The organism is Streptomyces sp. NPDC005202 (genome assembly GCF_040608235.1).
GTDB lineage: Bacteria > Actinomycetota > Actinomycetes > Streptomycetales > Streptomycetaceae > Streptomyces.
The window spans coordinates 450,393-565,063 of the sequence record NZ_JBEXHW010000002.1 but is presented as its reverse complement, the minus strand read 5'-3'; the positions used below and the strand labels follow the sequence as shown (position 1 = coordinate 565,063).

At 71.3% G+C, this 114,671-nt stretch carries 94 protein-coding genes and 11 pseudogenes (1 of these 105 only partly in view); 60 read left to right on the top strand and 45 right to left on the bottom strand.

What is annotated here, in order from left to right:
* Nucleotides 1-45 precede the first annotated feature (45 nt).
* Nucleotides 46-2,844: an aconitate hydratase gene (locus tag ABZV31_RS06380; protein ID WP_355888870.1), complete on the top strand. Its 2,799-nt coding sequence runs from the start codon at nt 46-48 to the stop codon at nt 2,842-2,844.
* Nucleotides 2,845-2,887: 43 nt separating this feature from the next.
* On the opposite strand, the gene ABZV31_RS06375 is transcribed toward ABZV31_RS06380, so the two are convergent.
* A complete protein-coding gene (locus ABZV31_RS06375; protein WP_355888867.1) occupies nt 2,888-3,703 on the bottom strand; it encodes a transposase in 816 nt (271 codons plus the stop codon).
* Between the two features lie 1,066 nt (nt 3,704-4,769).
* Between ABZV31_RS06375 and ABZV31_RS06370 the strand changes: the two are divergent.
* A pseudogene (locus ABZV31_RS06370) lies at nt 4,770-8,045 on the top strand (GH92 family glycosyl hydrolase).
* A 110-nt stretch (nt 8,046-8,155) separates the two neighbouring features.
* Here the strand turns inward: ABZV31_RS06370 and ABZV31_RS06365 are convergent.
* Complete coding sequence (locus ABZV31_RS06365; RefSeq protein ID WP_355888864.1) at nt 8,156-11,956, bottom strand: GH92 family glycosyl hydrolase; 3,801 nt, start codon at nt 11,954-11,956, stop codon at nt 8,156-8,158.
* Between the two features lie 457 nt (nt 11,957-12,413).
* Between ABZV31_RS06365 and ngcE the strand changes: the two genes are divergently transcribed.
* The 9 genes from ngcE to ABZV31_RS06320 all read left to right on the top strand — a co-directional run bounded on the left by ngcE (nt 12,414) and on the right by ABZV31_RS06320 (nt 24,459).
* Complete coding sequence (gene ngcE / locus ABZV31_RS06360) at nt 12,414-13,859, top strand: N-acetylglucosamine/diacetylchitobiose ABC transporter substrate-binding protein (RefSeq protein ID WP_355888861.1); 1,446 nt, start codon at nt 12,414-12,416, stop codon at nt 13,857-13,859.
* A 50-nt stretch (nt 13,860-13,909) separates the two neighbouring features.
* Complete coding sequence (locus tag ABZV31_RS06355) at nt 13,910-14,836, top strand: sugar ABC transporter permease (RefSeq protein WP_355888858.1); 927 nt, start codon at nt 13,910-13,912, stop codon at nt 14,834-14,836.
* A gap of 4 nt (nt 14,837-14,840) precedes the next feature.
* Nucleotides 14,841-15,764 (top strand): carbohydrate ABC transporter permease, encoded by a 924-nt coding sequence (locus tag ABZV31_RS06350; RefSeq protein ID WP_355888855.1) that lies wholly within the window; start codon nt 14,841-14,843, stop codon nt 15,762-15,764.
* Between the two features lie 205 nt (nt 15,765-15,969).
* Nucleotides 15,970-17,169 (top strand): ROK family transcriptional regulator, encoded by a 1,200-nt coding sequence (locus tag ABZV31_RS06345; protein WP_355888852.1) that lies wholly within the window; start codon nt 15,970-15,972, stop codon nt 17,167-17,169.
* Nucleotides 17,170-17,302: 133 nt separating this feature from the next.
* Nucleotides 17,303-18,406, top strand: coding sequence for a sugar ABC transporter substrate-binding protein (locus tag ABZV31_RS06340; protein ID WP_355889033.1), 1,104 nt, complete (start codon nt 17,303-17,305; stop codon nt 18,404-18,406).
* A 187-nt stretch (nt 18,407-18,593) separates the two neighbouring features.
* Nucleotides 18,594-19,385 carry an ATP-binding cassette domain-containing protein gene (locus tag ABZV31_RS06335; protein WP_355888849.1) on the top strand — a complete coding sequence of 264 codons (792 nt, stop codon included), beginning with the start codon at nt 18,594-18,596 and terminating at the stop codon, nt 19,383-19,385.
* Complete coding sequence (locus ABZV31_RS06330) at nt 19,382-20,671, top strand: sugar ABC transporter permease (protein WP_355888846.1); 1,290 nt, start codon at nt 19,382-19,384, stop codon at nt 20,669-20,671. The genes ABZV31_RS06335 and ABZV31_RS06330 overlap by 4 nt, the downstream gene beginning before the upstream one ends.
* A gap of 197 nt (nt 20,672-20,868) precedes the next feature.
* Nucleotides 20,869-22,797: a 1-deoxy-D-xylulose-5-phosphate synthase gene (gene dxs, locus ABZV31_RS06325; protein WP_355888843.1), complete on the top strand. Its 1,929-nt coding sequence runs from the start codon at nt 20,869-20,871 to the stop codon at nt 22,795-22,797.
* A gap of 138 nt (nt 22,798-22,935) precedes the next feature.
* Nucleotides 22,936-24,459, top strand: a complete 1,524-nt coding sequence (locus ABZV31_RS06320; protein ID WP_355888840.1) for an amino acid permease — start codon at nt 22,936-22,938, stop codon at nt 24,457-24,459.
* A 97-nt stretch (nt 24,460-24,556) separates the two neighbouring features.
* Here ABZV31_RS06320 and ABZV31_RS06315 read toward each other — a convergent pair whose 3' ends face one another.
* Together ABZV31_RS06315 and ABZV31_RS06310 are read right to left on the bottom strand one after the other, a co-directional pair.
* Nucleotides 24,557-24,928 (bottom strand): NTP pyrophosphohydrolase, encoded by a 372-nt coding sequence (locus tag ABZV31_RS06315; RefSeq protein WP_355888837.1) that lies wholly within the window; start codon nt 24,926-24,928, stop codon nt 24,557-24,559.
* Nucleotides 24,929-25,090: 162 nt separating this feature from the next.
* Nucleotides 25,091-26,062, bottom strand: coding sequence for a hypothetical protein (locus ABZV31_RS06310; protein ID WP_355888835.1), 972 nt, complete (start codon nt 26,060-26,062; stop codon nt 25,091-25,093).
* 366 nt (nt 26,063-26,428) lie between these two features.
* On the opposite strand from ABZV31_RS06310, the gene ABZV31_RS06305 reads away from it, so the two are divergent.
* From ABZV31_RS06305 to ABZV31_RS06280, 6 genes and pseudogenes are all read left to right on the top strand, one after another.
* The gene (locus ABZV31_RS06305) at nt 26,429-26,917 is read left to right on the top strand and encodes a hypothetical protein (protein ID WP_355888832.1); all 489 of its coding nucleotides are present in this window, start codon (nt 26,429-26,431) and stop codon (nt 26,915-26,917) included.
* Nucleotides 26,836-27,912 (top strand): annotated as a pseudogene (locus ABZV31_RS06300) (poly-gamma-glutamate synthase PgsB); the annotation flags it as partial. The gene ABZV31_RS06305 and the pseudogene ABZV31_RS06300, both read left to right, overlap by 82 nt.
* Nucleotides 27,909-28,391, top strand: coding sequence for a poly-gamma-glutamate biosynthesis protein PgsC/CapC (locus ABZV31_RS06295; protein WP_355888829.1), 483 nt, complete (start codon nt 27,909-27,911; stop codon nt 28,389-28,391). The pseudogene ABZV31_RS06300 and the gene ABZV31_RS06295, both read left to right, overlap by 4 nt.
* 17 nt (nt 28,392-28,408) lie before the next feature.
* Nucleotides 28,409-29,470, top strand: a complete 1,062-nt coding sequence (locus tag ABZV31_RS06290; RefSeq protein WP_355888827.1) for an NlpC/P60 family protein — start codon at nt 28,409-28,411, stop codon at nt 29,468-29,470.
* 52 nt (nt 29,471-29,522) lie between these two features.
* Complete coding sequence (locus ABZV31_RS06285) at nt 29,523-30,539, top strand: hypothetical protein (RefSeq protein ID WP_355888825.1); 1,017 nt, start codon at nt 29,523-29,525, stop codon at nt 30,537-30,539.
* 74 nt (nt 30,540-30,613) lie between these two features.
* Entirely contained in the window at nt 30,614-30,817 is a 204-nt protein-coding gene (locus ABZV31_RS06280; RefSeq protein WP_355888822.1) for a hypothetical protein, read from the top strand.
* A 70-nt stretch (nt 30,818-30,887) separates the two neighbouring features.
* Here the strand turns inward: ABZV31_RS06280 and ABZV31_RS06275 are convergent, their stop codons facing one another.
* Together ABZV31_RS06275 and ABZV31_RS06270 are read right to left on the bottom strand one after the other, a co-directional pair.
* On the bottom strand, nt 30,888-33,017 hold the full coding sequence (locus tag ABZV31_RS06275; protein WP_355888819.1) for a 3-hydroxyacyl-CoA dehydrogenase NAD-binding domain-containing protein: 2,130 nt from the start codon (nt 33,015-33,017) through the stop codon (nt 30,888-30,890).
* The gene (locus ABZV31_RS06270; RefSeq protein ID WP_355888816.1) at nt 33,014-34,234 is read right to left on the bottom strand and encodes an acetyl-CoA C-acyltransferase; all 1,221 of its coding nucleotides are present in this window, start codon (nt 34,232-34,234) and stop codon (nt 33,014-33,016) included. The genes ABZV31_RS06275 and ABZV31_RS06270 overlap by 4 nt, the downstream gene beginning before the upstream one ends.
* Before the next feature lie 211 nt (nt 34,235-34,445).
* Between ABZV31_RS06270 and ABZV31_RS06265 the strand changes: the two are divergent.
* A pseudogene (locus ABZV31_RS06265) lies at nt 34,446-34,643 on the top strand (carbohydrate ABC transporter permease); the annotation flags it as partial.
* 133 nt (nt 34,644-34,776) lie between these two features.
* Here ABZV31_RS06265 and ABZV31_RS06260 read toward each other — a convergent pair.
* The 3 genes from ABZV31_RS06260 to ABZV31_RS06250 all read right to left on the bottom strand — a co-directional run bounded on the left by ABZV31_RS06260 (nt 34,777) and on the right by ABZV31_RS06250 (nt 37,959).
* Nucleotides 34,777-36,075, bottom strand: coding sequence for a ribonuclease D (locus tag ABZV31_RS06260; protein WP_355888813.1), 1,299 nt, complete (start codon nt 36,073-36,075; stop codon nt 34,777-34,779).
* A 288-nt stretch (nt 36,076-36,363) separates the two neighbouring features.
* A complete protein-coding gene (locus ABZV31_RS06255; protein ID WP_355888810.1) occupies nt 36,364-37,026 on the bottom strand; it encodes a response regulator transcription factor in 663 nt (220 codons plus the stop codon).
* 264 nt (nt 37,027-37,290) lie between these two features.
* Complete coding sequence (locus ABZV31_RS06250; protein ID WP_355888808.1) at nt 37,291-37,959, bottom strand: DUF3000 domain-containing protein; 669 nt, start codon at nt 37,957-37,959, stop codon at nt 37,291-37,293.
* 132 nt (nt 37,960-38,091) lie between these two features.
* Between ABZV31_RS06250 and hemE the strand changes: the two genes are divergently transcribed.
* A complete protein-coding gene (gene hemE, locus ABZV31_RS06245) occupies nt 38,092-39,165 on the top strand; it encodes a uroporphyrinogen decarboxylase (protein WP_355888805.1) in 1,074 nt (357 codons plus the stop codon).
* A 1-nt stretch (nt 39,166) separates the two neighbouring features.
* Here the strand turns inward: hemE and ABZV31_RS06240 are convergent, their stop codons facing one another.
* Nucleotides 39,167-39,991 carry a rhomboid family intramembrane serine protease gene (locus tag ABZV31_RS06240; RefSeq protein WP_355888802.1) on the bottom strand — a complete coding sequence of 275 codons (825 nt, stop codon included), beginning with the start codon at nt 39,989-39,991 and terminating at the stop codon, nt 39,167-39,169.
* Between the two features lie 126 nt (nt 39,992-40,117).
* Here ABZV31_RS06240 and ABZV31_RS06235 point away from each other — a divergent pair, with 126 nt between their 5' ends.
* Complete coding sequence (locus ABZV31_RS06235; RefSeq protein WP_355888799.1) at nt 40,118-40,435, top strand: hypothetical protein; 318 nt, start codon at nt 40,118-40,120, stop codon at nt 40,433-40,435.
* A 116-nt stretch (nt 40,436-40,551) separates the two neighbouring features.
* On the opposite strand, the gene ABZV31_RS06230 is transcribed toward ABZV31_RS06235, so the two are convergent.
* Both ABZV31_RS06230 and ABZV31_RS06225 read right to left on the bottom strand, forming a co-directional pair.
* Complete coding sequence (locus tag ABZV31_RS06230) at nt 40,552-41,952, bottom strand: FAD-dependent oxidoreductase (protein WP_355888796.1); 1,401 nt, start codon at nt 41,950-41,952, stop codon at nt 40,552-40,554.
* 27 nt (nt 41,953-41,979) lie between these two features.
* Nucleotides 41,980-42,942 carry a DUF4349 domain-containing protein gene (locus ABZV31_RS06225; protein WP_355888794.1) on the bottom strand — a complete coding sequence of 321 codons (963 nt, stop codon included), beginning with the start codon at nt 42,940-42,942 and terminating at the stop codon, nt 41,980-41,982.
* A gap of 162 nt (nt 42,943-43,104) precedes the next feature.
* On the opposite strand from ABZV31_RS06225, the gene hemG reads away from it, so the two are divergent.
* Both hemG and hemQ read left to right on the top strand, forming a co-directional pair.
* The gene (gene hemG, locus ABZV31_RS06220; protein WP_355888791.1) at nt 43,105-44,616 is read left to right on the top strand and encodes a protoporphyrinogen oxidase; all 1,512 of its coding nucleotides are present in this window, start codon (nt 43,105-43,107) and stop codon (nt 44,614-44,616) included.
* Between the two features lie 4 nt (nt 44,617-44,620).
* Nucleotides 44,621-45,352 (top strand): hydrogen peroxide-dependent heme synthase, encoded by a 732-nt coding sequence (gene hemQ / locus ABZV31_RS06215; RefSeq protein WP_355888788.1) that lies wholly within the window; start codon nt 44,621-44,623, stop codon nt 45,350-45,352.
* A gap of 323 nt (nt 45,353-45,675) precedes the next feature.
* On the opposite strand, the gene ABZV31_RS06210 is transcribed toward hemQ, so the two are convergent.
* The 5 genes from ABZV31_RS06210 to ABZV31_RS06190 form a co-directional block, all read right to left on the bottom strand.
* Nucleotides 45,676-47,346: an alpha/beta hydrolase gene (locus tag ABZV31_RS06210; protein WP_355888785.1), complete on the bottom strand. Its 1,671-nt coding sequence runs from the start codon at nt 47,344-47,346 to the stop codon at nt 45,676-45,678.
* Nucleotides 47,347-47,497: 151 nt separating this feature from the next.
* Nucleotides 47,498-48,274 carry a TIGR04222 domain-containing membrane protein gene (locus ABZV31_RS06205; protein WP_355888782.1) on the bottom strand — a complete coding sequence of 259 codons (777 nt, stop codon included), beginning with the start codon at nt 48,272-48,274 and terminating at the stop codon, nt 47,498-47,500.
* A 97-nt stretch (nt 48,275-48,371) separates the two neighbouring features.
* A complete protein-coding gene (locus ABZV31_RS06200) occupies nt 48,372-49,151 on the bottom strand; it encodes a DUF4142 domain-containing protein (RefSeq protein ID WP_355888779.1) in 780 nt (259 codons plus the stop codon).
* 385 nt (nt 49,152-49,536) lie between these two features.
* Nucleotides 49,537-50,880 (bottom strand): DUF692 domain-containing protein, encoded by a 1,344-nt coding sequence (locus ABZV31_RS06195; RefSeq protein ID WP_355888776.1) that lies wholly within the window; start codon nt 50,878-50,880, stop codon nt 49,537-49,539.
* Nucleotides 50,881-51,276: 396 nt separating this feature from the next.
* Nucleotides 51,277-51,408, bottom strand: a complete 132-nt coding sequence (locus ABZV31_RS06190; RefSeq protein ID WP_355888773.1) for a hypothetical protein — start codon at nt 51,406-51,408, stop codon at nt 51,277-51,279.
* 190 nt (nt 51,409-51,598) lie between these two features.
* Between ABZV31_RS06190 and ABZV31_RS06185 the strand changes: the two genes are divergently transcribed.
* On the top strand, nt 51,599-52,030 hold the full coding sequence (locus ABZV31_RS06185) for a group 1 truncated hemoglobin (protein ID WP_355888771.1): 432 nt from the start codon (nt 51,599-51,601) through the stop codon (nt 52,028-52,030).
* A gap of 167 nt (nt 52,031-52,197) precedes the next feature.
* On the opposite strand, the gene ABZV31_RS06180 is transcribed toward ABZV31_RS06185, so the two are convergent.
* Nucleotides 52,198-52,641, bottom strand: coding sequence for a hypothetical protein (locus ABZV31_RS06180; RefSeq protein WP_355888768.1), 444 nt, complete (start codon nt 52,639-52,641; stop codon nt 52,198-52,200).
* Between the two features lie 19 nt (nt 52,642-52,660).
* Here ABZV31_RS06180 and ABZV31_RS06175 point away from each other — a divergent pair, with 19 nt between their 5' ends.
* The 3 genes from ABZV31_RS06175 (at nt 52,661) to ABZV31_RS06165 (ending at nt 53,863) form a co-directional block, all read left to right on the top strand.
* On the top strand, nt 52,661-52,903 hold the full coding sequence (locus ABZV31_RS06175; protein WP_355888765.1) for a nuclear transport factor 2 family protein: 243 nt from the start codon (nt 52,661-52,663) through the stop codon (nt 52,901-52,903).
* A gap of 71 nt (nt 52,904-52,974) precedes the next feature.
* The gene (locus tag ABZV31_RS06170) at nt 52,975-53,454 is read left to right on the top strand and encodes a hypothetical protein (protein WP_355888762.1); all 480 of its coding nucleotides are present in this window, start codon (nt 52,975-52,977) and stop codon (nt 53,452-53,454) included.
* Nucleotides 53,455-53,659: 205 nt separating this feature from the next.
* A complete protein-coding gene (locus tag ABZV31_RS06165; protein WP_355888759.1) occupies nt 53,660-53,863 on the top strand; it encodes a hypothetical protein in 204 nt (67 codons plus the stop codon).
* 740 nt (nt 53,864-54,603) lie between these two features.
* Here the strand turns inward: ABZV31_RS06165 and ABZV31_RS06160 are convergent.
* Entirely contained in the window at nt 54,604-55,323 is a 720-nt protein-coding gene (locus ABZV31_RS06160; protein ID WP_355888756.1) for an aminoacyl-tRNA hydrolase, read from the bottom strand.
* 117 nt (nt 55,324-55,440) lie between these two features.
* On the opposite strand from ABZV31_RS06160, the gene ABZV31_RS06155 reads away from it, so the two are divergent.
* Both ABZV31_RS06155 and ABZV31_RS06150 read left to right on the top strand, forming a co-directional pair.
* Nucleotides 55,441-56,307, top strand: a complete 867-nt coding sequence (locus ABZV31_RS06155) for an ATP-binding cassette domain-containing protein (protein WP_355888753.1) — start codon at nt 55,441-55,443, stop codon at nt 56,305-56,307.
* Nucleotides 56,304-56,945, top strand: a pseudogene (locus tag ABZV31_RS06150) (ABC transporter); the annotation flags it as partial. The gene ABZV31_RS06155 and the pseudogene ABZV31_RS06150, both read left to right, overlap by 4 nt.
* Before the next feature lie 294 nt (nt 56,946-57,239).
* Here ABZV31_RS06150 and ABZV31_RS06145 read toward each other — a convergent pair.
* Both ABZV31_RS06145 and ABZV31_RS06140 read right to left on the bottom strand, forming a co-directional pair.
* Complete coding sequence (locus tag ABZV31_RS06145; protein WP_355888751.1) at nt 57,240-58,082, bottom strand: polysaccharide deacetylase family protein; 843 nt, start codon at nt 58,080-58,082, stop codon at nt 57,240-57,242.
* An 84-nt stretch (nt 58,083-58,166) separates the two neighbouring features.
* Nucleotides 58,167-58,340: pseudogene (locus ABZV31_RS06140) on the bottom strand (Rieske 2Fe-2S domain-containing protein); the annotation flags it as partial.
* A gap of 430 nt (nt 58,341-58,770) precedes the next feature.
* Between ABZV31_RS06140 and ABZV31_RS06135 the strand changes: the two are divergent.
* The gene (locus tag ABZV31_RS06135; protein WP_355888748.1) at nt 58,771-59,157 is read left to right on the top strand and encodes a hypothetical protein; all 387 of its coding nucleotides are present in this window, start codon (nt 58,771-58,773) and stop codon (nt 59,155-59,157) included.
* Nucleotides 59,158-59,159: 2 nt separating this feature from the next.
* Complete coding sequence (locus tag ABZV31_RS06130) at nt 59,160-60,998, top strand: caspase family protein (protein WP_355888745.1); 1,839 nt, start codon at nt 59,160-59,162, stop codon at nt 60,996-60,998.
* A gap of 8 nt (nt 60,999-61,006) precedes the next feature.
* On the opposite strand, the gene ABZV31_RS06125 is transcribed toward ABZV31_RS06130, so the two are convergent.
* The 5 genes from ABZV31_RS06125 to zapE all read right to left on the bottom strand — a co-directional run bounded on the left by ABZV31_RS06125 (nt 61,007) and on the right by zapE (nt 67,125).
* Nucleotides 61,007-61,933, bottom strand: a complete 927-nt coding sequence (locus ABZV31_RS06125; RefSeq protein WP_355888742.1) for a PPK2 family polyphosphate kinase — start codon at nt 61,931-61,933, stop codon at nt 61,007-61,009.
* A gap of 197 nt (nt 61,934-62,130) precedes the next feature.
* The gene (locus tag ABZV31_RS06120) at nt 62,131-63,159 is read right to left on the bottom strand and encodes a slipin family protein (RefSeq protein ID WP_355888739.1); all 1,029 of its coding nucleotides are present in this window, start codon (nt 63,157-63,159) and stop codon (nt 62,131-62,133) included.
* 106 nt (nt 63,160-63,265) lie between these two features.
* Nucleotides 63,266-64,723, bottom strand: coding sequence for a SulP family inorganic anion transporter (locus tag ABZV31_RS06115; protein ID WP_355888736.1), 1,458 nt, complete (start codon nt 64,721-64,723; stop codon nt 63,266-63,268).
* Between the two features lie 8 nt (nt 64,724-64,731).
* Nucleotides 64,732-65,310 (bottom strand): carbonic anhydrase, encoded by a 579-nt coding sequence (locus tag ABZV31_RS06110; protein ID WP_355888733.1) that lies wholly within the window; start codon nt 65,308-65,310, stop codon nt 64,732-64,734.
* 702 nt (nt 65,311-66,012) lie between these two features.
* Complete coding sequence (zapE, locus tag ABZV31_RS06105) at nt 66,013-67,125, bottom strand: cell division protein ZapE (protein WP_355888730.1); 1,113 nt, start codon at nt 67,123-67,125, stop codon at nt 66,013-66,015.
* Between the two features lie 490 nt (nt 67,126-67,615).
* On the opposite strand from zapE, the gene ABZV31_RS06100 reads away from it, so the two are divergent.
* The 6 genes from ABZV31_RS06100 to ABZV31_RS06075 all read left to right on the top strand — a co-directional run bounded on the left by ABZV31_RS06100 (nt 67,616) and on the right by ABZV31_RS06075 (nt 72,603).
* A complete protein-coding gene (locus ABZV31_RS06100) occupies nt 67,616-68,446 on the top strand; it encodes a pyrimidine reductase family protein (RefSeq protein ID WP_355888727.1) in 831 nt (276 codons plus the stop codon).
* Between the two features lie 606 nt (nt 68,447-69,052).
* Entirely contained in the window at nt 69,053-69,508 is a 456-nt protein-coding gene (locus ABZV31_RS06095; protein WP_355888724.1) for an indole-3-glycerol phosphate synthase, read from the top strand.
* Nucleotides 69,509-69,582: 74 nt separating this feature from the next.
* Complete coding sequence (gene murC, locus ABZV31_RS06090) at nt 69,583-70,971, top strand: UDP-N-acetylmuramate--L-alanine ligase (protein WP_355888721.1); 1,389 nt, start codon at nt 69,583-69,585, stop codon at nt 70,969-70,971.
* A gap of 14 nt (nt 70,972-70,985) precedes the next feature.
* Complete coding sequence (msrB, locus tag ABZV31_RS06085; protein ID WP_355888718.1) at nt 70,986-71,393, top strand: peptide-methionine (R)-S-oxide reductase MsrB; 408 nt, start codon at nt 70,986-70,988, stop codon at nt 71,391-71,393.
* A gap of 247 nt (nt 71,394-71,640) precedes the next feature.
* Entirely contained in the window at nt 71,641-72,171 is a 531-nt protein-coding gene (locus tag ABZV31_RS06080) for a hypothetical protein (RefSeq protein ID WP_355888715.1), read from the top strand.
* A 66-nt stretch (nt 72,172-72,237) separates the two neighbouring features.
* The gene (locus tag ABZV31_RS06075; RefSeq protein ID WP_355888712.1) at nt 72,238-72,603 is read left to right on the top strand and encodes a DUF6479 family protein; all 366 of its coding nucleotides are present in this window, start codon (nt 72,238-72,240) and stop codon (nt 72,601-72,603) included.
* A 60-nt stretch (nt 72,604-72,663) separates the two neighbouring features.
* Here the strand turns inward: ABZV31_RS06075 and ABZV31_RS06070 are convergent, their stop codons facing one another.
* Nucleotides 72,664-72,837 (bottom strand): hypothetical protein, encoded by a 174-nt coding sequence (locus tag ABZV31_RS06070; RefSeq protein WP_355888709.1) that lies wholly within the window; start codon nt 72,835-72,837, stop codon nt 72,664-72,666.
* A 128-nt stretch (nt 72,838-72,965) separates the two neighbouring features.
* Between ABZV31_RS06070 and ABZV31_RS06065 the strand changes: the two genes are divergently transcribed.
* Genes ABZV31_RS06065 through ABZV31_RS06055 form a run of 3 tightly spaced genes read left to right on the top strand, consistent with a single transcriptional unit; the run spans nt 72,966 to nt 75,474 of the window.
* Complete coding sequence (locus ABZV31_RS06065; RefSeq protein ID WP_355888707.1) at nt 72,966-74,096, top strand: ABC transporter ATP-binding protein; 1,131 nt, start codon at nt 72,966-72,968, stop codon at nt 74,094-74,096.
* On the top strand, nt 74,093-74,809 hold the full coding sequence (locus ABZV31_RS06060) for an ABC transporter permease subunit (protein ID WP_355888705.1): 717 nt from the start codon (nt 74,093-74,095) through the stop codon (nt 74,807-74,809). The genes ABZV31_RS06065 and ABZV31_RS06060 overlap by 4 nt, the downstream gene beginning before the upstream one ends.
* Nucleotides 74,806-75,474 carry an ABC transporter permease gene (locus tag ABZV31_RS06055; protein ID WP_355888702.1) on the top strand — a complete coding sequence of 223 codons (669 nt, stop codon included), beginning with the start codon at nt 74,806-74,808 and terminating at the stop codon, nt 75,472-75,474. Before ABZV31_RS06060 ends, ABZV31_RS06055 begins: the two co-directional genes overlap by 4 nt.
* A gap of 71 nt (nt 75,475-75,545) precedes the next feature.
* Here ABZV31_RS06055 and ABZV31_RS06050 read toward each other — a convergent pair.
* Both ABZV31_RS06050 and ABZV31_RS06045 read right to left on the bottom strand, forming a co-directional pair.
* Nucleotides 75,546-75,644 (bottom strand): annotated as a pseudogene (locus tag ABZV31_RS06050) (ATP-binding protein); the annotation flags it as partial.
* A pseudogene (locus ABZV31_RS06045) lies at nt 75,641-76,144 on the bottom strand (ATP-binding protein); the annotation flags it as partial. The pseudogenes ABZV31_RS06045 and ABZV31_RS06050, both read right to left, overlap by 4 nt.
* Before the next feature lie 316 nt (nt 76,145-76,460).
* Here ABZV31_RS06045 and ABZV31_RS06040 point away from each other — a divergent pair.
* Nucleotides 76,461-77,423, top strand: coding sequence for an ABC transporter substrate-binding protein (locus tag ABZV31_RS06040; RefSeq protein WP_355888701.1), 963 nt, complete (start codon nt 76,461-76,463; stop codon nt 77,421-77,423).
* A 70-nt stretch (nt 77,424-77,493) separates the two neighbouring features.
* A pseudogene (locus ABZV31_RS06035) lies at nt 77,494-77,691 on the top strand (hypothetical protein); the annotation flags it as partial.
* Between the two features lie 97 nt (nt 77,692-77,788).
* On the opposite strand, the gene ABZV31_RS06030 reads toward ABZV31_RS06035, so the two are convergent.
* The gene (locus ABZV31_RS06030) at nt 77,789-78,292 is read right to left on the bottom strand and encodes a DUF6114 domain-containing protein (protein WP_355888698.1); all 504 of its coding nucleotides are present in this window, start codon (nt 78,290-78,292) and stop codon (nt 77,789-77,791) included.
* Nucleotides 78,293-78,296: 4 nt separating this feature from the next.
* Nucleotides 78,297-79,007, bottom strand: a complete 711-nt coding sequence (locus tag ABZV31_RS06025) for a DUF6230 family protein (RefSeq protein ID WP_355889030.1) — start codon at nt 79,005-79,007, stop codon at nt 78,297-78,299.
* 684 nt (nt 79,008-79,691) lie between these two features.
* Here ABZV31_RS06025 and ABZV31_RS06020 point away from each other — a divergent pair.
* Nucleotides 79,692-80,345, top strand: a complete 654-nt coding sequence (locus tag ABZV31_RS06020) for a Tat pathway signal sequence domain protein (RefSeq protein WP_355888695.1) — start codon at nt 79,692-79,694, stop codon at nt 80,343-80,345.
* Nucleotides 80,346-80,363: 18 nt separating this feature from the next.
* Here ABZV31_RS06020 and ABZV31_RS06015 read toward each other — a convergent pair whose 3' ends face one another.
* The 3 genes from ABZV31_RS06015 to ABZV31_RS06005 all read right to left on the bottom strand — a co-directional run bounded on the left by ABZV31_RS06015 (nt 80,364) and on the right by ABZV31_RS06005 (nt 83,065).
* Nucleotides 80,364-81,293: a lytic polysaccharide monooxygenase gene (locus tag ABZV31_RS06015; RefSeq protein WP_355888692.1), complete on the bottom strand. Its 930-nt coding sequence runs from the start codon at nt 81,291-81,293 to the stop codon at nt 80,364-80,366.
* A gap of 272 nt (nt 81,294-81,565) precedes the next feature.
* A complete protein-coding gene (locus ABZV31_RS06010; RefSeq protein WP_355888690.1) occupies nt 81,566-82,414 on the bottom strand; it encodes an NAD(P)H-binding protein in 849 nt (282 codons plus the stop codon).
* A gap of 3 nt (nt 82,415-82,417) precedes the next feature.
* Nucleotides 82,418-83,065 (bottom strand): ScbR family autoregulator-binding transcription factor, encoded by a 648-nt coding sequence (locus tag ABZV31_RS06005; protein ID WP_355888687.1) that lies wholly within the window; start codon nt 83,063-83,065, stop codon nt 82,418-82,420.
* A 174-nt stretch (nt 83,066-83,239) separates the two neighbouring features.
* Here ABZV31_RS06005 and ABZV31_RS06000 point away from each other — a divergent pair, with 174 nt between their 5' ends.
* The 3 genes from ABZV31_RS06000 (at nt 83,240) to ABZV31_RS05990 (ending at nt 86,157) form a co-directional block, all read left to right on the top strand.
* Nucleotides 83,240-84,178, top strand: a complete 939-nt coding sequence (locus ABZV31_RS06000; protein ID WP_355888684.1) for a ScbA/BarX family gamma-butyrolactone biosynthesis protein — start codon at nt 83,240-83,242, stop codon at nt 84,176-84,178.
* A gap of 71 nt (nt 84,179-84,249) precedes the next feature.
* Nucleotides 84,250-84,897, top strand: a complete 648-nt coding sequence (locus tag ABZV31_RS05995) for a ScbR family autoregulator-binding transcription factor (protein ID WP_355888681.1) — start codon at nt 84,250-84,252, stop codon at nt 84,895-84,897.
* Between the two features lie 87 nt (nt 84,898-84,984).
* Nucleotides 84,985-86,157, top strand: a complete 1,173-nt coding sequence (locus tag ABZV31_RS05990) for a damage-control phosphatase ARMT1 family protein (protein ID WP_355888678.1) — start codon at nt 84,985-84,987, stop codon at nt 86,155-86,157.
* 30 nt (nt 86,158-86,187) lie between these two features.
* Here ABZV31_RS05990 and ABZV31_RS05985 read toward each other — a convergent pair.
* A pseudogene (locus ABZV31_RS05985) lies at nt 86,188-87,104 on the bottom strand (cytochrome P450); the annotation flags it as partial.
* Nucleotides 87,105-87,251: 147 nt separating this feature from the next.
* Here ABZV31_RS05985 and ABZV31_RS05980 point away from each other — a divergent pair.
* Both ABZV31_RS05980 and ABZV31_RS05975 read left to right on the top strand, forming a co-directional pair.
* Entirely contained in the window at nt 87,252-88,121 is an 870-nt protein-coding gene (locus ABZV31_RS05980; protein ID WP_355888676.1) for a thiamine pyrophosphate-dependent enzyme, read from the top strand.
* A gap of 9 nt (nt 88,122-88,130) precedes the next feature.
* On the top strand, nt 88,131-88,889 hold the full coding sequence (locus ABZV31_RS05975) for an ABC transporter ATP-binding protein (protein WP_355888673.1): 759 nt from the start codon (nt 88,131-88,133) through the stop codon (nt 88,887-88,889).
* A gap of 201 nt (nt 88,890-89,090) precedes the next feature.
* On the opposite strand, the gene ABZV31_RS05970 is transcribed toward ABZV31_RS05975, so the two are convergent.
* Nucleotides 89,091-89,297, bottom strand: a complete 207-nt coding sequence (locus ABZV31_RS05970; RefSeq protein WP_355888670.1) for a hypothetical protein — start codon at nt 89,295-89,297, stop codon at nt 89,091-89,093.
* Nucleotides 89,298-89,394: 97 nt separating this feature from the next.
* On the opposite strand from ABZV31_RS05970, the gene cyc2 reads away from it, so the two are divergent.
* A complete protein-coding gene (cyc2, locus tag ABZV31_RS05965; RefSeq protein WP_355888667.1) occupies nt 89,395-91,584 on the top strand; it encodes a germacradienol/geosmin synthase Cyc2 in 2,190 nt (729 codons plus the stop codon).
* On the opposite strand, the gene ABZV31_RS05960 is transcribed toward cyc2, so the two are convergent.
* Nucleotides 91,509-91,913 (bottom strand): hypothetical protein, encoded by a 405-nt coding sequence (locus tag ABZV31_RS05960; RefSeq protein WP_355889058.1) that lies wholly within the window; start codon nt 91,911-91,913, stop codon nt 91,509-91,511. The genes cyc2 and ABZV31_RS05960 overlap by 76 nt on opposite strands.
* Before the next feature lie 174 nt (nt 91,914-92,087).
* On the opposite strand from ABZV31_RS05960, the pseudogene ABZV31_RS05955 reads away from it, so the two are divergent.
* Nucleotides 92,088-92,414 (top strand): annotated as a pseudogene (locus tag ABZV31_RS05955) (LysR substrate-binding domain-containing protein); the annotation flags it as partial.
* Nucleotides 92,415-92,679: 265 nt separating this feature from the next.
* Complete coding sequence (locus tag ABZV31_RS05950; RefSeq protein WP_355888664.1) at nt 92,680-93,261, top strand: PDZ domain-containing protein; 582 nt, start codon at nt 92,680-92,682, stop codon at nt 93,259-93,261.
* Here ABZV31_RS05950 and ABZV31_RS05945 read toward each other — a convergent pair.
* A complete protein-coding gene (locus ABZV31_RS05945) occupies nt 93,254-94,009 on the bottom strand; it encodes a phosphodiesterase (protein WP_355888661.1) in 756 nt (251 codons plus the stop codon). The genes ABZV31_RS05950 and ABZV31_RS05945 overlap by 8 nt on opposite strands.
* 395 nt (nt 94,010-94,404) lie before the next feature.
* On the opposite strand from ABZV31_RS05945, the gene ABZV31_RS05940 reads away from it, so the two are divergent.
* Both ABZV31_RS05940 and ABZV31_RS05935 read left to right on the top strand, forming a co-directional pair.
* Nucleotides 94,405-95,520, top strand: coding sequence for an aminopeptidase P family protein (locus ABZV31_RS05940; protein ID WP_355888658.1), 1,116 nt, complete (start codon nt 94,405-94,407; stop codon nt 95,518-95,520).
* A 49-nt stretch (nt 95,521-95,569) separates the two neighbouring features.
* Entirely contained in the window at nt 95,570-96,514 is a 945-nt protein-coding gene (locus ABZV31_RS05935) for an aminoglycoside phosphotransferase family protein (protein WP_355888655.1), read from the top strand.
* A gap of 7 nt (nt 96,515-96,521) precedes the next feature.
* On the opposite strand, the gene treZ is transcribed toward ABZV31_RS05935, so the two are convergent.
* Nucleotides 96,522-98,276 carry a malto-oligosyltrehalose trehalohydrolase gene (gene treZ / locus ABZV31_RS05930; RefSeq protein WP_355888652.1) on the bottom strand — a complete coding sequence of 585 codons (1,755 nt, stop codon included), beginning with the start codon at nt 98,274-98,276 and terminating at the stop codon, nt 96,522-96,524.
* Between the two features lie 173 nt (nt 98,277-98,449).
* Here treZ and ABZV31_RS05925 point away from each other — a divergent pair, with 173 nt between their 5' ends.
* From ABZV31_RS05925 to ABZV31_RS05915, 3 genes are all read left to right on the top strand, one after another.
* On the top strand, nt 98,450-99,001 hold the full coding sequence (locus ABZV31_RS05925; protein ID WP_355888649.1) for a DUF1707 and FHA domain-containing protein: 552 nt from the start codon (nt 98,450-98,452) through the stop codon (nt 98,999-99,001).
* 180 nt (nt 99,002-99,181) lie between these two features.
* Nucleotides 99,182-100,507: a M14 family zinc carboxypeptidase gene (locus tag ABZV31_RS05920; protein ID WP_355888646.1), complete on the top strand. Its 1,326-nt coding sequence runs from the start codon at nt 99,182-99,184 to the stop codon at nt 100,505-100,507.
* Entirely contained in the window at nt 100,504-100,929 is a 426-nt protein-coding gene (locus ABZV31_RS05915) for an SSI family serine proteinase inhibitor (RefSeq protein WP_355888643.1), read from the top strand. The genes ABZV31_RS05920 and ABZV31_RS05915 overlap by 4 nt, the downstream gene beginning before the upstream one ends.
* Before the next feature lie 476 nt (nt 100,930-101,405).
* On the opposite strand, the gene ABZV31_RS05910 is transcribed toward ABZV31_RS05915, so the two are convergent.
* From ABZV31_RS05910 to treY, 3 genes and pseudogenes are all read right to left on the bottom strand, one after another.
* On the bottom strand, nt 101,406-102,656 hold the full coding sequence (locus ABZV31_RS05910) for a M14 family zinc carboxypeptidase (RefSeq protein WP_355888640.1): 1,251 nt from the start codon (nt 102,654-102,656) through the stop codon (nt 101,406-101,408).
* Nucleotides 102,657-102,839: 183 nt separating this feature from the next.
* Nucleotides 102,840-103,619: pseudogene (locus tag ABZV31_RS05905) on the bottom strand (FAD-dependent oxidoreductase); the annotation flags it as partial.
* Nucleotides 103,620-103,964: 345 nt separating this feature from the next.
* A complete protein-coding gene (gene treY, locus ABZV31_RS05900) occupies nt 103,965-106,346 on the bottom strand; it encodes a malto-oligosyltrehalose synthase (RefSeq protein ID WP_355888637.1) in 2,382 nt (793 codons plus the stop codon).
* 79 nt (nt 106,347-106,425) lie between these two features.
* Here treY and ABZV31_RS05895 point away from each other — a divergent pair, with 79 nt between their 5' ends.
* A complete protein-coding gene (locus tag ABZV31_RS05895) occupies nt 106,426-106,623 on the top strand; it encodes a hypothetical protein (RefSeq protein WP_355888634.1) in 198 nt (65 codons plus the stop codon).
* A 44-nt stretch (nt 106,624-106,667) separates the two neighbouring features.
* Here the strand turns inward: ABZV31_RS05895 and glgX are convergent, their stop codons facing one another.
* On the bottom strand, nt 106,668-108,776 hold the full coding sequence (gene glgX / locus ABZV31_RS05890; protein WP_355888631.1) for a glycogen debranching protein GlgX: 2,109 nt from the start codon (nt 108,774-108,776) through the stop codon (nt 106,668-106,670).
* A 180-nt stretch (nt 108,777-108,956) separates the two neighbouring features.
* Between glgX and ABZV31_RS05885 the strand changes: the two genes are divergently transcribed.
* The 4 genes from ABZV31_RS05885 (at nt 108,957) to ABZV31_RS05870 (ending at nt 113,375) form a co-directional block, all read left to right on the top strand.
* Entirely contained in the window at nt 108,957-109,763 is an 807-nt protein-coding gene (locus tag ABZV31_RS05885; RefSeq protein ID WP_355888628.1) for a Tat pathway signal sequence domain protein, read from the top strand.
* Between the two features lie 66 nt (nt 109,764-109,829).
* Nucleotides 109,830-111,161: a copper amine oxidase gene (locus ABZV31_RS05880; RefSeq protein ID WP_355888626.1), complete on the top strand. Its 1,332-nt coding sequence runs from the start codon at nt 109,830-109,832 to the stop codon at nt 111,159-111,161.
* A 102-nt stretch (nt 111,162-111,263) separates the two neighbouring features.
* Nucleotides 111,264-112,502, top strand: coding sequence for an SAV2148 family HEPN domain-containing protein (locus ABZV31_RS05875; RefSeq protein WP_355888623.1), 1,239 nt, complete (start codon nt 111,264-111,266; stop codon nt 112,500-112,502).
* Between the two features lie 150 nt (nt 112,503-112,652).
* Nucleotides 112,653-113,375: a 3'-5' exonuclease gene (locus ABZV31_RS05870; protein WP_355888620.1), complete on the top strand. Its 723-nt coding sequence runs from the start codon at nt 112,653-112,655 to the stop codon at nt 113,373-113,375.
* A gap of 25 nt (nt 113,376-113,400) precedes the next feature.
* Here the strand turns inward: ABZV31_RS05870 and ABZV31_RS05865 are convergent, their stop codons facing one another.
* Both ABZV31_RS05865 and ABZV31_RS05860 read right to left on the bottom strand, forming a co-directional pair.
* Nucleotides 113,401-113,526, bottom strand: coding sequence for a hypothetical protein (locus ABZV31_RS05865; protein ID WP_355888617.1), 126 nt, complete (start codon nt 113,524-113,526; stop codon nt 113,401-113,403).
* Nucleotides 113,527-113,891: 365 nt separating this feature from the next.
* Nucleotides 113,892-114,671 carry the 3' portion of an aminoglycoside phosphotransferase family protein gene (locus tag ABZV31_RS05860; protein ID WP_355888614.1) on the bottom strand. The gene runs 84 nt beyond the window's last position, so the window shows 780 of its 864 coding nt (coding positions 85-864); its start codon lies beyond the right edge, outside the window; it ends in the stop codon at nt 113,892-113,894.

Below are 114,671 nucleotides of genomic sequence, written 5' to 3'. Positions count from 1 at the left end.
CGGCAGGATTGCGGTGGTACGCGTACATAAATGAAGGAGACTGCCGTGTCGGCGAACAGCTTCGACGCCCGCAGCACGCTGCAGGTGGGCGACGAGTCGTACGAGATCTTCCGGCTTGACAAGGTCGAGGGCTCGGCCCGACTGCCTTACAGCCTGAAGGTCCTGCTGGAGAATCTGCTCCGCACCGAGGACGGCGCGAACATCACCGCCGACCACATCCGCGCCCTCGGCACCTGGGACTCCCAGGCCCAGCCGTCGCAGGAGATCCAGTTCACGCCGGCCCGCGTGATCATGCAGGACTTCACCGGCGTGCCCTGTGTCGTCGACCTCGCCACCATGCGCGAGGCCGTCAAGGAGCTCGGCGGCGACCCGGCGAAGATCAACCCGCTCGCTCCGGCCGAGCTGGTCATCGACCACTCCGTCATCGCCGACAAGTTCGGCACGAACGACGCCTTCAAGGTCAACGTCGAGCTGGAGTACGGCCGCAACAAGGAGCGCTACCAGTTCCTGCGCTGGGGCCAGACCGCCTTCGACGAGTTCAAGGTCGTCCCGCCGGGCACCGGCATCGTCCACCAGGTCAACATCGAGCACCTGGCCCGCGTCGTCATGGTCCGCGACGGCAAGGCGTACCCCGACACCCTGGTCGGCACCGACTCCCACACCACGATGGTCAACGGCCTCGGCGTCCTCGGCTGGGGCGTCGGCGGCATCGAGGCCGAGGCCGCCATGCTCGGCCAGCCGGTCTCCATGCTCATCCCGCGTGTCGTCGGCTTCAAGCTCACCGGCGAGCTGCCCACCGGCACCACCGCAACCGACCTGGTGCTGACCATCACCGAGATGCTGCGCAAGCACGGCGTGGTCGGCAAGTTCGTCGAGTTCTACGGCGAGGGCGTCTCCGCCACCTCGCTGGCCAACCGCGCCACCATCGGCAACATGTCGCCGGAGTTCGGCTCCACCGCCGCGATCTTCCCGATCGACGACGAGACCCTCAACTACCTGCGCCTGACCGGCCGCAGCGAGCAGCAGGTCGCGCTCGTCGAGGCCTACGCCAAGGAGCAGGGCCTCTGGCTGGACCCGAAGGCCGAGCCGGACTTCTCCGAGAAGCTCGAGCTGGACCTGTCCACGGTCGTCCCGTCCATCGCCGGCCCGAAGCGTCCGCAGGACCGCATCGTCCTGGCCAACGCCGCCGAGCAGTTCAGGAGCGACGTCCTCAACTACGTCCAGGCCGAGCCCTCCGGCGACAACGGCTTGGCCGCCTCCCCGGTGGACGAGGCGAGCGACGAGTCCTTCCCGGCCAGCGACGCCCCGGCCTACGGCCACGAGGAGAACGGCGCGGGCGCCCCGCAGCACTCGGCCGTCGTCCCCGGCGCCGGCCCGTCCAACCCGGTCACCGTCACCGGCGCCGACGGCTCGACCTTCGAGATCGACCACGGTGCCGTGGCCATCGCGGCCATCACCTCCTGCACCAACACCTCCAATCCGTCCGTGATGGTCGGCGCCGCGCTGGTGGCCAAGAAGGCGGTCGAGAAGGGCCTGACCCGCAAGCCGTGGGTCAAGACCACCCTCGCGCCGGGCTCCAAGGTCGTCATGGACTACTACGACAAGGCCGGCCTGACTCCGTACCTGGAGAAGATGGGCTTCAACCTCGTCGGCTACGGCTGCACCACCTGCATCGGCAACTCCGGCCCGCTGCCGGAGGAGATCTCCCGGGCGGTCAACGACAACGACCTCGCCGTCGTGTCGGTCCTCTCCGGCAACCGCAACTTCGAGGGCCGCATCAACCCGGACGTCAAGATGAACTACCTGGCGTCCCCGCCGCTGGTCGTGGCCTACGCGATCGCCGGTTCCATGAAGGTGGACATCACCCGCGAGCCGCTGGGCACCGACAAGGACGGCAACCCGGTCTACCTGAAGGACATCTGGCCCTCCGAGGCCGAGGTCAACGAGGTCATCGCGGGCGCCATCGGCGGCGACATGTTCAACAAGTCGTACCAGGACGTCTTCGCGGGCGACGCCCAGTGGCAGGCGCTGCCGATCCCGACCGGCGACACCTTCGAGTGGGACCCGGAGTCCACCTACGTCCGCAAGCCCCCGTACTTCGACGGCATGCAGATGGAGCCGGCCCCGGTCGAGGACATCGCCGGCGCCCGGGTGCTCGCCAAGCTGGGCGACTCGGTCACCACCGACCACATCTCCCCGGCCGGCGCCATCAAGGCCGACACCCCGGCGGGCAAGTACCTCACCGAGCACGGCGTCGACCGCCGCGACTTCAACTCGTACGGCTCCCGCCGCGGCAACCACGAGGTGATGATCCGCGGTACGTTCGCCAACATCCGCCTGCGCAACCAGATCGCGCCGGGCACCGAGGGCGGCTACACGCGTGACTTCACGCAGGAGGGCGGCCCGGTCACCTTCATCTACGACGCCTCGCGCAACTACATCGAGCAGGGCATCCCGCTGGTCGTCCTGGCCGGCAAGGAGTACGGCTCCGGCTCGTCCCGCGACTGGGCCGCGAAGGGCACCGCGCTGCTCGGCGTCAAGGCCGTCATCGCCGAGTCCTACGAGCGCATCCACCGCTCGAACCTCATCGGCATGGGTGTCCTGCCGCTGCAGTTCCCGGAGGGCCAGAACGCCGAGTCCCTCGGCCTGACCGGCGAGGAGACCTTCTCCATCTCCGGCGTCACCGAGCTCAACGAGGGCCGCACGCCGCGCACGGTTAAGGTCACCACCGACACCGGTGTCGAGTTCGACGCGGTGGTCCGCATCGACACCCCCGGTGAGGCCGACTACTACCGCAACGGCGGCATCATGCAGTACGTGCTGCGCAGCCTGATCCGCAAGTGATGTGCCCCTTGGCATGAATGCCAAGGGTTCCGGCCGCCGCCCGTCATCGGGCGGCGGCCGGCGCTGCACGCATCCGAGTGCCCCGTGCAGGGCCTCTTGCCTCCGTGCGGAGACTGCGCGTGCCTTTGATAACCGTGTCGCCCATCCGGCGTGCACGGGCCTCGATCTCTATCGAGGCGACGCGATCCGCGTGGTCAATGTGTCCGCAGTGAACGCAAGCGAATTCTCGCCCGCGATGGAGACGGTTCTTGGGGTCGCGTTTCCCGCAAGACGGACATGTTTGGGACGTTCCTCGGGCCGAGACGGGACGTAGTTCGCTTCGGTAGAGCGGGCATTTGTATGCCAGTTGACGGCGTCGTTCGTCAGGGGCATTGTCCAGGATCGCTCGGGTGAGTCCCGCTTTCTGCTTTCCCTTCTTTCCTCTCGCCGCGGCCTGAGAGTGACTGGCTGACGCGGTCATATTCTTCACGCGCAGGTCTTCGATTCCGACGAAGCCGTGGTTCTTGGCCAAATCAGTGGTCAACTTGTGGGTGAAGTCGAGTCTTCTTCTGGCTTGCCGAGCCCGAAGGGCTGCGATGGCGGCGATGGTGCGGTTGAGTCGATTTGAGCGCCTGCCGTGGTTGTACTTCTTGGCATACGCGATTTGTCGAGCCTTTCGCTGTTCCAGAGCCGTGAGGCGTCGTTCCTCTCCCGCTGTCAGTGTGGGCCGCATGGACCACCCCTCAGGTTCCGTGGATACCCAGGCTGAGATGGACACTCCGAAGTCGACGCCGCAGCCGGGCCGACCGTTGGGGGCAGTCGGCTTGATTCCGGAGTGCACTCCGAGAGACCGGAGTGCACTCCGAGAGAAACGTGCCATCCGAGTCCGTTACGGGCGATCGTCGCGTTGCGAATGCTCCCACCCAGGGCGCGCGAAAGGCGGATCCTCAGCCAACCAAGAAGCGGGAAGCGGACTTCCGCCCAGTGCCGGTTGAGCTTGCGGAACTGAACGGCCTCGCCCGTGAAGGGGATGCCCATCCGATCACTGCGGCGCTTGAAGACGGGTGGTCCCGCCGGATGCTCCGGATTGGCCATGTTGACGAAAGCGCGATCAGGGCGACGCAGAATCTGCTGCCCGGACTGCGCGGGGAGGTCACGAATCCAGTTGATGGAGCGGTCGGGGTCATTTGGATCTCGGTCAACAGGGTGCACTGCTCCGCTGACCATACCCAACTTCCATCATGTTTACGGCCTGCCATCAGACGGTGCTCCACGGCGAGGTTCCAGAAGGCCCGCGCATCGTGCACCCAATCGCTCAGGATTCTCTCCCGGTCTGCGCGCGGGTAGGCGCGATATTTCCGCCCGGAATCTGCCCTCATGGGCCACCCCCTCTACAAACTGACTAACGCCGCGGAGGCGAATGGGTTACGGGCACGTGTGCGAGAGTCGGTTGACTGTCCGGGTGAGCCCAGCTGACTGCTTTGCCTCCGGGGTCGACATCGACGGCGGCCATGCCGAGGTCAGGGCATCCATGTCCCGGCCAACCCGGCCAACCCGGCCGAGCCCCCGCCCGGCGCCCTGCCAGGTCGGCTGGACGGCCGCTGAGCGCAGGGCGGTTGGTGGCCGCTCGGGCGGACCCGGTGGTCGAGCCGTGGACCACCGGGTCCGCGAGCCGGGCGGGCGAAGGGGGGAAGGCGCCTGCCCGGGTGTGCGTGGCTTGTGCTGACGCTGGGGTGCGACAACGTTGTCGTGATGGTCTGTACATGACTGTATCGCCTCAACCGACAACGATGTCAACCCAGTTGAGGGAGCGCCACCCGTGTGGGTGCGAGCGCGGGCCTGTGCACCGGTACGCGGTCTTCCGTGGTACCGCCCGCGCAGGTTACTGTCCCTGCGGCTTGTGCGACCTGTGGTGCGCGACCCGTCCGAAGGAGGAGGGCCGCGTCATGCGTTTCCGTCCCACGTCCCTGCTGCTGGCCGCGGTGCTCGCGGTCGGCGGCGCCACCCCCGCCCTCGCGGCGACCGCCGCACCACCTCCCGATCTGGTCAAGGACCCCACCGCGTACGTCGATCCGCTGATCGGTACCAGGAACGGCGGCAACGTCTTCCCGGGCGCCGTCGTCCCGTTCGGCATGCTCTCCTTCAGCCCGGAGAACACCCGTGGCGACGCCACGAGAACGGCCGCGCCCGGCGGCTACCAGTACGACGCCACCCGCATCCGCGGCTTCAGCCTGACCCACATGTCCGGCACGGGGTGTGCGGGAGGCAGCGGCGACATCCCGTTCTTCCCGTACGCCGGAGAGGTCACCTCCTCGCCGGCCAGTGACACCAAGGACGCCGTCTACGCCTCCGACTTCCGCCACGCCGACGAGACCGCCGAGCCCGGCCGGTACACGGTGGGCCTGGCCTCCGGCGTCATGGCCGACCTCACGGCAACGGCGCGCACGGGCTCGGCCCGCTTCACCTACCCGGCCGACAAGCCCGCCTCCCTCCTGATCCGTACCGCCAACTCCGAGGTGGGCTCCACCGCTTCGTCGGTCACCATCGACCCGGCGAAGCGCACGGTCTCCGGCTCCGTCACCTCCGGAAACTTCTGCGGCTACCTCGACCCCGAGGGGCGGCGCGCCTACTACACCCTGTACTTCACCGCCCGCTTCGACCGCCCCTTCAAGGCGACGGGCACCTGGCAGGACGACAAGCTGAGCCCGGGTTCGACGTCGGCGTCCGGCGGCACGGGCGGCTTCTCGGCCGGCGGGCGTCCTGTGGCGGGCAAGGGCGCGGGCGGCTAGGTCGAGTTCGCGCCCGGCACCGGCCCGGTCGGCGTGAAGGTCGGCATCTCGTACGTCAGCCAGGCGGGCGCGGAGGCGAACCTGGCGGCGGAGAACCCGCCGCGGCGCTCCTTCGACTCGGTGAAGGACGCGGCCCGCCGCGCCTGGCGCGACCGGCTGGCCGCGATCAGGGTGGGCGGCGGCACGGACGACGAGCGCACCACCTTCTACACCGCGCTCTACCACGCCCTGCTGCACCCGAACGTGATCAGCGACGCGGACCGCAGATACCGGGGCAGTGACGGCGAGGTGCACACCGTGGGCCGCAGTCACCAGGCGCAGTACGGCACCTTCTCGGGCTGGGACGTCTACCGCGACCAGGTGCAGCTGCTGACCCTGCTGAGCCCGCGCACCGGCTCGGACGTCGCGCAGTCCCTGTACGAGCTCGCCCGGCAGAACGAGGGCATCTGGGACCGCTGGCTGCACGGCGCGAGCGGCACGCACGTCATGAACGGCGACCCCTCACCCACCGTCCTCGCCGGCATCCGCGCGTTCGGGGGCACCGACTTCGACCTGCGCGGTGCGCTGGCGTCGCTGGTGAAGGCGGCGACGGTGCCAACGCAGCAGGACCTGTCGGCGGCGGGCAAGCCGGTGCTGTCGGTCGGCCAACGTCCCTCGCTGGACAAGTACCTGGCCCACCACTACATGCCCTCCGTCTCCAACGCCTGGGGCGGCGCCGCGGAGACGCTGGAAATGTCCACCGCGGACTTCTCCCTCTCCCAGCTCGCCACGGCGGCAGGGGAGAAGGACACTGCAGCCACCTTCGCGCGCCGCGCCCAGTGGTGGCAGAACAACTTCAACATCGCGGCCGACCCCTCCGGCGGCTACGTCGCCAACCGCAGGGCCGACGGCAGCTGGGTCACCGGCTTCACCCCGGACACCGGCAACGGCTTCGTGGAGGGCACGGCGGCCCAGTACACCTGGATGGTCCAGCACGACCCGGCCGGCCTGTTCGCGGCGATGGGCGGCCGGGACAGGGCACTGGCCCGCCTGGACGCCTTCTTCCACAACGCCGACGGTGGCTGGGCCTTCACCGGCAGCGGCGGCGACAAGTCGGAACTGGACAACGAGCCGTCGATCAACGTCCCCTACCTGTACGACTACGCGGGCGCGCCCTACAAGGCGCAGGAGACGGTCCGGGCAGCGATGAAGCAGCTGTGGTCGACGCAGCCGGGCGGCATCCCCGGCAACGACGACCTCGGCGCGATGTCGTCCTGGTACGTCTTCTCGGCGCTCGGCATGTACCCGCAGGTGCCGTCCCGCGCCGAACTCGTCCTCGCCTCACCGCTGTTCGAGCGGATCGAGATCAACCGCCCGAACGGCAACGACATCTCCATCCGGGCGACGGGAGCGGCGGCCGGGTCGCCGTACGTCCAGTCGCTGAAGGTCGACGGCCGCGCGAGTGACCGTCCGTGGCTCCCGGCCTCCTTCGTACGCGACGGCGGCCGGCTGGACTACACCCTCTCCGGCACCCCGAACCGCGCGTGGGGGAGCGACCCGTCCGACGCCCCGCCGTCCTTCCGGCAGGGCGAGCAGCCGTACCAGATAGGCGTGGGCCCCACCACGGCGACGATCGCACCCGGGGACAGCACGAAGGTGGGCATCCGTGCCCTGTCGCTGAGTGGCGGCACGGGTCCGGAGGTTCGCTTCCGGGTGGAGACCCCGGAGGGGATCACGGCGACGCCCGCCGAGGGAACGGTGGCCGACGGCTCCCAGGAGATCACCCTCGCCTCCGCCAAGGACATCAAGCAGGGCTTCCACGACGTGAAGGTCACGGTGACGTCGGACGGCACGTCGTACGAGCAACCGGTGTCGCTGACGGTGGCCGCCCCGGGGTCCCTCCTCGCGGCCTGCAACAACACCGGCATCTCGGACGACGAGGGCGACCACGACGAGGCCGACTACGACGGCGGCGGCTGGAGCTACTCCCGACAGGCCCTCGCCGCGGCCGGTCTGAGCCCGGGCGGGCAGGGCACGGTGGACGGCCTGACCTTCACCTGGCCGAACTCGCCGAGCGGCCGCCCCGACAACGCGTCCGCGGCCGGCCAGTCGATCGAACTGCCCGCTCCGGCAGGCAAGCTGTCCTTCCTCGGCAGCGCGGTCAACGGCAACCAGCAGACCAAGGCGACCGTCACCTACACCGACGGCACCACCGACACCGTCGACCTCGCCTTCACCGACTGGACCGTCGGCGGAGGCGGAGGAACCGTCCAGTACGGCAACGAGATCGTCGCCAAGACCGCGTACCGCAACGTCGCGGGCGCCGACAAGGACCCGGTGACCACGTACGTCTTCGCCACCCAGCCCTTCGAGGCCCCGGCAGGCAAGCAGATCAGGACCGTGAAGCTCCCGACCAACACGGACCTGCACGTCTTCACCCTCGCAGTGGGCTGACAGCCGCCCGCGTGGAGAAGGAGGAGCCGTCTCCTCCCTGACGGAGCCCCGAACGACGGGGCGGGCCCGGAGTGACCTCCGGGCCCGCCCCTCTGTCATGTCGCCGTGTGTCAGGCCAGGAGTTCCACCTCCGCGAGTGTCGACTCGCCGTCGAGGACCAGGCGGTACTTCTGGTAGGTGCCCGGGGCGGCGATCGTGAAGGGGCGGGTCTGCTTGTCCCAGGCGAAGGACTCGCCGGAGCGCCTGTCCAGCGTCTTCCAGGTCGTGCCGTCCGTCGAGGCCTGGAGGGTCCAGCCGGTCGGGGCCTTCGTGCGGTCCGTGGCGGACGTCAGGGTGTACTGGACGGCCTTGGTGGCGCCGTTCACCGGCAGGTCCACCGTCGTGACCGTCGCGTCCGTCGCCGACGTGTCGTCGAACAGGGCGCCGTCACCCTTCAGGACGTCCGCCCGCGGCGTCGGTGCCTTGTCGTCAGTCGTGATGGAAACGGGCGCCGCGTTCTTGCCGGTGCCCCACGACGACGGCCGCGGACCCATGTCGAACTCCAGGACCCCGCCCTTCGAGATCACCGAGTGGGGCAGGGACGTCGACGTCCAGGTACGGCCGTTCAGCCGCACGCCCTGCACGTACACGTTCTTCCCGCTGTTCCGCGGCGCCTTGATCACCAGGTCCCGGCCGTTCTCGAGGTGCACGGTCGCCTTGGTGAACAGCGGGGAGCCGATGGCGTACTCGCCGCTGCCCATCACCAGCGGGTAGAAGCCGAGCGCGGAGAAGACGTACCAGGCCGACTGCTCGCCGTTGTCCTCGTCGCCGTGGTAGCCCTGGCCGATCTCGCTGCCGACGTAGAGGCGGGAGAGCACCTCACGGACCTTCGCCTGCGCCTTCCACGGCTGCCCGGCCGCGTCGTACATGTAGATCACGTGGTGTGCGACCTGGTTGGAGTGACCGTACTGGCCCATCCGCACGTCCCGCGCCTCCGTCATCTCGTGGATGACCCCGCCGTAGGAGCCGACGAACTCCGGGGAGGCCGTCTCCGGCGTGGCGAAGTACTTGTCGAGCTTGTCCGCCAGCCCCGACCGGCCGCCGTACAGGTTCGCCAGGCCACGGCTGTCCTGCGGGGCCGTGAAGGCGTAGCCCCAGCCGTCGGTCTCGGTGTAGTCGTAGCCCCACATGCGCGGGTCGTACTTCGCCGAGTCCATGCGCCAGTTGCCCTGGTCGTCCCGGCCCTGGAAGAAGCCCGCCCTGGAGTCGAACAGCTTCACGTAGTCCTGGGCGCGGTTGAGGCAGTACTGCGCCTCCTCCTTGTAGTGCTTCTCGCCCGTCTTCCGGTACAGGGCCTGGCCCATCTTCGCGATGCCGTAGTCGTTGACGTAGCCCTCCATCGCCCACGACAGGCCCTCGTGCGTGTCGGTGCTGGTGTAGCCGAGGAAGGGCGAGGTGCTCATGCCCTTGCGGCCCACGCCCGACGACGGGGGCACGACGGTCGCGTTCTTCAGAGCCGCGTCGTACGCCGCCTTCGCGTCGAAGCCGACGCCCTTGACGTACGCGTCGGCGAAGGCGACGTCCGACGACGTGCCGGTCATCAGGTCCGCGTACCCGGGGGAGGACCAGCGCGAGGTCCAGCCGCCGTCCTTGTACTGCTGCACGAAGCCGTCGACCATCTCACCGGCCTGGCTCGGCGTCAGGAACGAGTACGCCGGCCAGGTCGTCCGGTACGTGTCCCAGAAGCCGTTGTTCACGTACACCTTGCCGTCGACGATCTTCGCGCCGGTGTGCGTGGGGGTGTCCGGACCCGGCATCGGTGAGAAGGGGGAGGCGTACCGGTAGGTGCCGCCCACCTTCTCGAAGCCCGAGTTGGGGTACAGGTACAGCCGGTACAGGCTGGAGTACAGCGTCGTCAGCTGGTCCGGCGTCGCGCCCTCGACCTCGACCTTGCCGAGGATCCGGTCCCAGGCCCGCTGGGCCCGTGCCCTGACCGTGTCGAAGGAGGTGCCGTCCGGGATCTCCTGGCGCAGGTTGTCCTTCGCCTGGTCGATGCTGATCAGCGAGGTGGCCAGGCGCAGGGTGACCGTGTGGTCCGCGCCCGCGTCGAAGCGCAGGTAGCCCTTGACCCCGCTCGAGGAACCGTCCGTCACGGGCTTGTCGAACACCCCGTACACGAAAAGCCGGGTCGCCCCCGTCGACAGGCCCGACTTCACGTCCGAGTAGCCGGTGACGATGCCGCCTGCCTTGTCGAGGGTGAGGCCCGCCTGCTCGGTGACGTTGTCGAAGAGCACGTTCGCGTCCTGGCCCGGGTAGGTGAAGCGCAGGACCGCCGCGTGGTCGGTCGGCGTCATCTCCGCCTTCAGCCCGTTCTCGAACCGCACCCCGTAATAGTAGGGGCGCGCGGTCTCGTTCTCGTGCCGGAAGGCGAGCGCGCGGGCCGTGCGGCCGGTGTCCGGGGTGCCGGACGCGGCGGACGGCATCACCTGGAAGGTCTGCCGGTCGCCCATCCAGGGGCTCGGCTCGTGGCTCGCGCTGAACGCCTGGATCGTCGGCAGGTTGTCGTCGTTGTTCGCGCGCGCGTACTCGTACAGCCAGCTCAGAGAGGACGCGTTCGTCACCGGAGTCCAGGAGTTGAAACCGTGCGGCAGCGCGGTCGCCGGGAAGTTGTTGCCGCGCGAGAAGCTTCCGCTGGAGTTGGTGCCGCGGGTGGTCAGCGCGTAGTCGGACAGGTGCGCCTTCGGCTTCTCGGGGGCGACCGGCCTGATCGCCACGTCGTCCAGCCAGCCGCGGAACTTCGCCGGGCCGCCGGGGGAGTCGTACGCCAGAAGTATGCGGTCCACCGTCTTGCCGGCCGCGACCGACCCGATCCGGGAGGCGACGTTGTTCCACTGGTTGGCGTACAGCGTCTTGGCCACGCCCTGCCCCTGCGGGGTCAGCGCGAAGCCGTGCTGGTCGGTCGCGCCCAACTGGCTCAGATAGGTGCCGTCGGTGAAGGCCAGGTCGACGGCGACGTTCGTGGCGTCGTAGCCGTGGTCGTCGTCCGCCATCGAGGGGTAGATGCGGTACGACAGCTGGGTGTCGCGGGCGACCTTGACGTTGACGTCGAAGACCTTGTTGTACGAGTACGCCCGCCCGCTCGCCGTGTGCCGCCCGGCGTAGCGCAGCGCCCGCTTTCCGGTGAAGCCCGCGCCCGCCTTCGCGGTCGGCGAGCCGCTCGGGCCGCGGTCGACCAGCGAGAGCATGTCCTGCGGGACCGGTCCGCCGCTGCCGCCCGTGGAGAACTGGACGTCGGCGAGCTGAAGGATGTCGGCGCCGTTGTTCTTCGTGATGTCGAGCCGGAAGTGCTGGTACCCGGCCGGCGCGGCGAGGTCGTACGTCTTCGTCTGGAACCGCTCGGAGAAGGTCTCGCCGGTGCGGGTGTCGACGGTCTTCCAGTCCTTGCCGTCGGTGGAGGCCTGAAGCGTCCAGTCCTTCGGGTCACGTTCGGCGTAGTCATTGGCGGACGTGAGAGCGTATTTAACTATTTTTTCTGGTTTGTCGAGGTCGAACTCGGCCCAGCCGGTGGGCTCGAACGTCAGCCACTTGGTGCCGGACTCGCTGTCGACGAGGTTCTCCTTCACCTCGCCCGCGCCCGTGTTCTCCCCGCTGGCCCGGACATCGGTGACGTGGTCGTCCACATTGCCCGGAATGCCGGTGGTGTAGCCGCCGTCGACGCCCGAGGCGCGTTTGCTGCCGTCCGGCGCGGTGTCGACCGTGTTCAGCCAGTCCGGCGCCGGATCGCCCGCCTCGAACGAGGAGGCGAACTCCCGGTCGGCGGCAGGGGCCTTGCCGGGCAGGGCGACCGCCGCCCCCTGCGAGCCCGCCGCCATGACGAAGGCGGCCGCGATGACGACCGCCGTACCCCATCTGTGTCGCGCTCTTCGCTGCATACGAGGACCCCTCCCTGCACACTGGACAACGTTGTCAGCTTCAGTGCGTAAGGACCAGTAGGAAGTCAAGTGGCCGGTGATGTCAAGGGCGTTGGGTGGGGCATTCGGGCGCAAAGCCGCGGATTTATCCGACGTGGAACACACAGACAGCCCATATTTCCGCGAGGTCTCAACTCGGAAAAGACCGACAGCCAAACTTGCATTTGATCTTGCTCCGCCGGCGGGAAGTGGACTATACCTGTCGGCGTCCGCGTAGCCGTTCGACCGGCCGGAAGCGGGCCCGGGGGGAGCCGGAAAGGGTGGTTCGACGTGCGAAACGCGCCAGCCTCCTTGTTTTCCAACTGATCCCGGTAGATGACGCACGAAGTACTTCCTGCACGACCCAGCTTGCCCTGACCGCGGTGCCGGGGAGGATCCGGTTCACCGCCTGAGTCCTGGAGAAGGCGAGGACTTGAGCATGGGATCCACTTCCGCCGAGAACCACGGAGGCGTCGGCCGCCGGGACCTGATCAAGCGGTCCGCTGCCCTCGGTTTGATCTCCGTACCCACGATGAGCTTCCTGTCCGCGTGCGCCAGTAGCGGCGGAGACAACCAGGGGAAGGCCAAAGCGGGAAAGAAGACCTCGAAGAACCCGCTCGGTGTCAACGACACCGCACAGATGGAATTCGTACTGTTCGACGGCGGCTTCGGCAAGGAGTACGCCCAGGACGCCGTGAAGATCTACGAGCAGAACTTCCCGAAGGCGAAGGTGAAGTTCTCCGCCACCCAGAAGATCCAGTCGACGCTCCAGCCACGCTTCAACCAGGGCAACCCGCCGGACCTCATCGACAACTCCGGCGCCGAGCAGATGGACATGGGCGTCCTGGTCGGCAAGAACCAGCTCGCCGACCTCACCCCGCTGCTGGACGCCCCGTCGTACGACGACCCCAACAAGAAGGTCCGTGACACGCTGCGCCCTGGCATCGTGGAAATGGGCCAGTTCGACGGCAAGCCGGTCTGGATCCTGTACTACGCCTACACGGTCTACGGCGTCTGGTACTCGCAGAAGGCCCTGGACTCGCTCGACGAGAAGTATCCGGAGACCTGGGACGAAATGCTCAAGGTCTGCGAGAAGGCCAAGAAGAAGGGCATGGCGGGCTGGACGTACGCCGGCAAGTACCCGTACTACATCCCCTTCTCGCTCTACCCGATGATCGGCAAGGTCGGCGGCCGCGAGGTCCTCGACGCCATCGACAACCTCGAGCCCAACGCCTGGAAGCACCCGGCGGTCAAGGCCTGCTTCGAGGCCTACTTCGAGCTCTACAGGAAGGGCTACATCCTCAAGGGCACGCCGGGGCTCGACCACATCCAGTCGCAGACCGCCTGGGCGAAGGGCAAGGCGCTGTTCATCCCGAACGGCTCCTGGGTGGAGAACGAGTCGGCGAACGTCATCCCGAAGGACTTCAACCTCGCCGTCTCTGCGCCCACCGGCCTCGACAGCTCCGACAAGCTGCCGTTCGGCACCATCTGGGCCTCCGGCGGTGAGCCCTTCATCGTCCCGGCCAAGGCCAAGAACGCCGAGGGCGGCATGGAGCAACTGCGCATCATGCTGAGCGAGGCGTCCTCCAAGAACTTCACGGCCAAGGTGAAGTCGCTGACCGCGTACAACGGCGGCACCAGCGGCATCACCCTCACCCCGGGTCTGCAGTCCGGTGTCGCGGCGCTGGAGAAGGCCGGCTCCAACGTGGTGAATCCGCGGCTCCAGGACTGGTACGTGCAGCTGCAGAAGGAGAAGATCGGTGTGGCCTGTCTCGGCGAGATGATGGCCGGCCGCCTCACCCCGGCCGAGGCCATCAAGAAGATCCAGGGCTTTGCCGACGAGGCCGCCAAGGACACGTCGATCAAGCACTACAAGCACCAGTGAGGGTCCGTCACCAGCGGCGACACCCGCCCAGAGATCGGGGTCGGTAGCAAATGCAGCACGGCAAGTACCGGTTCATCGTGGGGTTCCTGACGGTTCCCCTGGGGCTCTACGCGCTCTTCGTCGTCTGGCCGTTCATCCAGTCCATCTACTACTCGTTCACGGACTGGACCGGCCTGAGCCCCGAATTCAAGATGGTCGGCCTCGACAACTACAAGAGGATGCTCGACGACGAGATCTTCTGGAAGTCGTTGCAGCACAGTCTGCTGTTCGCGTTGGTGCTGCCGCTGGTGACGATCAGTCTGGCGCTGTTCTTCGCCTTCATGATCAATGTGGGCGGACGGCGGAGGAAGGGCGGGCCGGTGGTCTCCGGTGTCCGCGGTTCCTCGTTCTACAAGATCGTCTACTTCTTCCCGCAGGTGCTGTCGATCGCGATCGTCGCCCTGTTGTTCGCCTTCGCGTACAACCCGGACAGCGGCGCGATCAACTCCCTGCTGCGAGGGATTGGGCTCGACAGCGTCCAGCCACTGTGGCTGGGCGACCCGAACCTCGCCCTGTGGTGCGTCATGGCGGTGCTCGTCTGGTCGACGGTCGGCTTCTTCGTGGTCCTCTTCTCCGCCGGGATGGCCTCCATTCCGGCGGACCTGTACGAGGCCGCGCTGCTGGACGGCGCCAACAGGTTCACCACCTTCTTCCGGATCACCCTGCCGCTGCTGTGGGACACCGTGCAGTCCGGCTGGGTCTACATGGGCATCCTCGCCCTCGGTGCCGAGTCGTTCGCGGTCGTACAGATCATGACGACCGGACCGGGTGGCCCCGACTACTCGACCACCGTCATGGTCCTGTACGTGTACCAGAAGGCGTTCCGTGACGGTCAGGCCGCCTACGCCACCACCATCGGCGTCGCCCTGCTCATCGTCACCCTGGCATTTGCCGCCGTCGTGATGCGGCTGGGCCGGCGCGAGCGGCTGGAGTTCTGATCAGATGAAAACGACCGAGACCCCCGGCCCCGTTCCGGCCGAGTCCGGTGCTGCCGTCGTCAAGATCGACACGGTGGCCGAAAAGCCGCCCCGGGAGAAGAGGGAGGGCACCGTCCTCAACGTCTTCTCGCACGGGATCCTCGTCATCTGGGCGATCATGGTGGTCCTGCCGCTGGTGTGGGCGGTGATGACGTCCTTCAAGACCGACAGCTCCATCTTCGGCTCGCCCTGGTCGCTGCCGGACAAGCTGCACTTCGACAACTGGTCGCGGGCCTGGACCGACGCCAACATGAGCGACTACTTCCTCAACACCGTCCTGGTGGTGGGCGGCTCGCTCATCGGCACGCTGGTGCTCGGCTCCATGGCGGCCTACGTGCTGGCTCGGTTCGACTTCCCGGGCAACCGCTTCATCTACTACCTGTTCGTCGGCGGCATGAGTTTTCCGATCATGCTGGCGCTGGTTCCCCTGTTCTACGTCGTGAACAACATGGGGCTGCTGAACACGATCCACGGGCTCATCCTGGTCTACATCGCCTACTCGCTGCCGTTCACGGTGTTCTTCCTTACCGCGTTCTTCCGGACGCTGCCGACCTCGGTGGCGGAGGCGGCGTTCGTCGACGGGGCCTCGCACACCCGGACGTTCTTCCAGATCATGCTGCCCATGGCGAAGCCCGGCCTGATCAGCGTGGGCATCTTCAACTTTCTCGGGCAGTGGAACCAGTACATGCTGCCCACGGTGCTCAACACCGATCCCGACAAGCACGTCCTCACCCAGGGACTGGTGCAGCTGGCCGTCAGCCAGGGCTACAAGGGCGACTGGTCCGGTCTCTTCGCCGGCCTGGTGATGGCGATGCTGCCGGTGCTCGCGGCCTACATCATCTTCCAGCGCCAGGTGGTGCAGGGGCTGACGGCGGGCGCTCTGAAGTAGCACCGGCCCGCCCTCGCGCCCACGCCGCTCCCGCAAGGCCGGGGGCGGCGTCCGTGTGCCCGCTGCCTGGGTACGTCAGTGTGTCCAAGGACCCGGAAACGGTTCAACCTCTTGACGGGAGGCGATCCGAACGGCTCAGCTTAGAGTTCACTAGTTGGACACAGACGGGGCCTCGCCGAAGCGGCCCCGCGCTCAGGAGGTCGTCGTGGAGACTCCAGGGTCGCAGTCGTCGCTGCACCGAGCCAACCTGGAGCGGGTCGTACGCGCCGTGCGGCTGGCCGGGTCCCTCACGCAGGCGGAGATCGCGAGGACCACGGGCCTGTCCGCGGCGACGGTCTCCAACATCGTGCGCGAGCTCAAGGACGGCGGAACGGTCCAGGTCACGCCCACCTCGGCGGGCGGCCGCCGGGCCCGCAGCGTGTCACTGAGCAGCGACGCCGGCATCGTCATCGGCGTCGACTTCGGACACGCCCATTTGCGGGTCGCGGTCGGGAACCTCGCCCACCAGGTGCTGGCCGAGGAGTCCGAACCGCTGGACGTCGACGCCTCCTCGACACAGGGCTTCGACCGGGCGGAAGAGCTGGTCAATCGCCTGATCGCGGCAACGGGGGTCGACCCCTCCAAGGTCGCCGGCGTGGGTCTCGGCGTGCCCGGACCGATCGACGTCGAGTCCGGCACCCTGGGCTCCACGGCCATCCTGCCGGGCTGGACCGGCACCAAGCCCGCCGAGGAGCTGCGGGAGCGGCTCGGCGTGCCCGTGCACGTGGACAACGACGCCAACCTGGGCGCCCTCGGCGAGCTCGTCTGGGGCAGCGGCCGGGGCGTGAAGGACCTGGCGTACATCAAGGTCGCCAGCGGTGTCGGCGCGGGTCTGGTGATCAATGGAAAGATCTACCGCGGCCCCGGCGGCACGGCGGGTGAAATCGGACATATCACTCTTGATGAATCCGGCCCCGTCTGCCGCTGCGGAAACCGGGGCTGCCTGGAGACCTTCACTGCCGCGCGGTACGTCCTCCCGCTGCTCCAGCCCAGTCACGGCACCGACCTGACGATGGAAGGCGTCGTGCGACTGGCTCGGGACGGTGACCCCGGCTGCCGTCGGGTGATCGCCGACGTCGGCCGCCACATCGGCAGTGGTGTCGCAAACCTGTGCAATCTGCTGAACCCCAGCCGGGTGGTCCTCGGTGGTGATCTCGCGGAGGCCGGTGAGCTGGTGCTCGGGCCGATCAGGGAGTCCGTCGGCCGCTACGCCATCCCCAGCGCCGCGCGCCAACTGTCCATTCTTCCGGGGGCACTTGGCGGCCGTGCGGAGGTGCTGGGGGCGCTCGCCCTCGCGCTCAGCGAGATGGGTGATTCGACCCTTTTGGAGGGTACGCTGTCTGCGGCTACCCCTGCCTTCACTTAGAGAACGGATGGCATCGTTGCCATCTCGTTAAGGATTTACTTCTTGACGTCGTACGTGTGGCCGAGTTGACTTCCAGCCACCTCGGCCGCAACGACGCGGCCTCGTCAGGGAGGTTTCTGAAGTGAACACGCGTATGCGTCGTGCCGCCGTTGCCGTTGCTGCTGGTGCGATGGCTGTCTCGCTGGCCGCCTGTGGCAGTGCCAAGGAGTCCGGCGGTGGTTCTTCCTCGTCGTCCTCGGGTGCCAAGAAGGGCGACAACATCAAGGTCGGTCTGCTCCTGCCGGAGAACCAGACCGCGCGCTACGAGAAGTTCGACCGCCCCTTGATCGAGAAGAAGGTCAAGGAGCTCACCAACAACAAGGCCACGGTCGTCTACGCCAACGCCAAGCAGGACGCCAGCCTGCAGAACCAGCAGGTCGACACCATGATCACCAACAAGGTGGACGTGCTGATCGTCGACGCCGTGGACGCCGCCGCCATCAGGAACTCGGTGCAGAAGGCCAAGGACGCGGGCATCCCGGTCGTCGCCTACGACCGCCTGGCGCAGGGCCCGATCGACGCCTACACGTCGTTCGACAACGTGACGGTCGGCAAGACCCAGGGTGAGGCGCTGCTGAAGGCCCTCGGTTCGAAGGCCAAGTCCGGCAAGATCGTCATGATGAACGGGTCGTCCACCGACCCGAACGCCGCGCAGTTCAAGCAGGGCGCCCACTCCGTGCTCGACGGCAAGGTGAACATCGGCAAGGAGTACGACACCAAGGAGTGGAAGCCGGAGAACGCCAACTCCAACATGGAGGGCGCCATCTCCGCTCTCGGCAAGAAGAACATCATCGGCGTCTACTCCGCCAACGACGGCATGGCCGGCGGTATCATCACCGCGCTCAAGGCGGCCGGCATCTCCAAGATCCCGGTCACCGGCCAGGACGCGGAGCTCGCGGGTGTGCAGCGCATCGTCGCCGGTGAGCAGTACATGAGCGTCTACAAGCCGTACGCCCCCGAGGCCGACGCGGCCGCCGAGATGGCCGTCTACCTGGCACAGGGCAAGTCGCTCGCCTCCGTCGCCAAGGACAAGGTCGACAGCCCCACCAACAAGGGCATCCCGTCCGTGCTGGTCCCGGTCACCTCGCTGACCAAGGACAACATCAAGGACACCGTCGTCAAGGACGGCGTCTACACGGTCAACGAGATCTGCACGGCCCAGTACAAGTCGGCCTGCGACAAGATCGGCCTGAAGTAAGCAGCGGCAAGCGCCTTTCCAACCAGGGGAAAACGCTCTTGGAATTCCCCTGGCTGGACGAAGGCGCCCACAGACTCCTCCGGCGCCCCGCGTATCAGACAGCCCCGCAAGCTCGTGCGGGGCGCCGGACGGAACACTTCCCCCCAAACTTCTGCACAACCTCCCGCCGGGTCAGGCGGCGAAGGAGATGGTTCACGTGTCCGCTACGCCCGTGCTGGCGTTGCGCGGGGTCTCCAAGCGGTTCGGTGCCGTACAGGCGCTCACCGACGTAGAGCTTGAGGTCCACGCCGGTGAGGTGGTCGCCCTGGTCGGCGACAACGGCGCCGGAAAGTCCACGCTGGTCAAGACGATCGCCGGCGTGCACCCCATCGATGAGGGCGTCATCGAGTGGGAAGGCAAGGCCGTCCAGATCAGCAAGCCGCACGACGCCCAGAACCTGGGCATTGCGACGGTGTACCAGGACCTCGCGCTGTGCGACAACATCGACGTCGTCGGCAACCTCTACCTCGGCCGGGAGATCCGCCGCCGCGGTGTCCTGGACGAGGTAGAGATGGAGCGGCGCTCGCGCGAGCTGCTGGATCAGCTGTCCATCCGCATCCCCAGCGTCCGCATCCCGATCGCCTCGCTCTCCGGCGGTCAGCGCCAGACCGTGGCCATTGCCCGCTCCATGCTCGGCGAGCCCAAGCTGGTCATCCTCGACGAGCCCACCGCCGCCCTCGGCGTCGAGCAGACCGCGCAGGTCCTCGACCTCGTGGAGCGGCTGCGCGAACGCGGTCACGCCGTGATACTCATCAGCCACAACATGGCCGACGTGAAGGCCGTCGCCGACAAGGTGGCCGTCCTGCGTCTGGGTCGCAACAACGGCGTCTTCGAGGTCAAGTCGACCTCGCAGGAAGAGATCATCTCCGCCATCACCGGCGCCACGGACAATGCCGTGACCCGTCGTGCGGCGCGCACCAATGGGGAGATCAAGAAGTGAGCATCGACAAGACCTCCACGCCCGAGGACCACGTCGTGGAGAACCCCGAGGCCGCACGCGGCGCCGACGTGGCCGTCGACCCCCGACTGCTGGTGCGCGAACAGGGCTTCGCGGGCTACGTCACCGAGTTCAAGCGCAAGATGAAGGCCGGCGACCTCGGCTCCATCCCGGTCGTCATCGGTCTGGTGATCATCTGGATCATCTTCCAGAGCCTGAACTCCAACTTCCTCACCGCGGGCAACCTGTCCGACATCTCCGTCGCCATGGTCGGCACGGGCATGATCGCCGTCGGCATCGTGTTCGTGCTGCTGCTCGGCGAGATCGACCTGTCGGTCGGCTCGGTCTCCGGTGTCGCGGGTGCCACCTTCGCCGTCCTGAACGTCACGCACGGCATGAACGAGGTGCTGGCCTTCGTCCTGGCCATCCTCACGGGCACGGTCGCCGGCGCGATCCACGGCTTCTTCTTCGCGAAGATCGGGGTACCGGCGTTCGCGGTCACCCTGGCCGGTCTGCTGTTCTGGAACGGCTTCATGCTCAAGATCCTGGGCGACAACGGCACGATCAACCTGAACAGCGACGGGCTGGTCGCCAAGCTGACCAACTACTACTTCTCCGACGTGGCCGCCGCCTACGGGCTCGCCATCGCGGTGACCATGCTGTTCTTCCTCACCTCCTTCTTCGGCAACAAGCGCCGCGAGGCCGCGGGCGTGCCGTCCCGGCCGCTGAGCGAAACCATCCTGCGCACCGTGCTGCTGGCGATCGTCGCCTTCGCCGTCGCGATCGTCTACAACCAGTACAAGGGTCTGCCGCTGGCCGTGGTGATCTTCGTCGCCGTGCTGCTGATCACCGACTTCGTGCTGCGGCGTACCGCGTACGGCCGGAAGATCTTCGCGCTCGGCGGCAGCGTCGAGGCCTCCCGCCGTGCCGGTATCAACGTGGAGATGGTCCGGATCTCGGTCTTCGCGATCTCCGGCACCTTCGCGGCGATCGGCGGCCTGTTCATCGCCTCCAAGATCGCGTCCGCCAACCAGGGCGCCGGCGGCGGTGACCTGCTGATGAACGCGATCGCGGCGGCCGTCATCGGCGGTACGTCTCTCTTCGGTGGCCGTGGCCGCACCTGGAACGCGCTCCTCGGCGTGCTGGTGATCGTCTCGATCCAGTACGGCCTCGCCCTGGAGGGCATCGCCTCGCCGGTCCAGTACATGATCACCGGTGGTGTGCTGCTGGCGACCGTCGTCATCGACGCGGTCACCCGCAAGACCCAGAAGACGGCCGGTCGCGCCTAGCGGCAGCCGACCCCAGCCACTGTGCCCGGCGCCAACGGCGGTGCCGGGCACAGTTGCGTCATGAGAAAACGTCTTTCCCGGGTAACGGCCGTTCGCGTGACCCACGACGCACAGCCCGGACATCGGCCGCTCGGGCGGAACATTAGACTCGACGAGCCCGGCAACAGCTCGATCAGCTCTACTGCAAGGAGGCACGGGTGCCGTTGCTGACCCGCATCAGGGGACCGCGCGATCTGGACCGGCTCAGCCTGGAGGAGCTGGACCAGCTGGCAGATGAGATCCGGACCTTCCTCGTCGATGCGGTCTCCAAGACCGGCGGCCACCTCGGCCCCAACCTCGGTGTGGTGGAGCTGACCATCGCCCTGCACCGGGTCTTCGACTCACCGAAGGACAAGGTGTTGTGGGACACGGGCCACCAGGCCTACGTCCACAAGCTGCTCACGGGCCGGCAGGACTTCTCCCGCCTGAAGATGAAGGGCGGCCTGTCCGGTTACCCCTCGCAGGCCGAGTCCGAGCACGATGTCATCGAGAACAGCCACGCCTCCACGGTCCTCGGCTGGGCCGACGGCATCGCGAAGGCCAACCAGCTGCTCAGACGCGACAGCCACGTCGTCGCCGTGATCGGCGACGGGGCCCTGACCGGCGGCATGGCCTGGGAGGCGCTCAACAACATCGCCGATGCCAAGGACCGCCCCCTGGTCATCGTTGTCAACGACAATGAGCGGTCGTACGCCCCCACCATCGGCGGCCTCGCCAACCACCTGGCCACCCTGCGCACGACGGACGGCTACGAGCGCTTCCTGGCCCGCACCAAGGATCTCCTGGAACGCACCCCCGTCGTCGGCAAGCCGCTGTACGACACCCTGCACGGTGCCAAGAAGGGGCTGAAGGACTTCATCGCCCCGCAGGGCCTGTTCGAGGACCTCGGCCTGAAGTACGTCGGGCCCATCAACGGTCACGACATCGAGGCCCTGGAGTCGGCCTTCGCCCGGGCCAAGCGCTTCGGCGGCCCCGTCATCGTGCACTGCCTCACCGAGAAGGGCCGCGGCTACCAGCCCGCCCTCCAGGACGAGGCCGACCGCTTCCACGCCGTCGGCAAGATCCACCCCGACACGGGCCTGCCGATCGCCACGTCCGGGGCCGACTGGACCTCCGTCTTCGGCGACGAGATGGTCAAGCTCGGCAAGGAGCGCAAGGACATCGTCGCCATCACGGCCGCCATGCTGCAGCCGGTCGGCCTGGACAAGTTCGCCAGGGCCTTCCCCGACCGCGTCTACGACGTCGGCATCGCCGAGCAGCACGGCGCCGTCTCCGCGGCGGGCCTGGCCCACGGCGGTGTGCACCCCGTCTTCGCCGTCTACGCCACCTTCCTCAACCGCGCCTTCGACCAGGTCCTGATGGACGTGGCCCTGCACAAGTGCGGCGTCACCTTCGTCCTGGACCGGGCCGGCATCACCGGCACCGACGGCGCCTCCCACAACGGCATGTGGGACATGTCGATCCTCCAGGTCGTCCCGGGCCTGCGCCTGGCCGCCCCGCGCGACGCCGACCAGGTCCGCGCCCAGCTGCGCGAGGCCGTCGCCGTCGAGGACGCGCCGACCGTGGTCCGCTTCTCCAAGGGTGCCGTCGGCCCCGCCGTACCCGCCGTCGGCCGTGTCGGCGGCATGGACGTGCTGCGTGAGCCCGGCACCGACACCCCCGACGTCCTCCTCGTCTCCGTCGGAGCCCTCGCACCGATGTGCCTGGAGGTCGCCGCGCTCCTCGACAGGCAGGGCATCTCCACCACCGTCGTCGACCCACGCTGGGTCAAGCCGGTCGACGAGGCCATGGCCCCGCTCGCCGAGCGGCACCGCGTGGTCGTCACCGTCGAGGACAACTCCCGCGTCGGCGGTGTCGGCTCGGCCATCGCCCAGGCCCTGCGGGACGCGGGCGTCGACGTGCCGCTGCGCGACTTCGGCATCCCGCCGCGCTTCCTCGACCATGCCTCCCGCGCCGAGGTCATGGCGGAGATCGGGCTGACCGCGCCCGACATCGCCCGCCAGGTCACCGGGCTGGTCGCCAAGCTGGACGGCCGGTACGAGCGCGCCGCGTCCGGAGTGGACACGGTGGAGCCCGCGCGCGACTAGCCGCGTCCGGACGGGCCGGTTTCTCCACTGCAAGGAGTGGCGAAACCGGCCCATCTGCGTGAATCCACCCGCTCCGGGGCATACGCACTACGCCCCCTCTCGATCATGTCGAGGACGACGAGCGTGGGAGGTACGCACGTGAGCAGCACCCTCTTCAGGACGAAGAAGGTCGAGCAGTCCATCCTCGATACCGAGGAGCCAGAGCACGCGCTCAAGAAGTCCCTGTCCGCGCTGGACCTGACCGTCTTCGGCGTCGGTGTCATCATCGGCACCGGCATCTTCGTCCTCACCGGCAAGGTGGCCAAGGAGAACGCGGGCCCCGCGGTCTCCCTGTCCTTCGTCGCGGCGGGTTTCGTCTGCGCCCTCGCCGCGCTCTGCTACGCGGAGTTCGCCTCCACGGTCCCGGTGGCGGGATCCGCGTACACCTTCTCGTACGCCTCCCTCGGTGAACTGCCCGCCTGGATCATCGGCTGGGACCTGGTGCTGGAGTTCGCGCTGGGCACGGCGGTGGTCGCCGTCGGCTGGTCGGGCTACATCCGCTCGCTCATGGACAACGCGGGCTGGCACATGCCCGACGCGCTGAGCGGGCGGGAAGGGACGCCGGGCTTCGGCTTCGACATCCTCGCCGCCGCCCTGGTCCTGGTGCTCACCGGCATCCTCGTCCTCGGCATGAAGCTCTCCGCGCGCGTCACCTCGGTCGTCGTCGCCATCAAGCTGACCGTCGTCCTCATCGTGATCATCGCGGGCGCGTTCTTCGTCAAGGCCACCAACTACCAGCCGTTCGTTCCGAAGGCGCAGTCGGCGGAGGCGGGCGGCAACCTCAAGGCGCCGCTCGTCCAGCTGATGTTCGGCTGGGCGCCGTCCAACTTCGGCGTGATGGGCATCTTCACCGCGGCCTCCGTGGTCTTCTTCGCCTTCATCGGCTTCGACATCGTGGCCACCGCCGCCGAGGAGACCCGCAACCCGCAGCGCGACATGCCGCGCGGCATCCTGGGCTCGCTGTTCATCTGCACCGTGCTGTACGTGGCGGTGTCGATCGTGGTGACCGGTATGGAGAAGTACAGCAACCTGTCCGTGGACGCCCCGCTCGCCGACGCGTTCAAGGCCATCGGGCACCCCTGGTACGCGGGCGTGATCAGCTTCGGCGCCGCCGTCGGCCTGACCACCGTCTGCATGATCCTGCTGCTCGGCCAGACCCGGGTGTTCTTCGCGATGAGCCGCGACGGGCTGCTGCCGCGCTTCTTCTCCCGCGTCCACCCGCGCTTCAGGACCCCCCACCGGCCGACCATCCTGCTCGGTGTGATCATCGCGATCGTCGCGGGCTTCACCAGCCTGAGCGAACTCGCGGAGCTGGTGAACATCGGCACGCTGTTCGCCTTCGTCGTCGTGGCGCTCAGCGTGATCATCCTTCGCAAGACCCGCCCGGACCTGCCCCGCGCCTTCCGCACCCCGTGGGTGCCGTTCATCCCGATCCTGTCGGTGTGCGCCGCGCTGTGGCTGATGCTGAACCTGCCCGCCCAGACCTGGCTGCGGTTCGCCATCTGGATGGTGATCGGCTTCCTGGTCTACTTCCTCTACGGCCGCTCCCACAGCCGTCTCGGGCAGCAGCAGGAGACTTCGGCCGGCGAGGCCTACGGGTCCGGGAGCGCCGGCACCCCGTAACCCGGCCGTGGTGCAGCCCGGCCCCACGGGTCCCGCTCCGGCCGAGGTGACGGAGCCGGACAACGCGGCAGGCCCTGCCCGCCGCGCCGCTCGCCCCTTAGCCCCGTACGGCCCGCGGTCCGGTGACCTCGGCTCCCAACTCCGTTACCCGGCGCCGCAGTTCCCGGTCCGCCGTGACGACCAGGACGGGACGGTCACCGGCCTGGTCGACCAGTTCGACGAGGCGGTCGTCGCCGCTGCCGGATGCCGCCTCGACCCGCACCCCCGGCACCGGGTCCACGCCGCGTGCCGCGCCCTCGACGACGAGGACGATCTCCGCGTGGCCCGGCAGGTCCGGCAGGCCGCCCGCCGCCAGCCGGTCCCGCAATCGCTCCGCGGCCCCCTTGCGGTCGCGCCACCAGCCGTCGGGCACCGACCCGACCACGTTCGCACCGTCGACGATCACGAGCAGGGGGGTGTCCTCGTCCATGGGTCCAGGGTCGCACGGTACGCGCGCCCGGGTCGTCAGCCGTCGAGCTGTTCACCGAAGGGCACCGCGGCGTCGAAGTGGTCCGCTGCTTCGAGGTGCCCGGCACGCCCTTGGCTGTTGCGCGTGACACTCGGACACCGCTGTTCGTGTGCTGCGCCGGACTCAGGCTCGCTGCGCCCAGCGCGCGGTGATCGTGTCCACGGCCGCCACCCCCTGCCGGATCCGCGCGTCGCTCGCGCGCACCGAGCGGGCGAACTCGACGTGCAGGAACGTGAGGTCCTCGGCATCGGCCCGGCGGCCCTGCACATTGTCCCGGCCCTCCAGCGGGCAGGAGCGGGTCCAGGCCCGGCACACCGCGAATCCCCGGGCGCGCAGGGCGTCGGCCAGCCGGCGGCCGTCGGCCCGGCCCGCCGTGCCCTTGCCGGTGGAGGCGACGACGTCGTAGCCGGGCGCGGAGTCGTCGGCGAAGCCGTGCACCTGGATGCCGGGCAGGCGGCGCCGGGCCAGTTCGTCGCAGACCGCGTCGAAGACGGAGTCCGTCCGGTGCGCCACGTCGGCGGCGTTGCCCACCCCGGCCCTGCGGTGCGCGCCCGCGAGCACCATGACCCCGCCGGGGGAGCCCAGCAGCACCCGGGCGCCGACGCGTTCGGTGTTCGCGTCGGCGGTGGGGTGCGGCACCTGCACCGACCAGCGCACGGGCGCGGACAGGTCGATGTAGACACGGCCCCGGCCGCGCGGCGTCGGGCCGTCCTCGGTGCGGTCGGACAGCTCGGCGTACCGGCGGCCGGTGGCGGAGTCGGTGAGCGTGCGCAGCTGGAAGTCGACGTCGGAGAGCAGCGTGCGGGCCCGGTCGAGGTGCCCGTCGAGGACCTGGCCCACGGCGTCGGCGACGGCGCGGCGTTCGGCGCGGCGCGGCTCGCGGTAGCCGGCGTCCTCGCGCAGGTGGGAGGCGAAGTCGGCGATCCGGTGCTCCAGCGGCACACCGGCGGGCGCGGAGCTGCTGTGCGTGCCCCCGCCGTCGCCGTGGCCCTGGCCGGCGCGGCCGATCGTATACGCGCCGAAACCGGCCACGAGTGCGCCGACGACGACAATCGTGGCCGCGACGCTGATCGACTTCGCTCGCTTCCCGGTCATGACCGCCACACGATAACCAGCGGGTCTGCGCGTGCACCACGGTGGCCAGGCAGGACCGCGGATCGCCGGATGAACTCCCGGCGACGAAGGTGAACAGTCCCCTTGCCCGATCGTGGTCGCGCCCAAACGGATTTCTCACCTTTTTCTTTCGCCTGTGCAACCCTGTGGTGCGTTCGTCCGTCTGATGGTCGGGGTCGCACTCCTGTGCGCTCTGTGGCGGGACACGTCCCGTGGGGCGTGCACGCACCCGCGGTGTTGCACGAGAGGAGCCAACCGTTGGCCGCTTCGCATCCGAAGCGGCGGCACAAGGTCCGCCGACGGGCCGACATGTCGCTCTTGGGGGGAATTCGACCACCGATAGCCGTCTTGTCGGTTCTGCTTCTCTCCCTCGCGGGAATCACCGCACTCACCCTGGGCAAACCGGACAACGCCCTGGTCCCGAAAGCGGTTCTGACGTCCCAGCAGTACGTCGCCGAGGACGGCGCGATCGCGCTGCGAACCTCGCTCGACGAGTCGGTCACCGACCTCACCAACACCGCGACGCTGTTCAACGAGGGCAAGCCCGTCTCGGCCGACACGGTCCTGGACAAGGTCGGTGACGTCTACCAGAAGTGGCGCGGCACCGCGGTCATCGAGATCAAGTCCGGCAAGCTGCTCGCTGCGCGCGGCGAGAACGTTCCGCTCACCGCCATCGATCTCACCGAACTCTCACGCAAGGACGGCCTGTCCCCCCGCATGGTGCGCCTGGACAACGGCCAGACCCGGCTGATCACGTCGAGCGCTACCTCACGCACGAGGGCAAGAAACTGCGCTTCGCCAACGTCTTCGCGGCCAACGACCCCGAGTCGACGCTGATGAACATCAACCAGCTGCTCGACCTGGGTGCCATCCACCGCCCGCTCAACGTGGTCGTCAACTGCCGCCCCGACCGCGTCGAACGCAACGGCCAGATGGGCGAGATCATCCCCGACCTCGACCCCGAGCAGGTCTTCGTCATCGGCCACCCGGCCAAGTCCGCCATCGACGCCATCCCGGCCGAGTACCGCAACCGGGCCGTCGACCTCGGCGGCGACCGCCGCGACCCCGAGGAGTTCATGGCCGAACTGCTCGGACGGCTCGGCGCCGACTCCTCGCTGGTCGCCATCGGCAACATCCACGGCCAGGGCGAGGTGCTCCTGGAGCACCTCGCCGAACTCCCGCCCGACGACAGTCCCGACGACGCGCCCACCACGCCCGCCGGGACACGGCCGCAGACCCCGGACCGGCACCCCGAGCACGTCGAGACCATGCAGCTGTACGCCCCGCGCCTCGACCCCTACCAGCCCTACCCGGAGGCGTACGAGACGCGGTACGCGCCGCAGGCCCACGTGCCGGCACAGCGCGGCAACGAGCGGCCGTACGCGCATCAGACGTACGACCGGCAGGTCCATGACCGGCAGGCCCATGACCGGCAGGTCCATGACCGGCAGGTCCATGACCGGCAGGTCCATGACCGGCAGGCCCACGACTGGCAGGCCCACGACTGGCAGGCCCACGACTGGCAGGCCCACGACTGGCAGGCCCACGACTGGCAGGTCCATGACCGGCAGGCCCCGCAGGCCGGACAGCGCGAGCCCTGGCCGGCCGTTGTCCAGGCCCCGTCCGCCCCGCAGCAGCCGCAGCACCAGCAGCAGCCCCAGCGGCCGCAGCACCGTGACCCCTCGCTCCACCGCGAACCTTCGCCGCACCACGAACCTTCGCCGCACCGCGAACCCCCGCAGCCCCGCGGCCTGTTCGAGGCCCGTATCCCGCCCGCGTCCCCCGCCGACGACTCTCAGCAGTGGCAGAACCCAGGAGAGCAGCACCGTTGATCCCCTCCGTCCTCACCCCCGAGATCGCCGCGATCGGCATCGCGATCGGGCTGCTCTTCTCCCTGATCTGCTACCTGACGACCAACCTCTCGCCCGGCGGCATGATCACCCCGGGCTGGCTGGCGCTGACCCTCGTCGAGGACCTCCAGCGGGCCGCGATGGTGGTCGGCGTGACCGTCCTGACGTACGTCGGCACCCTGCTGATGCAGAAGTTCGTGATCCTTTACGGCAAGCGGCTGTTCGCCGCGGTCGTGCTGCTCGGCGTGACGCTCCAGGCGACGGTGATGATCGTGCTGTCGCTGGAGTTCCCGCTGATGTACGCCAACCAGACCCTCGGCTTCATCGTCCCCGGCCTGATCGCCTACCAACTCGTCCGCCAGCCCCGGGGCGCCACCCTGCTGGCCACCGGATCGGTGACGCTCATGGCCTATGTCGTCCTCACCGCCGGAATCCTCCTCGGCGTCATGCCGTCCGCCTGACCAACGGAGTCGATCCCATGCCCCCCAAGATGAAGCGCCCCGTCCTGCACGCCGCGGTCGTGCTCGCGCTGCTCGGCGCCAGCGGATACCTCACGGTGGAGCTGAGGAAGGACGAGCAGACCAAGGCGCCCGCGGCGCAGGCCGTCATCGACCAGCCGAACCTGCAGAACGGCGGCGCCCAGCAGACCGGCGAGCAGACCTGGGAGCGCCTGAAGAACCCCGATCGCACGATCCTGCGCGGCGCGAACGGCCAGATCCTCGCCACCTTCACCGACGGCGCCCGCACCGCCACCCTGCGCGGCCCGTCCCGCACTTTCGACGAGCCCGCCAACACCAACTCCAAGGTGGTGACCGAGGACTGGGTGCGGCTGATGCCGGAGCCGTGGACCAGGGGCGCCGAGAAGGAGCAGTGGTTCAAGGACTGGTTCAAGAAGTACTACGGCAGCCAGGAGGACGACGTCTTCGCGATCGCCTTCCAGTACGTGCAGGGCGCGCCGGTCAAGAAGGACTCCGAGGGCATCCCGTACGCCGGCGACGCGGTGTTCGGCCCGTTCAAGGCGGACGGCGTGGACCGCCTGGAGCAGAACGACTTCTACGACTACCTCGGCATCCCGTACACCTTCCGCAACGGCACGACGATGTACCCGCGCAAGGAGCGCTACCGGGCGCTGGACTGCTCCGGCTTCATGCGGATGGTGTGGGGGTACCGGGCCCGCTACCCGCTGATGGCCACGAACACCCTCGGCGACGGGCTGCCCCGCACCGCGGACGGCATGGCCCGGTCCAAGGTCGGCGTCGACATCATCAAGATCAAGGGCCCGTCCCCCTGGTACGTGAGGCCGAAGAACATCGACGTTCTCCAACCGGGCGACCTGCTGTTCTTCAAGATGGACCACCGCACCGGCAACCACATGGACCACGTCGCCCTCTACCTGGGCCTGGACACCGACGGCCACCGCGTCTTCGTCTCCAGCCGCAAGGAGCAGAACGGCCCCACGATGGGTGACAAGGGCGGCGTCTCCCGCATCGACGGCAACGGCTTCTACGCCCAGCTGTTCCGCAGCGCCAAGCGTCTGTGACCAGGCGGGGGCCGGGCCGCGGTGAGCAGCCGGCCCGTCCTACAGTGAACCGGTGAACGGCGACTGGCTCATACGCGGCCGCGACGGCCGGCTCAGTGTCTATCTGCCGTCGGGCGACGCCGTCCTGTGCCGGGCGGAGCGGTGGCCCGGTGGTCCCTGGGACGCGCCGCGCCGGGTGGGCGGCGACCAGAAGCTGCACCCGGTGCTCGCGGTCGGGCAGGGCGCCGACCGCTACGCGCACCTGGTCTCCTGGCGGCCCACCGTGCCCGGCGAGGCGGGCCTCGTGCACTCCACGCACTTCCGGCCCCGGCTCGCGGCCCTGGACTTCAACCCGGTCGGGCACCCCGACAAGAAGGGCGACCGCACCGGCACGCCCGCCGTGGCGGTCGACGCGCAGGGACGCGCCCACGTCTTCGTCCGCAACAAGGGCGGCGGCGTGAGCATGCTGGCCCAGAAGGAGAAGGGCGGCTGGGAGGCCTGGCGCGACCTGAAGGGCCGTGACGTCCAGGACGAACTCGCGGCGGTGACGGGGGAGTCGGGGCGCGTCGAGCTGTACGCGGCCATCCCCGGGGGTCTGCTGCACTGGCGCCAGGAGGAGCCGGGTGGGCAGCCGGTCCTTCAGGAGGCGATGGACGTCCCGGTCCGTCCGGGCACGCTCCGCGCCCTGGCCACGTCCCCCGACAGCACCACCCTCTTCTACACCGACGACTCGGGAGACCTGTGCGCCTGGCGCCCCGGCGGCAAGCCGGTCACCCTGCTCCCTTCCGCCGGCCCCGGCCCGGTCGCCGCGGTCCGCTGCGAACTCGACGGCCACGACTGCACACTGCTTGCCCAGCGCTCGGCGAGCGGCCGCATCGCCTTCGCCGCCTACCCGACGGAAGACGAGTCGGCGGGCGCCTGGTGGACCGAGTCCGGCCCCCAACTCCCCGTCGACGCCCATGTCTCCCTGACGACGGACGAGAACGAGCGCGTGGTGGCGGCGGCCCTGTCCCCGTCCACCGGCCACCTCTTCCTCACCCGCCGCAACGACGAACCGGGCCTGGCACTGGAGGCGTGGCGGGAGGTCTGAGCGGGTCTGTCGCGGGACCGTTCGGGGCTGAGTTCGGGCCGGCGCACACGGCCACCCCGGCCGGGGACTTCGGCGTGCTCCAACTCAAGGACGACGCCGGATGGCTGGCCACCGGGCACCACCCGGACGTCGTCACGTACGTCGCACCTGGCGAGTCCCCTGCCCGGTCGGACGTGGTGGTCGGCGTCCACGGACGCGCCAAGCGCCACCGGGACGGCACCGGGCTGCGCATCGTCCATGTCGAGGACCGGCGCGCTGCCGCGGGGGAGGCTTCCTGAGACACGGAGACGCACCGGTGCCCGGCACACCAGTTGATGTGCCGGGCACCGTACGTCCGTGCAGGGGCGGTTACGCGGGAACGCTCGCCACGCCCGGAGCCAGGAACTTCTTTCCGTTCACGCGCTCCGAGACGCCCTCGCGGTCCAGGTACGGCGTGATGCCGCCCAGGTGGAAGGGCCAGCCGGCGCCCGTGATCAGGCAGAGGTCGATGTCCTGCGGCTCGGCGACGACGCCCTCCTCGAGCATCAGGCCGATCTCCTGCGCCACCGCGTCCAGGACGCGCGCCCGGACCTGCTCCTCCGTCAGGACGACATCGCCCTGCTTCAGCAGCGCGGCGACCTCCGGGTCCAGCTCGGGCCTGCCGCTGTCGTAGACGTAGAAGCCGCGCTTGCCCGCCTCGACGACCGCCCTGAGGTTCGGGGAGACCTTGAAGCGGTCCGGGAACGCCTTGTTGAGGGTCTCCGAGACGTGCAGGCCGATCGCCGGGCCGACCAGCTCCAGGAGGACGAGCGGAGACATCGGCAGGCCCAGGGGCTCCACCGCCTTCTCCGCCACCTCGACCGGGGTGCCCTCGTCGATGACGTTCTGGATCTCGCCCATGAAGCGGGTCAGGATGCGGTTCACGACGAACGCCGGGGCGTCCTTCACCAGAACCGCCGTCTTCTTCAGCTTCTTGGCGACGGCGAACGCGGTGGCGAGCGAGGCGTCGTCGGTCTTCTCGCCGCGGACGATCTCGAGGAGCGGCAGGACGGCGACCGGGTTGAAGAAGTGGAAGCCGACGACCCGCTCGGGGTGCTTCAGCTTCGACGCCATCTCCGACACCGACAGGGAGGAGGTGTTGGTGGCGAGGATCGCGTGCTCGGGCGCGACCGCCTCGACCTCCGCGAACACCTTCTGCTTGACCCCCATCTCCTCGAACACGGCCTCGATGATGAAGTCCGCGTCCGCGAAGCCCTCGGCCTTGTCCAGGACGCCGGAGACCAGCGCCTTCAGGCGGTTGGCCTTGTCCTGGTTGATGCGGCCCTTGCCCAGCAGCTTGTCGATCTCGGCGTGGACGTAGCCCACACCCTTGTCGACGCGCTCCTGGTCGATGTCCGTCAGGACGACCGGGACCTCCAGGCGGCGCAGGAAGAGCAGGGCGAGCTGCGAGGCCATCAGACCGGCGCCGACGACACCGACCTTGGTGACCGGACGGGCCAGGTTCTTGTCCGGGGCGCCCGCGGGACGCTTGCCGCGCTTCTGCACCAGGTTGAAGGCGTAGATGCCGGCGCGCAGTTCACCGCCCATGATCAGGTCGGCGAGGGCCTTGTCCTCGGCGTCGTAACCCTGCTGCAGGTCGCCGTTCTTGGCGGCGGCGATGATGTCGAGGGCCCGGTAGGCGGCCGGAGCCGCGCCGTGCACCTTGCTGTCCGCGATGAAGCGGCCCTTGGCGACGGCCTGGTCCCAGGCCTCGCCGCGGTCGATCACCGGACGCTCGACCTCGATCTCGCCCTTGAGGACGGACGCCGTCCAGATCAGCGACTGCTCCAGGAAGTCGGCGCCCTCGAAGATCGCGTCGGCGATGCCGAGCTCGTAGACCTGCTTGCCCTTGAGCTGCTTGTTCTGGTTGAGCGAGTTCTCGATGATGACCGAGACGGCCTTGTCGGCGCCGATCAGGTTCGGGAGCAGGGTGCAGCCGCCCCAGCCCGGGACCAGGCCCAGGAACACCTCGGGGAGCGAGAAGGCCGGCACGGCCGCGGAGACCGTGCGGTAGGTGCAGTGCAGACCGACCTCGACGCCGCCGCCCATCGCCGCGCCGTTGTAGTACGCGAACGTCGGCACGGCCAGCTTCGACAGGCGCTTGAAGACCTCGTGGCCGCCCTTGCCGATGGCCAACGCGTGGTCGTACTCCTTGAGGAGCTCGACGCCCTTGAGGTCGGCGCCGACGGCGAAGATGAACGGCTTGCCGGTGATGCCGACGCCGACGATCTCGCCGTCCGCGGCCTCCTTCTCGACCTGGTCGATGGCGGCGTCGAGGTTCGCCAGCGACTGCGGGCCGAAGGTGGTCGGCTTGGTGTGGTCGAAGCCGTTGTCCAGCGTGATCAGGGCGAACCGGCCCGCGCCCAGCGGCAGGTCGAAGTGGCGTACATGCGCCTGCGTGACGACCTCGTCCGGGAACAGCTCGGCCGCGCCCTTCAGGAGTTCAGCGGTGGTGCTCACTTGTCGCCTCCGTCGAAGTGCGGGTTCTCCCAGATGACCGTCGCGCCCATGCCGAAGCCGACGCACATGGTGGTCAGGCCGTAGCGGACCTGCGGCTGCTCCTCGAACTGGCGGGCCAGCTGCGTCATCAGTCGGACGCCGGAGGAGGCCAGCGGGTGGCCGAAGGCGATCGCGCCGCCGTACTGGTTGACGCGCTCGTCGTCGTCCGCGATGCCGTAGTGGTCGAGGAAGGCCAGGACCTGGACGGCGAAGGCCTCGTTGATCTCGAACAGGCCGATGTCGGAGATGGACAGGCCCGCCTTGGCGAGGGCCTTCTCCGTCGCCGGGATCGGGCCGTAGCCCATGACCTCCGGCTCGACGCCCGCGAAGGCGTAGGAGACCAGGCGCATCTTGACCGGCAGGCCGTTCTCGCGCGCGAAGTCCTCGGAGGCGATGATCGAGGCGGTGGCGCCGTCGTTCAGACCGGCCGCGTTGCCCGCAGTGACCCGGCCGTGGACGCGGAACGGCGTCTTCAGGTTCGCCAGGCTCTCCAGCGTGGTGCCCGGGCGCATCGGCTCGTCCGCCGTGACCAGGCCCCAGCCCGTCTCGCCGCCCTCGGGGTTGGTGCGGCGCACGGAGATCGGCACCAGGTCCTGCTGGATCTTGCCGTTGGCGTACGCCTTGGCGGCCTTCTCCTGCGAGCGCACCGCGTACTCGTCGGCGCGCAGCTTGGTGATCTGCGGGTAGCGGTCGTGCAGGTTCTCCGCGGTCATGCCCATGAACAGGGCCGACTCGTCGACCAGCTTCTCGGAGACGAACCGCGGGTTCGGGTCCACGCCCTCGCCCATCGGGTGGCGGCCCATGTGCTCGACACCGCCCGCGATGGCGACGTCGTACGCGCCGAAGGCGATGGAGCCGGACACCGTGGTGACGGCGGTCAGGGCGCCCGCACACATGCGGTCGATCGCGTAGCCGGGGACCGACTGGGGCAGGCCGGCGAGCAGGCCGGCGGTGCGGCCGATGGTCAGGCCCTGGTCGCCGATCTGCGTGGTCGCGGCGACGGCGACCTCGTCGACCTTCTTCGGGTCGAGACCGGGGTTGCGGCGCAGCAGCTCCCGGATCGCCTTCACGACAAGGTCATCGGCGCGGGTCTCGTGGTAGATGCCCTTCGGGCCCGCCTTGCCGAACGGGGTGCGGACGCCGTCTACGAAGACGACGTCCCTGACGGTACGAGGCACGATGGCTCTCCTCCAGGGTGCGGGATGGCACTGCTGCGATGCGCTGAGCGCGCGCTCAGAACCCATGCTACTTGTGGGTAACGTAGCTGCCCAGTCCCCCCAGGGGGAGCGGTGAACGTCACACCTTCGGGGAGCGGTCGAGCCCCGCGGCGTCAGCACCGGCGTCGGGACCGGATGGGACCGGATGGGACCCCGGGCCACATTCTTCCGCTACATGCCGTCCGAGGATCTTGGCGTGATCTCGACGTCCCTCTTCCGCTTCCGCGGCCCCTTCGGCGACCACGGGGAGACGATCTCGGCAGGAGCGGTCCTGGTGATCCTGCCGACGCTGATCGTCTTCCTGTCCCTGCAGCGCCTCATCCACAGCGGCTTCATGCGAAACGGCTTCATGCGAGGCGCGACCAGGTGAGAAACCTGAAGGGGCGCGGGGGCTGCATCGACATGCAGCTCCGCCGCGTGGGCGCGACAAGCCCCGGACCGCGACAAACCCCGGACCGCGACAAGCCCCCGGACGACCCGTAGCCGCCGTACGCCACAAGGCCCTACGGAGACTGGACACCCTTCGCCGACAGCGCCGCCACCAGCACCGGCGTCACCTGCTCGACCTGCCAGGCACGTGCCCCGTACCCCGTGAGCGCGGCGGCCACCGACTCGGCGTCGACAACCTTCGGCGGCTCCCAGCAAACGCGCCGCACGGTATCCGGCGCGATGAGATTCTCCTGCGGCATGTTGAGCTCCTCGGCCAGCGCCGAGACCCCGGCCCGCGCGGCCGACAGCCGGGCCGCCGCCGCCGGATCCTTGTCGGCCCACGCGCGCGGCGGCGGAGGCCCGGTCACCGGCTGCCCGGGCTGCGGCAGCGCGGCGTCGGGAAGCGCCTTCGCGCGGTCCACCGCGGCCTGCCACTGCTCCAGCTGCCGCCGTCCCATCCGGTGCCCGAACCCGTTCAGCGCGGCCAGCGCGTGCACGGTGCCCGGAAGGGAGAGCGCGGCCTCGACGATGGCCGCGTCCGAGAGCACCTTGCCTGGCGAGACGTCCCGCCGCTGGGCGATCCGGTCCCGGGTCTGCCAAAGCTCCCGTACGACGGCCAACTGCCGCCTGCGCCGCACCTTGTGCATCCCGGACGTACGGCGCCAGGGATCCTTGCGGGGCTCGGGCGGCGGAGCCGAGGCGATGGCGTCGAATTCCTGCTTGGCCCACTCGAGCTTGCCCTGTCGGTCCAGCTCCTTCTCCAGGGCGTCCCGCAGGTCGACGAGCAGCTCCACGTCGAGGGCCGCGTACCGCAGCCAGGGCTCGGGCAGCGGCCGGGTCGACCAGTCGACGGCGGAGTGCCCCTTCTCCAGGACGAAGCCCAGCACGCCCTCGACCATCGCGCCGAGCCCGACCCGCGGGAACCCGGCGAGCCGGCCGGCCAGCTCGGTGTCGAACAGGCGGGTGGGCACCATGCCTATCTCACACAGGCACGGCAGGTCCTGGGTGGCGGCGTGCAGCACCCACTCCACGCCGGACAGCGCCTCGCCGAGGGCCGACAGGTCGGGGCAGGCGACGGGGTCGATCAGCGCGGTCCCGGCGCCCTCGCGGCGCAGCTGGACCAGGTAGGCGCGCTGGCCGTAGCGGTAGCCGGACGCGCGCTCGGCGTCGACGGCGACGGGGCCGGAGCCGGCGGCGAACGCGGCGACCACCTCCGCGAGCGAGTCCTCGTCGGCGATCACGGGCGGAATGCCCTCGCGCGGCTCGAGCAAAGGAATCGGCGCCCCGTTCTCAGAAGATCCGCCGTCGTCCGGAGGGGCGCCTCCGGTGGTTCGCAGTGAGCTGTCTGCTGCGGTCTCTTGGGCGTCGGTCACATGTCAAGGGTATCCGGGGATGGACAGCGCCCGCCGACGGAACGTTCCGTCGACGGGCGCCGGGGGGTCGTAAACCGGTCAGGCCGGTGACACGTCCGGTTCACGACCGGCAGGAGGGCGTGGTGGGGATCGGCGGCCGATCCCGTTCACGTAGGTGAACGGTCGCGCCTCTTCGGCGGCTCTGCGGTGAGGGCGACGTCTCGTCGGCGGCGGCTTGGCGGGCGGTGCTTCCTCGGTGCGGGCGAGCCCTCGGAGGGCCCGCTTCTCAGTGGGGGACAGGGGACGGGGTCAGTGGATGATGCCGGTCCGCAGGGCCACCGCGACCATGCCGGCGCGGTCGCCCGTGCCGAGCTTGCGGGCGATGCGGGCAAGGTGGCTCTTGACGGTCAGCGCGGACAGGCCCATCGAGACGCCGATCGCCTTGTTGGACTGGCCCTCGGCGACCAGCCGCAGCACCTCGACCTCGCGGCCGGACAGCTCGCGGTAGCCACCCGGGTGGCTCGGGGCACCCGGGGGACGGCGGTGCAGCCGGGCGGCGGCCGCGCCGATGGGGGCGGCGCCCGGTCGGGTGGGGAGCCCGACGTTGGTGCGGGTGCCGGTGACGACGTAGCCCTTGACGCCGCCCGCGAGGGCGTTGCGGACGGCGCCGATGTCGTCGGCGGCGGACAGGGCCAGGCCGTTGGGCCAGCCCGCGGCGCGGGTCTCGGACAGCAGCGTGAGCCCGGAGCCGTCGGGCAGGTGGACGTCGGCGACGCAGATGTCGCGCGGGTTGTTGATGCGGGGACGGGCCTCTGCGATGGACGACGCCTCGATGACGTCACGGACTCCGAGCGCCCACAGGTGACGGGTGACGGTGGAACGGACGCGCGGGTCGGCCACGACGACCATGGCGGTCGGCTTGTTCGGGCGATAGGCGACCAGGCTTGCGGGCTGCTCGAGGAGAACGGACACCAGGCCTCCTGGGGGTGGGGGGACGGGGCCGGCTTGTGGGGATGTAGCCGGGACGAACCGTGCTTTCAAGGTCATAGTCGTCTTCGGCACCAAACCCGGTGTCCTTTAGAGAATGATCACGATCTGGTGAGTAACAATACGTGCAATTCGGACATGCTATCGATCATCCGAAGATCGAATCGGTTCAGTCGGGGTCATTCAGGGTCGATACGAGGCTGAAAGTGGTCGTATCGACAAAGACACGGCAAGAAGCCGGTAAGACACTCACCGCGGCTGCGGGCCGCGCCGCTGCGGCAACGTCACCACCGAGGCGTCGCCCGGACCGGCCGGCGGCAGGCCCGCGACCTGGGCGAGCAGATCGCACCAGGAGGCCAGGTGGGCCGCCGTGTCCGGCACCCCGCCCAGCCCCTCCCGAGGCGTCCAGGAGGCCCGGATCTCGATCTGCGAGGCGGCCGGACGTGCCGACAGCCCGCCGAAGTAGTGGGAGCTCGCGCGCGTGACGGTGCCGCTCGGCTCGCCGCACGTCAGGCCCCGCGCCTGGAGCGCGCCGGTCAGCCACGACCAGCACACGTCCGGCAGCAACGGGTCGGCGGCCATCTCCGGCTCCAGCTCCGCGCGCACCAGCGTCACCAGGCGGAAGGTGCCGCGCCAGGCGTCGTGCCCCGCCGGGTCGTGCAGCAGTACCAGACGGCCGTCGGCGAGGTCCTGGTCGCCGTCGACGACCGTGGCCTCCAGGGCGTACGCGAAGGGGGCGAGCCGCTGCGGCGGCGGCACCTGCTCGATCTCGATCTGGGGCCGCAGCCGCACGGCTCTCAGTGCCTCGACGGCGGCCCGGAAGGGGAGCGGTGCCGTCCTGCTCGCATGCCCGTCCCCCTCCTTCGGGTCGTCCATTTCGCCAGCGCCGTCCGACAGTCGTCCCTGAGCCGCAGCCATGCCGGGAAGATTAAGCGGAACGGGGCGCTGGTGCAGGGCAAGACACCCCCGTGGAGCGTACGCAGCGAACGGGGTCGCCCGGGGCCGAGGTTGCCGTGAGGCGGGTGCGCCCGCCGTGCGAGACTTGCCACCGTGAGTGCCAACGAGACCCCCGCGGGCCAGCAGCCGCAGCCCACAGCTACGTACGACTCAGCCTTCCTCAGGGCGTGCAGGCGCGAGCCCGTGCCGCACACGCCCGTGTGGTTCATGCGGCAGGCCGGGCGCTCCCTGCCGGAGTACCGCAAGGTACGCGAGGGCATCCCGATGCTCGAGTCCTGCATGCGGCCCGAGCTGGTCACCGAGATCACGCTCCAGCCGGTCCGCCGGCACGGCGTGGACGCGGCGATCTACTACAGCGACATCGTCGTGCCCCTGAAGGCCATTGGCGTCGACCTCGACATCAAGCCCGGCGTCGGCCCGGTCGTCGAGCACCCGATCCGCTCCCGCGCGGACCTCGCGCAGCTGCGCGACCTGACCTCCGAGGACGTCTCCTACGTCACCGAGGCGATCGGCCTGCTGACCCGCGAGCTCGGCGCCACCCCCCTCATCGGCTTCGCGGGCGCCCCGTTCACCCTCGCGAGCTACCTCGTGGAGGGCGGCCCGTCCCGCAACCACGAGCACACCAAGGCGCTCATGTACGGCGACCCGCAGCTGTGGGCCGACCTGCTCGACCGTCTCGCGGACATCACCGCCGCGTTCCTCAAGGTCCAGATCGAGGCGGGCGCGAGCGCCGTCCAGCTCTTCGACTCGTGGGTCGGCGCCCTCGCCCCCGCCGACTACCGTCGCTCGGTGCTGCCCGCCTCGCGCAAGGTCTTCGCGGCCGTCGCCGGCTACGGCGTCCCGCGCATCCACTTCGGCGTCGGCACCGGCGAACTGCTCGGCCTCATGGGCGAGGCGGGCGCGGACGTGGTCGGCGTCGACTGGCGCGTGCCGCTCGACGAGGCCGCCCGCCGCGTCGGCCCCGGCAAGGCGCTCCAGGGCAACCTCGACCCGGCCGTCCTGTTCTCCTCCCGCGGCGCCATCGAGGCCAAGACCCGCGAGGTCCTGGACGCGGCCGCGGGCCTGGAAGGCCACGTCTTCAACCTCGGCCACGGCGTCCTGCCGTCCACCGACCCGGACGCGCTGACCCGGCTCGTGGAGTACGTCCACACGCAGACCGCCCGCTGACTCACCACGTGTGCCGGGGCCGGGCCTGCCCGCCGAAGAGCAGGTGGGGCGGTTCCGGCGGGGGCGGGGTGCCGGGACGCAGCGGCAGCGCGATCAGCATGCCCACGAGGAATCCGACGATGTGGGCCGTGTACGCCACGGTCCCCGCGGCGGAGACACCCTCGCCGGACGAGTAGAACGCCTGCAGCACGAACCAGAAGCCCAGCACCAGCCAGGCCGGCAGCCGCAGCGGCAGGAAGATCAGGAACGGCACCAGGACCCACACGCGGGCCTTCGGATACAGCACCAGATAGGCGCCCAGAACCCCCGCGATCGCTCCGGACGCGCCGATCAGCGGGTCGGCCGAGTCGGCGTTGAGCAGCGCGAAGCCGTATCCCGCCGCGTAGCCGCAGACGACGTAGAACACGAAGTACCGCACGTGCCCCATGCGGTCCTCGATGTTGTTGCCGAAGATCCACAGGAACAGCATGTTGCCCAGCAGGTGCAGCCAACTGCCGTGCACGAACATCGCGGTGAAGACGGACAGCGCGGGGGACTTGTCGTAGCTCGGCGGGGCGACCACGCAGCCCGGCCCGTGCGGCCCCACCCCGACATCGCCCGTCGGCACCAGCCGCGGCATCTGATCGTGGATCAACTCTCTCGGTACGGCCGCGTAGTGCTCCAGGAACGCCTGCAGATGGCACAACTGGAACAGGCTGCTGCCGCCCGCCACGGAGCCGGAGATGCCGGGCGTGGACAGGAACACGACGAAGTTGGCGGCGATCAGGGCGTACGTCACCCAGGGGGTGCGCCGCACCGGGTTCACATCATGGACGGGGATCACCACATGAAAGTACTGCCCTCGATGCGCTCGGCGAATCGGTGAACGCGGCAGTCTGCGTGTCCGTATGTCTCCTCAACCGCCCGCGGCACGGGGAAGGCGGGCCCGCGGGGACGACGTGAGGAACAGGCGATGAACGACCGAGTTACTCCTGCGATGCACGCTCTGCCCGACGGTGAGGCGGAGATCTCCCTGGTGGTGCGCCTGCCGTGGGAGGACGTCGCCCGGCTGGGCCAGGAGGCCGGGAGGCTGGCGTCGCAGATGCAGCGGCCGGTGACGCTGGACGAGGCGGTGAGCCATCGGCTGCGGTCCAGTCCGCTCGGCGCGCACGCGAAGCCGGCGGGTGCGCAGCCGGCGGCGGTCAGCTCGGCGTCCGTGTCCTCCTTGCCGGCGCGGCCGCCGGCCGAGCAGGCGCGGCAGGCGATCGATCGCATCAACGGGACGGCGTAGCTCCACGGGGGGGGGAGCCGTAGACCGCCATAGGGGTGCCGGTGCCGTTACGGGCTGCGGCCGGCGTGGTCGGTCGCGCCCACGCGGCGGAGCGCAATGTCACCGCCCCGCGCCCCTCAGAGTGCGCTGTTGCGGATCTTGGCCGCAGCCTTTCGGGCCGCCACGAGCACCGGGTCCCAGACGGGTGAGAAAGGCGGGGCATATCCCAGGTCCAGGGCCGTCATCTGTTCCACCGTCATGCCGACCGTGAGGGCCACCGCGGCGATGTCGACCCGCTTCGCCGCGCCCTCGCGGCCGACGATCTGGACGCCCAGGAGGCGGCCGGTGCGGCGTTCGGCGAGCATCTTGACCGTCATCGGGGAGGCGCCGGGGTAGTAGCCCGCGCGGCTCGTGGACTCGATGGTCACCGTTTCGAACCGCAGGCCGACCCGGCGGGCGTCCTTCTCGCGCAGCCCGGTGCGTGCGATCTCCAGGTCGCACACCTTGCTGACCGCGGTGCCGACGACGCCGGGGAAGGTGGCGTAGCCGCCGCCGACGTTGGTGCCGATGATCTGGCCGTGCTTGTTGGCGTGCGTGCCAAGCGGGACGTGCCGCTCCTGTCCGGAGATCAGGTCGAGGACCTCGACGCAGTCGCCGCCGGCCCAGATGTTCTCGTGCCCGCGCACCCGCATCGCCCGGTCGGTGAGCAGTCCGCCGTGGGCGCCGAGCGGCAGCCCGGCCGCCCTCGCGAGGGTGGTGTCGGGGCGCACGCCGATGCCGAGCACGACCACGTCTGCCGGATGTTCGCCGTCCTCGGTGGCCACCGCCCTCACCCGGCCGTCGTCTCCGGTGAGCAGCTCGGTGACCTCGGTGTCGTTCACCATGGTGATGCCCAGGCCCTCCATGGCCTCGTGCACCAGGCTGCCCATGTCCGGGTCGAGCGTGGACATGGGCTCCTTGCCGCGGTTGACGACCGTCACCTCGTAGCCGCGGTTGATGAGGGCCTCGGCCATCTCCACGCCGATGTAGCCCGCGCCGACGACCACCGCACGACGGCCACGCGTGCGTGCCAGCGTGTCGAGGAGGGCCTCGCCGTCGTCGAGCGTCTGGACGCCGTGGACTCCGGGCGCGTCGGCGCCCGGCATGTCGGGGCGGATCGGGCGGGCACCGGTCGCGATCACGAGCTTGTCGTACGACGTCCAGGACTCGGCGCCGGAATCCACGTCTCGCGCGCGGACGCGGCAGGCGTCGACGTCGATCTCCGTGACCTCGGTGCGCATACGCAGGTCGATGCCCCGCGCGCGGTGCTCCTCGGGCGTGCGCGCGATGAGCCGGTCCCGTTCGCCGACGTCGCCGCCCACCCAGTACGGGATGCCGCAGGCCGAGAACGAGGTGAAGTGACCGCGCTCGAACGCCACGATCCCCAGCTCGTCGGGCCCGCGCAGCCGGCGCGCCTGCGACGCCGCGGACATCCCCGCGGCGTCGCCGCCGATCACCACCAGTCGCTCCGTCAAACCCCTCGCACGGCTCATGCTCATGCGAACACGCTACGGGCGCAGGGCATTTCAGTCCTGCTCGCCCCGCTCCTCGGCCGGCTGCGGCGCCTGCCGGGCCACGGGGAGCGGGCCCAGCGCGGTCGTCGCGGGCGCGGCGGCCGGGCGGCGCGGCAGCCGGGGGCGTACGACCCGCAGCCACAGCACCACGACCAGTGCCGCCGCCACGGCGAACGGCAGCACCGCGCCGAGCGCCAGGGCGATCCAGCGGACCACGGTGACGAAGACGTGCCAGCCGCCCGCCAGGGCGTCCACGAACCCGGGCTGGTCGTCGGGCGCGGCCTTCCGCACCGGCGTCTCGGACAGCGACAGGGTGATGGTGGCCAGGCTCGTGCGGTCCTTCAGGGACGCCTGCCGGACGAGCAGCGCCTCCAGGGCCGACTCGCGGCTGCTCAACTCGCCCTCCAGCTCCACCACATCGCTGAGCCTGGTGGCCTTGTCCATCAGCTCGCGCACCCGGGCGCCGGCGCGCTGCGAGGTGATGCGGCTCTCCACGTCGACCACCTGGTCGGTGACGTCCTGCGCCTTCGCGGTGCGCTCGATCAGCTTGCCGGTGCCCTCCAGGTCGGCCAGGACCTCGACGTACTTGTCGGTGGGCACGCGCAGCACGACGCGGGTGCGCTCGTGGCCCTTGGCGTCCCGGGTCATGGTCTCGTCGCCGACGTAGCCGCCCGCGTTCTCGGCGGTGGTGCGGGCCGTGTCCAGGGCCTTGGGCACGTCCTTGACCTGCACGGTGAGGGAGGCGGTGCGGATGATGTGGCTCGCGGTGAGCTTCGGCGGTGCGGTGGCCTTCGCGTTGTCGGCCCGGCCCCCGCTGCCGGAGGCGCCCCGCTGGGCCTCGCTGCCCGCGGCGGCCTTGTCGGCCGGGCCGCCGGAGCCGGAGTCGCCCGCGCTGCATCCGGTGAGCGCGAGCGCCGCGGCGAGCAGCAGCCCGGCCAGGGCGTGAACGGGTCGAACGGAACGTCGTGCGCGCATGGGGGCGTACCCCCGAGGGTTGTCGTGACGACTGACGCTCCTTCGACGCCCGGGCCGGGCGGGACGTTGGCCGGAAAACGGTTCCGATGCGGTCACGGTCGGGACTCGTGCCGGACACCGGGGCGCGGCGGGCGTGTCAGTGGGGTCTGAGAGAGTGGGGGCATGAGCACAACGGGTGGTACGGGCACGGGGCATGTCGTCGTCATCGGGGCCGGCGTCGCCGGGCTGGCCGCGGCGCACCGGCTGCTGGAGCGCGGGGCGCGCGTGACCGTGCTGGAGGCGTCGGAGCGGGTCGGCGGCAAGCTGCTGCCCGGCGAGATCGCGGGCGTGCGCGTCGACCTGGGCGCCGAGTCGATGCTGGCGCGCCGGCCCGAGGCGGTGACCCTCGCGCGCGAGGCGGGCCTCGCCGACTGCCTCCAGCCGCCCGCCACCGCGAGCGCCTCGATCTGGACCCGCGGCGCTCTGCGGCCCATGCCCAAGGGCCACGTCATGGGCGTCCCCGGCGCCGCCTCCGCGCTCGCCGGCGTCCTGTCCGACGAGGGCCTGCGCCGCATCGAGCGGGACGCCGACCTGCCCCGCACGGAGGTCGGCGACGACGTGGCCGTCGGGGAGTACGTGGCGGCACGCCTCGGCCGCGAGGTCGTCGACCGCCTGGTCGAGCCGCTGCTCGGCGGCGTCTACGCGGGCGACGCCTACCGCATCTCGATGCGCTCGGCGGTCCCGCAGCTCTTCCAGGCGGCCCGCGCGCACGACTCCCTGACTCAGGCGGTGCGCGACATCCAGACGAAGGCGGCCGCCGCGCAGCAGACCGGTCCGGTCTTCCTGGGCATCGAGGGCGGAGTCGGCCAACTGCCGCTCGCCGTCGCGGAGTCGGTGCGGGCACGGGGCGGCGAGATCCTGACGGGGGCCCCGGTGACGGAGCTGCGCAGGGTGGGGCCGCCGGATCCGGACGTCGCCGACGGCTCACGGCCCTCCCCGAAGGCGCAGCCGCACGCGGTATGGCGTGTAGTCGCGGGGGAACGGGTCCTGCACGCCGACGCCGTCGTCGTCGCCGTACCCGCGCCCGTCGCCGCCGGGCTGCTGCGCGCCGAGTCCCCCGAGGCCGCCGCCGAACTGCGGGCCGTCGAGTACGCCTCCATGGCCCTGGTCACCCTGGCCTACCGCCGCCGCGACATCGCCCTCCCCGAGGGCAGCGGCTTCCTCGTCCCTCCCGTCGACGGACGGACGATCAAGGCGTCGACCTTCGCCTCCCAGAAGTGGGGCTGGATCGCCGACGAGGACCCGGACGTGGTGGTGCTGCGCACCTCCGTCGGGCGGTACGGCGAGACGGAGGTCCTCCAGCGCGAGGACGCCGACCTCGTCGATGTCTCCCGGCACGACCTGCGCGAGGCCACCGGCCTGGACGCCACACCCCTTCAGACCCGCGTCACTCGCTGGTACGACGGCCTGCCCCAGTACCCCGTCGGCCACCACGCGCGCGTGGCCCGCATCCGCGAGCACGTCGGCAAGCTGCCGGGGCTGGCCGTGTGCGGCGCGGTGTACGACGGCGTCGGCATCCCGGCATGCATCGCGAGCGCGTACGCGGCCGTGGACCAGCTCGGTGGTGACCTGCGCGGAGTGGAGGAGCTCACCGCGAACCCGGTGCAGAGCCTGCACGGCGGAGCGGGAGAATAGCCTCATGAGTGACGACGCCCCCACCACCGCCTCCGGCAGGATCCCGAACAAGGGCAAGCTGGCCAAGGACCTCAACGAGGTCATCCGCTACACCCTGTGGTCCGTCTTCAAGCTGAAGGACGTGCTGCCCGAGGACCGCGCGGGTTACGCAGACGAGGTCCAGGAGCTGTTCGACCAGCTCGCCGCCAAGGACGTGACCATCCGCGGTACGTACGACGTCTCGGGCCTGCGTGCCGACGCCGACCTCATGATCTGGTGGCACGCCGAGACCAGCGACCAGCTCCAGGAGGCCTACAACCTCTTCCGCCGCACCAGGCTGGGCCGCGCGCTCACCCCGGTCTGGTCGAACATGGCGCTGCACCGCCCCGCCGAGTTCAACCGCGCGCACATCCCGGCGTTCCTCGCCGACGAGACGCCGCGCAACTACGTCAGCGTCTACCCCTTCGTGCGCTCCTACGACTGGTACCTGCTGCCCGACGAGGACCGCCGCCGCATGCTCGCCGACCACGGCAAGATGGCCCGCGGCTACCCGGACGTGCGCGCCAACACCGTCGCCTCCTTCTCCCTCGGCGACTACGAGTGGATCCTCGCCTTCGAGGCCGACGAGCTGCACCGCATCGTCGACCTCATGCGCCACCTGCGCGGCTCCGAGGCCCGCATGCACGTCCGCGAGGAGATCCCGTTCTTCACCGGGCGCCGGAAGGACATCGCGGAGCTGGTCGCGGGCCTCGCCTGACCGGAAGCGGTGCCTGGCGAGCGGCCGGGGGTCCGGGGGGTGGCCCCCGGAAACTGCAGTACCGGGCGCCGGAAGGACATCGCGGAGCTGGTCGCGGGCCTCGCCTGACCGGAAGCGGTGCCTGGCGAGCGGCCGGGGGTCCGGGGGGTGGCCCCCGGAAACTGCAGTACCGGGCGCCGGAAGGACATCGCGGAGCTGGTCGCGGGCCTCGCCTGACCGGAAGCGGTGCCCGGCGAGCGGCCGGGGGTCCGGGGGGTGGCCCCGGAAACTGCAGTACCGGGCGCCGGAAGGACATCGCGGAGCTGGTCGCGGGCCTCGCCTGATCACTTGCCGGGGAGCCGGTCGGCCTTTCCCTTCAGGGTGTCCCGCAGGGCCTCCCGCTGAGAAGGGTCGTCCGGCCGCTCGGGCTGGGGCTCCGGATGCGGGGCGCAGGCCGCGCGCCGCACCGGGAGCCGCCCTTCCAGCAGGTAGGCCTCCAGGTACGCGTTGACGCACCGGTTCGGCCCGCCCGCGATTCCGTGCGTGCCCGAGTCCCGCTCGGTCACCAGCACCGAGCCCGCCAGGCGCCGGTGCAGTTCGAGGGCGCCGCCGTACGGCGTGGCCGCATCGCGCTCGGCGGCCAGGATCAGAGTCGGCGGCAGCTCACCGGGCCCGGTCCGCACGTCGAGGGGCTGCTGCCGGGGCGCCGGCCAGTAGGCGCACGGCAGGTTCATCCACGCGTTGCTCCAGGTCACGAACGGTGCCACGCGCGCGAGCCGCGTGTTGTCCCGGTCCCAGACCCGGAAGTCCGTCGGCCAGGGCGCGTCGTTGCACTCCACAGCCGTGTAGACCGCGTTACTGTTCTCCGCCTCGGCGGCCCCGTCCTGATACGGCGCGGCCAGCTCGACCAGCGGCTTCGGGTCGCCCTTCAGGTACGCCGACAGTGCCTCGGCGGTGCTCGGCCAGTGGTCGTCGTAGTACCCGGCCATCAGGAACGCGCCCTGCAGCTGCTCCGGCCCCACGGCGCCGTCCGCCGGTTCGGCGGCGAGCTGCGCCCGCGCCCTCTCGTAGCTGGTCCGCACCTGCTCCGCGGTGCGGCCGAGCCCGTACACGTCGTCGTGCCGGGCCATCCACTCCCGGAAGTCCGCCCAGCGGTCCTCGAACGCGGCCGACTGGTCGAGGTTGTTGCGGTACCAGATCTGGGCGGGGTCGGGGTTCACCGCCGAGTCGAAGACCATCCGGCGCACGTGCGAGGGGAACAGCGTCGCGTACAGCGCGCCGAAGTAGGTGCCGTACGAGGCGCCCATGAACGTCAGCTTCTCCTCGCCGAGCGCGGCGCGCAGGACGTCCAGGTCGCGGGCGTTGTTCAGGGAGTTGTAGTGGCGCAGGGCTTTCCCGGCGCGCTGGGCGCAGCCGTCTGCGTACGCCTTCGCCTCGGCGATGCGCTCCTTCTTGTACGGCTCGTCGGGCTTGTACGACTCGTCGGGCTGCGTCGGCGAGGGCGAGGGCGCCTTGAAGAAGCCCTTGGGGTCCTCGCAGGACAGCGGCGCCGAACGGCCCACCCCGCGCGGGGCGTAGCCGACGAGGTCGTAGGCGGCCGCGATGCGCTTCCACTTGGGCAGCAGGCCGATCAGCGGGAAGTACATGCCGTTGGCGCCCGGGCCACCAGGGTTGTGGACGAGGACGCCCTGGCGGGGCACCCTGCGCTTGCTGTTGTGCGGGTCCTTGTGGACGGCCCGCACCCGGCTGACGGTGAGCCTGATCTGCTTGCCGTCGGGGTGCGCGTAGTCGAGGGGCACGGACACCGTGCCGCACTCCATGGTGCTGGGCATGTCCTGCTCGTCGGCGCACGTGCCGAAGTCGATGCCGGCCGCCCGGGCGCGCGCTGCGGCCACCGCGGTGCCGCGCAGCTCGGCCGTCGCACCCGGGCCGCCACTGGTGCTGTCGGCCGGGGCGGCGGCGAGGGCGGTCAGGACCAAGGACCCGGCGGCCGTACAGACGGCGGCAGCTCTCATCGCGTATCCCTTCGGTGCACGGCAGCAACAAAAGGGATATTTCGTTCACATCTGAGGGAAGGCAAGCACCGGCCCCCTGGTGTCGGCGCCAATGCGCCCGATGCGCCGCCCGATGGGCCCCGTGCGGGTGCGCTCCGGGTCCGTACGGCCGTCAGCCGCGCCGGGGCTGGTCGCGGTGCTCGAAGGCCGCGCGCAGGTCCGGTTCGCCGATCGCACGGATGCCACGTACGGCGACGGAGGCCAGGTACGTACGCTCGTCGCCGGCGCCGTTGATGCGCCGGGCCAGGGCGCCGAGCAGCCGCTGCCCGGCCGGGGACGCCCAGCGCGAGTAGGGGTGCACCTCGACGCGGGCGATGGCGAGGCAGCTCAGGGTGAGCGCGAGGGGCAGCGCGAACCACAGGGCGACCAGGTTGCGCGGCATCCCGGTCGGGCCGGGCATCAGCAGCGCGGTCGCGCCCAGTACGAGGACGGCCAGGGCGGCGGCCCGTACCTGACGGATCCCGGCCGCAACCGTCGTTCGGGCCCCGTCCGGCACGGCGAGACCCGCGCTGACGAGGCGGTCGGCGAGGCTGCGAACCGCCTCCGCGGCGGCCGTGGCCGCCCGCACCGGCGCGATCCGGCACTGCCCTTCCGGGCCGATCGCCCCTATGACGGACCGCTCCATCTCGTCCCGCCCGCGCGGGTCGACGACGGTCGCCCAGCCGGTGTGCGCGAGCAGCAGCCGGCGCTGGCGCGCCATGGAGACGAGGGTCACATCGACGACCCGCGCGGGACCGCCCGACAGGAACGCTGCCTCGTACAGCGTCAGATCACGTCCACGGCACGCGTCCACGTCGACGGCCGCCGCGCGTACGGCGGCCAGGCACAGCCGCGTACACGCCGTGCCGGCGACGGCCCAGGCCAGTAGCAGGAGAAGGACCCAGAACATGACGCGTTTCTATGCCAGGGGCCTGGGAAACGCCATGCCCTGTTCACGATCCGGACCCAGTGTGGCCGGTATGTGACGTTCCGTTTGTTCCCGGAGGTCAGGGGCTCGACGGGGGCGCGCTGGAGGCGGCCGGCGGCAGCGAGTACGTCTGGGGCTCCGACGGGGTGACGGGGATCACCACGCCGGGGTCTGCGGTCGCGCCGGAGCCGGCGGGGGAGTCGGTGGGGAAGGGGCTGCTGCTCGCGGCCAGATCCCGGGCCAGGGCGGCGAAGTCGACGAACCCGGTGGCCTCCAGGACCTTGATGTGGTCCAGCACCGTCGTGTTCGCGTCGTCGGCGAGGTCGCGCACGAGCGAGTTCTGCGTGCTCGCGCGAACCTGGGCGACGAGCGAGAACACCCGGCCGTGCGCGAGGCGCAGGATGTTGGCGAACTTGCGGTCGTAGTCCTCGCCCTGCGCCGCGTCGAGGGTGGCGAGCCACTGCTTCTGCTGGGCGTTGGGCTCGTTGGGCAGGGGCAGACCGAGCTTGGCGGCGACGTCGCGGACCCGCTGGTCCAGGAACGTGTGCCCCGCCACGAGGTGTCGGCCCGCCGTCCGTACGGCCTGGGTGGTGCCCTTCTCCTCCGCCTGCTGCCCGGCGGGCAGCTCCCACAGGCCGGCCAGCCGGACCTTCGTGACGAAGTCGCGGTCCTGGGCGGACAGCGGCCCGTACTGCGTCGCCACGGTCTGCGCGCTCAGCACGTCCGCGGCCGTTCCGGGCCGGTGGGCGTACGACCAGAGGGGAAAGACCAGCGCCACGAGGGTCCCGGCCAGCACCAGGATGATGATCCCGGTGCCGCTCAATATGCCTCGGCCCTTGACGGGGGGTCGCGGTCGCATGGTGCCTCCTGCTGTGGCACCGCACATCAGTGCGCTTCTGAGTGAGAGGGGTTGCCGCATATTACTGCGGGGGCCGGGGCGGTTGCGGAACGGGGAGGGAAGGTGCATTACGGACTTGGGTGACTGAACGGATGACGCGAACGATGGCTATTTGGCGACAAACATGACCACATCGGATGCGACACCTGGGGGTCGCGTACGGGTGTCAATCCGGGCACACTCGGCCGCCCGGCCGCGGCAGCCGGAACTGCCCAGCGCCCGGCCGCGGCAGCCGGAACTGCCCAGCGCCCGGCCGCGGCAGCCGGAACTGCCCAGCGCCCAGCCGCGTACGAGGACGGCGCTCAGCCGCGCCGCCCGCACGGGACCCGCTGAACCCCCGCCGGGATCAACGCCGCAGCAGCACCCTTCGAGTCGCCCGAGCGAGCCGAACCCCCGGCCGCCGGGACCTCGGCACCGGCCCCGACCGCTCCAGCCACCACTCCCGCAGCTCCCGCCGGACCCGCGCATCCTCCGGCTCCCCGGCACCCAGCAGGAATCCCACGAAGTCCCACGCGTCCCGCCGATACCCGCCGGTCATCGGATGCCCGTGCGCATACGCGAGGAACGCGGACCGGTACCCCTCCCCGAGAATCACCGGCAGCTCCGGAGCGACCCTGGCCACGACATCCGCCCGCTTCGACGCGAGCGCCCGCGCCTGCACCCCCAGCCGCACCCGGTCGAACCCCTCCGGCACGGGCGTCCCGGCCGCGAGCGCGGACAACAGCGCGGTCTGCGCGAGGGCGAGACGCTGACGGGCGGGGTCGGTGTCCTCCACGCGCGGTGCGAGATCGAGCCCCGCGGACACGCCGACGCCGGCCTGCGCCCCCGCAGCCGCCGTACGCCCCGACTCCACCGCCTTCCGGATCGCCCCCAACTCCACCGCTTCCCGGATCTCCCCCAACTCCCGCTCCAGCTCCGCCGCTTCGGGGAAATTCTCGTCCCGCTCCAGCAGAACGCCCGGCGGCAGGACGCGCGAGGCGAGGTCGGTCAGGATGTCGAGGACCGGCTGCGGAACCGGGTGGGCGTGGCTGTCGTGCCAGACGCCGTCCCGCTCGAAGCCGCCCGCCACGTGCACGTAGGCGATGGCCTCGACGGGCAGCTCGGCGAGGGCCTTGGCCGGGTCCTCGCCCCGGTTGACGTGGTTGGTGTGCAGGTTGGCCACATCGATGAGCAGCCGTACGCCCGTGCGGTCGGCCAGCTCGTACAGGAACTGCCCCTCCGTCATCTCCTCGCCCGGCCAGGAGATGAGTGCGGCGATGTTCTCCACGGCGAGCGGCACGGGCAGCGCGTCCTGCGCGATGCGGACGTTCTCGCACAGCACGTCGAGGGCGTCGCGCGTCCGCGGCACGGGCAGCAGGTGCCCCGCCTCGAGGCGCGGGGAGGCGGTCAGCGGACCGCCCGCCCGCACGAACGCGATGTGCTCCGTGACCAGCGGCGAGCCGAGGGCCTCCGCCCGTTCGGCGAGGGCGCTCAGCCGCCCCTCCTCGGGCCGCTCGGCCCCGCCCAGGCCGAGCGAGACGCCGTGCGGCACCACGGTCACCCCGCGGGCCCGCAGGCGCAGCAGCGACTCGGGAAGGTGCCCGGGGCACACGTTCTCGGCCACGACCTCGACCCAGTCGACGCCCGGCATGCGCTCCACGGCGTCCGCGATCTCCGGCCGCCATCCGATTCCCGTTCCCAGTCGTTTCATCGTCCCCTCCTGCGGGCGCGAGCCAGGCTCCCCCGTGAATCCCGCGGTGTCGTCTCCGCGTCGTCTCCTTCGACGACCGCCGCCCGACCCGCCGCACCGACTGACCGCCGCACCGACTGACCGCCGCACTGACGGACTGCCGCACTGACGGACTGCCGCACTGACGGACTGCCGCACTGACGGACTGCCGCATCGACGGACTGCCGCACTGACGGACTGCCGCATCGACGGACTGCCGCACTGACGGACTGCCGCATCGACGGACCGCCTACCGACGAACGCCGGTGCGGCGCGAGGGGGGTATGGCCCCGGTGCCCGGCCCCGAATCCCGCTCGCCTCACCTTCAGAGCAACATTTGAGGTTCGGGCGCCGGAGCCGTGACGACGGTGCTGCCCGCTACCCCAGCACGCCGTCCGAGTCGACCGGATCCGGCCGGCTCGTGTTGACCATGCCCGGCGCTTCCGGGGACGGGCGGGAGGTGGTGCGGATGTCGCCGCTGGCCTGCGCGGCCGGAGCGGACGGCGCCACCCGATCACGGAGGTTGGCACCCTCGGTGAGCTGCTCCGCCTGGTCAACGACTCCCTCACCGCCCAGCTCGACGGGTGACCGTGTCGCTTCCCCCTGGCCCCGCGTGACGGGACGTCACCGTGCCTTGAGCGGAAATCGAGGCAACCGACCAAGGCTGTCGGAGCACATTGTCACTGGAAGGAGAAGCATGATGACGGACTCGGCACCGACCCCTTCCCTGTACGAGCGTCTCGGGGGCGTCGACGGAATCGCCCGCGTAATGGACGTCCTGGTGGAGCGGCTCTTCGACAACGTCTCGGCCAACCAGAACGCCGACGTGGTGAAGATGCACGACAAGGTGAGCCGCGCCGGCTTCAAGTTCATGGTCACCGCGTGGTCGGTCGAGGAGACGGGCGGCCCCAAGGTCTACCCGGGCAAGGACATGTGGGCCGCCCACGCCAACATGGTCGCGACCGCACGCGACTGGGACGTGGTGGCACTGGAGATCGCCGCCACGCTGAGCTTCTGCGGGGTCCCGGAGCAGGAGAGCAAGGAGTACATGGCCATCATCGACAGCTACCGGGACATGGTGCTCGACGCCGCGTCAGAAGAGCGGCAGCGGGCCGCCGCTCAGAGCGCATGACGCCGCGCTCACCGACGTTTCGGGGTCGGGTAATCCGGGTTCGTCTCTGAACACCGCGCCCGCTGGGGGCTCCCCACCACCGCCCAGAGCGACCGGACGGGCAACCGCCGGGAGAAGGCTTCGGCCTCCTCCCGGCGGTTGCTTGTGCGGCCGGACGCACACCGCGCTCATCCCGCGGGATGCGGGCCCGGGGTTCCGGTCACCGGCGGGGCGGTGGCGGCTTCGGGAGCCGCGCCCCGGTCCACTTCCTCGAACAGCTCTGCGGCCCGCGCGGCGGTGCCCTTGGCCCACTGTCCGGTGCTGAGCAGGCCCAGGGCGAGGATGGCGACGCCGAGCACGAACGCGAGCCACCACACGCCCTGCTCCGCGTCGGTGAACGCCGTTCCCCCACCGGTCACGGTCGACCCCACGATCGCTCCGGAGACGCCGACGCCCAGGGTCGTGCCGGTCTGTCGTGCCGCGGAGATCAGTGACGTGGCCACCCCGGCCATCGAGCGGGGCATCCCGGAGACCGCCGTGTTGGTGATCGGCGGGTTTCCGGTGCCCAGGAAGAGGCCGAACAGCAGGTAGATCGCGAGGACCACGAGCATCGGGGTGGCCGGCTCGAGCACTGCAGGGAATCGTGGCGCCATGTCAACAACAGCGACGACGCACGCGGAACTGTACGTAGAGGTACAGAACTTCTATGCGCGACAGGTCCGTCTGCAGAACGACGGGCAGGCGGAGGAATGGGCCGCCACGTTCACCGAGGACGGCCGGCTCGAGCACGAGCCCGACGACGCCGTGGTCCACCGCGTCGGAAAGGGGACGTTCCTCGGCCGGGCCGAACTGGCCACGACACCGGCCGCAAGGCAACCCGGGGCCGCCCGCTGACCGCCGCCGAGAAGGAGGCGAATGAGCGTCTGCTGGCCGGGGACCTGCCTCTGCCGATCGAGTGATCGCCGATGGTTGACTCAAGCCCCCGACCTCGCCGCACGGTCATACTCGCCGAGGGTTATGTGGCCCTTCCGCTGGTCATCCGGGCAGCACAGGTCGGTCACCGTGTCATCGGGTTCGATGCGGACGCCGGACGCGTGCTGAAGGCAGCGGAACCGTTGGGTCCTGATGTGATGGGGGACCAGATCGCTGCCGCCCTGGTGAACGGCGACTACACGCCGACCACATGCTCAGGCGACCCGGCTGGGTTCGACGTAGCGGTCATCGCGGTGCCGACCCCGCTGCGGGACGGCGCACCGGACCTCTCCGCAGTCCAGGACGCCGGCCACATGCTCGCCTCGCACATGCGTCCGGCTTCGGCATGGAGATCGACGGCGCATAACGGGCAAAAAAGCAACGAGATCACGCGCTCTCGGAGCTGGCTAAGGGGCGCCCTTGGCGTATTGGATGCCGTGAGCGAAGTCGTGACCGGCAGTGGGGAGGTCTGATGTGAGGTGCGGAGGGGTACGGTTTGCGCGACGTGCGGCTCCCAGTACTTTCGGGCCTCAACAGAAGCCGATCCGCGTACCACAACCCGCCCTAGCGTCAAGGCCCTTTGCCGGACGCGCCTACGGACAGACTGTCCTCACACAGCTCTTGCTGGGTGGAAGGCTTCTTTTTCACTGAGGCCACTACCAAGGTGAGGTTTTCGTCATGGCGCGTCGCAGTCCCGAACGTCCGACGTACGGATTCACGGTTGCGGCTGCTGTCGACGCTGTCCCGGCCGCACGCCGCCAAGTTGTCTCGCTGGCACAGGATCTGGGCCTTCGGCTGTCGGACCAGACGCTGGAGACCGTCGAGCTGCTGGCTGGCGAGGTGATCGCCGCCACAGGCTGGGCGCGCCTCGCCGCCGCTTAGCGGCTTCCGCGTGCGGCGAGGCGTGTCCTCTTCCGCCACCGGCGGGCTGAACCCGTGCCTCCCACTCCGCGAAGACGTCGATCGGCACGGGGCGCCACCGATTATTAGGCTCGGCACGGCAACATCCGTTACGGCTCCGGCACGGCAAGTCGGCGTTGGTCCACATGCTGCACGCCTCTGGGGTGGCCACCAGTCGGCTCGTGCCCGCGCTCATCGGGCAGCACCAGCAGCCCGGCGTGGCTACGTCATCGGGCACGTGGGCCCGTACGTCCAGCTCAGGCCGGTGGCCGGCGGGCGCAAGTGGGACGCCGAACGAACCCGCTCGTGTCCGCCCGGCCACGGGCGAGGAGTGGCTCAGGGCGATGCGCGAACGGACCCGTGCGCTGAACTCGGTCGGCAGCGGAGGAATCTTCGGATGAGCACGAACGCCGTCGACACCTCGACCATGTCTGCCGAGTGCGCGCCGGCCCAGCGGCCGGGCTACGCGAACCTGCACCACGAGTGCCGTCGGACAGAGGACGTGCTGCTGCCCGGCACCAGCGGGATCCTGCTCGTGTGCCGCTGCACCCGTGCCCACCCCCCTACGCCCGCAAGCCCGCAGGCGCCCGCTCCGGTCGGCAGCCCCGGTCGGCGGCCCCGGTCGGCGGTCCCGAGGCGGTCTGACGGGAGCTGGTCCACCGGCCCAGGGCCGTCCGTCCTTCACCCGTGGCGGATGGCCGGGGCTTCTCGCGTGAAACTGGTCAGGCCGGGCTCTGGCGCAGTGCCGGATGGTCGGCGACCACCGTGCAGGAACCGGGGGCGATCTCCGTGAAGCCGGCGTCGCGGACCAACGGCAGCCCGCTGCTGGTCAGTTGGCGCCAGTGTTCGGGGTCGGCGGTGCGGACGGCGAGCGGGAAACCCGCGTCCCGCCAGGCGGCGCGCTCCTCGTCCGGCAGTTCCCACCAGGCGAGTTGGGCGCCGTGACCCGCCTGGGCCATCGCCTTGCCGGCGGACATGTCGAGGTCGGGGCTCATCCACAGCACCGGGGCACCCGGGTCGGGCTCGGCGGGTGGTTCCGGATCGTCGAGGTCCGTGCCGGAGACCTGCAGCTTCGCCAGGTCCTTGGGCCAGCCGTCCAGCGGGACGGGCGGGAACACCCGCACTTCAGCCGACTTGCCGGTGACCGTGATGCCGGGCAGCGCCTCGGCGCGCCGCCACTCTGCGCCGCGCGCCCGCCGCACCACCTTCCGGATCCGCGCGTCCTGCCAGTCGCGTATCGCCTGCGCCCACTCGCCGTCGCCCAGCGACCGCTCGTCGCTCAGCATCACCAGCACCGCGCGGGCCGCGGTCTCCAGCGCGTCCGTACGGGGCGGAGGAGCGGCCCGCTCGATCCGGACGACCAGCGGCAGGACGAACTGCGGCGCCTGTCTCGGCTCGGACCGGAAGGGGCTGCCACTCACGGGCGTGGTGTCACTGCTCACGCTTTTCAGTCTGCCAGGTCGAAGATCTGTTCCTACGGGAGCGGACTCACCTCGGAGGCGGAGACGGAGGCGGAGGCTGTGGCCGGGACCCCATCCGCCGCACGAGAAGATGCCCCCATGCAACGTGAGCTACGGCTGCACAACGTCGGCCGCCGTTACGGCCTGCGCGGCCCCTGGGTCCTCCGCGGCGTCCATCTGACGATCGCCCCCGGCACACTGACCCGCCTCGAGGGCGCCAACGGCACGGGCAAGTCCACCCTCCTGCGCCTGCTCGCCGGGATCGACGCCCCCACCGAGGGCCGGGTCACCGGCCGTCCGCGCACGGCCTACGTCCCCGAACGCTTCCCGGCCGCGCTGCCGTTCACCGCCTCCGGCTACCTCACCCACCTGGGCACCGTGCATGGCCTGTCCCGTACGGCAGCCGCCCGTGCCGCCGGCGAGTGGCTGGAGCGCTTCGGGGCCGCCGCGTATGCCGGTACGCCGATGGCGCAGCTGTCGAAGGGCAGCAGCCAGAAGGTCGCGGTTGCCCAGGCCCTGCTCGCCGCGCCCGAGCTGCTCGTGCTCGACGAGGCGTGGACCGGGCTGAACGCTCCCGCCCGTGCCGAGCTGGAGCGGGCCGTCGCCGAGCAGACCGCGGTCGGCGGGGCCGTCGTGTTCGTCGACCATGATCCGCGCCGCCTCGCCGGGGCGCCCGACGCGACGTACGCCGTGCGCGACGGCGCCCTCGACCGCCGTGCCGAGAAGACTGCGTCACCGTCGGCGCGGCACGTAGTCGTCGAGGTGCAGGGACCGCCGGACGGGCGTCTCCCCGCCGACGCGCACCGGACCGTCGCCTCGGCCGAGGAGACCGCGCCGGGCACGTACCGGCTCGCCATTCCCGCCTCCCACTCGGACGTCCTGCTTCGCGCCCTGCTGACCGCCCGCCCGCCGTGGCACGTGATCCGTGTCGGCCCCAGCAGCCCCGACCAGGAAAGCCACCGATGACCGCCCTCCTCCGCTACCAGGCCGCCCTCCTCGTGCGCTCGCAGCGCTGGCTGCCGCCCTTCATCCTCTACGCGGCCTTCCTGGCCGTCGGAGTGCAGAGCGGGCAGCCCGTGCTCGACTCGCTCGGCTATGCGGCAGCCGCCCTGCTGCCCGTCGCCGCCTGGCTGGTGCGGATCTGCGCGACCAACGAGCCGCCCGCGGCCCGCAGCTGCGTCGCGGCGGCGGCCGGACCGGCGCGGGCCCACCTGGCCTGTCTGCTGGTGGCGTTGTCGGCGGCCGCGGCCCTGGGCACGGCCGCGACCGTCGTCGTCACGATGATCCACGACCCGGCGAGCGCCGACCACCGCACCCGGGTGCCGGTCTTTCAGGCAGGCGCGGCGGGGCTGCTCGCCGCACTGGTCTGCGCCCTGCTCGGCACGTCCGTCGGCGCGGTCACGAACCGGCCGGTGCTGTGCTCGCCGGGCCGGGCGGTGCCCGCGATGCTCCTGGCGGCGCTGCTGTCGGTGGTGCTGACGGGCTCCCCGGCGCAGGCGGCCGTCAGCGGCCTGGTCACCGGCTCGCAGTCGGGCCGGGTCCCGCTGCCGTTGCTGCCGCTGGCGGGGGCCGTCGTCGTCGCGGCGGCCGCGGTCGCCGCGAGCTCACCGCGCGGAGATCAGCCTGAGCAGGCCGTACGCTGCGCCTCCTGCCACTCGCAGGCGGGGCAGAGGGTGATCCCCTTGTACGATTCCGGGTACTCCGTCGGCTCCCGGCACAGCACGCACTCCGCGTACGGCGGGCCGTCGGCCTTGGGCGGCCTGGTCGCGTCGATGGTGCAGTAGTCGTCGCTCATGTCTGCAGCGTAGGAGTCTCAGGAGCGGACAGGAGCGGTCAGGAGCGGTCAGGAGCGGTCAGGAGCAGTCCTGACCGCAGGTCCGTCAGGTCCGTCAGTCCCGTCAGGACCTGCCGGTCGTCGCCGCGATCAGCTCGGACACCTTCACGAAGCGGAAGCCCTTCTTGCGCAGTGCCGGCACGACGGTGCGTACGGCGCGCTCGGTGGTCGGGGCCGCGCTGCGGGTGCAGTGCATGACGACGACCGACCCCGGCTTGACCCCGTCCAGCACCTGCCGGGCCACGGCATCCGCGTCCGTCGCGAACGCGTCGCCGCTCACCACGTCCCACTGCACCGCGGTGACGCCGAGGCCGCTGAGCGCACGCAGCGCCTGCTGGTCGTAGCAGCCGCCGGGGAACCGGAAGTACGGCATCGCATGCGGCACGCCCGCCGTACGGAAGGCGGTGTACGCGCGTTCCACGTCCGCGCGCATCCGGTCCGCGGAGACGGTCGGAAGGCCGTAGCAGTCGCCGGTGAACGCGTAGTGGCTGTAGGAGTGGTTGGCGAGTTCGAAGAGGGGGTCCCGGCCGATGGAGCGGGCCTGGTCCGGATACTCCTCGGCCCACCGGCCCGTCATGAACACGGTGGCCGGCACCTTCAGCGCGCGCAGCGTGGCGATGAGTGCCGGATTGTCGAAGTGCTCGCCCGAGGCCGCGCGCGGCCCCTGGTCGGCGGTCATGTCGGCGTCGAAGGTGAGCGCGACCGTCCTGCCCTTCGTCCGCGGGCCGTTGGTGAAGACGGGGGTGAGGCCGCCGGGGCTGGGGGCGAGGGTGGGCGGCCGGGAGGGTGCGGCGGTGGACTTCGCGGGAGCCGGCCGGCCGGCACGGGGTGTCTGGGCGGTGCCGCAGGCGGCGAGGGCGGCGCTCAGGGCGCAGACCGCGGTGATACGTCGTACAAGTGGGATCACCGGACGAACGTAGGACGGTCGCCGGTCATATGAACGGCGGCGCGGCGGCGCGGTCACCCGCCCGGCGGCCGCCCGGTCGGACGGTCACACGTCCCGCTGCTCCAGCGGCCGGGTCGCCGGACCCTGGATCACCTTGCCGTCCCTGTCGAAGCGGGAGCCGTGGCAGGGGCACTCCCAGGCCCGTTCGGCCGCGTTGAAGTTGAAGGAGACCAGACAAGCGAGGTGGGTGCAGCGGGCGGAGAGGGCGTGCGGAGTGCCGCCGCCACGCCGAGCCCGGCCCGCGTCAGCTCGTACGCCCTTGCTCAGCCCGGCCACGCCCGCGCCGATGACGGCCACGTCGACGTCGAGATCCTCCTCCAGCGCGGGACGGGTCGGCCCCGGAGCCGTCTGAAGCCAGTACGAACCACTGACGTGTCGGTGCGCGCTCATGGCCCTCGGGTGCCCCATCCGGGCCGACCTGACCGTGCGCACACGGGTGGACGCGGAGCGCCGCCCGAGTTTCGCGCCGGAATTGCGAGAAACTTTTCGCCTCAACTTCTTTTGGGTCGGGTGGAATTCGTACGGCATTCTTCCGCGCATTTGATTTGCCATCGCGCCGGGAACGGGCGAGACTGTAAAAGCGTGACGTGGAGCCGCCGAAGGTTCCGACGCCGCACTGCCCCGACGAGTAAACAAAAGGGGCCGACCGGTGGAAAACCAGCTGCAGATCCTCCTTTCCGAGGAGGGAGCCGAAGCCGAGCGCGTGGAGAAGCTGACCGGATATCTCCGCGAGGAACTGCTCCGGCTCGACGTGGACGACGTGACGGCTCTTCCCGGCGAAGAGGTCCCGCCCGGCGCACGGGCGGCGGACGTCACCCAGATCGGAGCGCTGCTGGTGAGCCTGGGCGGCGCCGCCACCGCGCTGAACCAGGTGATGGCCGTGGTCCGTGACTGGTGGGGCCGGTGCCGGGACAGCCGCCCGACGCTGAGCCTGACGATGGACGGCGACGTCCTGGAGATCTCGGAGGCGACGCCGGAGCAGGTGGCGGAGGCGTTCGACGTGTTCCTCCGCCGGCATTCCGCCGCCGAGGCCTGACCATGGGCGAATCCCGGCGGGCGTTGATCATCGCCAACGACAGCTATCAGGATCCGGGACTCAGGAAACTGAAGGCGCCGGCGCACGACGCCGTCGCCCTCGCCGATGTCCTGCAGGATCCCCAGATCGGCGACTTCGCCGTGGACGTGGTGAAAAATGAGCCGTCCCACGTCATAGAGAGACACATCGAAGAGTTCTTCTCCGAAGGCCGACCCGAGGACACACTGCTGCTGCATTTCTCCTGCCACGGCCTGAAGAGCGAATCCGGGGAACTGTTCTTCGCGGCCGGCAACACCGAGCCGCGGCTGCTGGGCGCCACGGCGGTCTCGGCCCAGTTCGTCCGCCGCTGCATGTTCCGCACCCGGGCGCGCAGGACCGTGCTGTTCCTCGACTGCTGCTACGGCGGCGCCTTCTCCCGCGGCTCGTCCGGAGTGCGCGCGGCCGGGGACGTGAACGTCCTCGACTCCTTCGCGGGGACCAAGCTCGGCGGCGGGCGGGGCTGGGCCGTCATCACGGCGTCCAATTCCATGGAGTACGCCTTCGAGGGCAACGATCTCGCCCAGGGCTCCGCTCCCCGGCCCCGGCCCTCCGTGTTCACCCATGCGGTGGTTGAGGGCCTCAAGAGCGGTGAGGCGGACCGCGACGGCGACGGCTGGGTCTCCCTCAACGAGCTGTACGACTACGTCTACGACCACGTCCGGGAGCAGAACCCGAACCAGACCCCCAGCTGCACCGCCGAGATGCAGGGAGGCATGCATCTGGCCCGCAGTCGGCGCCGCTGCCGCATCACGATCGACCCCACGCCCGTCCCGGCCGCCCTGCAAACCGTCCTGAACAGCAGCGACATGTACGCCCGCCTCGGTGCCGTGGGAGAGCTGCGCGGACGTCTGAAGCACGACAGGCCCTCGGTCGCCGAAGGAGCTCGGCAGGCTCTGGAAGGTGTGGCGCGCAACGACATCCAGGCCGTCGCGGATGCGGCGGACCGGGCCCTGAGGGAGACCACCCTCTCCCCGTCCCCGTCCCCCGCCAGTCTGGACTTCGGCCGGGTGCCTCAGGGCTCTCCTCCGCCACACCGGTCCGTAAGGCTCCTCGGCCCGCCCCTGGCACGCTGCTGCGAGCCACGCTCCCAGAGCGACTGGCTCCAGGTCGAGAAGACCGCCGACGGTCTGGAGGTCCACGTCGACACCTCCAGGCCGGGACACCTGAGCGGCGACATCCTGCTGAAGGGGGTCGCCGGCGAGGTGATGCTCCACGCCGAGGTCCAGGTGATGCCGAGCGACGCCCAGACCGAGGTCCAGGTGGTGCCGAGCGACGCCCGCGACGAGACCTCGGCATCCGCAACGCAGACAACTCTCCACCCGCCCCCGCCCGTGGAGCAGCCCCCGAAACCTCCCCCGCCCCCGAAGCCTCCACCGCCGCCGAAACCTCCCCCGCCCCCGACCGAGAGCCGGAAGCGGCACGTCTCACTGCGCGCGCCCGCGCTGGCCACCGCGGCGCTGGCGCTCGCCGTCACTTCCGTGGTCATGGTCGTCAAGGCCGCTGTGGCAGGAATGGAGGCGGTGAAGGTCCGGAGGACGGATCGTCACGGGCACATCGCCGCCTACGTGCAGGATGCCGGGGCACTGCACCCCCTCGTGACGTCCCTGCTCACAGCGGTGGCGGTGCTCATCCTCGGCGCCGTCGCCTCCTACGACCTGAGCGCGCGGCCCGACCGCCACACGTCGGCGTCGACCACGGCCACCAAGGCCCTGACCTGGACGGCGAAGCTCCTGGCCATACCGGCACTCGTCGTGGCCGCGCTCCTGGGCATAGCCTTCCTCGTCGCGAGCAAGCTCGACTGACGCGCGGATCAGGACTCCTTCAGCAGGCGCTCGCGGCACTCCTCCACGTCGAAGTCCGCCGTCGGGTACTGCGGGTCGAGCGCCTCCAGGTGTTCGAGGAGGAGGCGGCTGATCGCCCAGTTGCGGTACCACTTGCGGTCGGCCGGGACGAGGTACCACGGCGCGCACAGGGTCGAGCAGCGGTGCAGGGCGATCTCGTACGCCTCCTGGTAGGCGGGCCACCGGGCCCGCTCGTCGATGTCGGCGGGGTCGAACTTCCAGTGCTTGTGCGGGTTGTCGAGGCGTCTGAGGAGGCGGCGCCGCTGCCCGTCGTAGGAGATGTGCAGGAAGCACTTGATCACGGTCACGCCGTCGTCGGTGAGGGACTGCTCGAAGTCGTTGATCTGCGCGTAGCGGTCCTCGATCTCGGCGCGCGGGACGAGTTCGCGGACGCGGGCGATGAGGACGTCCTCGTAGTGGGAGCGGTCGAAGATGCCGATCTCGCCGGGGTGGGGGAGCGCCTTGCGGATGCGCCAGAGAAAGGAGTGGCTACGCTCGCTGGGGGTGGGTGCCTTGAAGGCCTTGATGCGGCAGCCGGAGGGGTTGAACAGGCCGATGACGTGCTTGACCGTGCCGCCCTTGCCGCTGGTGTCCATGCCCTGCAGGACCAGCAGGATCCGGCGCCGGTCGCCGGCCGTGCTCGCCGCCCACAGCCGCTCCTGGAGCTCGGCGAGAGGCTTGCCCATCCGCGCGTTCGACTTGCGGCCGGCGGCCTTGTTCCGGGGGCCGCCGGGGGTGGCCGCCGCGTCGTACGCGGAGAGATCGATCCGCTCGCCGACGGGGAGGCGGAGCAGGTCGCGGAGGGGGACGTCGTCCGTGCCCTTCGGGGACCGGTGTTCCGGGCCCGTCTTCGCGTCCTCGTGCTCTGAGGCTTTCGTCGAGCTCTTCCCGGCCACGCGACACCCCTTCCGTCCGCTCCCCCGATCGTGCGCCGCGGGAGCGGCGGTGACGCGTACGGCGCGCCCGACCGAGCCCCCGGAGTCGTCCCCGCACCCCGAGACGAGCCCCGGCGCCGCCACCTGTGCCACGGGCCGCTGACGGTGCACCTGTGCAGCGCGGGGGCGGGCGCAAGGAACCGCGCGCGCAGTACGCGTCACTGCTGCTTGGCGGTGGGGGTGACGGGCTCGTGCGTGCTGGTGTCGGTGTCGGTGTCGGTGGTGGGGGTGGGGGTGACGGTGTCGTGTGTGCCGGTGTCGGCGGTGGGGGCGAGGGGTTCGGGGGAGGCCGCGTCGGCGGCGTCCCTGACGGGCGTGACCGCGGCGGCGGTGGTGGCGTCGGTGTGGGCGGAGAGACCGGCTGGCGGGGACGCGGCCGTGTCGGCGGCCGGCCCGACGGGGCGCGGTGCACTCGGTTCCGGTGGTGTCGGGTGGGCCCTTTCCAGGAAGCGCAGCAGTTCGACCGGGAAGGGCAGCACGAGCGTGGAGTTCTTCTCGGCGGCGACCGCCGTCACCGTCTGCAGCAGCCGTAGTTGCAGCGCTGCCGGCGTGTCCGCCATCTGCTGTGCCGCCTCGGCCAGCTTCTTCGACGCCTGGAGCTCGGCGTCCGCGTTGATGATCCTGGCCCGCCGCTCCCGGTCCGCTTCCGCCTGCCGGGCCATGGACCGCTTCATCGTGTCCGGCAGGGAGACGTCCTTGATCTCGACGCGGTCGATCTGGACGCCCCACCCGATGGCCGGGCTGTCGATCATCAGCTCCAGGCCCTGGTTGAGTTTCTCCCGGTTGGACAGCAGATCGTCCAGGTCGCTCTTGCCGATGATCGAGCGCAGGGACGTCTGGGCCATCTGGGACACGGCGAACCGGTAGTCCTCGACCTGGACGATCGCGTTCGCCGCATCGACGACCTTGAAGTACACGACTGCGTCCACGCGCACGGTCACGTTGTCCCGGGTGATGCCCTCCTGGGCGGGGACCGGCATCGTGACGATCTGCATGTTGACCTTGCGCAGCCGGTCCACGAACGGAATGATCATCGTGAAGCCGGGCCGGCGCACGTCACCGGCCAGCCGGCCGAGCCGGAACACCACCCCGCGTTCGTACTGCTTCACGACCCGCGCCGCCGCCGCGATATACACGACTCCGACGCTGCCGAAGGCGACCGCAGCGGTCACCAGCTCCTGAACCATGACGACGACCCCCTGCCAGCCGTCCGTGTGCGCACGTTTGCGCCTGCTTCAACGATATGCCCGGTCCGAGGCCGGGGCGAGCCTCGGACCGGGCATCGTTGTGCGGCTACGGTGTCCTGACCTTCACCGGCTCCGTCCCGGCCGCGCTGTGCCGCTCGGCCCAGCTCTCCAGCGCCGTACGGCAGGCGTGGTCCACATGGTGCAGCCCGGACAGGTTCAGCTCGACGGGCCGGTCCCGGGGCAGCGCCTCCAGGCAGTCGAGGATCTTCGGCAGCCGCAGGAAGGTCGCGTTGCCGGACAGGTGGGCCTGGACGGGACCGGCGCCCTTGTCGACGACCTCCAGCTGCATGTGCGAGGCCTCCCAGGCGGTCTTGGCCACCGCCAGGGCCAGGCCGATCAGCACGCCCTCGAACATGTTCACCGCGACGATGGACACGGCCGTGACCACCAGGATCAGCGCCTCGCCCCGGTGCGCCCGCCACAGCGACACGATCTGCCGGAACGGGATCAGCTTCCAGCCGGCGTGCACGAGGATGCCGGCGAGGGCGGGCAGCGGTGTCAGCGCCAGGGCGGACGGCAGCAGCGCCGCGAACAGCAGCAGCCACACGCCGTGCAGGACCCGCGAGGCCTTGGTGCGGGCGCCTGCCTGGACGTTGGCGGAGCTGCGCACGATCACGGCGGTCATCGGCAGCGCGCCGAGCAGCCCGCACACGGCGTTGCCCGCGCCCTGGGCCATCAGCTCCTGGTCGTACCGGGTGCGCGGCCCGTCGTGCAGCCGGTCCACGGCCGCCGCGCTGAACAGGCTCTCGGCCGAGGCGATGAGCGCGAAGGCGAGGATGGTACCGAGGATCGCCGGGTTCGCCAGCGCGCCGAAGGCGTCCGCCCCGGGCGGCTGGATCGCCCCCAGCAGGCCCTTCACCTCGACCGCGGCGACCGGCAGGCCGAGAGCGAGCGAGGCGAGTGCGGCCAGGAGCACCGCGGCCAGCGCTCCCGGTACCGCCTGTGCCCGCTTCGGCATCCGCTTCCACAGCACGATCACGGCCACGGTGCCCGCGCCGACCGCGAGCGAGGCGAGGGCCTCGGTGCTGCCGAGGGCGTCGACGAGCGCTTCCGGCAGCCCCGCGATCCTGCCGAGTCCGGAGGCCGGGGCCTTCAGCCCCGCCGCCGCGTACAGCTGCCCGGCGATGATCACGAGCCCGATGCCGGCCAGCATGCCCTCGACCACCGAGACCGAGATGGCCCGGAACCAGCGGCCCAGCTTCACGGTACCCATCGCGAGTTGGAGCAGCCCGGCGGCCGTCACGATCACCCCGAGCGCGGGCAGCCCGAACGCCCGGACGGCCTCGAGGACCAGCACGGTCAGACCCGCGGCCGGACCGGACACCTGGAGGCTGCTGCCGGGCAGCAGCCCGCTGACGATGCCGCCCACGATGCCGGTGACCAGGCCGAGTTCGGCCGGGACTCCGGAGGCGACGGACACACCGACGCACAGCGGAAGCGCGACCAGGAAGACGACGAGGGAGGCGGCGACGTCCCCCTTCAGAAAAGGGAACCTGGTCGTCACGGTGCCGCTCACAGGGCCGTGAAGGAGTCGGTCTGCGGGCGGTGCGCCAGGACGGCGCCGGTGTGCACCTCGTAGTACCAGGCGTGCAGGTTCAGCCGGCCGCTCTCCAGCTTCTCGGCGATGCACGGGTACGAGCGCAGCCGCAGCAGCTGTGTCAGGACGTGGCCCTGCACGCCCTCGGCGACGGCCGGGTCCTCGACGGCCCCCTTGGGCCGCGGCGCCGCGTGCGCCAGCCAGTCCCGCACGGCGGGTACGGCCTCGAGGTCGTCGCCCCGGACGAGGGCGCCGACGGCGCCGCAGTGCGAGTGGCCGCAGACGATGACGTCCCGGACGCCGAGCACCTCCACGGCGTACTCGATGGTGGCCGCCTCGCTGGTGGGGTGCTCGGAGGCGTACGGGGGCACGATGTTGCCCGCGGTGCGCAGCTCGAAGAGCTCGCCGGGGCGGGCGCCCGTGATCAGGGCCGGAACGACCCGGGAGTCGGAACAGGTGATGAACAGCACCTGCGGGGACTGGCCTTCGGCGAGCTTGGCGAACTCCTCAGGGCGTTGTCCGAACGTACGGGCGTTGTCGATGAGGGGCTGCATGTGTGGTGACTCCTCCTGGCGCGCCGTGGGGGCGCGTCGGGCTTGCACGGCAGACGTGGGGGGAACTGCTCTGCTGCTGGGCAGAACCGCTCTGCGTTCAGCAGCGGAAGACCTGGAGCGCGGCCGGGGTGCGGTCGGCCGAGGATCTCGACGTGCGGGAGTGCGCGGCGCCGGGCGCGACCGCCTCGTGGGCGGCCGCGGGATCCTCCTTCAGTGGGGAGCGCTCGGGCGCCTCGGGGGCGGAGTCGGCGGCGCGGTGACGGTCGCGGGTGCGCAGGGGACCGGTCGGGTTCCCGGCCGACCCGCAGTCGCGGAACGTGGCCGTTTCGTGGCGGAGGGCTGTACCGGTGGGCTTGGTTCCGGTCCGGGCCTTGGCCTCGGCTTGACGGACCGTGTGCGCGGATGCGAAGGACGGATGCGAAGGACGGGGACGGAGCGAAGAGCGGGAGGGCGAGCAGGACGGCGGCGAGGAACGCGATCGCGGTCCGGGCCGCCTTGCCTCGGAACATGTGCCTCCTCCCCGCGATTCGCATCTCTAGCGCAGACCAATGATTGGTCAACGACTGGTCAAGAGACACGGTAGCCGTGCAAAGTCGTTTGCACGGTTAACCCGGCGCTTCGAGTCGCAGAGAGCCTCAAAAGTGAGGGTGGGTTGGCGCGAACCGGTTCTCGGTCAGGACGTGCCGCTCGGGCAGGAGGCGGTCAGCGGGTCTCGACGAGCGCCTTGGCGTCCCGGGCGAGCGCGGTGAGCCGGGATATCGCGCGGAAGTACTTCTTGCGGTAACCGCCGTTCAGCATCTCCTCGCTGAACAGCTGGTCGAAGGGCAACCCGGAGGCCAGCACCGGCACTTCACGGTCGTAGAGCCGGTCCGCGAGAACGACGAGGCGGAGCGCCGTCGACTGGTCCGGCACCGGCCGGACGTCGGTCAGGCACACCGCCCTGATCCCGTCGGTCAGGGCGCCGTAGCGGCTCGGGTGGACCTTGGCCAGGTGCTCCAGCAGGTGCGGGAAGTCGTCGAGCGAGGCGCCCTCGGTGGCGTACGCCGCCTTCGTCACCTGCTCGTCGGAGTACGGCGCCGGCGCCTCGGGCAGGCCGCGGTGGCGGTAGTCCTCGCCGTCGATGCGCAGGGTGCGGAAGTGGGCGGCCAGGCCCTGGATCTCGCGCAGGAAGTCGGCGGCCGCGAACCGGCCCTCGCCGAGCTTGCCCGGCAGGGTGTTGGAGGTGGCGGCGAGCGCGACGCCCGCGTCGACGAGCTTGCCGAGCAGGGTGGAGACCAGCACGGTGTCGCCGGGGTCGTCCAGCTCGAACTCGTCGATGCACAGCAGGCGGTGGCCCGAGAGGGTCTCCACCGTCTTCTGGAAGCCGAGGGCGCCGACCAGGTTGGTCAGCTCCACGAACGTGCCGAACGCCTTGAGGGCGGGCTCGGCCGGCGTGGCGTGCCACAGGGAGGCCAGCAGATGGGTCTTGCCGACGCCGTAGCCGCCGTCGAGGTAGACCCCACGGGGGCCGGCCGGTGTCTTCGCGGCCTTGCTCCTGCTCTTGCCGAAGCCGAAGAAGCCGCGCTTGCCGGAGCCGGTGGCGTGCGCCCCGCCGAGCCCGGCGGCGAAGTCCTCGAGCACCCGCACGGCCTCGGTCTGGCTGGGCTGCTGCGGGTCCGGGATGTACGTGGCGAACCGCACCGAGTCGAAGCGCGGCGGCGGCACCATCTCGGCGACCAGCCGGTCCGCGGGGACGTGCGGCTCACGCGCGCACAGGGACAGCGGTGCCGCGTCGGCTATGGAGCGGAGCCCGGAGGCGGCTGTGGAGGACGACACGCTTCCCCATGCTAGGGCCTGCCCGGCGGGTCCGGCCGGACCGGGGGGTGTGCGGTTCCCGTGCAGTGAGGGTTGGTGGGGTCAGGTGTGTGTGCGGTTCCCGTGCAGTGAGGGTTGGTGGGGTCCGGTGTGTGTGCGGTTCCCGTGCAGTGAGGGTTGGTGGGGTCAGGTGTGTGTGCGGTTCCCGTGCAGTGAGAGTCGGTGGGGTCCGGTGCGCGTGCGGCCGCGAGGCGGAGGAAGCGGAGGGAGCGGAGGAAGCGGATGGAGCGGAGGAAGCGGATGGAGCGGAGGGAGCCGTCACGTCAGCCGCTGCCGCGGAGGTCGACGCGGTCGGGTCCCCTTGCTCGGCTCGGCCTGGGGGAGTCGGCGACCGACGGCAACTCCGCCGGAGGTTCCCCTGCTCGAAGAGCTCGGGCGAGGGCGTGCCAGCGCCCGCGATCCCGGCCGGACCAGCCGGGTGGGCCCTGCGGCGGCGTGGAACACTCACGGCATGCGACGCCTGTTCCCTGTGGCCGACCAGACAGCAGCTCCGCCCCCCGGTGGGACGCACGGAACCACTGAGGTGAGTGCGCCCGGCGCCGACCTGGCGGACCGGGAGTGGAGTCTTGCCGAGCTGGCCGCCGCCTACGCCTACCCGGAGCGCGGGCCCGGCGGCCGCGAGCCCTGGCTGCGGGCCAACATGGTGGCCACGCTCGACGGAGCCGCGCAGCACGAGGGCCGTTCGCAGCCCATCTCCAGCGCCGCCGACATGCGGATCTTCGGCACGCTACGGGCGCTGGCGGACGTCGTGGTCGTCGGCGCGGAAACGGTACGTCATGAGGGGTACCGCCCGGCCCGCGCGCGGGAGGAGTTCGCGGCGATGCGGGCGGCGGCCGGGCAGGGACCGGCCCCGGCGATCGCGGTCGTCACCGCGAGCCTGGAGCTCGACTTCTCGCTCCCGCTCTTCACCTCGCCCCTGGTGCCCACGCTGATCCTGACGGGCGCCGCGGCGGCCCCGGACCGGATCGCGACCGCGGAGAAGGCGGGCGCCCGGGTGGTGATCGCCGGCGACGGCGTCGGTGTGGACCCCGCCCGCGCCGTACAGGCCCTGGCCGAGCTCGGCCACACCCGGCTGCTGACCGAGGGCGGCCCGCGGCTGCTCGGCCAGATGGTGGCGGCCGGGGTGCTCGACGAGCTGTGCCTGACCGTCTCCCCGATGCTCACCGCGGGCGACGCGCAGCGCATCGCCGGTGGACCGTCGGTGACGGTTCCGCAGCGCTTCGCCCTGACGTCCCTGCTGGAGGAGGAGGGCTTCCTCTTCAGCCGGTACCGGCGGCCGTGACCGCCGGATGGCGGCATCGGCGGTCAGCGGCCGCGGATCCGACGGGTCACTGGCCCCGATGCCGGTGGCCGCGGGTGCCCGATGCCGGTGGCCGCGGGTGCCCGACGCCGGTGGCCGCGGGTGCCGACGCCGGTGGTCACTGGCCCCGATGCCTGTGGCCGCGGGTGCCCGACGCCGGTGGCCGCGGGTGCCGACGCCGGTGGTCACTGGTGCCGACGCCGGTGGCCGCGGGGCCCGACATCGGTGGCCGCGGGTCCCCATGCGGTCAGCCGCGGATCCGACGCCGGTGGTCACTGGTCCCGACGCCGGTGGCCGCGGGGCCCGACATCGGTGGCCGCGGGTCCCCATGCCGTCAGCCGCGGATCCGACGCCGGTGGTCACTGGTCCCGTTGCCGGTGGCCACGGGTCCCGACGTCGGCGGCCACTGGTCCCGACATGATCGGAATCAATCGTTCCGCTTATCCGCCCCGGGCACACTGAATCCGGCAGTACCCGTGCGATCACGGGGCAGGATGGTTTCCGCAGGGGCTGGTACGGCCCACGGAGGAGAGAGGGCCCACGGGCTCTCGCAAGGAGAAGGGGCGCCTGGTGTTCACAAGCGTATTGATGATCGAGAAAGCCCTGACGTCCGCCGACGTGGACTTCGTCACCACCTTGCACGGGGACGAGCCGGTGTTCTTCCACGTGCTGCTCCAGCCGCGCGGCGACCAGGCGGACCGCCTGCTGCGGGCCATCGACGACATCGCGCTCGGCGAACTCGACGAGGCGGCACGCGAGCGCGAGACCCCCGAGGGCGAGGCCGCGAAGGGCGCCGGGGCGCAGGCCCTGGACGTATCCCTCAGGGCCCTGCACGCGGCGGGCAGCGAGGCCGAGGGGCGACTCGTCGAGGACCATCCGCTGGACGCCTTGAAGACCCTGGTCGGCGAGGTCGACGCCGACGAGGTGATCGTCCTGACCGACCCGCACTACGTGGAGGAGTTCTTCCACCGCGACTGGGCCTCGCGGGCCCGGCACAAGGTCGGGGTGCCGGTGCTGAAGCTCTTCTCCCACAGCAAGGCATAGGCTTGGGCGGCGCCCCCGCGCAGGGGTGCGCTCACCGTCGTACCGCCCGTCGTACCACCTGGGGAGAGACACGCATGGCACCCGGCCTTCCTACCGCCATGGACCGACCGCACTTCATCGGCATCGGCGGCGCCGGGATGTCGGGCATCGCGAAGATCCTCGCGCAGCGCGGGGCCAAGGTGGCGGGCAGTGACGCGAAGGAGTCCGCGACCGCGGAGGCCCTGCGGGCGCTGGGCGTGACCGTGCACATCGGGCACGCGGCCGAGCACCTCGCCGACGACGCGAGCTGCGTGGTCGTCTCCTCGGCGATCCGCAAGGACAACCCGGAGCTGGCCCGCGCGGCCGAGCTGGGCATCCCGGTGGTGCATCGCTCCGACGCGCTGGCCGCCCTGATGGAGGGCCTGCGCCCGATCGCGGTCGCCGGCACCCACGGCAAGACCACCACCACCTCCATGCTGGCGGTCTCGCTCACGGAGCTCGGCCTGAACCCGTCGTACGCCATCGGCGGCGACCTGGACGCCCCCGGCTCCAACGCGCTGCACGGCGAGGGCGACATCTTCGTCGCCGAGGCGGACGAGTCGGACCGCAGCTTCCACAAGTACGCGCCCGAGGTCGCCATCGTCCTCAACGTCGAGCTCGACCACCACGCCAACTACGCCTCGATGGACGAGATCTATGAGTCCTTCGAGACCTTCGCCGGCAAGATCGTGCCCGGCGGCACGTTGGTGATCGCGGCGGACCACGAGGGCGCGCGGGAGCTGACGCGTCGCCTGGCCGGGTCGGTGAAGACGGTGACGTACGGAGAGGCGCAGGACGCCGACGTGCGGGTCCTGTCGGTCGTGCCGCAGGGCCTGAAGAGCGAGGTCACCGTTCTGCTGGACGGTGAGGAGCTCACCTTCACGGTCTCCGTCCCCGGCCGCCACTACGCCCACAACGCCGTCGCCGCGCTGGCAGCGGGCGTGGCCCTGGGCGTCCCGGCCGCCGAGCTGGCCCCTGCGCTGGCCGCCTACACGGGCGTCAAGCGCCGTCTGCAGCTCAAGGGCGAGGCGGTCGGCGTCCAGGTGATCGACTCCTACGCCCACCACCCGACGGAGATGGCCGCCGATCTGGAGGCGATGCGCGCGGCCGCGGGCGACGCCCGGATCCTGGTCGTCTTCCAGCCGCACCTGTTCTCCCGCACCCAGGAGCTGGGCAAGGAGATGGGCGAGGCGCTGTCCCTCGCGGACGCCTCGGTCGTCCTCGACATCTACCCGGCCCGCGAGGACCCGATCCCCGGTGTCACCAGCGAGCTGATCATCGAGGCGGCCCGGGTGGCGGGCGCGGACGTGACGGCGGTCCACGACAAGGCGGAGGTGCCGGAGGCGATCGCGGGAATGGCGACGGCAGGGGATCTCGTTCTCACCATGGGCGCGGGCGACGTCACGGACCTCGGTCCGCGCATCCTGGACCGTTTGTCGAAGTGAGGGGCTGAGGGCTCATGTCGTACGACGTCGAGAAGCCGGACGAGCAGTGGCGCGCGGAGCTGACTCCGGCCGAGTACGCCGTGCTGCGCCGGGCCGCCACGGAGCCCGCCTTCACCGGTGAGTACACGGACACCAAGACCAAGGGCGTCTACTCCTGCCGTGCCTGCGGCGCCGAACTGTTCACCTCGGACACGAAGTTCGAGTCCCACTGCGGCTGGCCGTCCTTCTACGACCCCAAGGACTCCGACGCGGTGGAACTGCTGGAGGACCGCTCCCACGGGATGGTGCGCATCGAGGTGCGGTGCGCCCGCTGCGGCTCGCACCTCGGTCATGTGTTTGAGGGGGAGGGGTACCCCACCCCGACCGACCAGCGGTACTGCATCAACAGCATCGCGCTGCGACTGGCGCCGGCCGAGGACTAGATGTTCTGTCCACGGAGGTTGGTGACAGCGATCACTGACGTGTGATCTTGAAATGGGTGAGGGCCTTCTGGCCTGGTGCGGATTGCGACATCTACCCCAGCGACCAGAAAGGCCCTCATGCCTCACCGTAATGCACCGCTGACCGAGACCGGCCGTCTGCGCCTGGCCCGTTGCGTGCGGCGACGGCACCGGTGGCGGTGAGGTCGTCGGCGGGCAGGCGAGCAGGAGCCCGTCGGCGTCGGCCGGGGTGACGGGCAGGGCGTTCGCGGCGTTCGTGCGCGGCAAGTGGAAGGTCGAGTCCGAGACGACGAACGGGGAGACAGGCACGTACGCCGTGACCGTCGCCGACGGCGTCTGGACCCTGGACTGGGGTGGTGGCGGGAACACCTGGGGCGGCACCTGGGCCACGCAGGGCGGGCGGCTGGCGCTGCGGGTGCCCGAGTCGAAGAGTAGCCCCGAGGAGCTGACCGACGCGGCCGCCGAGAACGTGCCGGCGTCGGTCGGCGACTCCGTGTCGTTGTTCCTGCCCTGGCAGCCGCCCGGCCAGGCGGACACGAGCGACGGCCAGCGGCTCGACGCGAACTACACCAGCAAGGGCGGCGCTGCGCATCCGGCACTTCGACGCGAGCGGCAGCATGACCGTGCATACCTGCACGCGCATGTGACGGCCGCCCGCCCAGGCCTGCTCCGCCGGGGTCGCCGGACAGGTGCCGGGCGGCTGCCCGGGCCGGCCGGCGCAGCGTTTGGCGCCGGACCGGGACGGTGCGACACTATGTGATGCAGGTGACGTTTCCGGCGTCACCGACACTCCACGCTTTCCTCGGTAGAGGCGGGTGGAAATAACATGGACACAGCCTCCTACGTCGTACTGGCCGCAGAGCCACGCCTGTGGGCCACCTTCGGCGCCTTCCTCGGCGGACTCGTCATCGCCGGCGCCTTGGTCTGGGCCGTCCGGATGGGCATCGGCGTGATGCGCCGCGAGTCGGATCGTCCCACCGCCGCCGAGCAGCCGCATCTGCCGGTCACCGGGGCCATCCACGAGATCAGGGAGATGCGGGAGCCCGATGAGGTGCACCCCGACGACGGGGAACGGCTCATGCCCTATGAGCTCCACGCCACCGGAACCAAGCGCAGCAACGACCAGCACCGCCTCCGCTGGTATCCGGGCGGAAGCGGATCCTTCGGCGGCGGCGGCCCCGGGCACACCTGAGCCCGCGGCCGCACACCCGAACGGGGCGGGCCCTTGTGGCCCGCCCCGTTCGCGTGTGTTTCAGCCGACGTCGGAGGGTCCCAGGTCGTACAGCCCGCCGCTGCGCTGTCGCTGCCGACCAGCCGCCCGTGGAGATGCTGCCGACCAGCCGCCCGTGGAGATGACGGGCTGCCCCGACTCCATGATGATCTGCGCGGCCCCACCGCCCCGCCAGGACGGGCACAGTGCGGTCACGTCCGGTGCCCAGCGGGTCGCCCGCCAAAGTTCTGCAACACAAGGCGTCTAGACTCTCCCCGCAATGGTCCGCGCGACCGTGGCCGAGAGCGGGCAGCTTCTGCCAGACCCGAAGGGCGTTCGGCGTTTTGATACGGATGGATTCAGTCACCAAGCGGTACCCGGACGGCACGGTGGCGGTCGACCGGCTCTCGCTGGAGATCCCGGACCGCTCGATCACCGTCCTCGTCGGACCGTCGGGCTGCGGCAAGACCACGACCCTGCGCATGATCAACCGGATGGTCGAGCCGAGCGAGGGCACGATCCTCCTCGACGACGTCGACATCCAGAAACAGCCCGTCAACACCCTGCGCCGGTCGATGGGTTACGTCATCCAGAACGCCGGGCTCTTCCAGCACCGCACCATCGTCGACAACATCGCGACCGTGCCCCGTCTGCTCGGCTGGAGCAAGGCCAAGGCCAGGGCACGGGCGGCGGAGCTGATGGAGCGGGTCGGGCTCGACGCCTCGCTCGCCAAGCGATACCCGTACCAGCTGTCCGGGGGCCAGCAGCAGCGCGTCGGCGTGGCGCGCGCGCTCGCCGCGGATCCGCCGGTGCTGCTGATGGACGAGCCCTTCTCAGCCGTCGACCCGGTGGTGCGCAAGGGCCTGCAGGAAGAACTGCTGTGGATCCAGGAGGAGTTGGGCAAGACCATCGTCTTCGTCACCCACGACATCGACGAGGCCATCAAGCTCGGCACCATGGTCGCGGTGCTGCGCACCGGCGGCCGCCTCGCCCAGTTCGCGCCGCCCGCCGAACTGCTGTCCGATCCCGCGGACGCCTTCGTCGAGGACTTCCTCGGCACCGACCGCGGCATCCGCCGGCTGTCCTTCTTCGCCTCCGGGGAGCTGGAGTTGAAGACGGCTCCGATCGTCGCCGTCGACTCCACCGCCGAGCAGATCGCCGTCCGCGGCACCGCGGACGTGCCGTACCTCCTCGTCACCGACCTGGAGGGCAAGCCCCTCGGCTGGAGCGAGCCGGGCGACCTGACCGCCGGGGAGGTGGACCCCGCCCGACTGCTGCCGTACGGGCGGCCCTTCGAGTACGGCAGGGAGTCGCTGCGGGCCGCGCTCGACGGCGCCGTGCTCTCGCCGACCGGCTGGGCGGTCGGCGTGGACGGCACCGGCCGGGTGGTGGGCGTCGTCTCGCAGCAGACCATCGGCGAGGCGATCCGCAGGGCCCACGCCGACGGCCGCACCGACGCCAAGGTCGCCGGATGAACCGCTTCTTCGACATCCCGAGCGACCTCCAGCACAGCTGGCTCGGCCTGATCGGCCTGCACCTGCGCGAGGCCCTGCTGCCCGTCCTCGCGGGACTGGTCGCCGCCCTGCCGATCGCGCAGCTGTGCGTGCGGTTCCGCTGGCTGTACCCGCCCGTGCTGGGCGTGACGACCGTCCTGTACGCCATCCCGTCGCTGGCCTTCTTCGTCGTCCTCATCGACTACACCGGCCAGACCGAGCTCACCGTGATGATCCCGCTCGCCGTCTACAGCCTGGTCGTGCTCGTCCCGGCGATCGTCGACGGCGTCCGCTCGGTGCCGCAGGAGACGCTCGCCGCGGCCACCGCCATGGGCTTCGGGCCCGTACGGCGGTATCTCCAGGTGCAGTTGCCGATCGCGGTGCCCGCGATCATCGCGGGACTGCGGGTGGCCGTGGTGTCGAGCATCAGCCTCGTCAGCGTCGGCATGCTGATCGGCAACCAGGGCGCGCTGGGGAACCTGCTCAACGACGCGAACATCTACCACCGGCCCGAGCTCGCGGTGAATTCCGTGGTCACCACGGCCGTCCTCGCCATCCTCGCCGACGCCGTGCTCGTCCTCGTACGCCTCCTGCTCACCCCCTGGATGCCGCGCGGCACGCGCCGCGCGAAACCGAAGGCCGCCGAGGCCCGGCCCGATGTGGCCGTGGCCGCCCTGGAGGACGCCGTCCGGTGAACGTACTCCACTTCGTCAACGCCTTCTTCAGCGACGGCGCCCAATGGCACGGCTACGACGGCATCCCCACGCGGGTGGGGGAGCACATCCAGTACTCGCTGATGGCGCTCGGCATCGCCGCCGCCATCGGACTGCCGATCGGTCTGATCACCGGCCACACCGGGCGCGGCGGCAACACCCTCGCCCTGATCGCCACCGCCGGGCGGGCTCTGCCCAGCTTCGGCCTGCTGGTGCTGATGTTCATCCTGCTCGGGTTCGGCATGGTGCCCGTGATGATCCCGCTGGTCGTCCTCGCCGTCCCGCCGATCCTGGTGACGACGTACGAGGCGGTGCGCTCCGTCGACCCCTCGCCGGTGGACGCCGCCCGGGGCATGGGCATGCCGGAGCCGCGAATCCTGTTCCAGGTCGAACTGCCCGTCGCGCTCCCGCTGATCCTCAGCGGCCTGCGCTCGGCGGCCATCCAGATCGTCTCCACGGCCACTATCGCCGCGTACGTCAGCCTCGGCGGCCTCGGCCGCTACATCGTCGACGGTCTCTACCAGCGCAACTACGAGAAGGTCGTGGGCGGCGCCACGCTGGTCGCCGTGCTGGCTCTGGCGACGCTCACGGTGTTCTGGGCGATCGCACGGCTCGCGGTGTCGCCGGGGGTGCGCCGGAGCGCCTAGCGCCCGGCGCAGTACAGGGCCGCGGGCCCGGGGCGGTTCCTCCATCGCCCCGGGCCCGCTCGTTCGTCGCGTCAGCCCTCGGTACGGGCCAGGGCCAACTCCACTACGACCAGCAGCGCGTCCCGCACCGAGCCGCGCTCGCCGGCGTCGAAGACGACCACCGGGACGCCGGGTCGATGTTGTCGGCGGGCAGATGGCTCTGCTCGACGGTCTCGCGCAGGCTGGTCAGGCCCTCGATCTCCTTCAGGGCCTGCGCCTCGGTGTCCGGCAGCCGGTGGCCGAACGTCCGGCGCACCCTGTCGACCTGGGCGTCCACCGCGGACTGCGCCTTGCGGTAGGCGGCGAGCGAGGGCCTGCTGCCGCCGCCGCCCATGGCCTCGTAGCGCACGGAGAGCAGGATGGCCTGCTGGTGCTCGGCCTCCACCCGGTCGACGAGGGCGGCGACCTGGGCGCTGTCGCGCACGAGCCGCGCCGCGGACGCCACCTGCCGGGCCTGGCCGACCCGGTCGGCGATGAGGTAGGTGAGCAGCACGGCGACCACGGCGAGCGGTACGCCGACCAGGACATTGAGTTTGCGCCGGAAGGGCCACCGGTCGGCGAAGCCCCGTAAGCCACCGCTGGGTGGCGGCGGGGCCGGGCGGGCGGGTGCGTCCACCTCGTTCGTGGACACCGGGCCTCCTACGTAGGAGTGTCTCCACCCGAGATGATGCGTAACGACACCGAAGCGGCCCCCGCACACCACTGTGGCTGACGCCATGAATCTACCGCCTCTTCGAAGCGCCGCTCGCCTCGTCCCGTGGCAAGAACCCGTTACAAAGCAACCGCTTCGCCTCTACAACTGGACACGCTTCGAAGCCAATCGGTGACCCGACTGCTCTTGACTGACCGAGAACCGGCTGGATTGGATCAGCAAAGTGCGGTGCCCGCACCCTGCGCGCTCCTGCCATCGCCCTGCTCCTCACCAACCTTAGCCCGGAACGGGAATTGTGACTTCTTACGCGAAGAGCACCAGGTCAAGCACGAGACACACCGGCGCGGCCGCCGTCGCACTCGCCGCCACCGCGGCGCTCGTCGCCGGGTGTTCGTCGTCCTCCGACAACAAGTCCGACAATCCGCTCTCGGGCGAGAAGGTCAGCGGCAACAGCGTCGTCGTCGGCTCCAACAACTTCGCCGAGAGCATCCTGATCGCCGACATCTACGGCGAGGCCCTCAAGGCCAAGGGCATCAAGGTCACCTACAAGCCCAACATCGGCAGCCGCGAGACCACCTACGGTCTGCTCAAGAACGGCTCCATCACCGTCCTGCCCGAGTACAACGGCGCGCTGCTGGCCTACCTCGACAAGAACGCCACCCCGAAGACGGTCGCCGCCACGACGGCCGCCATCAACGCCAAGCTCGACTCCAAGCTCACGCTGCTTCAGCCGGCGCCCGCGCAGGACAAGGACTCCGTCACCCTCAACGCGGACACCGCCAAGAAGTACAACCTCACCGAGAAGTCCTCCATCGCGGACCTGAAGGACATCGCCAAGGACCTGGTCATCGGCGCCTCGCCGGAGTTCCAGACCCGGCAGCAGGGCCTGGTGGGCCTGAAGGCGGTGTACGGGCTCGAGTTCAAGTCCTTCAAGGCGCTGGACGCCGGCGGTCCGCTGACCCAGGCGGCGCTGAAGAAGAACACCGTGCAGGCCGCGGACATCTTCACCACGGACCCGACCATCACCAAGGAGAAGTTCGTCGTCCTGCAGGACCCGAAGAACCTCTTCGGGTTCGAGAACGTGCAGCCGCTCGTCTACAAGTCCGGCCTGTCCCAGAAGGGCGTCGACGCGCTCAACGCGGTCTCCGCCAAGCTGGACACGGCCACCCTGCTGGACCTGGACACCCAGGTGCAGTCGCAGAACAAGGACCCGCTGGACGTCGCCAAGGCCTGGCTGAAGTCCGCCGGCCTCGACTGACGCACCGCACTTGGACACGACCGCGAACGGCACGACGCGGGTGCCCCCGGACGCCGGGGACACCCGCGTCGTGCTGGACGGCCGCGGTCTCGACATCGCTGTGGTGGTCAGGCTCGCCGACGCCGCGGCCACGCCCGTCGTACCACCCGAGGCGCTCGACCAGGCCCGGCGCTCCTGGCAGGCCCGGCTGCACATCGTGTGGGCGCTGGCCCAGGGCGAGAGCGATGTCACCGGGCTCGCGGAGCGGGTCGGCGGCGCGCTGCCCGCGGCGCGGCCCGCGCCGTCGGCCCCGCCGGCCCGGCCCGTCGGCTCGGCGGCTCGCCCCGTCGGGCCGGCGGCCCCCCGTCGGCCCGACGGCCCTTCCTTCAGTCGACCCGGGCCGCAGGCGACGGGGACGGCTCCGGGACGGCCACGGCCGGCACCTGAGTGGCCTTGGTCCGCTCCTGCCTCCGTCGCTGTCGGCGACCGCGCCGCGGCTCCTGGTCCGGGAGCCAGCCGAACGTGAGGCAGCTGCCGATGGCCCCGAGGAGGAGGCCGAGGAAGAAGCCGCCCAGGTTCGAGGTGAGCCAGCTGCCCAGGGAGAGCAGGATGCCGGTGAGGGAGTAGAAGAGGCGCTGGGCCGGGTTGAAGAGGGTCAGCAGCCCGCACAGCACCATCAGTGTGGGCAGCAGATAGCCGGCCAGGCCCTGCATGCCGATGTTCAGGACGACCTTCAGCGACGCCTTCTCGGTGAGCAGGATCTCCGCCCCGCCCAGTGTGAGCAGCAGCCCGCCCCAGAACGGACGGTGGGCCCGCCAACGGCGGAATGCGGGCCTCAGGCCCGGGCGTGGCGTGCCCGGCGTCTCCGGTCGTACGGCGTCGTCCGACATCGGCTCAGCAACCCGAATCGCTGAAGCGGAGCTTCAGACCCGGCAGCTTGAACACGCCTGCCGTCGTGGCGTAGTTGGTCTGCCTGAGGTTCGCGATGTGGACCGTGTCCGCCTGCTGGCTGAACACGCCCTTCGGACCCTGCACCCCGGCCTTGGTGAGCGTGCTCGCGTCGTTGCCGATTACGATGTTGTTGAACGCGGCGTCGCCCGTCAGCACGGTCGAGTCGGTCGTCAGGTCGCTCGCGACCACCTTGTCCGCGCCGCCGCCCGCGGTGATGAGCAGGTTGGTGCCGCCGAGGTCGACGCTCTGGCACAGCTTGGTCAGTGTCGCGTTCTTGATCGCCGAGGTCACCACGAGCACCTGGCCGCCGGTGTCACCTGCGTTGGGGCTGTCGTCGGCCATGTTGTCCAGGCCGCCGAACTGTTCGAAGCCGGTGCCGTTCAACTCGGTCGCGGTGACCGTGAACGGCATCCCGGAGATCGCGAACTGCACCCCCAGCGCCCCCTGTGCGGTGAGGATCGCCAGGCCCGCGGCGACCAGGGTGGCCGGCACGGCCATGACCGCGGTGCGGCGCAGCCGGACCCGGCCGCGTCTCTCCGTGCCTCCGGGAGTCTCGAACGCATCGGATATGTCGGACAGTGCGCCGACGGAACCGCTTTCGGTGTTCTCGGGGGTGTTGTCGGCGGGCGGCGTGATGTCCGAGGACGAGGCCATGTCTGCTCCCATGGGCATAGTCAATGCTGGTCGGAGTTCAGCGGCCCGTTGTCCTGGCGCGGACAGCCGGTTGCGGCGCACGCGTCCCGCACCTCCCGGCGGATGCCAGGGCTTTCTCGTTACGCCGCAGTAGCCGTCGAAAAAGTTACCGGTGGTTACATTCAGGGGTCAAGGTGCTTGTGAGAGAAAGGTGTTGGTTGTGTGTCACCTGTGGCAGTAAGGGTTCCGCAGGGCGTCCGCGGAACCCCGGTGGGAGTTCCCACGGGTCTCGCAATGCCCCAGCGTGCGCACCAACTTCCTTGATTTGCCTTGACGTTGACGGATCCACGGGTCTACAACTTTGCCTGGCTACCCCCGGATCCGTGGCGCCGGATCCGCCGCGCGGCATGCCGCGTTCCTTCCCGGATTCTCTTTTCAGGGCGCGCTCTTCACGGCGCCGACAACGAATTCCGCGATCCCCGTGGCACCGGTGCGGACCCTTCCCCCCTTGGCTGGTCCGATCCGGTCGCCGCCTCATGCCCGGCCCGGCCGGAGGCCTTCCCCCAGGCCTTCGGCCGGTCACCGGCCGACTGCCGTTGCCGGTCCGTCACGTACGGAGAAGGCGTGACGGGCCTGTGACGGCGGACGCCCCTCCGGCGTCCGCTCACCTCATCCAGCCCCCCACTCCAGAAACGAGGTACCCGCATGCGTACGCGCTCCCTCCTCGCCCTCGTCGCCGCGGTCGCCGCACTCTCGCTCCCGGCGGTCGGCCCCGCCTACGCGGACGACAGCGCGGTGCTCACCACCGGCGGTACCGGCGGCACGCCTGTCGCGGTCGGCGACGTCCTCACCGCGCCCCTGGCGGCCGGCACCAGCGCCACGCTCTACTCCAGCGCGACCGGCACCAGCGGCGTCTCCTGCACCTCGTCGACCTTCACCGCCACCGTCACCGACAACCCCGCCGCTCCCGGCACGGCGACCGAGTCGGTGAGCGCGCACACCTTCGACAGCAGCAGCTGCACCAGCAACGTCACCGGCGTGCTCGGCGTCACCAGCATCACGGTCGACAACCTGCCGTACACCACCACCGTGACCTCCGACGGCACCCTCACCGTGACGCCCGCGAGCGGCTCCACCATCCAGACCACGGTCAAGCTGCGCACCCTGCTGGGCAGCGTCACCTGTGTCTACCAGGCCCCCAGCCTGAACGGCACCACCGACAACGCCGACAACAGCATCACCTTCACCAACCAGCAGTTCACGAAGACGTCCGGCTCGTCGCTGTGCTTCAGCAACGGCTACTTCACCGCCAAGTACGCCCCGGTGAGCGACTCGGGCGCCACCGTCTACGTCAACTGACCACTCACGCAGAGAGGTTCAGCGTCGCCGTAGACGCAGGGCCAGGGCGGCGCCCCCGGTGAGCACCAGCACCGCGGCGGCGCCGCCCGCCAGCACGGGCGCGGAGGGGCCCGAACCGGCGTCGGTCGCGGACGCCACCGGGCTGCTGTCGGGGCCGCTGCTCCGTGCCTGCGGAGCGGCGGCCGCGTCCGCGGCCTTCTCCGAAGGCGCAGCCGTGTGCTCCCGATGGGAAGGACTCGTGCTCGTACGGTCCTCACCCCGCTGCGCAGGACTGCTGCTTGTCGCGGTCGTGCCCTTCGGGGGCGTGCCCTTCGCGAACACCACGTCGGAGCACGAGTAGTACGTGTCCGGCGTGCTGCTGTTCTGCCAGATGGTGAACAGCACGTGATGGCCGGTCCGGTCGGCCGGCAGCGTCGCCCTGATGTGGTACGCGCCGCCAGTCAGCGCCGGGTCCTTCACCTCGGCGAAGGGCCGCGCCGGAATGTCGGACCAGGTCAGTGGCTTCGTCGGGTCGTAACCGGGCTTGGTCAGATAGAGCTTGAACGTGCCCTCGTGCGGAATCGTCGAGGCGTACGTCATGGTGAGCTTCGCGCCCGGCGCGAGGCGGGTCGACGGCCAGTCGGAGCGGGCGAGGTCGAGGCCCTTGTAGGCGGGCAGGCCCCCGCTGCACAGCTTCCCGTCCGGGATCATCTGGCGGTCCCTGCCGTTCACGTCCGCCACCCGCAGGTTGTCCCACGCCGTGAAGGGCGCGCCGTTCGCGGCGATCGCCGCGCGGCAGGCCGCCGACCTGGCGCGGCTGCCCCCGTCCGGCGAGCAGGCCACCACCCGGCTGACGGGGTCCGTCGGCGCGCCGTGGGCCCGGGCGGGTCCCGCGGCCCACAGCGTCAGCAGCGTCGACGCCGCGACTGCGGCTCCTGTGACCCTGAGGGGTGCGGTCATCCGAGTCATCCGGGACGTCTCCTCGGCGGGTGGGGGTACGGGTCTGCTCCGTGCAGTACGGGTGGCGGACGCGGCGCGTTCAAACGGGGCGCACAAATGGCCGGGCCGCCTCGAACCGGAAGCCGACCCGGTGGGACGGGCTCGTACGGATTCAGCCCCCACCCGAAGGCTTCCGGACTCAGTCCCCGTACGCCTCCCTGCTCAGCCCCTGAAGGCCTCCGGATTCAGCCCGGATTCACCCTCTGAAGGCCTCCGGATTCAGCCCCTGAACGCCTCCGGACTCAACCCCCGAACGCCCCCAGATGATCCCCCGCCCACTCCCGGTAGCTCCGCGCGGGCCGGCCGAGCAGCTCCGCGACCGTCGGATCGACCCGGGCCTTGGCCCCGGACCGCCCGCGCGCCGCACTCTCCATGAGGGCGTCGGCCAGGGGCTTCGGATAGCGGGCGCGCAGCAGCTCGCGTGCCTCGTCCGGCCCCAACTCGACGAAGCGCAGCGGCCGTTGCAGCAGCTCGGCGAGGATCTCCGTCTGCTCGGCGGCGCTGATGGCCTCGGGGCCGGTGAGCGCATGGGCCCGGCCCGCATGTCCGTCCGGGTCCAGCAGTGCGGCTGCCGCCACGTCGGCGATGTCCCGCGGATCGACCGTCGCGTTCGCCGCGCCCCCGTCGGGTGCGCGCACCACGCCGTCCTCCCGGACCGAGCGGGCCCAGCTCAGGGTGTTCGACATGAAGGCGCGCGGGCGCAGTAGCGTCCACAGCAGGCCGGACTCGCACAGGAGTTGTTCGTTGCCCCGCTGCCAGGTGGTGATGAGGTCGGCGGCCCCGGGGTCGGTCACCGCCAGGGCCGACAGCTTCACCACATGGCGCACCCCGGCGCGCCGCGCCGCCGTCACGAAGTGCTCGTCGTGGGCGTGGGTCAGCGGATCCGCGGTGACCAGCAGCGCCGACCGCACGCCGGCCAGGGCTCTCTCCAGACTCCGCGGGTCGCCGAAGTCGCCGCCCACCACCTCGACTCGGGGCCCACCGCCGAGACGTCGGGGATCGCGGGTCAGCAGCCGTACCGGCGCCACGCCGGACAACCGCCACGTCACCAGCCGTCCGACGGTGCCGGTCGCCCCGGTCAGCAGGATCACGGATCAGCGCTCCGCGGAGTCGAGGGCGGCCAGGACCCGGGCACCCCGGTCGGGTTCGGTGTCGAGGCCGAGGAGCAGGCCCGGCACCGCGATGCTCGGCAGGATGTGGCCCCAGAGCACGGAGATGCGGTGCCCGAGGTCGCTGCGACCGGTCAGCGCCCGTGACATCAGCTGGACGCCGGCGAAGGCGCCGACCAGCAGTTCCACGGTGTCCCGCGGCTCGACCGTGGGCAGCAACTCACCCTGCTCCCGGGCCTGTCCCAGCAGCACCATGAGGTGTTCGGCCCACTGCCTGAACGGCCCGGTGTGGTCCACACCGGGCGGTGAGCACTGGTCCACGGTCAGCCGGACACTGCCTCTGAGCAGGGCGTTGCCGAGCAGCCGCTGGCCGAACACGAAGGTGATGTCGATGATCTCCTGCAGCTTGCACGGTTGCGGCGGGACCGCGCCGAGGGGTACCTGCTCGTCCAGCACCGCCTGGGCGAGGGACTCCTTGGAGGGGAAATGGAAGTACAGGGCGCCCTTGGTGACATCGGCCCGCTCCAGCACCATGGCGATGGTGGTCGAGGTGTAGCCGTGCTCGTCGAACACCGCGCCCGCCGCTTCCAGGATCGCCCTGCGCGTCCTGATGGCGCGCTCCTGCTTCGCCATGAGAACCCCTCCACTGCGCCGAGTTGGCCGGTTCCCCACCCTGCACCGGGCCGGTCGCGCACGGGTCCGGTCCACTCGATCTCATTGAAAACAAACCGGTCGGCTCGTACTCTAGCGCTCACCGGTGCAGGCATCTCGCCGTCTGCCACGGCTCTCGGGGGACCAGGGAGGGACATGCCTCAACTGCGGCAGCTCGCCGAGTTCCCGGCGACGACTACGGATCTGACGGCCACGGATCTGACGGCCACGGATCTGACGGCCACCGTTCCCCGCCAGCTCGTCCACCGCGCGGCGTTGGCCGAGACCTTTCTCACCGGCTGGACCAGGACCGGGGAGGACCGGTTCGCGGTCTCCGCGCAGTGGCCGCGGGCCCATCAGTTACACGTGTCGCCGGACCGATTCGCGTACGAGCCGCTGCTCGTCGTGGAGACCGTCCGGCAGTGCGGGGCGCTGCTCGCGCACACCGAGTACGACGTCCCGCTGGGCCACCAGTTCGTGCTCCAGGAGCTGCGCATCACCACGCACCCCGAGCACCTGGCCGTCGGCCCCGTCCCCGCCGAAACCGACCTCGACGTCAGGTTCTCCCGCGCCGGCCGAAGGCGCTCGGCGGCCCTGCGCTACGACGCGGACGTGCGCCGGGACGGCGAGCGCGTCGCAACCGCGCACGTCGCCTTCACCAGCGTCGGCCAGTTGGCCTACCGCCGGCTGCGCGGCGGACGCACTCCCGCCACCGTGTCCGCGCTGCCCGTCCCGCCCGGCCTGTCGGCCGCCGCCGTGCACCGCGCGCTGCCCGCCGACGTCGTGCTGGCCCCCACCCGGCGCAGGGACCGCTGGCAGTTGAGAGTCGATACCGCGCATCCCGTTTTCTTCGACCATCCGCTCGACCACATCCCCGGCATGCTCCTCCTGGAGGCCGCCCGCCAGGCCGCCTGTCTGAAGGGCACCGCTCCTCGGCCGCCGACCTCCTTCCATGCCGCCTTCCACCGGTACGCCGAACTGGACCGGCCCACCTGGGTCCAGGCGGAGACCGGCAGCGCCGGTGAGACACGCATCGTGGCGACCCAAGGCGAGTCGACCGTCTTCGAGTGCCTGGTGGACGCGGCGGGACAGTGAGCTATCGTGTGCGGGGGAGTAAGAAACAAACAGCTTGCCCCGTTCTTTACAGCCCCGGGAGTGTCCTTTCGATGCCGAGGCAGTTACGCGCCGAGCAGACCCGCGCGACGATCATCACGGCCGCCGCCGACCTGTTCGACCGGCACGGCTACGAACGGACCAGCCTCAGCGACATCGTCGAGCACGCGCAGGTCACCAAGGGCGCCCTGTACTTCCACTTCGCGGCCAAGGAGGACCTGGCCCACGCCATCATGGAGCTGCAGTCACAGGCCTCGCGCCAGGTGACGAGCGAGGTGGACGGGCGGGGCTGCTCGTCGCTGGAAGCCCTGATACGCATCACCTTCGCGCTCACCCGGCTGAACGTCGAGGGCCCGATCACCCGGGCCGGACTGCGGCTGGCCACCGGGGGCGTCGAGGTGCGGCCCCCGCTGCGGCACCCCTTCACCGAGTGGCTGGAGCTCGCCATCCGCAAACTCCGCGGCGCCGTCAAGGAGTCCGACGTCCACCCGGACATCGACGTCCACGCCGTAGCGCACTCCCTCGTCTGCTTCTTCGTCGGCACCCGCGTCGGGGGCCGGCCTTTGGAACCGGTGGGACGGCTGCCACGCAGGACGGCCGAGATGTGGCTCCTCCTGATCCGCGGCCTGGTACCGGTGCACCGGCGCCCCCGCTTTCTGACCCTCGCCACGCAGCTGGAGCGGGAAATCGGCGCCGTGTGACCTGCCACGGGAGCCGGAGTGACACCGAAGGACCCGCGGGGAGCGAAAGATCACGGCCGCCTGACCCGCGCGGGTACGGTGAGGCGTATGACCCCGTCCGCGCCCGTGCTCCTCGGCAACGAGCCCGGTTCGTTCCCGCACAGCGTGCTGGCCGAGCGGCACCCCGCCATCATCCGGCAGGTGCGGGACGCCTTCCCGTACGGCCCCGAGCAGCACCGCGCCCTCGACACGCTGCTGAAGAGCTGCACCGAGGGCGTGATCGAACCGCTCCCCGCCGACGCCCACGACCGGGACCGCTGGCGGGACTGGGGCCTGGAGGAGTACGTGGGCCGGTCCTGGTTCGACGTGCCGTGGCTGTGGTCCGAGAGCTACTTCTACCGCCGACTCCTCGAGGCCGTCGGCTACTTCGGGCCCGGTCCCTGGCAGGGCATCGACCCCTTTTGCCCGTCCAAGCTCGCCGAACTCGACGCCCCGGAGACGGACGAGGAACTGGCCGCGCTCGACGAACTGGAGGACAAGCCGGCCGAGGAACGCGCACGGGCTCTGCTGCACGGCTCGCTCTGGGGCAACCGCGCCGACCTCGGCTTCCGGCTGTCGGCGGTCGGCGCCGAGGCCGCGCAGGCCGCTCCCGGCCTGGTCGCCGACGACAGCGAGACCCTCTGGTCGCTGCTGCCGCCCTCCGGCACCGGCACGCTCTGCCTGGTCGCCGACAACGCGGGCCGCGAACTCGTCCCCGACCTCCTCCTCGTCGCCCACCTCCTCGCCCACGGCCACGTCGGGCGGGCGGTCCTGCACGTCAAGCCGTACCCGTACTACGTCTCCGACGCCACCACCGCCGACGTCGTCGACGCCGTGCGCCGGCTGACGGCGGCGCCGGGCACGGCCGCCGCCCACGGGCACCGGCTGTGGGCGGCGATGACCGACGGCCGCCTGACGGTCCGGGCTCACCCCTTCTCCTGCGCCCCGCTGCCGTATGCGGCGATGCCGGCGGACCTGCGGGGGGAGTTCGCCGCGGCCACGCTGACCGTGCTGAAGGGCGACCTGAACTACCGGCGGCTGGTCGGCGACCGACTGTGGCCGCCGACCACGCCGTTTGCGGACGTCACCGCCTCCTTCCCCGGCCCGGTCGCCGCCCTGCGCACCCTGAAGTCCGACGTGATCACTGGCCTCGACGCCTGCACCGAGGCCGCGCTGAACGCCGCCGAGGACCGGCGCTGGCGCACCAGCGGCACCCATGCGCTGATCCAGGTCAAGCCCTGATCAGCAGCGGCATCCGACGCTCCGTGGGCCTCATGTCATTTGCACCGGCACGGACTTCAGTCCGTTGATGAAGTTGGAGACGAGGCGCCGGGGAGGCTCGGCGATCCGCGGTGGCGTGGGCAGCGCCCGCAGGGCCTCGCGGTACAGCACCCGCAGCTGCAGCCGGGCGAAGTGCGCGCCCAGGCAGACGTGGGGGCCGTCTCCGAAGGACACGTGCGGGTTGGGGGCGCGGTCGCGGTCGAGCCGGTCCGGAGCGGTGAAGACCCGCTCGTCGCGGTTGGCCGAGGCGTGGAAGACGACCACCTTGTCGCCGGCGCGGATGGGCGGCCGGCCAGCCCGGTGTCCTGCGCGGCGGTGCGGCGGAAGGTCAGGACCGGCGGATGCCAGCGCAGCAACTCGTCGACGGCCGAGGCGAGTACGACCCTTCCGGTGCGGAGTTGCTGGTACGCCTCCGGGTGGCCGGCCAGCGCCAGCAGCCCGCCGGGGGCCGCGCTGCGCACGGTGTCGTTGCCCGCGACCGTGAGCAGGAAGAAGAACATCTCCAGTTCGGCGTCGGCGAGTTCGGCGTCGTGGGCGAGCGTGGTCATCACGTCGTCGGCCGGATACCGCCGCTTGTACGCGGCCAGTTGCCAGGCGTAGGCGAACATGTCCCGCAGCATCGCCGGCGAGCGCGGGTTGACCGGCTTGCCCGCCGCGTCCAGCACCGGGGCGCCGGACTCGTCGGGGCCCTGGTAGCCGATGACCCGCTGCGGCCAGTGCAGCAGCAGCCCCCGGTCCCGCTCCGGCACGCCGAGCAGGTCGGCGAGGTTGAGCAGGGCGTAGTCGTCGGTGACGGCGAAGACGAGGTCGACGGTGCCGTCCGCCGCGCGGGCCGTCTCCAGGGCCTGCGCGAACAGGGTGCGCGCCCGTTCCTCCGCGACGGCCGTGAACCGCTCGATGCGCCCCGGCAAGAGCACGGACTGCGAGGGCACGGGGGCCGGGGCGGCACAGGCGGCAGCGTTTCGCATTTTTCCAAAGAGTGACGGTTCGGCTCGCTTTCGCGTAGTGCTCCCGTCATAACCCTGGTACTGCTGCGTTCCATGACGTCACGTCACGTGCGATCGAGAACCGGACAACTGGCGGCAACGGCGGTCGCCCTGGCCTTGACGCTCGCGGCCTGCGGCGGCGAGGCAGGCTCCTCCGCGTCCTCCCACGACGGGCGGGAGCAGGTCACCGTGGCCGCCCTGCCGCTGACCGACGCCGCCGCGCTCTACCTCGCCCGGGACCGCGGGCTGTTCGCCCACCGGCACGAGCATCGTCACCACCCTGAAGCCCGCGCTCGCCCGGCTCACCGCGCTGCTCGCCCAGGCGAGCCGCCCCCGCCCCGCCCGGCGCCCGCTCCCGTGCACCCGGGTGCCGAGATCACCGCGGAGCTGGTCTTCGACCACCTCCGGGTGCGCCTGCCCCGCGACCGCGTCCTCGTCGAGGAGGCCCCCAGCCACCGGGACGCGCTCCACGCGCGCGTGCCCGTCGACCGCTCCGGCGGTTTCCTCACCACCGGCAGCGGGGCCCTCTGCTGGGGCCTGCCGCTCGCCGTGGGACGTGCCCTGGCCGACCGGCGCCGGGTGGTGTGCGTGCTCGGGGACGGTTCGGCGCTGTACTCGGTTCAGGCGCTGTGGACCGCGGCCCGGCACCGGGCGCCGGTCACGTTCGTCGTCCTCGACAACGGCGGCTACGCCGCCGTCCGTGCCCTCGGCCGCCGCATCGGCATCGCCCCGGTGCCCGGCACGGACATCGGCGGCATCGACTTCGCCGCCCTCGCCGAGTCCTTCGGCTGCCCGGCGGCCCACGCCGACCGGCCCGCCGACCTCCCCGCCGCCCTGGAGCGGGCCCTGGCCGCGGGCGACGAGGACGGCCCGCGGCTGCTGCACCTGCGCGTCGCCGCCGCCGGGGAGGCGCTGTACACCGCACCCTGGGCGGGGTGACGGCCGGGCATGCTCCGCCTCGACTCCCTCGGCCAGCGCTACGGCGACCATCGCGTCCTGCACGACATCAGCCTCACCGTGCCGGACGGCCAACTCCTGTGCATGGTCGGCCCGTCGGGCTGCGGCAAGTCCACGCTACTGCGCACGATCGCCGGACTGCTCCCCGCGCGGGAGGGCACGATCACCCTCGACGGAGCACCCGTCACCGGGGTCCCCGACCGGCTGGCGGTCGTCTTCCAGGACTACGGCCGCTCGCTGCTGCCCTGGCTGTCGGTCCGCGACAACGTCGCCCTGCCGCTGCGCCGCCGCGGCCTTCGCCGCGCCGAGCGGCGTGCCGAGGCCGAGCGCATGCTGGAGCGCGTCGGCCTGGCCGGCACCGCCCGCCGCCACCCCTGGCAGCTCTCCGGGGGCATGCAGCAACGCGTCGCGATCGCACGGGCGTTGGCCTGCCGCCCGTCCCTGCTGCTCATGGACGAGCCCTTCGGCTCCCTGGACGCCCAGACCCGCGAGGACCTGGAGGACCTGCTGGTGCAGGTGCACCGCGCCGATGGCACGACCACCGTCCTGGTCGCCCACGACATCGACGAGAGCGTGTACGTGGGGGACCGGGTCGTCGTCCTCTCGCCCGGTCCCGCCTCCCGCGTCGTCCTCGACCTGCCGGTCGGCCTGCCGGACGCACGCGACCAGATCGCGACCCGGGGATTGGCGGAGTTCGTCGCGCTGCGCGCCCAGGTGGGCAGAGCGGTGCGCTCGGACACCCCCCGCTGACCCCTCAGCCGAGCCGTACGTCCTGCCGGACCGTCCGGTGGTCCGACGCCGGGACCGTCGTGCCGGCGCCGACCAGCCGGTACAGCGGTTCGTCGGACGTCGGCCAGAACACGCCGTTCGCGCCCGGGACCAGGCCGGGGGACGGGAGTACGTACTCGACGCGAGGTTGTCGGGGCTGGTGTCGCCGAAGTCGCCCGTGTCCTACGCCGGATTGCCGATCTGCCCGACGTTCGCGCCGCCCTGGCGCTGCGCCGCTTCCACGCCGCCCTGGCGCTGCGCCGCTTCCACGCCGCCTGCACTGGCCGGCGGCGTCGCCGGCGGATTCACCGCCGGGTGGCGAAGCCGGCGCACGGCGTGGTCGTACCTGTCGCCGTCGTAAGGGTCCGCGTCGAGGTCACCGGCGCTCACGAACCGCGCGCCCTCTGTTCACGTGCCGGTTCACGCGATGGTGTGATCAGGTCCGGGCGGGCGGATGCCGCCGGAGCGCCACGGGTAGGGCCCGGCCATGACGCAGCAGCCCTTCGAACTCCCGCACTTCTACATGCCGTATCCCGCACGGCTGAACCCGCACGTGGACGAGGCCCGTGCCCACTCGACGCGGTGGGCGCGCGAGACGGGCATGCTGGAGGGCTCCGGGATCTGGGAGCAGGCCGACCTCGACGCGCACGACTACGGACTGCTCTGCGCCTACACCCACCCCGACTGCGACGGCCCCGCGCTCTCCCTCATCACCGACTGGTACGTGTGGGTCTTCTTCTTCGACGACCACTTCCTGGAGACCTTCAAGCGCACCCAGGACCGCGCCGGCGGCAAGGCCTACCTGGACCGGCTGCCGCTGTTCATGCCGCTGGACCTGGCGACTCCCGTGCCCGAGCCGCAGAATCCGGTGGAGGCGGGCCTTGCCGACCTGTGGGCGCGCACGGTGCCGTCGATGTCGGTCGACTGGCGGCGGCGGTTCGCCGTGGCGACCGAGCACCTGCTGAACGAGTCCCTGTGGGAGCTGTCCAACATCAACGAGGGGCGGATCGCCAACCCCGTCGAGTACATCGAGATGCGTCGCAAGGTCGGCGGTGCGCCCTGGTCGGCCGGGCTGGTGGAGTACGCGACCGCCGAAGTGCCCACCTCCGTCGCCGGGTCAAGGCCGCTCAGGGTGCTGATGGAGACGTTCTCTGACGGCGTGCACCTGCGCAACGACCTGTTCTCCTACCAGCGGGAGGTCGAGGACGAGGGCGAGCTCAGCAACGGCGTGCTCGTCCTGGAGACCTTCTTCGGCTGCACCACCCAGGAGGCCGCCGACACCGTCAACGACGTCCTCACCTCACGCCTGCACCAGTTCGAGCACACCGCGCTCACCGAAGTGCCCGCGCTGGCCCTGGAGAAGGGCCTCACCCCCGACGAGGTCGCGGCCGTGGCGGCCTACACCAAGGGCCTGCAGGACTGGCAGTCCGGCGGCCACGAGTGGCACATGCGCTCCAGCCGGTACATGAACGAGCGCGCGCGGCCGACCAGGCCCTGGCAGCGACCGACCGGGCCCGGCACATCGGCCGCCGACGTCCGCGTGCTGCTCGCGGCGGCCGGCGCGATGGGGGCACCTCCCGCGCCCTTCAGGCAGTGGGGGAGGCTGCGCGCCCACACGCACATCCCGTACCAGAAGGTCGGCCCGTCGCGCATCCCCGACCTGCGCATGCCGTACCAACTGCAGCTCAGCCCGCACCTAAACGCCGCGCGCCGCGGGCTCACCGCGTGGGTCCACCGCGTGGGCATGCTCGCGGAGGGCGTGTGGGACGAGGACAAGCTCGCCGCCTACGACCTCGCGCTGTGCTCGGCGGGCCTCGACCCGGACGCGACACCCGAGGCGCTGGATCTCAGCGCGCAGTGGCTTGCCTTCGGCACCTACGGCGACGACTACTACCCGCTCGTCTACGGGCACCGCCGCGACCTGGCCGCCGCGCGGCTGACCACCGCACGCCTGTCGGCCTGCATGCCGGTCGAGGGGGAGAAGGCGATCGTTCCCGTCAACGCCATGGAGCGCGCACTGCTCGACCTGTGGGCCCGCACGACGGCGCAGATGACCACCGACCAGCGGCGCACGCTCAAGCGCGCGATCGACACGATGACCGAGAGCTGGGTGTGGGAGCTGTCCAACCAGCTCCAGAACCGCATCCCCGACCCGGTCGACTACCTGGAGATGCGGCGCGCCACCTTCGGCGCCGACCTCACGCTGAGCCTGTGCCGGATGGGGCACGGCCCGGCCATCCCGCCCGAGGCCTACCGCAGCGGCCCGGTCCGCTCCCTGGAGAACGCGGCCGTCGACTACGCCTGCCTGCTCAACGACGTGTTCTCGTACCAGAAGGAGATCGAGTACGAGGGCGAGATCCACAACGCCGTCCTCGTCGTGCAGAACTTCTTCGGTATCGACTACCCGACCGCGCTCGCCGTCGTCCACGACCTGATGACGCAGCGCATGCGCCAGTTCGAGCACGTCGTCGCTCATGAACTGCCCGCCGTCTACGACGACTTCGAGCTGTCGGAGGAGGCGCGGGCGACCATGCAGGGCTATGTGACCGACCTGCAGAACTGGATGGCCGGCATCCTGAACTGGCACCGGAACGTCGACCGTTACAAAGCCGAGTGGCTGGCCCGGCGCGCCCACGGGTTCCTCCCGGACCGGCCGCCCGCCCTGCCCGTCAGCTGACCTCCCGCACCCGATGCGCCGTCTCCTCGGCGAGCTCCCGCACGCCGCGTGCGGCGTTCTCCGAGAGCTCGCCGAGTATCCCCGGCCGCCAGCAGCACGCGGGCTTCCTCGGGGAGGTCCGCGTCGGCCAGGGCGCCGGTGAGGACGTAGTGCTCCTCGGCGACGAACCGCCCGAGGTTCACCTCCTGCCGGTGCCGCAGGGAGTCGTCGCCGGGGGCGGCGATGATGTTGCGCAGCTGCGCCAACGTCCGCAGGGAATGGTGAAGTTGACCGGCCTCCCGCTCCAGGCGCCTGGGTCGGGCGGGCTGGGCGCGCGTGGTCATGGGCATGATGCGGCCGTTCGTCGTGATGCCCGCCGAGGTTCGGGACCTTCGACCACGGCGGGGCGCACGGCGGCCACGATGAGGGTCACACGCGTGACCCACGCGCCGTGAGGCGTGCTCGACCGCGGCTCGCGCCAGCGCCCGGACCATCGGGTGCGGGCGCGAACCGTCGCCGGACAGCTCCGGCTCAGCGATGTGAGCGACGCCCGCTGGCTCGACGCCCCCGACGCGGGGCTGCCGCTCCAGGAGTTGCGCACCACGAACGGAGGCGGCCGCTTCCGCCCGGCCCTGCGCTACGAGGGCACCGACGTGCGCGTGCTCACCGCCCTGGCGACCGCGGGCCACGGCCTGACCCTGCTGCCCCGTTCCGTGGCCGCCGGAGCGCCGGGCGCGGTGGCCGTCCCGCTCACCGAGCCGCGGGTGGTGCACCGGACGGAACTGGTGTATGCGGGCTCGCCGCGAGGGGCGGCGGCGACGCTGGCGGGGGCGCTGATCGGCGGGGCATGACGTGAGCGAAGGGGGGACGCTGCCGAAGGCGGTGACGCTGCCGGAGGGGGGACCACTGATCGCGGGGGCACCACTGATCGCAGGGGGGACCACTGATCGCGTGGGCACCACTGTTCGCAGGGGGACCATTGATCGCGGGTGGGCCTCACGCGCCGTTGTGCGCCGCAACCCGTAGGGCTTCCCGTGGTTGACCGTGGGTCAGTCTCACTCGTTCGTGGCTCGTGGTGCGCCGATGCGCAGGGTAGGCACCAGCCGGAGGCGATCCATGGAACAGACTGCGTTGCGTCCCAAGCCGATGCCCGGTCAGGAGCCCGGTGGCACCCCGAGCGGCCCCGCCCGGCGCCCGCACGTCGCGCGCCGGCGCGGCCGCCGGCTCATGACCCTGCTGTTCGGGATGTTCGTCGGCACGGTCCTGGTCCTGTCCGGGGTCGGCCTCGGCACGGTGGGCGCCACGGTGATCGGCATGAGCAAGCTGGCCGAGCTGCAGCGGCAGACGGGCCGGCAGGGGCCGCCACCGGCACCGTCCGGTCCGGGCCGGTCCAGCGCGTCCGCGCCGCCCGCGAGTCCGGTGTCCGCGCCCGTGCGCATGACCCTCGGTGTCGAGGCGGTGGACGGCGAGAAGTCCGGGGCCCGCGTCGTCGGCGTCCACGTCCCCGGCCCCGGCTACACGGCCGGTCTCGTCCGCGGTGACGAGCTCCTCGTGTTCGGCAGGACCCGCATCGACTCGGCGGCGGACCTCGCGCGGGCGGTCGCCCGGGCGAGTCCGGGGCGCCAGGTCGCCCTGACGGTACGTCACCGCAGCGGCGGCTATCAGCAGCTGACCGTGGTACCGGGGGTCGTCACGTGACGACACGGAAGTGGCTCGTGAGCCGCCCCTCGTCGTCCAGTACGTGAAAGGCCAGCCCGGGCGGTGCGTCCCGGTCCGCCGCCCGGGCGCCCTCCCAGGGCAGCTGCAGCGTCCATGTCACACCGGGACCGACGACGAGCGGGCGCCCGGCGAACGAGGTCGCGGCCGGCGTGTGGGCGTGACCGGTGATCAGGCCGGCGATCTCGGGACGGCGCTCCAGCAGGGCGGCCAGCCGGTGCGGCTCACGGAGCCGGTAGCCGTCGGGCAGGGGTTGGTGCAGCGCCACCGGAGGGTGGTGGAAGGTGAGCAGCGCGGGCAGGTCACCGTCCAGTTCGTCGAGGGTCGTCTCGATCCAGTCGTACGTCTCCTCGTCCAAGGAGCCCTCGTCGCTGCCCGGGATGCTGGAGTCGCACATCAGCACGGCCGCCTCGTCGAAGACCTGCACGCTGTTGACCGGCCCCTCGGCGGCCGGCTGTCCCAGCAGGGCCTTGCGGTAGGGGGCGCGGCTGTCGTGGTTGCCCGGGCAGGTGAGCACCGGGAACGGTGACTCGCCGCTGCGGGTCCCCAGGATGCGTGCGGCCTCCTCGTACGCGGCCTCCGTGCCGTGGTCCGCGATGTCCCCGGTCACCAGCAGCGCGTCGACCCGCTCCGGCAGCTCCCACAGCCGGTCGCGCACCCGCTCGGCGCGCTCGGTCGCCCGCGCGGTTCCGTCCAGATGCAGATCGCTGATGTGTGCGATGACGAGCACGGCCGTTCGCGTCTTTGTGGCATTGGTTAACGGTTCGTAGCGATTCAAGCATTAGAGATAACGGTTGCACAATCCCTATCCATTAGGTCGGCTTCGGGGCGTACTGGTCCGGAAAGCACTGGTCATGTGCCCGCGGAACCGGCCACGATGAGCCCATGCCCCGCGTCCTCGTCACCGCCGCACCGGTCCCGGGCCCGTACCGAACGCCGATCACGCCGCCCGGCGGGCGTCACGAGGGCCGCGCACCGTCGCCGGGCGCCCACCCGGCCCCGCAGAGCTGACTCCGTGGCCGACGGCCCGGCCGAGACACCCGCGACCGGCTCGCGCGGCTCCCCGCGCCCGGGCAGGATGCTGCGCGTAGTCTCTAGTCCCTTCACCCGCATACGGAGGCCCGGATGACCGGCAGTACGCCCGCGCCCTTCACCGCCGACGACTACAGGGCCCGGATGGAGCGCGCCGCGCAGGCGGCCGCCGACGCCGGACTGGCCGGGCTGCTGGTGGCGCCGGGACCGGACCTGCTGTGGCTCACCGGCTACGCGCCCACCGCCGCCACCGAACGGCTCACGCTGCTCGTCCTCGCCGCCGACCGGGACCCGGTGCTGGTCGTGCCCACGCTGGAGGCCCCCGACGCCGCCAAGGCGGCCGGCGCATCCGCCCTGACCCTGCGCGACTGGACCGACGGCAAGGACCCCTACGCCACCACCGCCGCCCTCCTCGACGGCAGCGGCCGCTTCGGCATCAGCGACAACGCCTGGGCGATGCACCTGCTCGGCCTGCAGAAGGCCCTGCCCAACACCTCCTACGTCTCCCTCACCGAGGCCCTGCCGATGCTGCGGGCCGTGAAGGACGCGGCCGAACTGGAGCTCCTGGCGGCCGCGGACAGGGCGTTCGAGGAGATCCGGAAGGTTCCCTTCGCCGGGCGCCGCGAGTCCGAGGTCGGCGCCGACCTTGCCGACCTGCTGCGGCGGTTCGGGCACTCCCAGGTCGACTTCACCATCGTCGCCTCCGGCCCCAACGGCGCCAACCCGCACCACGAAGTGGGCGACCGTGTCATCGAACGCGGCGACATGGTGGTCCTCGACTTCGGCGGACTCAAGCAGGGCTACGGCTCCGACACCTCCCGCACCGTGCACGTCGGCGAGCCGACCGACGAGGAACGCCGCGTGCACGACATCGTGCGCGAGGCCCAGGAGGCGGGCTTCCGGGCGGTGCGGCCCGGCGTCGCCTGCCAGGAGGTCGACCGGGCCGCCCGCGCGGTCATCGCCGAGGCCGGATACGGCGAGTACTTCATCCACCGCACCGGCCACGGCATCGGCGTCACCACGCACGAGCCGCCGTACATGATCGAGGGCGAGGAGCAGCCCCTCGTGCCCGGCATGTGCTTCTCCGTGGAGCCCGGCATCTACTTGCCGGGCCGCTTCGGGGTGCGCATCGAGGACATCGTCACGGTGACCGAGGACGGGGGCAGCCGCCTCAACGACACGACCCGCGAAATGGTGATAGTGGACTGACCGATCACGAGCAGTTCCCACCATGCACCCCGAACGACACGGCGCGACGATGACCCAGGCACCGACACCCACCGCGGACACCGTCCGCCGACTGGTCCGCACCCTGCTCAAGGACGGCGCGGACAACGCCGCCGGACCCGAGATCCGGCCCGTCGCCGAGGGCGGCGGGCACTCCACCTGGTGGGTCGGCCCCCGCCACGTGCTGCGCCTCGCCCTCGACCGTGAGGCCTCCGCGCGCCTGCGCCGCGAACTGCGCCTGCGCGACCTGGTCCGCCCGCACCTGCCGGTCACGGTCCCGACGAGCATCGCGCACGGCGAGTGGGCGCCCGGACTGACGTACACGCTGGACACCAGGATCCCCGGCGGCACGGCCGGGGACCACGACGTCTCCGCCCTCGGCGAGGACGACCTGGCCGGGCTGCTCAGCGGGCTGCGCGCGGTGCCCGTCCGCCAGGCCGAGACGCTCGGCGTCCCGCGCACCGCGCCGCGCTCCCTGGGGGCGCTGCGCCGGATGGCCGTGCACGCCGCCGAACGCCTCGGTGGCGCCGACGAGTTCGACACCGTGCGAATGGCCCAGCTCACCCGGCCCGCCGCGGCCCAGCTCGCCGCCCAGTCCGGCAGCGCGGTCCTCGTGCACCACGCCCTCAGGGGCGAGCACCTCGTGGTGAGCGCCGACGGCCGGGTGCGCGGCGTCCTCGACTGGACCGACGCGGTCGTCGGCGACCCCGCCGAGGACATCGCCGGCCTCGCCCTGGCCGTCGGTTCCGGCGCCGCCGTGCGCGCCGCAACGCTCGCCGGCTACGGCGCCCGGCCCTGCCTGCGCGGCCTGTGGCTCGCCCGCTGCGACACCGTGATCCGCCTTGCCGACCTCCTCGAGGGCCGCGGCGACAGCCCCCTGCCGCTCCTCAGGGCCCAGCTGCGCCACGCCTGGGAGGCGATCCTGCTGGAGCGGGTGACGGAGCTGCGGGAGGACGACGCGGACGAGGAGCTCTAGGAGTCCCTCATCCCTGCACCAGTACCACGCACGACTCCCCGGGCACGTGCAGCAGCCCGTTCGCGTCCGGCGCCTCCACCGGCTCCCAGGCGGCGAGCACCCGGGCCGGGCGGGTGCCCAGGGGGATCGCCGCCGGCTCCTTGCCGAGGTTGACCGCCACGCGCATGTCCCCGCGCCGGAAGGCGAGCCAGCGGGCCTCCTCGTCGTAGGCCACCTTGGTGTCGGCGAGGTCGGGGTCGGTGAGGTCCGGCTGCTCGTGCCGCAGGGAGATCAGCCGGCGGTACCAGGCCAGCACGCGCGCGTGGGGCTCACGCTCCCGCTCCGACCAGTCCAGGCAGGAGCGGTCCCGGGTCGCATGGTCCTGCGGGTCGGGCACGTCCTCCTCCGCCCAGCCGTGCGCGGCGAACTCCCGCCGCCTGCCCCGGCGCACGGCCTCCGCGAGCTCCGGGTCGGCGTGGTCGGTGAAGAACTGCCACGGCGTGGCCGCCGCCCATTCCTCGCCCATGAACAGCATCGGCGTGAACGGGGCGGTCAGCGTCAGCGTGGCCGCGCAGGCCAGCAGCCCGGGCGAGCCCGACAGCAGCATGGAGAGGCGGTCTCCCTGGGCGCGGTTGCCGACTTGGTCGTGGGTCTGGCTGTAGCCGAGGAGCCGGTGGGCGGACACCCGGTTGCGGTCCAGCGGGCGGCCGTGGTGGCGGCCCCGGAAGCTCGAGTACGTCCCGTCGTGGAAGTAGCCGCCCGTGAGCGTCTTGGCCAGCGCGGCGAAGGGGGCGCGCGCGAAGTCGGCGTAGTAGCCCTGCGACTCGCCGGTCAGCGCGGTGTGCACGGCGTGGTGGAAGTCGTCGTTCCACTGGGCGTGCAGGCCGAGGCCTCCTTCCGCGCGCGGGGTGACGAACCGCGGGTCGTTCAGGTCCGACTCGGCGATCACGAACAGGGGGCGGCCGAGGTGGGCGGAGAGCGCGTCCACGGCTGTCGACAGCTCCTCCAGGAAGTGGCACGCGCGCGTGTCCATCAGCGCGTGCACCGCGTCCAGGCGCAGCCCGTCGATCCGGTAGTCGTGCAGCCACGCCAGTGCGCTGCCGATCAGGTAGGCGCGCACCTCGTCGGAGCCGGGCGCGTCCAGGTTGACGGCCGCGCCCCAGGGGGTGTGGTACGTGTCCGTGAAGTACGGGCCGAACTGCGGCAGGTAGTTGCCCGACGGGCCCAGATGGTTGTGCACCACGTCCAGGACCACGCCGAGGCCGAGCTCGTGCGCCCGGTCGACGAAGCGTTTCAGTCCCTCGGGCCCGCCGTACGGCTCGTGCACCGCCCACAGCGAGACCCCCTCGTACCCCCAGCCGTGACGGCCCGGGAACGGGCACAGGGGCATCAACTCGACGTGCGTGACGCCCAGTTCGACGAGGTGCTCCAGCCGCGCCGCGGCCGCCTCCAGGGTGCCCTCGCGCGTGTACGTGCCGATGTGCAGCTCGTAAAGGACCGCGCCGGGCAGCGGGCGCCCGGCCCAGGCGGTGGTGCGCCACGCGTACCGCGCGTGGTCGACGACCGCGCTCAGCCCGTCCGGGCCGTCCGGCTGCCGGCGCGAGCGCGGGTCGGGCAGCACGGGACCGTCGTCCAGTGCGAACCCGTAGCGCGAGCCGTCGCGCGCCTCCGCCTCACCGATCCACCATCCCGCCCGCTCCGGATTGCGCTCCAACGCGCGCGTGACGCCGTCGCACTGGAGCGTCACACGGCCGGCCTGCGGTGCCCACACCTCGAACTGCACGGACGGTTCCCCTTCGTCTGCTCACCGTGATGTAGCCCGTCCATGGTGCTTCAAACGAGATCAATCCGCTTTTGAATCTTCCCTTTTGCGGCTGGTGTCGTCAGGTGTGCATGCTTGGCGGCCGTTTCCGCGTTTTCTGGACACCTGGGGTTCCCTGACCGACAATCACCACCGTGACGTCGTCCTTCGAGTTCCACACGTACCCCGCGCGGCTGTCCGACGCGGAGCGCGACAAGGCGCTGAAGGTGCTCCGTGACGGCGTCGCCATGGGCCGTCTGTCGCACGACACGTTCGTCCGGCGGATGGAGCTGGCGCTCGCCGCCCGCCGCTCGGACGAGCTCGCCGCGCTCACCTTGGACCTGCCCACCGAGGGCCGCCTGTCCCGACTGGTGTTCGGCACCGTCGAAGCGGTCTCCGGCTTCACCATACGGCTGCGCAGGGCCTGGCAGGCCGAGCGGCTGCCCAAGCTGCTGCTGCCCCACCCCGGCAGCACCCACCCGCTGCGCATAGGCCGCGACCCCGCCAACGGCCTCAGGCTGACCCACGAGACGGTCTCCCGCGTGCACGCCGAGCTCACCCGCCAGGGCGGGATGTGGGTCCTGCGGGACCTCGGCTCGACCAACGGCACGACCGTCAACGGGCGGCGCGTGATCGGCGCGGCCGTCGTCCGGGAGGGCGACCAGGTCGGCTTCGGGCAGATGACGTTCCGGCTCGCCGCGAACTGAACCACATCTCACCTCTGGCCGGGGCATGACCCGGCGCGATCGGTCAAGTCCCTTTCCGGACGAGAGTGTTGACGGACTGGGTAAGTCGTGACTGACTGTGCGTACGCCATGCACACCAGGTGAACCGACGGCACCACATTGTGGAGGTGCGCCCTGCCGCCACTCCTCCGCTACCCGTCCGTGGACGAGCTGGGCGCCCGCGCCGCCGCGCTCGTCGCCCGCCGCCCCCGCGACGCCCGGCTGCGCCGCGTCGGCACCTCCCGCGCGGGCACGCCCCTGTGGCTGCTGTCCGTCGGCCACGGCAGCCGCCAGGCCCTTGTCGTCGCCGGTCCGCATGCCAACGAGCCCGTGGGCGGCGCCACCGTCCTCCGGCTGGCCGAACGGGCCCTGGCCGACCCCGGCATCGGCGAGGGGGCCGACGTCACCTGGAACCTGCTGCTGTGCCTCGACCCCGACGGCTCCCGCCGTAACGAGGGCTGGCTCGCGGGCCCGTACACCCTCGGCCAGTACTTCCGGAACTTCTTCCGGCCCGGCTTCCTGGAGCAGCCCGAGTGGCTGCCCGACGGCGCCGCGGCCGCCGCGCTGCCGGAGACCCGCGCCCTGCTCGACCTCCAGGACGAACTGCGGCCCTTCCTGCAGTGCTCGCTGCACGGCGTCGACGTCGGCGGCGGCTTCGTCGAGCTGACCCGCGACCTGCCGGGCCTCGCGCAGCGCGTCGCGCACACCGCGGCCCGCCTCGGCATCCCGCGCGAACTCGGTGCCTACGACACCCTGTACTGGCCCGGCCTGGGGCCAGCTGTCTACCGGATCCCGCCGCCGCGCCGGGGCGACCTGGCCGCCGCCATCACCGAAGCGGCCGTGGAGTCGACCTGGTTCCACCCGCACCGGCACGGCACGGTGACCGCCGTCGTCGAGGCGCCCATGTGGGGCGCGGACGCCGTGGCGGACGGCTCGGCCCCGGCGGACCGGGACGCGGTGTTGCGCACCGTGAGCCGCACCCTGCGCCACGACACCCGGCTCCTGGAGCGGCTCCTGGCCCGCATCCGGCCCCACCTCGCAGACGTGCCGGACGCGGCCCGTCTGCTCGCCCCGGTGGACGACTATTTACTGGTCTGCCCCGGCCTCGCCGACGCGTGGGACCCCGACACCGACGACGGCGCGGCGCATCTGCTCCCGCCGCTGACCGCCGCCCACCTGGCCGCCCTGCGCATCGCCGGGCGGCGGCTGGCCCTGCGCACCGCCGGGCTGCTGCACCAGCTCGTGCGCACCGCCGGGGACGATCCGGCCGGAGTCCTGCCGGACCTGGACCGGCTCATCGAGGAGTGGTGCGCCGACTACCGCGACGGCCTGGGGGCCCGCTGGATCCCGGTCGCGCGGCAGGCCGAGTACCAGACGCGGGTGGTGCTCGCCGCGTTCGCCCTGGCCGGGCGGTACGCGCGCGCGTGCTCCCGTTCGGGTGAGCCGGGCTGGGGTCCGCAGGCCGCCGTGCCGATACCCCTGGAATGACCCACATCATCAAGGCGACAACGACATGGGTGCGGCGCGCCCTGCCGGCGGCAGCCGCCGTCCTCATCGCGGGCCCGGCCCCGGCCCAGGCGGCACACCGGCACGTCGACCAGGGCGACTGGCTCTACGTCACCGTCACCCGCGGCGACGCCCGCTCCGGCGACACGCGCGGCACCCTGCTGCAGTGCGACCGGCCCCAGGGACACTCCCGCGCGACCGAGGCCTGCGCGCAGCTGAAGGCGGCGAGAGGCGACATCCGCGGCATCCCCCCCAAGGACACGTTCTGCTCGATGATCTATGCGCCCGTGACGGTCCAGGCGCGCGGGCAGTGGCAGGGACGGGCGGTCGACTACACGGAGACCTTCGCCAACGCGTGCGTGATGAAGGCGCGGACGGGGGAGGTGTTCGCGTTGGACGGGTGACGGCTGCCCGCGCGGGCCGTCGCGCACGCGCGCGGTGCGGGCCGACGAACAGCGCGGGGGCGGGCGGGGCGGTGCTCAGGGCGCGCAGGGCGGGGTGGGGCGCACGGCGCGGAGACGGCACGCGTGCGGGCTCGCGCGGGCGGGCACTGCGGCTGCGCTCGCGTGGGCGTCCCCGCGCGCGTGGCCTGCTGGGTGGCGACGCGGCAGAGCGGGCGCGCGAGTCAGTCCCTCGCCGGGCCGTGTCGTCGCGCCCAAGAGGCGCAGGCTCACGCCTCGGTGTGCATCCGGGGCCCCGTAACGGCCGTACCCGCGCCTCGGGAGCGCCTCCACGCGTGTCTCCTGGCGCTCAACGGCCAAGCGCGTGTGCCAACCGCCACGCGTGTGTGCCGCCCGCCACGCGTGTGTGCCGCCCGCCATGCGTGTGTGCCGCCCGCCATGCGTGTGTGCCAACCGCCACGCGTGTGTGCCGCCCGCTGTCAGGCCGCCACTTCGCGGGCGTGCCGGGCCGCCGCGACGACCGTGCGGCACTGGTGCTCGACCTGGTGCTCCAGGGGCACCCAGCGGGCGCGGAACCGCTCCGCGAAGGCCTCGCTCCAGGTCGCCACGAGCAGTTCGAGCTGCGGCGCGGCACGGTCGTCGGTCTCCCGCAGCACCCGTAGGAGCATCGCCGCGGCCCGCAGGGGCAGCCGCCGGCCGAACGCGTCGACGCTGCCGACGTACGCCATCGTGGTGTCGGCCGGCGGTGTGTGGATCCAGTCCGCGGCCAGGCCCGGCACCAGGCTGAGCACCCACTTCGCGGCCCGCAGCAGTGGCCCGTCGACGCCGTCCAGGCGGGGCAGCGCATCGGCGAGGACCAGTTCCACCTCCCGCGCGTCCCGCAGCAGCCGGTGCGCCAGCCGCCGTATCGCCGCCTCCGGGGCGGGATGCGGCGCGGGGTCGTCCACCAGGTCGCTCGCCCACATCGGCACCTCCACGACCGCGGTCAGGCCGCCGTACCGGTGCGTGTGGTACCACGTGCTGTGCCGCGCGTCGTCGGGCATGCTCGGATACGCCACGCCCGCGTCGGGCTCCGGCATCACCCGCACCCCGGGCCCGGACGCGGGCCAGCCCGCCGCGTCCGAGGCGCCCGTCTCCACCGGGATGTGCAGCTCCGCCGCCGATTTGGCGAACGGCTCGGCGAGCCCGGGGACGTCCTTCGTCAACTGCACCCAGCTGCCGCCCAGGTCGGTGCCGTGCAGCGTCACCTGGAGGTAGGGCCGCACCGCGTCGATGACCCCGGTCAGCGCACGCGTCTCGGGCGGCAGGCGGTCGGGTGGCAGCACGGACGGTGACCACTCCGGCTGCTCGGGTCCGGCGGGCCGGAAGAAGCCGAGATGGTAGTCGAGCAGACTGCGCGGAACCGGCGTGGCATGCAGGCTCGCCCCGTCCGGGTCCGCGCACAGCAGGAAGTGCCAGGAGGTGTCGGCTCGCAACTGCCGTTCGTCCAGGACGCGGTGCGCGAGCGCGAGGAGGGTGGAGCCGCCGGTGGGCTCGTTGGCGTGGGCGCCCGCGACCACCAGCACGGCGCGCCGGGCGTGGCCAACGGACAACAGGTGCAGCGGTCTGCCCGCGCGGGAGACGCCCACCTCGTCCAGGGCGCACAGGCCCGGACGGTGTGCGGCCAACGCCCGGGCGGAGGCGACCAGTTCGGGAACACTGGGGTAGCGCAGCTCCGGCAGGAGACTCACCCCCGACTTGTCCGCCCTGCTTCGCATCCGCAGTACCCCACGGACTGTGTGAACTGTCAAGTACACACCGGGCAGACGCCCGGGGCCGCCCGGGGGCGCCCGGAGGCCCTCAGAGCCGGCCGGCGGGGCCCGTGGCAGGCGGCGGAGGCCGGTGTGTCCGGCAGGGGCGGCGGACACCGGCGTTCACTGCTGGTGCAGGGCGCGCCCGGCCAGCGTCAGGAACGTCTCGCCGACCGCCTCCGACAGCGTCGGGTGTGGATGGACGTGCCGGGCCACGTCGGAGGGCTCGGCATCCCAGCCGACGATCAGCTGGCTCTCGGCGATCATCTCGGACACGTGAGGGCCCACCATGTGCACGCCGAGCACCTGCCCGCCGCCCGCCTTGGCGACGACCTTCACCATGCCGCCCCGACCGTGCACCATCCCCTTGGCGACGGCGGTGAGCGGCATGGTGTCGACGTCGACCTCGTGCCCACGCGCGCGTGCCTCCGCCTCGCTCAGGCCCACGGACGCGGTCTGCGGCGACGAGTAGGTCACCCGGGGCACGGCCGTGTAGGCGACGGGCACGGACGGCACACCGGCCAGCGTCTCGGCCACCAGCAGGCCCTCCGCGAACGACGCGTGGGCCAGGCCGAGCGACGGCGGCGGCAGCAGATCGCCCACCACGTGGATGCCGGGCACCGCGGTCTCCAGCCGGCTCCAGTCCGACGGTACGACGAAGCCGCGCTCGTCCGTCGTCAGTCCGGCGGCGGCCAGGCCGAGCCCGTCGGTCACCGGGGCCCGCCCGGCGGCCACCAGGAACCGTTCGGCCACAAGGGTGCGCATCTCGCCGCGGGCGGTCCGCACACGCGCGCGTACGCCGTCGTCGAGCACCTCGGCGTCCACCAGCCGGGCGCCCGCCTGCACGTCGATGCCGCGCTTCTTCAGACCCCGCGTCAAGTGACGGCTCACGTCGGCGTCTTCCTTCGTGGACCTCCTGCGGGAGACGTGGCCGTCCCCGCGCGCACCCGTCGCCGCGGCACCGGCGCCCGTCTCTCCCGTTCGGGCGTACGAGGACGGCACCCCGCGCGGGGCGGCGGCCGGCTGAGGACGTCCGCACGCACGGCGGGGCGGCGGCCGGCCGAGGACGTCCGCGGGCATAGCGGGGCAACAGCCGGTTGAGGACTTCGCCCGTCCACGGGCGTGTGCCGACCGACGGCACGCTGTCACGGCGCGTCGCGGAGGCGGGCGGCCCGACTCGGGCGCACGGCCCCCGCGCACGGCCCCCGCGCACGGCACGCCTGCACACGGCCCGCGCCCGAAACGCCGTCAGCCGTGCTCCACCGACCCTTCCGCTTCCGCCCTGCCGGCCCGTTCCAGCAGCGCCACCGGAAGCCGTTCGAAAAGCTCCTCCACGCGCGCGTGCCCCTCGAACTCCCGCCCCGGTGCCAGTACATCGGCCCACCGGCCCGGCGGCAGCGGCAGCCGTGTGTCGCGCCAGCCGCCCGCTTCCGCCAACCGCAGCGACAGCCGGGTCACCGCCGTGACCACCTCCCCGGAGCGCACGAACGCCGCACAGTGGGCCGCCGCCGGGCCCTGCGCGGGCAGCGGCGCATACGTCGCCGTGTCGCCGAAGACCTCCGGCCGGCGTGCGCGCAGCCGCAGCGCCGCCGCCGTCACCGCACCCTTGTCCCCGGGGTCCTCGGGCGGGACGCGCACGGGCCGCCGGTTGTCCGGGTCCACCAGGGCCCGGTACTCGGCCTCCGTGCCCTGGTAGAGGTCCGGCACGCCCGGCATCGTCAGATGCACCAGGGCCGTGCCCAGGAGGTTCGCCTGGATGTGCGGCTCCACCGTGCTCCGGAAGGCGGCCACCCGCTCGCCCGGCTCCCCGCACGGCCCCTCCGCGACGAACCGCGCCACCGCCTCCTCGTACGGCGGCTCCTGCTCCGTCCAGCTCGTGTACAGGCCCGCCTCGCGCACGTGCTTCAACAGGGCCTGCTGCACCCGCTCCCCGTCCGTCGGACCGAGCCCGAACACCGTCTGCCAGGCCGCCCACGCAAGCTGCCCGTCCGGCACGTCCTCCTCGGTGCGGGTCACCTCGGCCAGCACGTCCGCCCAGCGCTGCGGGCACTCGGTCAGCACGGCCAGCGCCGCCCGTACGTCGGCGCTGCGCTTGGTGTCGTGCGTGGAGACCACCGTCCCGGTGACGGGCCAGTCGCGCTGCATGCGCGCGCAGTACGCGTGGAAGTCCTCGACGGACACCGCCGGGCTCGCGGGGTTGCCGCCGACCTCGTTGGCCGACAGCAGCGGCACATAGCGGTAGAAGGCGGTGTCCTCCACGGACTTCGCGCGCAGCGCGGAGGCGGCCTGCGCGAACCGCGTCCGGAACTCCACGTGTCCGGGACCGTCACCGGCCCCCCCGAGCACGAGGTCCCGCACGACGTCGACGGCCTCTCCCTCCTCGGGCACGACGAAGGCGAGCCGGGCCTCCTGCGCGGCCTCCTCGGTGACCACGGAGGCGGCGTCCACGGAGCGGTACGGCCGGTAGACCTTCAGGCGGACGAGCAACTCCTGCAGCGCGGTGCGCAGCACCCACGGGGCGCGGTCGCGCAGGGCCGGGTCCGGTGACGTGGTGCACACGCGGCCGGCCACCCGGGTCAGCCGTTCCGTCTCGGCGACCAGCTCGTGCGTGATCACCTTGTACGCCGCCCGCCGCACCGTCGCGTCCCAGTCCCCGCCGCGGTCCGTCTGCGGGGCGGCGAACCGCCGGTACTGCCCGAGCAGTTCGCCGGCTCCCGCAGGGTCGGTGAAGAGGCCGTCGACGTGCCGGAGGGCGTCGTAGCCGGTGGTGCCCGCGACCGGCCAGGACGCCGACAGGTGCTCGCCGTCCGAGAGGATCTTCTCGACGACCGTCCAGCGGCCGCCGGTCGCCTCGTGCAGCCGGTCCAGGTATGTGTCGGGGTCGGCGAGGCCGTCGGGGTGGTCGATGCGCAGGCCGTCGATCACACCCTCGTGCAGCAGCTGGAGGATCTTGGCGTGGGTCGCCTCGAAGACCTCCGGGTCCTCCACCCGCACCCCGATCAGCTCCGAGATGCTGAAGAAGCGCCGGTAGTTGAGCTCCGTGCGGGCCAGCCGCCACCACACGGGGCGGTACCACTGGGCGTCCAGCAGCTGCGGCAGCGGCAGCTTCCCGGTGCCCTCGCGCAGCGGGAAGGCGTGGTCGTAGTAGCGCAGGGCGTCCCCGTCGACCTTCAGGTGGTCGATCTCCTTGCCGATCGGGTGGCCGAGCACCGGCAGCAGCACCTTGCCGCCCTGCGCGTCCCAGTCGATGTCGAACCACCGCGCGTACGGCGAGGCGGGCCCCTCCCGCAGGACCTCCCACAGGGCGCGGTTGTGGCGCGGTGCCATGGCCATGTGGTTCGGCACGATGTCCACGACCAGGCCGAGTCCGTGCTCCCGCGCGGTGCGCGCCAGCGCGCGCAGCCCCTCCTCGCCGCCGAGCTCGCCGCGCACGCGCGCGTGGTCCACGACGTCGTAGCCGTGCAAGGAGCCCGGGACGGCTTCCAGGACGGGGGACAGGTGCAGGTGGGAGACGCCGAGCGACGCCAGGTACGGCACGGCCGCCGCCGCGGCCGCGAACGGGAACTCGGGCTGGATCTGGAGCCGGTAGGTGGCCGTGGGCACGACGGGGGCGGGTCGCTCGCGTGTCATGGAAAGCTACGTACCCGCCTGGCCGACTTTCGTGTCACCGGCCCGTCCACGTACCCGCGCGCGGGGCCGGCGTCGAACGATGAGCACACCGGGGCGGCGCGGCGCGCTGGAGACGTACGGCGACGGGGTCGGCCCCGACTTCGGCCGCTGCTTCCGGTCGTGTCCTTCCCCGGGCGGCTGCCCACGGCCCACCATCCAGTCCGGTGGCGTGCTGCTCGTCGTCCGGACGAGTGGTTCCCCGTCCCCGGCCGGACTGAGCGCCCCGGCGCCCTGCTGAGCCCACCCGGGCGGGCGCCTCGGCCCACCCGGGTGCGCGTGCCCCTAGTCCGGGCGCTGCAGCACCGTCAGGCTCCGGTCCTTCAGCGTCAGCCGGTCGCCTGCCTGCACCTTTGGTCCGGTGCCCGGTGGTACCCCGTCCGCGCGGGCCGTGTCGAGCACCACCCGCCACTGACGTCCGTGGTTGACCGGCACGACGAAGTCCAGCGGCTTCGGCGAGGCGTTGAACATCAGCAGGAAGGAGTCGTCGGTGATCCGCTCGCCACGGTGGCCCGGCTCCGAGATCGCGTTGCCGTTGAGGAACACCGTCAGCGCCGACGCCTGTGCCGAGTCCCAGTCCCGCTGGGTCATCTCCCGCCCTTCCGGAGTGAACCAGGCGATGTCCGACAAATCGTCGTGGGTGCCCTCCACCGGCCGCCCGTGGAAGAAGCGGCGCCGGCGGAAGACCGGGTGGTCCCTGCGCAGTCTCACCGTCGCCCGCACGAAGTCCAGCAGCTCGCTGCCGTCCTCGGGCCACTCCAGCCAGGACAGCTCGTTGTCCTGGCAGTAGGCGTTGTTGTTGCCGCGCTGGGTGCGCGCGAACTCGTCGCCGTGACTGATCATCGGCACGCCCTGGGACAGCATCAACGTCGCGATGAAGTTCCGCATCTGGCGGGCCCGCAACTCCAGGACATCCGGATCGTCGGTTTCGCCTTCGACCCCGCAGTTCCAGGACCGGTTGTGGCTCTCGCCGTCCCGGTTGTCCTCGCCGTTGGCCTCGTTGTGCTTGTCGTTGTACGACACCAGGTCGTGCAGCGTGAAGCCGTCGTGGCAGGTCACGAAGTTGATCGAGGCCAGCGGGCGACGGCCGTCGTCCTGGTAGAGGTCCGAGGAGCCGGTCAGCCGGGAGGCGAACTCCGCGAGGGTGCGCGGCTCGCCCCGCCACAGGTCCCGCACGGTGTCGCGGTACTTGCCGTTCCACTCGGTCCACAGCGGCGGGAAGTTCCCCACCTGGTAGCCTCCCTCGCCCACGTCCCACGGCTCGGCGATCAGCTTCACCTGGGAGACAACCGGGTCCTGCTGCACCAGGTCGAAGAACGACGACAGCCGGTCCACCTCGTGGAACTGCCTGGCCAGGGTCGCCGCCAGGTCGAAGCGGAAGCCGTCCACGTGCATCTCGGTGACCCAGTAGCGCAGCGAGTCCATGATCAGCTGCAGCACGTGCGGGGACCGCATGAGCAGGGAGTTTCCCGTGCCCGTGGTGTCCGTGTAGTAGCGGGAGTCGTCCGCGAGACGGTAGTAGCGCGGGTTGTCGATGCCCTTGAAGGACAGCGTGGGGCCCAGGTGGTTGCCCTCGGCGGTGTGGTTGTAGACGACGTCCAGGATGACCTCGATCCCGGCCTCGTGCAGCGCCCGGACCGCCGACTTGAACTCCAGGACCTGCTGGCCGCGGTCGCCCCAGGAGGCGTACGCGTTGTGCGGGGCGAAGAAGCCGATCGTGTTGTAGCCCCAGTAGTTGCTCAGACCCATGTCCACCAGACGGTGGTCATTCACGAACTGGTGCACCGGCATCAGCTCCAGCGCCGTGACCCCCAGCTCGGTCAGGTGCTCGATGATCACGGGGTGGGCGAGCGCCGCGTACGTGCCCCGCAGTTCCTCGGGCAGCCCCGGGTGCCGCATGGTGAGGCCCTTCACATGGGCCTCGTAGATCACCGTCTCGTGGTAGCCGCGGCGCGGCGGCCGGTCGTCGCCCCAGTCGAAGTACGGGTTGATCACGACCGACGTCATCGTGCGCGGCGCCGAGTCCAGGTCGTTGCGCTGGTCGGGGTCGTCGAAGTGGTAGCCGTACACCTCCTCGCCCCACTGGATCGAGCCGCTGATCGCACGTGCGTACGGGTCGAGGAGCAGTTTCGCCGAGTTGCAGCGCAGGCCGCGCTCCGGGGCGTACGGACCGTGCACCCGGAATCCGTACCGCTGCCCGGGCATGATGCCCGGCAGGTAGGCGTGCCGGACGAACGCGTCGCTCTCCCGCAGTTCCACCGCTGTTTCCGAGCCGTCGTCGTGCAGCAGACACAGCTCTACTCGGTCCGCGGCCTCCGTGAAGACCGCGAAGTTGGTGCCGGCGCCGTCGTACGTGGCACCGAGTGGATACGCCTCTCCAGGCCAGACCTGCATGGATACGACTCTTTCAGGTGTCCCGCGCCGCTGGTGGCGCCTTGGCCCCGAGTCTCCCGGAAAGTGAGGGAACCACCTATGACTTACGTCCCTCTTACCGGTCGACCAGCGCATACGCGGTATGCCGAAAACCAGTGGGGCAAAAGGTACTCCCGTGACCACGGGGAGTAGGGGGAAGACGTGCGCAGAGCAGTGCACCGCCACCTGGGCAAGGTAATGGCTGGTGTGGCCGTCGCGGTGGCCGGGACCGCCGCGATGGCCGCGATCACCCTGCCGGGCGCGGCGGGGGCCGACGAGTCGGGAGGGACCGGGAGCGGTACGACCGCCCAGCAGGCGGCCCAGGGGCAGGGTGCGGCCGCCCCCGGAGTCGTCGAGCAGGCACCGGCCGAGGGGGCGAAGGGCACGGGACGCGACCCGCTGACCGACGAGGAGATCAAACGGGCCGAGACGGCGGCCCTGAACCGGCAGCTGCTCAACTCGAGCGAGGACGTCGAGGGGGACCGCGGCCCGCAGCGCCTCGGTGTCGACCTGGCCGAACCGGAGGCCGACGAACTGGACGACCCGCACGCGCCGCGGCGCGCCGACGTCACGTTCTACGACTACAAGAGCGACGCTCTCGTCACGAAAACGGTCGATCTGGACACCGGGAAGGTCGAGGACACCCTCACCCGGCACGGCGTCCAGCCGCCGCTCGGCCGTGCGGAGACCACCGAGGCCGCCCGGCTGCTGATCGCCGACCCGCTGGGCGCCGGCCTGAAGGCCGACTACAAGGACGCCACCGGCAAGCAGCTGACCTCTCCGGATCAGCTGTTGCTCACCAGCATGGTGTACCGGGCCGCCCCGGGCGCCCGGCCCGCCGCCCTGGGCAAGTGCGGCGAGCACCGCTGCGTACGCCTGTTCCCGAAGGTCAGGAACGGGCCGTGGATCGACGCCCGGGCCTTCGTGATCGACCTCAGCGCCCGCACGGTCGGCAGGCTCGCCGGCTGAGCCGCTTCGGCGGTCGTCAGTTCATTTTTCCAATTCACTCCTTCATTCCCAGGGAGTCGTTTCTCCATGCGCGTGAACAGAATCAGCCGTGCCCGCAGGCGCGCGGCCCTCGGCCTCTCCTTGGCCGCGCTTGCCGCCGGCGCGACCACCGGCGCCGGGCCGGCCGCCGCCCAGCCCGGGGCGGGCCGGCCCCGGGCCGCCGCCGCGGCGGCCGCCGAGTGCAGCTCGGCGTACCGGATCGAGCAGAAGCTCTCCACCGGCACGACCTGGCGCATGTGCTGGCGCTACGAGAGCAAGTCCGGGCTCGTCCTCGAGGGCATCTCCTACCAACCGCCCGGCGAGTCCCGCCCGGTCAAGGTCCTCGCCAGTGCCAAGCTCGCGCAGATCCACGTGTCGTACGACGACGGCAAGCACGAGTTCAACGACGTGACGGACTACGACTTCGGCTCGGGCCTGATGAACCTGGCGCCCGGCGAGTGCCCCGGCGGCACCATCAAGACCGTCCGGGTCCCGAACGCCTGGGACCCCGACCACCCGAACGTCAAGGGTCTGTGCACCACGACGCGCGCCCGCGGCCACGCCTACCGCCTGCAGCCCGACTACGGCACCAAGATCTACCAGGCGCAGGGCAAGGACCTGCTCGTCTACACGGTCAACAAGGTCGGCTGGTACGAGTACATCACCGAGTGGCGCTTCCAGGACGACGGCACCATCACCATGAACGTCGGCGCCACCGGCGGCCTCTCGCCCGAGGACTACGACGCGGGCGACGGCCGTGGCTGGCCCCTCGGCAAGGGCGCCAAGGCCTACGCCACCAGCCACAGCCACAACGTCTTCTGGCGGCTCAACTTCGACCTGGACGGCTCCTCGAAGGCGAACGTCGAACAGTACGACTCCGTCATCAGCCCGCCCGCCCGTGGCCAGGAGGCGCCGACCAACAGGACGACCCGCACCAAGGTCACCAAGGAGCTCGCGGGCGACGCGAAGAACATGCGGTGGTGGCGAGTGGTCAGCACCGCCGGCAAGAACAAGGACGGGCACGCCCGGTCGTACGAGATCGTCCCCGGCGCCACCACCAGGTACCCGGGTCGCGCCTTCACCAAGCACGACGTGTACTTCACCGAGTACGACAAGTGCGAGTTGTACGCCAGCCACAACCCGCGCTGCCCGGACGGGCATCCCAAGTCGGTCGACCGGTGGGTCAACGGACAGACCCTCACTCACCCCGTGGTCTGGGTGAACGTGGGCTTCCACCACATCGCGCGGGACGAGGACCAGCAACCGATGCCCGTCCACTGGCAGGGCTTCTCGATCGCCCCGCGCGACGTCACGGCTATGAATCCGCTCACTCCTGCGGCCCTCGCCGGTCAGAACGGGCATGTGGAAGGCGGAGGTTGAGAAACGAGCTGTCCATCCGGCTGCACCGCGGACCGCTCCCGGAGTACTCTTCCTTGATCGTTGAGACGAGGAGTGCTCGGGGGAGCGGAAGGCGGTGCACGGGTGGGCTCGGGAGGCCTGGAGCTGCCCCCTGGTGACGAGGGTCACGAGGGGAACTCCGCAGACGTCCCGCCCGGCGCGGTGTCCCTGGCCCGGCCGATGGATGCGGGGTCCATCGGGCCGGAGCTGGACTGGGACGCCGACGCCTGGCGCGAGGTGCGTACGCGCGCGCAGCGGGCGGGCCGGGCCTACATCTGGCTGAACCTCGTCGAACAGCGGCTGCGGGCCGTCGTGGCCGCCGTTCTGCGGCCCATCTACGAACCCGTCCACGGCGACGACTGGGTGGTCGCCGCGGCCGGGCCGGCCGGCCAGGAGTGGGCGCAGCGCGCGGTCGCCGTACGCGAAGTCAGCCGCCGCAAGGGCTACCTGCTCGACCCGGCCGACGACAACGTGATCAGCTTCCTCACGCTGCCGCAGCTGCGCGAGCTGATGGTGCAGCACTGGCCCTGCTTCGAGCCCTACATCGACGAGCGCCGGGACGTCGAACTCGCCCTCGACGAGCTGGAGGTCACCCGAAACGTCGTCTCGCGCAACCGGGCCCTGTCCGAGGCGGTGCTCAACCAGGCCGAGCGGGCCGCGGCGCGGCTCCTCGAGATCCTCGGCGCGGGCAGTGACGTGCCCTCCGCGCGCCGGCTGCCGGTCGACGCGGTCGAGGACCTGGTCGGCGACCGGTACGCGGACGTGGTCGCCGTGCACCCGGACCGGGTGCGGCTGCTGCGCCAGTTCCCGGCGGAGGACATCTTCGGCGGCGCCCGCCGCCTCGACGCCATCGGCATCGGCCTCAACCTGCTCGTGCAGAACTTCTCCGGCCGCCGCCTGGTGCGCCTGGCCGAGTCCGGCTCCCGGGTGCGGCTGCTGTTCCTGAACCCGGCCTCCAGCGCGGTGAAGCGGCGCGAGCGCGAACTCGGGCTCAAACGCGGCGAGCTGAGCCGTTCCGTGGAGATGAACATCCTCCACATGCGCCGGGTGCGCTCCCGGCTGCGCGACCCGGGCGCCTTCGAGATCCAGGTCTACGACGAGACGCCCCGCGTCACGGCCTACCTGGTGGACGGCGACGGCTCCGACGGCATCGCGGTCGTGCAGTCCTATCTGCGGCGCAGTCGCGGGATGGAGGCACCGGTGCTCGTCCTGCGGAACGGGAACAAGGTGGTCAAGACGGACGAGGTCGACGAAGGAGGGCTTTTCGCCACCTATCGCGAGGAGTTCGAGCTGATGTGGGCGGATTCGCGCCCGGTGTCCTGAGAAGCCGGACGTCCATGGCTTCCTGACGGTATTTCTGCGGATGGCCGCCGCAGGCCGACCCGGAAGCGGAATGCGGTCCTCGGATTGTCAGTGGCGCATGCGATCGTGGAGACCACTGGGGGAAAGCACCACCGAGAAGGGGGGCCCGCCATGGGCTGGCACCGGGAGCTGCTGATCGGCTTCGACCTGGAGACGACCGGGACCGATCCGCGCGAGGCGCGCATCGTCACGGGGGCCGTGATCGAGGTCGGGGGAGGGGAGCCGAGGGGGCGTCGGGAGTGGCTGGCGGACCCGGGGGTGGAGATCCCGGCGGACGCGGTGGCGGTGCACGGGATCAGCAACGAGCGCGCGGCCGCCGAGGGCAGCCCGGCCGACCGGGTCGCGGACGCGATCGCGGACGTCCTGGCCGGCTACTGGAAGACGGGCGTCCCGGTCGTCGCGTACAACGCGGCCTTCGACCTGACCCTGCTCTCGGCGGAACTGCGGCGGTACGGACTGCCGTCGCTGCGTGACCGCCTGGGCGGCCTGGAGCCGGGCCCGGTCATCGACCCGTACACCATCGACCGCTGGGCCGACCGCTACCGCCGCGGCAAGCGCACCCTCGAGGCGGTCTGCGCGGAGTACGGCGTCGTCCTCGACTCCGCCCACGACGCCTCCGCCGACGCCCTCGCCGCGGCCCGGCTCGCCTGTGCGATAGCCGGCCGCCACCCCAAGGTCGCGGCCCTCGGCCCGGCGGAGCTGCACCGCCGTCAGATCGAGTGGTACGCCGAATGGGCGGCGGACTTCCAGAACTTCCTGCGCCGCAAGGGCGACCCGGCCGCGGTGGTCGACCGGGCGTGGCCGCTACGGGAGTTGGCGAGCGAGCCGGTCTGAGCGCCCGGGACGCGGCGGCGGATCGTCACGCGGGCGCAGGGCCGGCGATGCGCTCCACGCGCGGATCGGCGAGCCCGGCGTGGTCGGCGCCGGAGATGAGCAGCGATCGGTCGAGTCGGGCGGTGTTGAAGTACAGCCGCGGCTGTGCCACGACGTCCAAGTCGGCGACGAGTTCGGGTCCGGGATCGAAGCCGAACGGCAGGACGGTGCCGGGGACGGCGCGGGCCGGTCGTTCGCGTCCGGGCCACCCGGCACATCGACGCTCTCTGCCGTCCCGAGCGCACGGCCCGGACGGCGGTCCGCGCGGTCCTTGCCGAACTGCGTTGCGCCGCCCGGACGATCCAGGACCGGGACACCACCGAACCGCGGCCGGCGGCCCGGCGCAATGGGCGGTCCTGACGTCCCTGTTCCACGAGACGCCACCGCGGATCCGGCCTGCGACCCGGGCGCCGTGGCGGGGCCCCGTCGTCGGGTGCGGGCACCGTGGATCGCGGCGGCCTCCGGCGGGAGCGGCGTTCAGAACGGATACCAGCGCACCGTCTCGTCCCCGTCCCGCAGGGACGCCACCCGGCGCCGGAACTCGGCCAGCGCCTTGGGGTTGCTCGGGGCGTGCTGGGCGACCCAGGCGCAGCTGGCGGTCTCGCGGGCGCCGCGCAGCACCGAGCAGCCCTCCCACGCGCGCACGTCCCAGCCGTACGCCGCGGTGAAGGAGTCGTACGCCTCGGCGGGCAGCCCGTAGCGGTCGCGGGCGAGGGCCATGACCACCAGGTCGTGCTCGCGCAGGTCGGCGGAGAAGGTCTCCAGGTCGACCAGGACCGGACCGTCCGGCCCGACGTGCACATTGCGTGGCAGCGCGTCGCCGTGGATCGGGCCCGGCGGCAGATGCGGGGTGAGTGCGGCCGCGGCGGCCGCGAAGCCGTCGCGGCGCTCGCGCAGATAGGCCGCGTCCGCCGGGTCGATCGCGTCCCCCGCGAGCCGCAGCCAGCGTTCCACACCGCCCAGCAGATCGCGGGGCGGCAGCGCGAAGGGGGGAGAGGGCAGTGCGTGGACGATCCGCAGCAGTTCGGCCAGATCCCGGGGGTGGGCGGGCCGTACCGGATCGGGCAGCCGGTGCCACACGGTCACCGGGTGCCCCTCCACCAGCAGCGCCTCGGGGCCGGCGGCCCGCACCGCGGGGACGCCGGCCTCGGCCAGCCACACCGCGATCCGAAGCTCACGCCGTGCCCGGTCCAGCAGTTCGGCGTCGCGGCCCACCTTGACGACCAGGTCACCTGCGGCGAACACCGCGTTCTCGCC

Coding starts and splice junctions, on each gene's coding strand:
- ABZV31_RS06375 (WP_355888867.1), bottom strand. CDS start 3,703: ATGGCACGTTTCTCTCGGAGTGCACTCCGGTCTCTCGGAGTGCACTCC.
- ABZV31_RS06365 (WP_355888864.1), bottom strand. CDS start 11,956: ATGCAGCGAAGAGCGCGACACAGATGGGGTACGGCGGTCGTCATCGCG.
- ngcE (WP_355888861.1), top strand. CDS start 12,414: ATGGGATCCACTTCCGCCGAGAACCACGGAGGCGTCGGCCGCCGGGAC.
- ABZV31_RS06355 (WP_355888858.1), top strand. CDS start 13,910: ATGCAGCACGGCAAGTACCGGTTCATCGTGGGGTTCCTGACGGTTCCC.
- ABZV31_RS06350 (WP_355888855.1), top strand. CDS start 14,841: ATGAAAACGACCGAGACCCCCGGCCCCGTTCCGGCCGAGTCCGGTGCT.
- ABZV31_RS06340 (WP_355889033.1), top strand. CDS start 17,303: ATGCGTCGTGCCGCCGTTGCCGTTGCTGCTGGTGCGATGGCTGTCTCG.
- ABZV31_RS06335 (WP_355888849.1), top strand. CDS start 18,594: ATGGTTCACGTGTCCGCTACGCCCGTGCTGGCGTTGCGCGGGGTCTCC.
- ABZV31_RS06315 (WP_355888837.1), bottom strand. CDS start 24,928: ATGGACGAGGACACCCCCCTGCTCGTGATCGTCGACGGTGCGAACGTG.
- ABZV31_RS06310 (WP_355888835.1), bottom strand. CDS start 26,062: ATGACCGGGAAGCGAGCGAAGTCGATCAGCGTCGCGGCCACGATTGTC.
- ABZV31_RS06290 (WP_355888827.1), top strand. CDS start 28,409: ATGCCCCCCAAGATGAAGCGCCCCGTCCTGCACGCCGCGGTCGTGCTC.
- ABZV31_RS06250 (WP_355888808.1), bottom strand. CDS start 37,959: ATGGCTGCGGCTCAGGGACGACTGTCGGACGGCGCTGGCGAAATGGAC.
- ABZV31_RS06235 (WP_355888799.1), top strand. CDS start 40,118: ATGAACGACCGAGTTACTCCTGCGATGCACGCTCTGCCCGACGGTGAG.
- ABZV31_RS06230 (WP_355888796.1), bottom strand. CDS start 41,952: ATGAGCATGAGCCGTGCGAGGGGTTTGACGGAGCGACTGGTGGTGATC.
- ABZV31_RS06225 (WP_355888794.1), bottom strand. CDS start 42,942: ATGCGCGCACGACGTTCCGTTCGACCCGTTCACGCCCTGGCCGGGCTG.
- hemG (WP_355888791.1), top strand. CDS start 43,105: ATGAGCACAACGGGTGGTACGGGCACGGGGCATGTCGTCGTCATCGGG.
- hemQ (WP_355888788.1), top strand. CDS start 44,621: ATGAGTGACGACGCCCCCACCACCGCCTCCGGCAGGATCCCGAACAAG.
- ABZV31_RS06210 (WP_355888785.1), bottom strand. CDS start 47,346: ATGAGAGCTGCCGCCGTCTGTACGGCCGCCGGGTCCTTGGTCCTGACC.
- ABZV31_RS06205 (WP_355888782.1), bottom strand. CDS start 48,274: ATGTTCTGGGTCCTTCTCCTGCTACTGGCCTGGGCCGTCGCCGGCACG.
- ABZV31_RS06200 (WP_355888779.1), bottom strand. CDS start 49,151: ATGCGACCGCGACCCCCCGTCAAGGGCCGAGGCATATTGAGCGGCACC.
- ABZV31_RS06195 (WP_355888776.1), bottom strand. CDS start 50,880: ATGAAACGACTGGGAACGGGAATCGGATGGCGGCCGGAGATCGCGGAC.
- ABZV31_RS06185 (WP_355888771.1), top strand. CDS start 51,599: ATGACGGACTCGGCACCGACCCCTTCCCTGTACGAGCGTCTCGGGGGC.
- ABZV31_RS06175 (WP_355888765.1), top strand. CDS start 52,661: ATGTCAACAACAGCGACGACGCACGCGGAACTGTACGTAGAGGTACAG.
- ABZV31_RS06170 (WP_355888762.1), top strand. CDS start 52,975: ATGGTTGACTCAAGCCCCCGACCTCGCCGCACGGTCATACTCGCCGAG.
- ABZV31_RS06165 (WP_355888759.1), top strand. CDS start 53,660: ATGGCGCGTCGCAGTCCCGAACGTCCGACGTACGGATTCACGGTTGCG.
- ABZV31_RS06155 (WP_355888753.1), top strand. CDS start 55,441: ATGCAACGTGAGCTACGGCTGCACAACGTCGGCCGCCGTTACGGCCTG.
- ABZV31_RS06130 (WP_355888745.1), top strand. CDS start 59,160: ATGGGCGAATCCCGGCGGGCGTTGATCATCGCCAACGACAGCTATCAG.
- ABZV31_RS06120 (WP_355888739.1), bottom strand. CDS start 63,159: ATGGTTCAGGAGCTGGTGACCGCTGCGGTCGCCTTCGGCAGCGTCGGA.
- ABZV31_RS06110 (WP_355888733.1), bottom strand. CDS start 65,310: ATGCAGCCCCTCATCGACAACGCCCGTACGTTCGGACAACGCCCTGAG.
- ABZV31_RS06100 (WP_355888727.1), top strand. CDS start 67,616: ATGCGACGCCTGTTCCCTGTGGCCGACCAGACAGCAGCTCCGCCCCCC.
- ABZV31_RS06095 (WP_355888724.1), top strand. CDS start 69,053: ATGATCGAGAAAGCCCTGACGTCCGCCGACGTGGACTTCGTCACCACC.
- murC (WP_355888721.1), top strand. CDS start 69,583: ATGGCACCCGGCCTTCCTACCGCCATGGACCGACCGCACTTCATCGGC.
- msrB (WP_355888718.1), top strand. CDS start 70,986: ATGTCGTACGACGTCGAGAAGCCGGACGAGCAGTGGCGCGCGGAGCTG.
- ABZV31_RS06075 (WP_355888712.1), top strand. CDS start 72,238: ATGGACACAGCCTCCTACGTCGTACTGGCCGCAGAGCCACGCCTGTGG.
- ABZV31_RS06060 (WP_355888705.1), top strand. CDS start 74,093: ATGAACCGCTTCTTCGACATCCCGAGCGACCTCCAGCACAGCTGGCTC.
- ABZV31_RS06030 (WP_355888698.1), bottom strand. CDS start 78,292: ATGTCGGACGACGCCGTACGACCGGAGACGCCGGGCACGCCACGCCCG.
- ABZV31_RS06025 (WP_355889030.1), bottom strand. CDS start 79,007: ATGGCCTCGTCCTCGGACATCACGCCGCCCGCCGACAACACCCCCGAG.
- ABZV31_RS06020 (WP_355888695.1), top strand. CDS start 79,692: ATGCGTACGCGCTCCCTCCTCGCCCTCGTCGCCGCGGTCGCCGCACTC.
- ABZV31_RS06015 (WP_355888692.1), bottom strand. CDS start 81,293: ATGACTCGGATGACCGCACCCCTCAGGGTCACAGGAGCCGCAGTCGCG.
- ABZV31_RS06005 (WP_355888687.1), bottom strand. CDS start 83,065: ATGGCGAAGCAGGAGCGCGCCATCAGGACGCGCAGGGCGATCCTGGAA.
- ABZV31_RS06000 (WP_355888684.1), top strand. CDS start 83,240: ATGCCTCAACTGCGGCAGCTCGCCGAGTTCCCGGCGACGACTACGGAT.
- ABZV31_RS05995 (WP_355888681.1), top strand. CDS start 84,250: ATGCCGAGGCAGTTACGCGCCGAGCAGACCCGCGCGACGATCATCACG.
- ABZV31_RS05990 (WP_355888678.1), top strand. CDS start 84,985: ATGACCCCGTCCGCGCCCGTGCTCCTCGGCAACGAGCCCGGTTCGTTC.
- ABZV31_RS05975 (WP_355888673.1), top strand. CDS start 88,131: ATGCTCCGCCTCGACTCCCTCGGCCAGCGCTACGGCGACCATCGCGTC.
- cyc2 (WP_355888667.1), top strand. CDS start 89,395: ATGACGCAGCAGCCCTTCGAACTCCCGCACTTCTACATGCCGTATCCC.
- ABZV31_RS05960 (WP_355889058.1), bottom strand. CDS start 91,913: ATGCCCATGACCACGCGCGCCCAGCCCGCCCGACCCAGGCGCCTGGAG.
- ABZV31_RS05950 (WP_355888664.1), top strand. CDS start 92,680: ATGGAACAGACTGCGTTGCGTCCCAAGCCGATGCCCGGTCAGGAGCCC.
- ABZV31_RS05940 (WP_355888658.1), top strand. CDS start 94,405: ATGACCGGCAGTACGCCCGCGCCCTTCACCGCCGACGACTACAGGGCC.
- ABZV31_RS05935 (WP_355888655.1), top strand. CDS start 95,570: ATGACCCAGGCACCGACACCCACCGCGGACACCGTCCGCCGACTGGTC.
- ABZV31_RS05915 (WP_355888643.1), top strand. CDS start 100,504: ATGACCCACATCATCAAGGCGACAACGACATGGGTGCGGCGCGCCCTG.
- treY (WP_355888637.1), bottom strand. CDS start 106,346: ATGACACGCGAGCGACCCGCCCCCGTCGTGCCCACGGCCACCTACCGG.
- ABZV31_RS05895 (WP_355888634.1), top strand. CDS start 106,426: ATGAGCACACCGGGGCGGCGCGGCGCGCTGGAGACGTACGGCGACGGG.
- glgX (WP_355888631.1), bottom strand. CDS start 108,776: ATGCAGGTCTGGCCTGGAGAGGCGTATCCACTCGGTGCCACGTACGAC.
- ABZV31_RS05880 (WP_355888626.1), top strand. CDS start 109,830: ATGCGCGTGAACAGAATCAGCCGTGCCCGCAGGCGCGCGGCCCTCGGC.
- ABZV31_RS05870 (WP_355888620.1), top strand. CDS start 112,653: ATGGGCTGGCACCGGGAGCTGCTGATCGGCTTCGACCTGGAGACGACC.